Below are 114,353 nucleotides of genomic sequence, written 5' to 3' on the forward strand. Positions count from 1 at the left end.
GCCTGGCCATAAATGAAAACCAAAGATTGCCTGTACCTTGTAATGTTCCAACCACCCAGAACGGCACATCGCGGACCATGTGCGCTCGACGACGGGATGTGCGCTCGGCGGGATAGCGAAGCGGCCAGGGTGGGCAGGGCCAGGGCGGGCGGGGATGCGAAGGGCCCGCACTCGGGAGGAGTGCGGGCCCTTCGGGGTGCGGAGCGATCCGTGCGAGTCAGACCAGGTCGAAGCGGTCCAGCTCGGTGACCTTCGTCCATGCGGCGACGAAGTCGCGCACGAACTTCTCGGTGGCGTCGTCACTCGCGTAGACCTCGGCGAGCGCGCGCAGTTCCGAGTTGGACGCGAACACGAGGTCGTTGCGGGTTCCCGTCCACAGCGCCTCACCGCTGCCGTCCTTCGTGGCGACGAAGGCGTGCGAGCCCGGGTCGAGCGGCTTCCACGTGTTGCCGAGCTCCAGCAGGTTGACGAAGTAGTCGTTCGTCAGCACGCCGGGGCGTTCGGTCAGCACGCCGTAGGCGGAGCCGTCCCAGTTGGTGCCGAGCACCCGGAGGCCGCCGATGAGCACGGTCATCTCGGGGGCGCTGAGCGTCAGCAGGTTCGCCTTGTCGACGAGCAGGTACTCGGCGGGCAGCGGCTGGCGTCCCTTGACGTAGTTGCGGAAGCCGTCGGCGCCGGGCTCGAGGAACGCGAACGAGTGCGCCTCGGTCTGCTCGGCGCTCGCGTCGGTGCGGCCGGCGCGGAAGGGGACCTCCACCTCGACGCCGGCATCCGCCGCCGCCTTCTCGACACCGGCGTTGCCCGCCAGCACGATCAGGTCGGCGAGCGAGACCCTCTTGCCGTCCGTACGCCCGTCGTTGAACGCTGCCTGGACGCCCTCGAGGACCTCCAGCACACGAGCGAGCTGCGCGGGGTTGTTGACCTCCCAGTCCTTCTGCGGGGCGAGGCGGATGCGGGCGCCGTTGACGCCGCCGCGCTTGTCGCTGCCGCGGAAGGTGGATGCGGCCGCCCAGGTCGTGGAGACGAGCTCGCTGACGGTGAGCCCCGACGCCAGGATCGGCTGCTTCAGCGTCGCCGCGTCCGCGGCATCGATCAGCTCGTGGTCGACCGCGGGGACCGGGTCCTGCCAGATGAGCTCCTCGGCGGGGACCTCGGCGCCCAGGTAGCGGGGCTTGGGTCCCATATCGCGGTGCGTCAGCTTGAACCAGGCACGGGCGAACGCATCGGCGAAGGCCTGCGGGTCCTCGTTGAAGCGCTTGGAGATCTTGCCGTACTCCGGGTCGACGCGCAGCGCGATGTCGCTCGTGAGCATGCGGGGCTCCCGGCGTCCGTCCGAATGGGCGAGCGGCACCATGTCGCTGCCCGCGCCGTTCGTGGGCCGCCACTGCCATGCGCCGGCGGGGCTCTTGAACAGCTCCCAGTCGTACGCGTAGAGGATGTGGAAGAACTCGTTGTCCCAGCGGGTCGGGTGGTAGGTCCAGGTGACCTCGAGCCCGCTCGTGATGGTGTCGTCGCCGGTGCCGGTGCCGTGGGCGTTCTTCCAGCCCAGGCCCTGCTCCTCGAGGCCCGCGGCCTCGGGGTCGTCCGACACGTTGGAGTCGGGTGCGGCGCCGTGCGTCTTGCCGAACGTGTGACCGCCGGCGATGAGCGCCACGGTCTCCTCGTCGTTCATGGCCATCCGGCCGAACGTCTCGCGGATGTCGCGCGCCGAGCGCAGCGGATCCGGCTCCCCGTTCGGGCCCTCGGGGTTCACGTAGATGAGCCCCATCTGCACCGCGGCGAGCGGCTTCTCGAGCTCGCGGTCGCCGGAGTAGCGGTCGTCGCCCAGCCAGCTGGTCTCGGGGCCCCAGTACACGTCGTCGTCCGCTTCCCAGACGTCCTCACGACCGCCGGCGAAGCCGAAGGTCTGGAAGCCCATCGACTCGAGCGCGACGTTGCCGGTGAGGATCATGAGGTCGGCCCACGAGATGGACTGGCCGTACTTCTTCTTGACCGGCCACAGCAGACGCCGTGCCTTGTCGAGGTTCACGTTGTCGGGCCAGCTGTTGAGCGGTGCGAAGCGCTGCTGCCCCTGGCCACCTCCGCCACGGCCGTCGGTGACGCGGTAGGTGCCCGCGCTGTGCCAGGCCATGCGGATCATGAGCGGGCCGTAGTGACCGAAGTCCGCCGGCCACCAGTCCTGCGAGGTGGTGAGCACATCCGAGATGTCCTTCTTGACCTCGGCGAGATCGAGCGCCTCGAAGGCCGCCTTGTAGTCGAACTGCTCATCGAGCGGGTTGCCGACGACGGGGTTCTTCGCCAGCAGTCGCAGGTTCAGCTTCTTCGGCCACCACACGCGGTTCGCCGAGCCGGCGGTCGGGTGCGGGAGCACGCCATCGGGCTCGGCGTCGGGCTCGGAGGGGCCGATGGGCAGACGTGTCTCGTCGGCGCCGTCGTGAGGGATCGGGCATCCCGTCTGGATGTCGGACATGGCGTTCCTTTCGTGGGGAGCGTGGGGTCGGTCAGTTCGCGGACGCTGCCGTGCACGCGGGGCAGAGGCCCCAGAACGTGACCTCCGCGACCTCGACCGAGAATCCGGCCGTGTCGTCGGGATGCAGGCAGGGCGCGGATCCGGTGACGCACTCGACGTCCTCGACCCGGCCGCAGCTGCGGCAGACGATGTGGTGGTGGTTGTCGGCGACGCGCAGTTCGAACAGCCCGGCGTGGCCGGCCGGTTCGATCCGTCGCGCCAGCCCCGCGCCGACGAAGTCGCCGAGCGCGTTGTAGACGGACTGCATGCTGGCGCCGGGGAGGGCACGGCGCACGCGCTCGAACACCTCGTCGGCCCGCGCGTGCGGGGCCTCGTGCAGCGCGTCGTACACCCCGCGTCTGGTTCCCGTCACTCGCAGTCCCGCGCCGCGGATGGCGGCGTCGGTGGGAGGAGCGGATGCGGCGGGCACACCGTCATCCTACGGCTTCTTTTGATCTGATCAAAAGAACACGCGGATGAACGGCGGATGACGCGGATCAGCCCGCGACGACCTCGGGCGCACCGATGTCGTCCTCGGTCATGTCGCCGGACTCCCCGCGGCGCACCGCCCGGCCGCCCACGAGCAGCATGTACACGAGGAAGACGGCGAGTGCCGCGGCGCCGAGGGCGATCTTGACCGCCACCGGCCAGGGCTGCGGCGTGACGTACCCCTCGACGACCCCCGACAGCGCGAGCGCGAAGACGAGACCGATCGCGACGGTCGCGAGCGAACGCCCCGCCGAGGCGAGCGACTCGGCGCGGGAGCGACGCCCCGGCGCCACCCAGGCCCAGAAGATCTGGAGCCCTGCGGCCGCCGCCACGAAGATGCAGGTCAGCTCGAGCAGGCCGTGCGGCAGGATGAACGCGAAGAAGACGTCGAGCCGGTCGTAGCCCGCCATCACCGCGGCTGCGGTGCCGATGCCCACGGCGTTCTGGACGACGACGTACACCGGCCAGATCCCCGTGATGCCGAAGAGCACGCACTGCGCCGCGATCCACGCGTTGTTGGTCCACACGGTACCGGCGAAGACGGCGGCGGGATTCTCGGTGTAATAGCCCGTGAACTCGTCCCGCGCGTAGGCCGAGAGCTGCGCCTCGCTGCCGAGGGAGGCGAGGAGGGCGGGGTCGCTCGAGATCCAGGCGGCGACCAGCCCCGAGGCCAGGACGAACGCCCCCGCGACGACGAGCGTCATCCAGCGCACGCGGTAGAGGGCCGTCGGCAGTTGCCGCAGGAAGAACCGCGGGATGCGGCGCAGCACGTTCTCGCCGGCGCCCGTCAGCCGCAGACGCGCGCGGGAGAGCACGAGAGACAGATGGTCGGCCTGCACGCTGCGCCCGGCGGCCGTCTTCATCTCGGCGAGGTCGGCGGATGCCGCGCGGTACCGCGTAATGAGTTCGTCGACCTGCTCGCCGGCGGCGAGTCGTCGCGCGCGGGACAGCTCGTCGAGCCGCTCCCACTCGTGCCGGTGCGCGGCCGTCATGGCATCGAGGTCCATATGTTTGACTCTACCCATGGCCTCCCCCGTGACCATCGTCGAGATCGGACAGGACGAAGTCCTCACCGGAGAGGCGGTGGCGCTCGATGTGCAGCCGGTGGGGTTCTTCCTTCGGGCCCTCGGCGCGCTCATCGACTTCCTCGCCGCGGGCCTGGTGTTCGTCCTCTTCCTGTGGGCGGTCAGCTGGTGGGGCGGGATCGGGCTGGACGCGGCGGTGTTCCCCATCCTCGGGATCGCGATGTTCGCGCTCGTCGCGGTCTTCGTGCCGACGGCGGTCGAGACCGCCACCGCCGGGCGCAGTCTCGGCAAGCTCGCCGTGGGCGGACGGATCGTCCGCTCGGACGGCGGGGCCTCCGGCTTCCGCCAGGCGCTCATCCGCGCGCTCGTCGGGGTGCTGGAGATCTGGCTGACGCTCGGCACGGTCGCCGCCGTGACGGGGGCGTTCACGCCGCGGTCGCAACGTCTGGGCGACCTCATGGCCGGCACCTACAGCGAGCGCACACGGGCGCAGCGGCTGCCCACCATCGAGCCCACGGTTCCGCCCTCGCTCGCCGCGTGGGCCGCGGTGGCCGACGTCGCCCCCCTGCCCGCGGGTCTGGCGCGGCGCCTGGGCCGTTTCGTCCGACAGGCAGAGCAGCTCGATCCGCCGGTGCGGATGCGGCTGGCGTCCGAGCTGGCGCGCGAGGCGGCCGCGTCGGTGTCGCCGATCCCCGCGGCCGATCCGGAACTGTTCGTGCGCGCGGTCGTGGCGGTCCGGTTCACCCGGGAGCTCGCCGCGATCCGGCTCCGCGACGACCGCGCAGCGCAGCTCACGCCGCCGCGCTGAGGCGGGGCGCGACCCGCCTCAGTAGCGGTAGTGCTCGAGCTTGTACGGGCCGTCGACCGGCACGCCGAGGTAGGCGGACTGCTCGTCGGTCAGTTCGGTGAGCTCCACCCCGAGAGCGGCCAGGTGCAGGCGCGCCACCTTCTCGTCGAGGAGCTTCGGCAGCGTGTACACGCCGACCGGGTACTCCTCGGTACGCGTGAACAGCTCGATCTGGGCCAGCACCTGGTTGGTGAACGACGCGCTCATGACGAAGGACGGGTGCCCGGTGGCGTTGCCGAGGTTCAGCAGCCGGCCCTCGCTCAGTACGAGGATGCTGCGCCCGGTGGGCAGGCGGTACTCGTGCACCTGCGGCTTGATCTCGATCTTCTCGACGCCCGGGAGCGCCTCGAGGCCCGCCATGTCGATCTCGTCGTCGAAGTGCCCGACGTTGCCCACGATCGCGAGGTGCTTGAGGCCGAGGAGGTGCTCGACCGTCACCACGCGGGTGTTGCCCGTTCCCGTCACGACGATGTCGATCTGGTCGATGACGGACTCCAGACGCGCCACCTGGTAGCCGTCCATCGCGGCCTGCAGCGCGCAGATGGGGTCGACCTCGCCGACGATGACGCGGGCGCCCTGACCGCGCAGCGACTCCGCCGCGCCCTTGCCGACGTCGCCGTAGCCGACGATGAAGACGGTCTTGCCGCCGATCAGCACGTCGGTGGCGCGGTTGATGCCGTCGGGCAGCGAGTGGCGGATGCCGTACTTGTTGTCGAACTTCGACTTCGTCACCGAGTCGTTGACGTTGATGCCGGGGAAGAGGAGCTTCCCCTCGGCGGCGAGCTCGTAGAGGCGGTGCACACCGGTCGTCGTCTCCTCCGTGACGCCGAGCAGTCCCGCCGCCAGGCGGGTGAAACGCTGCGGGTCGCGCGCCAGCGACGCACGCAGGGTGTCGAGGACGACGCGGTACTCGGCGGATGCGGAGGCATCGGCATCCGGCACGGCGCCCGCCGCCTCGAACTCGACGCCCCGGTGCACGAGCAGGGTCGCGTCGCCTCCGTCGTCGAGGATGAGGTTGGGCCCGTCGAAGCCCTCGGCGCTCCAGTCGAAGATGCGGTCGGCGAGGGCCCAGTACTCCTCGAGCGTCTCGCCCTTCCAGGCGAACACCGGCACGCCGCGCGGCTCGTCCAGGGTCCCGTCGGGGCCGACGACGACCGCCGCGGCCGCCTCGTCCTGCGTCGAGAAGATGTTGCAGCTCGCCCAGCGCACCTGGGCGCCCAGCGCCACGAGTGTCTCGATCAGGACGGCCGTCTGCACCGTCATGTGCAGCGATCCGGCGATCCGTGCCCCGCGCAGCGGCTGCGAGGCGGCGAACTCCTCGCGCAGCGCCATGAGTCCGGGCATCTCGTTCTCGGCGAGGCGGAGCTGATGGCGTCCGGCCTCGGCCAGCGTCAGGTCGCGGACGGCGTGTTCGACGGTGTGCTGCGTGGCGGTGGGCATGATCCCATTCTCACCCACGCATCGCGCCGAGCGGGGCGTGTTACCGCGGCGTCACGCACGGAGCGTCTCGTGACGGATGACGAGCCACCCCTTGGGCAACGAGAGCCGCTCGGTGTGCACGGCGCAGAGGTCGTGCGCGTGGGGATCGCCCGCGCGCCCGAGGGGCCCGAGCGCCGCCATCTGGTCGCCGTAATCGTAGGTGAGCGTGGCGATCGCCTCGCGCGCGCACGCCACCTTCGAGCACTGTCTCTCCCGCATCACCTCGACCCTACCCAGCCGATCCGCCGCCGCCCGCATGCCGCGCCGCGTGCGAACCGTAGACTGGGGGGATGATCCGCCGGCGGTCCCGCGCAGCTCCCGCACGGGGGCGCCCCTCACGACACGGCCGTCACGGTCGCGAGGGCCGGAGTGCGGTGGTGCGTCCGCCGCTCCCGCCTCTCGAGACACGCGTCGACAGATTCGACCTGGCCGTCGGCTCGGTGGCCGAGTTCCTGCGGGGCGCGTGGTCGGAGCTGCGCGACGTGCGCTTCGAGATCGCCGACATGCCGGCCGCCGCGGATGCCGACGGTATCCCCCGGTGGACGGCACTGCCCGAGGAAGGACGCATCGTCCTCTACCGGCTGCCGATCGAGCGTCTGGCGCACCTCCACCGCAACGACGACGCGCACCGCAGGATGATGATCGAGAGCTGCGTCTTCCGCGCCGCGGCGGAGTACCTGGGGCGCGATCCGTGGGACCTCGGTCCCGACCGGTTCCGCTTCCTCTGACCGACCCCGGTCCCCCGGTTACGGGTGGACCGTGAGCGCGGCCGCCGCCGCATCCGCCGGCAGCACCGGGAACCCGCCGATGGCGCCGTCGCCGAGGAAGGCGACGCTCGCGCGCACGGGGCTCCCGCTGTCGAGACGGTAGACCGTCCCCGGGGTCAGCGCCACCGTGGCGACGCCTCCCGCATCCACCGTCACGCGCTGCTCGGCGCCGCCGCCGCTCACCGGCTCCAGCGTCACCTGCGCGGGACCGGCGGTCGCGGCGAGGACGAGCAGCGGTGAGGGGCCGTCGGGCACGGCGACGAGCGCCGGCTTGTCGAGGACGTCGGCGGGCGTGTTCCAGACGAAGTCCGCGTTCTCACCGAGGCCCGTGGCCTGCCAGACCGCGGCGACGACGGGCACCTCGGCGCGCACCGTCACCACGTAGGACCCCGCGGCGAGCCCCGCCAGGTCGACCTCGGCGGGACGATCGGCCTCGACCGGCACGTCGCGCCGCAGCACCTCGGCACCGGTCTGGTCCTGCACCGCGATGTCGACGGAGCCGGCGAGGCCGGGTGACAGCAGGCGCAGCAGCGTCGTCGCGCCGGCGTCCGCCGCGTCGACCGCGCTCTGCGCGACCTGGACGCCCGGGATGACATGCGTGTTCGCGGCGCCCGCGACCATACCGCTCTGGTCGACTCCGCCGGGCAGGAGCGTCCGGGTGATGCTCGACTGCAGCGCGGCGGCGACGGGCGCGCCGGCGGCGGTGACCCGCACCACGGGTGCTTCCTCGCCCACGCCGAGGGCGGCGAGCGGCACGATGCGCTGCGTACGCGCGGCGACCACGAGATCCGCGCCACCCGGCGGCAGGGTGAGGCCGGTGGCGCCGTACAGCGACAGGTCGACGGTCGCCACGACATCCGAGGGGTTGGAGAGCAGGATCAGGTCGCCCGATCCCGTGGTCGTCGATCCTCCGACGAGCCACGATTCGATGCGGGTGGGCTGGCAGGCCGAGGCGGCGAAGCCGCGGATGTCGTCGGCCGCGACCGAGGCGCTGCCGGAGGCCGCCGCATCCGAGCGGGATCCGTTCTCGGGGTTCGCGGTGACGACCGTCGCCCCCTCGCTGCCGGCGACGCCGGGGACCGAGGCGGAGGTGGAGATGTCGGCGTCGGCGCCGACCGATGCCGAGACGACGTCGCTGGTCGCGGCCGCCGTGAGCCCGCCCGCCTGTGTCGCGTCCCGCGCGAGCGCGATGAGAGGGCCGGCGCAGGAGAGCACGGTGTCGGCGGGCGTCGGCGTCACCTCGACGCTGAGCGGCGCGCGCTCGTGGGTCGGCCACGGGGCCGCCACGCCGATCCCGACGACGAGGACGATCCCGGCCGCTCCCGCGGCGCCGACGACCAGGCGCGTGCTGGTCGCTGCCCAGCTGATCCAGGTGCGTCGTTTCATCGCTGCTCCTCCCGGGCGCGCGGGCCGACGGCGCGGGGGGTGCGCCGCGCCTGGCGACGGGACGCCGCCGTGGGGAACGAGAGCAGCAACGCGACGGCGACCGTCACGAGCTGCACGGCGGCGATCCCGACCGTGAGGCGGTGATCGGATGCGGTCGGCACGGGACGCGCGGCGACGTCGCTCGTGACGCGCCACAGCTCGCCCTTGGGCGTCGTGCCGACGTCGTCGAGATCTCGGCGCTGGTCGAGGGCCGTGCCCGCCGAGAGCCGCACCGCGCGGGCGGCATCGGACTCTCCCTCGACGGCGGGCGCGATGACGACGAAACTGATGCCGTGGGCGGCGACCCGCGCGACGATGTCGTCGGAGGTCGAGGTCACGAGGTCCGCGGTGAGGGCGGCGACCTCGCGGTCGGCGTCGGTCGGCTCCAGGCGGGTCGAGGTGAGCGTGGACTGCCCCCCGAGCGAGTCGCTCCCTCCCCAGACGACGCGGGTCGCGATCGACCCGTCCCCCTGCGGTGAGAGCACGATCGTCCCCACCGACTGGTCGTCGCGCCCCTGGGCGGCGACGTAAGCGGGGAGAGTGGCGGCGGGGCCGTTCTGGAGGAGGCTCGCGTCGCGCAGCGTCGCCGTCACGGCGGGGAACGCGAGCACGACGAGGGTGCCGATCAGCACGACCGAGCCGCCGACCCGCAGCGCACGGCGCCGCACCGGGAGCCCGGCATCGAGCGCCACGATCGCAGCCCCGAGGGCGCCGAGCCAGGCCACGCTGAGCGCGGCACCCGGCCAGAGCGCCACCGGGACGGACCCGGCCGAGACGGCGACGGAGATCCCGACGGCCGCGAAGGCGGTCCCCAGTCCCAGCAGTGCGACGATGACGAGGATCGCCGACACCATCCAGCGCGGCGTGAGCAGAGAGAGCAGGGCCAGCGCGCCCAACGGCGCCACGAGCAGGAGGACGACCGCGGCGTACGGCGCGAGCGACGTGCCGGCGAAGAGCGACGCCCATCCGCCCAGATCGGCGGTCGGGAAGCCCGCGGCGAGCCCGAGCCGCCCGCTCGCATCCGCGGCCGCCTGAGGCCCCGCCCACACGACACCGGGGTCCGCGAGGAGGCCCCACGGGGTGCCGCTGCGCAGCTGACGCCAGGCGAGGGGCGCGAACAGGACGAGGGTGGGGACGATCGTCCAGACGATCTGGCCGACGCCGCGTCCGCCCCGCGCGACCACGGTCAGCATGACGGCGAGCGCCCAGACGGCCAGCAGGGCCGGGCCGAGCGAGGGCGCGCACGCCAGGAGTGCCGCGAGCAGGAGGGACGCGGCACCGGCCGCGGCCCACGAGCGATGGGCGACGGCGCCCGCGTACAGCAGCCACGGCAGGATCAGGTGCGCGATGACGGCCGCCGGGCGCCCCTCCACGAGTGCCGCCCAGAAGGTGGGGGCGAGCGCCCACACGATCGCGGCGGTGTTGCGCAGCAGCGAGTTACCCGTGAGACGCGTCGCCGCGAACCAGCCGCCGAGCGTCGCCAAGGGCAGCGCCGCGAGCCAGAGGAGCACGAGCGCGCGCGAGGGATCCCCCGGCCAGAGCGAACCGACGAGCGCGATGACGGCGGCGAAGGGATCGGCGGGGCCGATCGCATCGAGACCGACCGAACGCAGCCCGTAGGCGGCATCCGCCCACAGCTGCACGACGGTCGCGCGCAGCGGCTCCAGGGCGCCGCCTCCCAGCACGGGCCAGGCGAGCAGCGTCGGGAAGGCGAGGATCGACACCACGAGCGCGGCGAGGACGATCCAGGCCCCTCCGCCGGTGAAGAAGCGCAGGTCCTCGCGCACCGGGCGATCGATCGCGTCGGCATCCGCGTCGGCATCGAAGCGCTGGCGCAGATCCGCGCGCGTGATGCGCAGCGTCGAGAGCTGGCTCCACGAGACCGTGCGGGAGTGCCGGATGAGGGCGCGCGCGCGGGCGATGGCCCCCCAGCGGAAGAAGACGGCGATCGTCGCGCCCCATTCGGGCAGCACCCGGGCGGGCTGCTTGGCCAGCAGCAGCACCGCCGCACGCCACAGCGAGAGCGGGAGGAGCGAGAGCCAATGCAGCGGCACGACGCCGGCGGGCGCGTAGACGAGACGGCGGTGCAGCTGCGCGACGCGGATGGCGAGCCACCGACGACGGATGCGGCGGCGGGTGGTGGGCGAGGGAAGCCCGGCCGTGCCGTCGCCGGCCACCGCGACGCGCGCGGCGGGGACGAGGCTGACGCGGAAGCCGGCCAGACGGGCGCGCACGCCCAGATCCAGACCCTCGTCGGCACCGGCGAGCGCGGGGTCGACGCCCCGCAGCGTCCGCCAGAGGTCGGCGCGCACGAGCAGACCGCGGACGTCCGCCCCCAGGCTGTCCTCGGTGCCGTCGTGCTGGCCCTGGTCGAGTTCGTCGTCGGCGAGCCCGACGGTGCGTCCCGCCGGCGTCATCGTCATGCCGAGCGACACGATCCGGCCGTCGTCGTCCCAGTCCACGAGCTTGGGGGCGACCACGGCGACCGACGGCGCCTTCTCCAGGCCGCCGAGCAGGCGCGCGAGCGCATCGGGCGCGGGTGCGGTGTCCTGCGCGAGCAACCAGACCACGTCGCCCGTGATGCGCGACGACGCCATCCGCACGGCGTCGGCGAAGGTCGTCGATCCGCTCGCGGTGATCACGCCTTCGGCGCCGGAGGAGGCGGCGAGCTCCGTCAGGGTGCGGTCGGGACCGCAGAGCACGATCGTGACGGCGTCGACCGGGCGGGACTGCGCCGCGAGCGCGTCGAGGGTGCGGCGGAGGTGCGCTGCGACCGCTTTGCGGTCGTCGGGGCGCACGACGAGGAGGGCGTGAACACGGGCGGGCATGACTCGGTCAGCCTAAGCGGGAGGAATCGAGACGCCGCGCGCACGCGCCGGAAACATCGATCTGCCGCGTCCGCGTGTCAGACGGCGCGCTTCTTGAGCTTGCGTCGTTCGCGTTCGCTGAGTCCGCCCCAGATCCCGAAGCGCTCGTCGTTCTGCAGCGCGTACTCGAGGCACTCCCCGCGGACGTCGCACGTCGTGCAGATGCGCTTGGCATCCCGGGTGGAGCCGCCCTTCTCGGGGAAGAAGGCTTCAGGATCGGTCTGCGCGCACAGGGCGTCGGTCTGCCAGGAGAGCTGGTTCTCCTCGTCGACCGGCGCGTCGCGGCGGACCCCGGGAACCCCCAGGAAGACCGGATCGACGAACCAGTTGTCGGGAACGCCCGAACGGTACTGTGCGCCCGTCATGTGCTCTCCCCACATCATCACCCTCGCGCCCTGCGACGGATGACTAAATTACACAGGTGTGATTCGACGATTGCAAGTCGCAGATCGTAAACCCTCAACCCGTGCTTGAATCTTCGCGACGCGCCGACGGCGTGTCGGATGGGGCGGATTCGTTATCGACGGTCCGCCGACGGTCCGCCGGCGGCGACGCTGTCTCAGCCGGCTGCGGGGCGCCGCGGCACTCGGCCGGGCATCGCGAGGTACAGCTCCCCCGCACCGGTGATCTCGAGGGTCCGCTCGTCGGGCGAGGCGAAGGCCGCGCCGCCCGGGACGAGCTCGACCCGGCCGCCGGGCGCGGTGACGACGGGTGCGCCCGCCGTGGCGAGCGCGATCGCGGGGCCGCGCAGCCGGATGCGGCGCACCTCCCCCTCCGCGACGACGACCCGCAGCAGCTCGAAGTCCTCGATGCCCGGGGCGAACACGTCCACCCCCGGCTCCCCCGCCACCGCGGGCAGGAGCGGCGGCTCGCCGGGACGGGTGTCGACGATCGCGAGGAGCTCGTCCACGTCGATGTGCTTGGGCGTCAACCCGCCGCGCAGCACGTTGTCGCTGGCCGCCATCAATTCCACACCGAGACCCGAGAGGTAGGCGTGCAGGACGCCGGCGGGGACGTAGACGGCCTCGCCCCGTCGGAGCGTCACGTGGTTCATCAGCAGCGCCACCACGACGCCCGGGTCGCCCGGATAGGCGTCGGCGATGCGACCGATGGCCGCGATCTCGGTCGCGAACGTCTCCGACGTCGCCGCGCGCACGGCGGCGATGATCTCCGCCACGGCCGGGCCGGCGGTGCCCGAGAGCAGCCAGGCGAGCGCATCGCGCAGCGCTGCCGCGTCGTCGGTCGCGCCCAGCACCTCGCGCAGCCGCGCCACCCCGGGGGCATCGCCGAGTGCGTCGAGGAGCACGCGCGTGCGGGCGAGCGGGCGCAGCCCGGCCAGCGCCTCGAACGTGTCGCTGACGGCGACGATCACCTCGGGCTTGTGGTTGTCGTCGCGGTAGTTGCGGTGCGGGGCGTCGACGGCGATCCCGGCGGCATCCTCGCGGGCGGCGCCGGCGCGCGCCTGCTCCTGCGACGGATGCACCTGGATCGAGAGGGGCGACCCCGCGGCCAGCAGCTTCAGCAGGTAGGGCAGCCGCTCCGGCGAGTCGGTGGCCACGCCCTCGGCGGCGAACCACGCGTCGAGCGTGCGCGAGGAACCGTCCTGCAGGAGCGCCGGAGAGCCCGGATGGTCCCCGAACCACACCTCCGCCTCGGGACGACCGGAGGGGACACGCCCCTCCAGCTCGGCGATCAGGGTGGAGGATCCCCATGCGTAGTCGCGGGGCGTGTTCGTCAAGGGCGCCAGCACGCCCCCAGCCTACGAGGCGCGCGGGCTAATCTGGGGCATCATGGCCGTTCGAACCCAGCACCCCGCCGGGCCGGTGCCCGCAGCCCCCGTGCGCGAGCGCACCGGGCACCTGCTGCTGCGCGCGTGGTGCGTGTTCGTCCTCGTGCAGGCGCTGGCGGGAGTCGCGTGGGTCCTCGCCTTCGGCGCCGTCGTGGCGGCGGGTCTGGCGTATGCGGCGGCCGCCGTGTCGATCGTGCTCTGGGTCGCGCTGCGCCCGAGCGTCAATCCGCGACGACTGCCGTGGTTCGTCATCGTCTACGCCCTTTGGGCGGCGCTCTCGATCATCTGGTCGGCGTGGCCCGGGACCACGGCCCTCACCTGGTCGCTCCTGGCGGTCACGAGCTTCCAAGGGCTCTTCATCGCGGCCGTCCTGACCTGGCGCGAGACGGTCGCCGCCATCTCGGCGGCGCTGAAGTGGGTGCTCGGCGCATCGCTCCTGTTCGAACTCGGCGTCTCGATCTTCGTGCACGGGCCGATCCTCCCCGGATTCGTGCTGCCCACCGAGAAGCTGAACCCCATCGTCTACTGGTCGCGCGACAACCTCTTCGACGGGGGGCGCATCCAGGGCATCCAGGGCAACGCCAACCTGCTCGCCGTCGTCGCGCTTGTCGGACTGATCGTCTTCGCCATCCGCTTCGCCGCGCGCAGCGAGAATCGCGTGAGCGCCGGGATCTGGCTCGCGCTCACCCTGTTCCTCTTCGTGCGGGCCGGCTCCGCCACCGCCTACCTGTCGGCCGCGGCCGTCGTCGTCGTGCTCACGACGGTCCTGCTGATGCGCACGGTACGACGCCCCGGCGGTCGTACGCGCTACTACGTGGCATACGCGGGAGTCGCCGTCGTCGGGGCGGGCGCCCTCTGGTTCGGGCGTGACGCGATCTTCGGTCTGCTCGGGCGCTCGAGCGACCTCACCGGACGCGAGTCCATCTGGCAGGCGGTGCTCGCACGCGCCGTCGAGCATCCCGTGATCGGATGGGGCTTCGCCACGCCGTGGCTGCCATGGGACCCCGCGTTCGACCGCTGGATCGTGGACCACGGCCAGACCGTCATGCAGGCCCACAACATGTGGATCGACGTGTTCCTCCAGCTGGGCATCGTCGGCGTCCTGCTCGTGGCGGGCATCTTCGTCTCGTTCATCTGGCGCTCGTGGTTCTTCGCCATCGACCGGCCCCGGTGGGACCTGCGGGCCGACCGCCCCTACTCCCCCCTGACGCTGCTGCCGACGCTCATCGCCACGGTGCTGCTCGTGCAGGGCGTGGCGGAGTCCGGTCCCCTGCTGCTGTGGGGATGGATGTTCATCGTGATGCTGAGCGCCAAGGTCGCGCAGTCGCCGCTGGTGGGCGTCGGGCCCGCCGAGACCTCGCTCGCGATCGAGCGGGGCGACCCGGTGGCGAGCGACACGTGACCCGAGCGACCGGCCCGAGTGCGCTCGGCGAGCTGCTGCGTTCGGCCGGTCTCGCGCGCGCCTTCACGCTGACGGCGTTCGGTGCGGCATTCAGCGGCTTCGCGATCGAGCAGCTCATGGGCCGCGTCACCTTCATCACGATCATCGTCGGACTCTGCGTGATCGCCGCGGGGCTCCTCTTCGCCCGCCGCGACGTCCTCTCGCCCCTGCAGATCGCACCGACCACCGTGCTGCTGTTCGCGGGCTGGGCGCTCGTGAGCATCTTCTGGTCGAGCGACAAGCCCAAGTCGGTCAGCGGCTGGCTGGCCCTGGCGGCGTTCGCCCTCATCGCCATCGCCATCGCCCATGTGCGCGACACCCTGCAGACGGCGAGGGCCCTCGGCGACGTCATGCGCTGGCTGCTCGCGATCTCGCTCGGCGTCGAGATCTTCTTCGGCATCCTCATCGACATGCCGCTGCCGCTGCTGGGGGTGCAGGGGCTGATCGCGGAGCTCGGACCGGTGCAGGGGATCTTCGGCACCCGGAACGCGCTCGGCTTCGTCGCCGTCGTCGCGCTCATCACGTTCCTCGTCGAGTGGCGGACCTCCTCGATCCGACCGGGACTCGCGGTCTTCTCCGTCCTGCTGGCGGGAAGCCTGGCGGTCCTGTCGGACTCGCCGAGCATCATCATCATCGCGTTGATCGTGGGGCTCGCGACCCTCACCCTCATGGTCGTCCGGCACACCGCGGCGGCCTCGCGCCCCGTGCTCCAGGCGAGCATCGCGGGCATCGTCGTGGTGGGCCTCGGCCTGGCGTACGTCATCCGCGTACCGATCATCGCCTTCCTCGGCGCGGGATCCGACTTCTCGACGCGCGCGGATCTGTGGAACATGATCCTCGACTTCGTCGCCCGCTACCCGGTGCAGGGATGGGGCTGGTATGGCGCCTGGGCGCCCACGGAGTTCCCGTTCCTGTCGATCAACTTCCTGCTGGGCGAACGCCACGCCTCGGCCCTCAACGCCTACTTCGACGTGCTGCTGCAGGTGGGCTGGTTCGGCCTGCTGGCCTTCCTGCTCTTCTGCGGCACCGCGCTCGTGCGAGCGTGGCTGGAGGCGAGCGAGCGACGCTCGGTCGTCTACACCTGGACGCCGCTCGTGCTCATCGCCCTGCTCGTCTACTCGATGTTCGAGAGCTTCACCATCACCGGGTCGGGCTGGATGCTGCTCGTGCTGTGCGCGGCGCGCGCCGGGCAGTCGAGATCGTGGCGCGACCGGATGAGGGATCCCCTGCCCGTGGCCCCCGAGCTGCCCCGCGGCGCTCAGGGCGGACGCTGAGGCGGGCACGGTAGGATCGGCTTCCGGCTCGACCGCCGAACGAACCGGAGTTCCCTACGTGACGTACGTGCTGCAGAAAGTCGTGTTCCCCACCGAACGCGACCCCGATCTCCTCCCCCTGTACGCCGACCCCGAGACCTGGTCGGTCATCGACGAGGAACCCGTGCGGGTCTCCAGCCGGGCGCAGCTCGGGAACATCCTCGGCCGGACCCGCGCGCGCGTCGTCGCCGGTCGACGCGTGTCGTTCGGCACGTACTTCAACGGATTCCCCGCCTCGTACTGGCAGCACTGGACCGGCGTCCGGCAGGTGCGCCTCACCGTGCGGACGACGGGACCGGCGACCATCCTCGTCTACCGGTCGAACGGCAGCGGCACCAAGCAGCGTCTCGAGACGCGCGAGGTCGAGGGCTCCGCGACGTCGGACTTCGCCCTGACGCTCGATCAGTACAGCGACGGCGGCTGGATCTGGTTCGACATCGCCGCCGACGAGAAGGCCGCGATCTTCGAGGGGGCCGAGTGGACGACCGAGCAGGCGCCCGTCCGCACCGGCAAGGCGTCGATCGGGATCACGACCTACAACAAGCCCGACTACTGCATCGGCACGCTGTCGGCCCTCGCCGAGGCGGAGGACGTGCTCGAGTTGATCGACCGGGTGTTCGTCATCGACCAGGGCACAGAGCGCGTGGACGCGGAACCCGGGTACGACGCCGTGTCGACCGCGCTCGGCGACACGCTCCAGATCATCACGCAGGGAAACCTCGGCGGCTCCGGCGGCTTCGCCCGGGCCATGAGCGAGACCCTCGACCGCCCCGACAGCGACTTCGTTCAGCTGCTCGACGACGACGTGCGCATCGAGCCGGAATCGGTGCGTCGCTCGATCGTTTTCGGTCGGTACGCCTCCACGCCCACGATCGTCGGCGCGCACATGTTCGATCTGCTCGACCGCCCCAAGCTGCACGCCTGGGCCGAGGTCATCGACGAGCAGCCGTTCATGTGGCGTGCGCTCTACCAGGAGGAGCTGCCGCACGATTTCAGCGTCGCGAACCTCCGGCAGACCCCGATGATGCATCAGCGCCTCGACGCCGACTACAACGGCTGGTGGATGTGCCTCATCCCCGTCGACATCATCCGCGAGATCGGCCTGGCACTGCCGGCCTTCATCAAATGGGACGACGCGGAGTACTCGATCCGCGCGCGCGAAGCCGGCTACCCCACGGTCTCGATGCCGGGCGTCGCGCTCTGGCACGTCTCCTGGGTGGGCAAGGACGACTCGATCGACTGGCAGGCCTACTTCCACGCGCGCAACCGGATCGTGTCGGGGCTCCTGCACTCGCGCGCACCCGACGGCGGCACGCTGCTGCGCCACAGCCGTCGGGTCGACCTGAAGCACCTCATGATGATGCAGTACTACCCGGTGGCGCTGCGCCACCGGGCGCTCCGCGACATCCTCTCGGGCCCCGCGCACATGCGCCGCACGCTCGCCACGGCGATGCCGGAGGCGCGTGCGCTGGCGGCGAGCTTCCCCGAGACGGTGGTGCACAAGGACTCCGGCGTCCCGCTGCGTTCGCGCCGCGGACGCCAGGTCTTCGCGTTGCGACGCAACGTGCACGACCTCGACAACCCCACCGGCTGGCGCCTGCGCTGGTTCACCCTCTCGACCCTGGCATCGCACTGGCTCCGCGGCACCGACCCCGCCGGAATCACCGTCCCCGAGGTGGAGTTCGGCAAGGAGGACGCGCACTGGTGGCGCGTCCCGCGGGTCGACAGCGCGCTCGTGAGCGCGGCCAACGGCGCCGGCAAGAACATCTACGTACGCGACCGGGCGGCGTTCCGGCGCATGCTCATCGACAGCGTGCGACTCCACCGGCGACTCCGTCGCCAGTGGGATCGCTTGTCGCGCGACTACCGTGCCGCCGCACCGGAGCTGTCTGCTCGCGAGCAGTGGCGGACGACCTTCGAGGAGAACTCATGACGACCGGCGCGAACACGGATGCCGCGGCGTTCGATCCGGCGACCGCCACGATCGCGGTCGTGACGTACAACCGATCGGCCCTGCTCACGCGCCTGCTGACCAGCATCGGCGCGATGGACCCGAAGCCGGGGCACGTCGTGATCGTCGACAACGCCTCCACCGACGACACCACCGCCGTCGTGGAGTCCTGGCGCGAGAAGCTCGGCACCGAGCTGGTGTACCGCCGCCTCGAGACGAACACCGGAGGCTCCGGCGGGTTCAGCGAGGGTATGCGCGTGGCTTACGAGCTCGGTTCGACGTGGATGTGGCTCATGGACGACGACGTCGAGGTCCTCCCCGACGGGCTCGCACGCATGGGCGCGTGGGCGCCCCGCTTCAAGAGCATCCAGGGCCGCCGTTACGACTACGACGGCAGCGAGTTCTACTGGCAGTACCGCATCGCCGATCGGATGGGGATCCCCATCCCCTTCGCTCCGTCCGGCTTCGGGGCCTCGGGCTACAAGGAGATGAACTCCGGCTGCTTCGAGGGCATGTTCATCCATCGCGACATCGTGGCGAAGATCGGTCTCCCCGACCCGCGGTTCTTCATCTACTGGGACGACCAGCTGTACGGGTGGCTCGCCTCCCGCCTCACGACCTCCGTCATCGTCGACGAGTTCGTGCTGCGACGCACACGCGAGATCAAGCAGTGGGACATGGGCATCCGGCACATGAACGCCTCGAGCGATGCCTACCGCTACTACATCATGCGCAACCGCGCCCACATCAAGCGCTACTACCGGAGCCTCGGTGCGTACAACCCGGTCCTCTTCGGCGCCGGCACCGCTCTGACCTTCGTCAAGGAGCTCATCCGGCTCGTCGTGGTCGAGCGCAAGCTCAAGGGCGCGAGCAACCTGTTCCGCGGACTCCGCGACGGCCGTGTCATCGCGCGCGACCGCACGTGGCAGCCCATGCCCCCGCTGGTGGAGAGTCAGCCGGCGGTGTAGGCCCGACGCCACCTCACGCGCGGGAGGGCGAAGAACGCGTCGACGACGCGGTGGCGCCGCCAGCGTACGAGCAGCACGCCCAGAAGGAAGGGAATGATCACGCCGAGTCCGACGTGCAGCTGCCACTGACGCAGCGCCAGCACGGCGAGCATCTGGGCGATGAGGATCTGCACCGGGAAGTGGACGAGGTAGAACACGATCGAGTTCCGCCCCAGATACGACACGAGCCGGGTCGCGCCCGACGGCAGGCGCCGTGCGATGAGGATGAGCCCGCCGATTCCGATCACCGTGAGCGGCGCGTACATCAACTCTTCCCGACGCAGCGGCACGAGGAAGACCGCACCGTGCTGCTGGGCGATGTAGGCGGCCGAAAGCGCGATGGCTGCCACAGCACCCACGATCACCCACACCAGTCGGTCCAGGCGCAATGCCCATGAGCGGTACTGCCAGATCGCGCTCCCCGCGAAGAAGTACCCGGCGTAGAGGAACAGATCGGTGATCACCGGATCCGGCGCCACGTGCGAGACGGCCCAGGCGAGAATCGGCACAACCCACACGGGCACTCGCGTAAGAAGCGGCGCCACCAAGAAGTACAGGGTGAGGTAGCTCAAGTACCAGAGCCAACTCGTCGCGAACCACTCGTACCAGGCAGGCGCAACCGGGGGCCACGTCACGAGCCAGTAGATGCTCACCCACACGAGGTAGGGCCAGACGAGGTTGCGCAGCTTGCCCAGGTAGTAGACCGAACGCGACTTCCGCAACGAGCGCGACAACAACATGCCGGACAGGATGAAGAGCATCGGCATCCGGTAGGGAAGCAGCGCTGCGTTCACATCGTCCAGAAGCTGCGGTGTCTTGACGTCGGAGAGCATCGAGGCGAGGTTCACCGAATGCACCAGCAGCACGCCGAGAATCGCTACGCCGCGCAGCACGTCCATCCATCCATGCCGAGCGGTCGGCGTCAGCGAGGGTGAGGACATAGCGGCACGACCTTACCCGACGGCGCGATCGCGATCACAACCGAGCGTCCGCGCCTCAGCTGGCGGCGTAGTCCGAGTTGTACCGATCGAGCACCTCGGCGATGGGGGCATCGAGAGCGAGAGCGCCCTTGTCGAGGTAGAGGCCCCGGGTGCAGAAGCGGCGCAGGTCCTTCTCGTTGTGACTGACGAAGAACAGCGTGCGCCCCTCGGCGAGCAGCTCGTCGATGCGCCGGTAGCACTTCTCGCGGAACGCCTTGTCGCCGACGGCGAGCACCTCGTCGACCAGGAGGACGGGCTCCTCGAGCTGCGAGACCACGGCGAAGGCGAGGCGCACCTTCATCCCGTTCGACAGGTGCTTGTAGGGCGTGTCGACGAAGTCGTGCAGCTCGGCGAAGTCGATGATGCCGTCGAAACGACGGGTGACCTCGGCGCGGCTCATGCCGTGGAGCCCCGAGGTGAGGCGCACGTTCTCGCGCACCGTGAGATCCCCTACGAAGCCTCCGGTGATCTCGATGAGGGGCGCGACCCCGCCGTTCACCGTTACCCGGCCCTCATCCGGGAGCAGCACCCCGGCCACGAGCTTCAGCAGCGTGGACTTGCCCTGCCCGTTGCGCCCCACGACCCCGATCGACTCCCCGCGCTGCACCGAGAACGAGACGTCGCGCAACGCCCAGAACTCGTTCGGCCGCGAACGCCGGGAGGCGCCGCCGAAGAGATCCTTCAGGCTCCGGCGTCCGCGCCGGTTGCGGCGGAAGCGGACGCCGAGCTCGCGCACGACGATGGCCGGGCTCTCGGTCATCACAGCTCCTTCAGAACGGGACGCTCGAGGCGGCGGAAGACGACGAGCCCGAGAGCCAGGACGAGCAGGCTCACCACCGCGCCGACCACCACCGAGAGCGTGTCCCACTGGTCCGGGAAGAAGCCGGCCCGGTACAGCGTGAAGATGCCCGCCAGCGGGTTGAACGCCGCGATGTCACGGAACCCCCCGGGCAGGTCGGCGACGCCGTAGATGATGGGCGAGGCGTAGAAGAGCGCCCGGAGGATGAGGCGCGTGGTGCGCTCGAGATCGCCCCAGAGCACGCACAACGGAGCGACGATGAGGCCGAGGCCGACCAGCAGCGCCACCTGCAGGATGACGGCGACCGGGAAGAGCAGGAGGCCCCATCCGACGGTCGCCCCGGAGAAGACGGCGAACAACGCCAGGACGGGCAACGAGAACAGGAACTCGATGCCCTTGCTGAGGACGATGCGGTTCACCCAGATGGACCGCGGGATCGCCGTGGACCGCACGAGCCGGGCGTCCTTGTTGAACGCACGGGTGAAGTCGGTGACGGCGGAGTTGAACCACACCCAGGGCAGCAGCGCCGTGATGAGGAAGACGATGTACGGTTCCTCGCCGACGCCGCGCCCGAAGACCTGCGTGAAGACGAACCAGTAGATGCCGCTCATGACGAGCGGGTCGAGAACCGACCAGAGGTAGCCGAGAGCGCTCGTCGAGTAGCGCACGCGCAGATCCCGCGCGGACAGCAGCCACAGCGAGTGGAGATAGCGGCGGGGGGTCCCCGGCGCGCCGACGGCGGCTGTGGTCATCCTCGTAAGTCTAGGGGCGCCCAGTCAGGCGAGGTGGTTGTTCCACATCGAGAGCGCGGAGCCGATCGCCATGTGCATGTCGAGGTACTGGTACGTCCCGAGGCGCCCGCCGAAGTGCACGTCCTTCTCGCCGCGCTGCAGATCGCGGTAGGCGAGGACGCCGGCGCGGTCGTCGGGGGTGTTGACCGGGTAGTAGGGCTCGTCGTCCTTCGTCGCGAACCGGGAGAACTCCCGCACGATCACGGTCTTGTCTGTCGGGTAGCGGTCCGCGCGCTCCGGGTGGAAGTGCTTGAACTCGTGGATGCGGGTGTACGGGACATCCGCATCGGCGTAGTTCATGACGCTGGTGCCCTGGAAGTCGCCGATGTCGAGGACCTCCTGCTCGAAGTCGAGCGTGCGCCACGAGAGCTCCCCCGCGGCGAAATCGAAGTACCGGTCGACCGGACCGGTGTAGACGACCGGGACCTGCCCGACGGTGGCGGACTTGTTCAACGGCTGCGACGCATCGAAGTAGTCGACGTTCAGCTTCACGTCGATGTTCGGGTGATCGGCCATCCGCTCCAGCCACGCGGTGTACCCGTCGACGGGCAGGCCCTCCCAGGTGTCGTTGAAGTAGCGGTTGTCGTACGTGTAACGCACGGGCAGGCGCGAGATGATCTCGGCCGGGAGGTCGGTGGGATCGGTCTGCCACTGCTTCGCGGTGTAGTCCCGGATGAACGCCTCGTAGAGGGGACGCCCGATCAGTCCGACGCCGCGCTCCTCGAGGTTCTGCGCCTTCTTGGGATCGAACTCCCCCGCCAGCTCGTGGACCAGCGCCCGAGCCTCGTCGGGCGTGTACGCGGACTGGAAGAACTGATTGATGGTGCCGAGATTGATGGGCAGGGGGAACACGACGCCCTTGTGCGTCGTGTAGACGCGGTGCACGTAGTTCGTGAAGGCCGTGAACCGGTTGACGTACTCCCACACGGTCGCGTTCGAGGTGTGGAACAGGTGCGCGCCGTACTTGTGCACCTCGATTCCCGTGGCCGGGTCGTCCTCCGTGTAGGCGTTGCCGCCGATGTGGTGACGCCGGTCGATGACGGTCACCTTCCGCCCCGCGGCGGCGGCGCGTTCCGCGATGGTGAGGCCGAAGAAACCGGAGCCGACGATGAGGAGATCCATGGAGCTGACTTGCCTTCCCGGAGAGTGGAGGTTGTTATCGCACTCTTCGCACGCGTCATCACGTGGCGAGCGATGACTGTCGGGTTAGGATATCGCGTCATGTCTCATCGGCTCAGCCGTCCGGAAGGCGCGCTGCCTCGACCGGACATCCAGGTGTTGCGTGCCTTCGCCGTGCTCGGAGTACTGATCTACCATCTCTGGCCGACACGACTGCCCGGAGGCTTCGTCGGCGTCGATGTGTTCTTCGTCGTCTCGGGCTTCCTCATCACGTCGCACCTCCTGACGAGCGCCCAGAGGCCCACCGGTTTCCACATCGGGCGCTTCTGGGCCAAACGCGCGCGCCGCCTGCTCCCTCTCGCCGGCGTCGTGCTGCTCGCCACCGTCGTCGCCGCCTTCCTCTTCATGCCGGCGTCGTCGTGGACGTCGACACTGCGCAACGCGATAGCGTCCGCTCTCTACGGACAGAACTGGCTGCTCGCCGCCGACTCGGTCAACTACCTCACCCGCGATGACACGCCGCCCCCGACGCAGCATTTCTGGTCGCTCTCGGTCGAAGAGCAGTTCTACATCGTGTGGCCGCTCCTCCTGCTCGTCGCCATCGCCTTCGCACGCCGACCGGGGCGGGCGGCACCGAGCGATGCCGCCGTCGTCGCGACGCGGGTGCGGCGGTACGCCCTCGCCATCATCGCTGCCGTCTTCGTCGCGTCCCTCGCGTACTCGGTGCTGCTCACGCCGAAGGATCCCGGACTCGCCTACTTCGCGACGACCACGCGAGCGTGGGAGTTCGCCGCGGGCGGACTCGTCGCGTTCTTCGTGCCGTCCACGAGGGAGCCGTCACCGCGCAGCCGTCGCGGTGTGCTCGTCAGGGTCTCGGCCGCGTGGATCGGGTACGCAGGCATCGTCGCGACGATGGTTCTGCTGCCGACCGACGCCCCGTTCCCCGGCTGGATCGCCCTGATCCCCGTCCTCGCAACGGTCGCCTGCCTCGCGGCGGGCGATTCTGGACGCGTGTTCGCGCCCACGGCCCTTGCGCGCCTGCGACCGGTGACGTACCTGGGCGATATCTCCTATGGCGTGTACCTGTGGCACTGGCCGCTCATCGTGATCCTCACGACGGTGATCGGCCCCCTTTCGGCGGCGGTCAAGATCGCCGTCATCGCCGCCGCGATCGCCCTTGCGGCTCTGTCTAAGATCACGGTCGAGGATCCCTTCCGATTCGGCCGGATGTGGGCAACGCCGTGGTGGCGCGGCTTCATCCCGGCGGCCGTGTCCATCGTCGCCGTGGTCGCCGTTGCGGGAGCCGGCATGGTCGCCCTCCGTGCCCCCGCACCCCAGCCGGCGGCTGCGTCGGAGAACTGGTCGGCGGGAATGGCGGTCGATCCCGGCGCAGCTCTGGTGCCGAGCGTCGCGACGCGCCTGGAGGACAAGTCGGGGATGTACGACTGCTTCGACCTCACGCACACCGAGGGACACTCCTGTTCGTACGGTGATGCGGACGCACCGACGCGCGTCGCGGTCGCAGGCGACTCCCACGCGGCGATGTACCTCCCCGCTCTCCGCGGCATCGCGGAGGAACGCGGGTGGCGACTCGACACTTTCGTCGGCGTCTCCTGCGACGACGCGTTCCGCGAGGGCTGCGCAGACGGCGAGATGTTCGCGCAACGCTTGCTCGACGGCGAGTACGACCTCGTCCTCGTCTCGAGTTACCGCTCCTCGCAGACTCCGTCAGAGGACGTCCACGCGTACTGGCGCACGCTGGTCGAAGGCGGAGTGCCACTCGTCCCCATCGTCGATGTGCCGTCCGTCACCGAGACCGCATATCGCTGCATCGACGACAGCGGCGGCGATGCTGCGGCGGCGTCCCTCTGCACGGTGCCTCGCGAGGAGGCGCTGCAACTGCCGCCGGATCGTGTGGGCCCGATCGCGACCGAACTCGGCCTCGCTCCGATCGACCCGACCGCGGTCCTGTGCGGAGCAGACGACTGCCCCCAGGTGATCGGCAACACGATCGTCTATCAGGACCTCAACGCGCATCTGACGACGACTGCCGTCTTCGCCATTCGGCCGTGGCTGGAGAAGCAGCTCGACGACCGTCTCGCCGTCGCCGCTGCCCCCTAGAGACGATCGCTCAGCGCTCCTTGCGGAACAGCACCTCACGCGCGTTGGCGAACGCGCCCCGGCGCGTGTCCAGGTCCGCGAGTCGCCGATCCCGTTCGCGCACCTCGCCCCGCATCTGCTCGATGATGTCGGCGAGCTGTTCGCGGTCGGCGTCCCCCTCCTCGATCCGGGTCTCGAGCTGCGCGTGATGCGCGCGCATCTCCTCGATCGTCGCCGGATCGCGTTCCGCGAGCGTCGCCTCCAACTCCGCGATCCGTGCGTGCGCACGACGCAGCTCCGCGACCATCGGGCCGGTCGGCAACGCCGCCGCCTTACCCAGAGCGATCTTGCGCGAGACCAGGACGGGCCACTCGTGATGCGTCGACACGTAGTTGTCGAGTTCGATGCTGCGGTAGGTCGCTCCGCCGTGCAGGAGGGCGACCATGAGCGAGAGCTGGTCGCGCCGGGAGTACCGCAGCACATGATCGAACCAGAGGCGCATCGCACCCGCGACAGCGGGCGTTCGACGCCGTGCGATCATCCCGCCCCAGTGCGGACGCGCATCGAGGACCTCCGGATACGCGATCGAATAGTCGATGAGCTGCTCGTGGACACGCGCCCGATCGTCGTAGTTGAGCCGGACGACCTCGTCGAACTCATCCAGGACGGTCTCGCGGAAGCTGTGTTGCGCCAGCGCCATGTCGGTGCCGTCACCGAGCCACTCAGCGAGGATGTCCTCCGGCCGACTCTTCAGCCGCACCGTGGCGTCGATGCAGAGCGTCGCTTCGTACTGCTCCAGACGCGGATCACCGAGGATCTTGACGACCCGAGAGCTGCGGTGGATGTCCTGCGGGAATCGAGGATCGACGAGCTCGATGCGCCATGTGTCACTGGTCAGGTCGGGGTCGTCCGTGAAGCAGATGAAGTCCGCGTCGCTCTCAGCTCGCACCGGCTGCGCGAGCAGCGCATCGTATCCGCCCAATAGGACGGTGTATACGCACACGGACATGATGACCTTCTCCCTCGGCCCGGCGGCCGCGCGGACTCTCTAGCGTACCGACAGGACACGGCTCGACGACCACTGCGGCCGGGCCGGGCTCGTCGCCGTGCGTGCGCACCGCCGGTAGGCTGGTAGACCGAATCGAGGTCGTATGAGCATGCTAGTCACCGGCGCCGCCGGTTTCATCGGAAGCACTCTGGTGCGCCGCCTCCTGGCCGATGGGCAAGTCGTCATCGGCATCGACAGCCTGACGGACTACTACGATCCTTCCCTGAAGCGCTCGAATCTGGATGCCCTGTCGCACCCCGCTTTCACGTTCCTGCGGGCGGACATCAACTCATCGAATCTGCCCGAGCTACTCGATGGTGTCGACGTCGTCTTCCATCTCGCCGGGCAGCCCGGCGTGCGTCGATCGTGGGGCGAGGAGTTCCAGGAGTACATCGACGCGAACATCGCCGCGACGCAGAAGCTGCTCGAGGCCATGAGGAGCCTGCCGCGACCGCCTCGGCTCGTCTACGCGTCCTCCTCCTCGATCTACGGTGATGCCGAGTCCTACCCCACCGGGGAGACAGCCAGTCCCCGTCCGCGCAGCCCCTATGGGGTCACGAAGCTCGCCGCCGAGCACCTGTGCCGGTTGTACGCCGCCGACTTCGGTTTGCATACCGTGTCACTGCGCTTCTTCACGGTCTACGGGCCAGGACAACGTCCCGACATGGCGTTCACGAGGTTCCTGCGCGCCGCCGTCGAGGCGACGCCCATCACGCTCTATGGAACCGGTGAGCAGGTGCGGGACTTCACCTACGTGGACGACATCGTGGACGCGGTGGTGCGAGCGGGCACGCTCGAGGTCGCTGCGGGATCGGTCTACAACGTCTCCGGAGGAGGCAGTCACTCCGTGAACGAGGTGCTCGACGTCGTTCGCCGTCTCGTGGACCACGATCTCGTCATCGATCGGCAGGCCCGGGCCGCGGGAGACGTGCTGCGCACCGGCGCCGACATCTCCGCCATCACCCGTGACCTCGGCTGGCGTCCACGCTTCGATCTCGAGAGCGGCCTACGTGCACAGCTCGCCTGGGTGCGGGCCACGAGCGTCGCGGGGCCCGGCGTCTGACCGGCGAGGGCGACACACCGGGCTCACCGGTCAGTTGCTCTGGACACGCGGCTTCGCGTAGATGGTGCCGGTCTGACGGAACTCCAGCGGGACGAAGAAGGTGAGCGCCTGCCAGCGGATGTCGTACTCCCCCTCATCTTCGTCGGCGATCTTGACGTTGACGAAGTACTGCCCGCCTGCGATGTTCAAACTCGGGATGGTGTAGCGCACGGTGGCGGGCCCGGCCGCCGTAGGCCCGTGCGGCGCGTCCAGGCGGCGCGTCCCGGTGCCGAAGACCAGCTGACCGTGGGGCGTGTCGATGCTGATGCTCGACTGCCACCGCTCGACGGGGAACGGGAAATCGGCCGCGACTTCGATGACGAGGTCCTCACCGGGAATCACGTCGTCGGACGATCCCCGACCGACGATCCGGACATCGCTGATCGTGGGGCGTTGCGCCGGCGCTTCTTCCTCGTCCGCGGCCGCGGAGTCCAGGATCTCCTTCCGACGCCCCTCCAGGATCTCGCGGTGAACGCGCGTGGCATCCGCTGCGCTCCCGATGAAGGCGATCTCGCCATTGCCCAGGACGACACCCTGATCGCAGATCTCCATCACCTGGTCCGCGGAATGCGAGACCAGGATGATCGTCCGGCCTTCACGCTGGAACTGATGGATCTTGTCCATGCACTTTCGCTGGAATGCCTCATCCCCGACGGCGAGCACCTCGTCGACGAGCAGGAGGTCGGGGTCCGTGTGGACGGCGACGGCGAAGGCGAGTCGGACGTACATGCCGGACGAATAGAACTTCACCTGCGTGTCGATGAACTCCCCGATTTCGGAGAAGGCGACGATGCTGTCGAACTGCGCGTCGGTCTCGGTCTTGCTCAGACCGAGCAACGCGGCGTTGAGGTACACGTTGTCGCGCCCGGACAGATCGGGGTGGAAACCCGCGCCGAGCTCGAGCAGCGCAGCCATCCGCCCGCGCCGGAGGACACGCCCTTGGGACGGCTCGATGATGCCGCCGATGATCTTGAGCAGTGTGCTCTTGCCGGATCCGTTCGGACCCATCAGACCGATCGTGGTGCCTGCAGGAATGCGCAGCGAGACGTCGCGGAGACTGTCGAAGATCTCGCGGTGGGTCCGGCCCCGGCGCCCGAGTGTGACGACGCGCTCTTTGAGCGAGTTGTCCTTGCGGATCACGAAGTGTTTGGAGACGTTCTCCACCAGAACGACGTCAGGACCGACCGTCTCTTGGACGTTGCCGTTGTCATTGCTCGTCGTCACGTCACAGCTCCTGTGCGAAGTTGCCCTGCAGACGAGCGAAGACGCGCTGGCAGACCCAGACGAGCGCGGCGCCCACGAGCAGAGCGATGATCATCCGCAGCGACAGATCTGCGGGGTAGTCGGCCGGCGTTCCGTCGATCCAGAAAGCCCGGTGGAACCCGAGGACGGCCAATGTGAGCGGATTGTTCGTGTACACCTCGAGCAGCCAGGCGGGGAACCCGAAGCGGTCGAAGACGTCGTTCACCATCGTCCAGCCGTAGACGATGGGCGACGCCCACATCGCGAGCATCAAGAGCACCTGAGTCAGGTACTGGACGTCACGGAGGTAGACGTTGAGCGCGGAGAGCAGAAGGCCCAGGGCGAGCGCGTAGACCACGATCAAGAGCACCGACGGGATGAAGTAGAGCAGACCGGGGGTGAACGGAGCGGCCCCCAGGACGATGCATCCGACGAGAAGCACGCACAGCTGCACCGAGAAGGTGAAGAGGGACGATCCCAGCGCGGAGAGCGGGAAGACCTCCCGTGGCACGTAGACCTTCTTGACCAGACCCGCGTTCGTCACGACCGATGCGGTCGAACTGGACAACGTCTCGCTGAAGAGCCCGTAGATCGTCAAGCCGGAGAACACATAGATGGCGAAGTTCTCGATGCCCCGCGCGGCACCCAGGAACTGACCCATCACGACGTAGTAGACCGTCAGCTGCACGATGGGATTGATGAGGGTCCAGAGAAGGCCGAGGACGCTGTCCTTGTACCGCGCCTTGATATCGCGTCGGATGAGCCGTCCGAGGAGCTGCCGCTGGCTGGCGACCTCGCTGATCGAACGACCGAATCCACGAAACAGCGTCTGCGTCGAGGACACCTGCTTCAGCGGGAGCGCGGACAGCCGCTCGTAACGTCGGAGAGCACTGTCACTCATCGGATGCTCTCATTTCTACGTTCCTGACACACCAGCGCTCGATGATACAGGGGCGCACGTGGGAATCCACCCAGGGTCGGGCCGAACAAGAGGTCGGATCCTCCGTACGCTGGAGCCGATGACTACCCTCGAGATCTTCATCCCCTTCTGGGGACCGCCGGAGCTGTTCACTCAGACCGTGAACTCGGTCCTGGCACAATCGGACGGCGACTGGCGGCTGACCGTGCTCGATGACCATTACCCCGACGTCGCGCCCGGTCGCTGGGTGGAGTCGCTCGACGACCCGCGAATCTCCTACGTCCGCCACCCGGTCAACATCGGTATCACCGAGAACTACCGGGAGGCGGTGCGGAGATCCACCTCCGACCACCTCGTCCTGCTCGGATGCGATGATCTCCTGCACCCGAACTACGTGGAGGTCGTGAAGCGCGTCGCACGCGCCGTTCCGGATGCGGACGTGATCGCACCCGGAGTGACGGTCATCGATGAGCACGGCCACGAGATCCTCCCTTTGGCCGACCGCGTGAAGCAGAAGATCCTGACACCGCGCGGCGCCGGCATCGCCGTCCTGCGGGGAGAGCGCATGGCGACGAGCCTCATCCGGGGCGATTGGCTCTACTGGCCGGCACTCGCCTTCCGGACGCAGACGCTCCGCGCCACGCCGTTCCGCGACGGGCTGCCCATCATCCAGGACCTGGCTGTCCTCATGGACATCGCGTTCGCCGACGGCTCGCTCGCCTTCACCCCGACCACGGCGTTCTCCTATCGCCGGTACGGAGGGTCCGCCTCGCAGCGGACCTTGGTCGATGGCTCCCGGTTCCGTGATGAACGGCGCTTCTACCGGGATGCCGCCGAAGCGGCGGACAAGCGGGGCTGGCGCCGTACCGCCCGCACGGCGCGCCTGCGCATCCTTTCCCGCCTGCATGCGGCGACGGAGATCCCTGCGCTCCTCCGGCACCGTTCGCGCGCCGGGCTAGACTCAGCGCTGGCCCACGTTTTCGCACCGTGACCGTCCCCGTCCTTCGTGGTGCCATCCCGCTTTCAGCCACCTGGAGACCCGATGCCTGAACACGTCCTCATCACCGGCGGCGCCGGTTTCATCGGAACCCGACTCGCACGACGCTTCGCCGACGACGGTCACTCGGTGACGGTGCTGGACGCGCTGATTCCGCAGGTGCACGGTGACGACCCCGCAACCACGTCCCCGCTCCTCGCCTCGCTCGACGGCGTTGCGGAGGTGATCGAGGGCTCCGTGACGGAGAAGTCTCATCTGCGACAGGCACTGTCCGATGCGACCGTGGTCGTCCATCTCGCTGCGGAGACCGGCACGGGCCAATCGATGTACGAGATCGATCGCTACACGGAGACCAACGTCGGCGGCACCGCGAAGCTCCTCGACATCCTGGCGAACGAGGACAACTCCGTGCATCGGATCGTCGTGGCGTCCTCGCGTTCCATCTACGGAGAGGGCTCCTACCGCACCGAAGACGGCAGGATCGTTCATCCGCCGCACCGCGAGGACGCCGCCATGGCGGCCGGAGACTTCGACGTGCACATGCTGGGCGAAGGGCCTCTCGAGGTCGTCCCCACCGACGAGACGGCGAAACTGCACCCCTCCTCGGTGTACGGCATCACGAAGCAGATGCAGGAATCTCTCGTCCTGACCGTCGCGCCCACCCTCGGAATCGAGGCTGTCGCGCTTCGCTACCAGAACGTCTACGGCCCCGGCCAGTCGCTGAAGAACCCGTACACGGGCATCCTGTCGATCTTCTCCACCCTGATCCGCCAGGGCAAGGACATCAACATCTTCGAGGACGGACTCGAATCGCGGGACTTCGTCTTCATCGACGACGTCGTCGAGGCCACCTACCTCGCAGCGACGAGCGCCGCCGCCGCAGGCGGCATCTTCAATGTCGGTTCCGGCGTGCCCACCACGGTCCATCAGGTCGTCGAGGCTCTGTTCGCGGCGTTCGGAACCACCGTCCCTACTCGCGTCTCGGGTAACTATCGACTCGGAGACATCCGCCACAACGTCGCCGACACGACCCGGCTGAAGGAGCGGCTCGGGTTCACGCCGTCGGTGACCTTCGACCGTGGCGTCGCGCAGTTCGTCGAATGGGTTCGCACCGAGCCCGTGGAGGCAGGCGGATACGAGCGTTCGCTGGCGGAGATGTCGTCGCGAAATCTCCTGAAGTGACCTCTGCGCTCAGGGCACCGTTCCCGTACCGGCGCAACAGCCTGAATCTCTTCCGACTCGTGCTTGCGGCCCTTGTGCTGTACGCACACGCGTTCTACCTCGCGGGCATGGACGGCAACCCCAGCTTCAACGGCGAGCATCTCGGCGGATGGGCGGTGTCGGGCTTCTTCGTCATCAGCGGCTTCCTGATCACGCGCAGTCGATTCCGCACGTCCGCCGGGTCGTATCTCGTGCACCGGATCGCCCGTATCTTCCCCGCGTTCCTCGCCTGCCTGGTCGTCACGGCGTTCGTGTTCGCACCGGTCGCGCTCGTCATGAGCCAGGGCGATCTGGATGGATTCCTCAGCACCGCACCGACCCCGCTCCAGTACGTGTGGGGCAACATCGCGCTGTACGTGAAGCAGTACAGCATCGGGGCGACGCTGACGGGCATCCCCTATCCGGATGCGTGGAACGGCTCGCTCTGGACCCTCTACTTCGAGTTCTTCTGCTACTCGATCACCTGGGTCCTGGGCTTTCTCGCAATCTACCGCCGGTCTGTGGTCGCGGTCGGAATCGTCTGGGTCCTCGGCGTTCTGCTGCGGGTCATCACCGGGGCCGGGATCATGGGCGGGCTGGACGACGACTTCGCGCAGATGGCGCGTCTGTTCCCGTTCTTCGCCGGGGGCGCCCTCATCTACATGGTCGTCGACCGTTGGGGCCTGGACCGACGCGTGGGCATCGCCTGCATCCCCATCGCCGGCGCGCTCATGGTCTTCGTGCCCACCGTGGGGGGTCAGCTCGCCGCGCCCGCGCTTGCGTACGCCCTGCTGTTCCTGTCGACGGTGATTCCGCAGCCCGGCTGGATCGCCCGAAACGACGTGTCGTACGGCTTCTACATCTACGCGTGGCCGGTGCAGCAACTCACCGTCGTCGCGGGGGCGTTGAGCCTCGGGTTTCCCGCTTACCTTGCCATCACCGCCCTCATCACCTTCGGCTTGGCATGGCTGAGCTGGGTGCTGGTGGAGCGTCCGATCATGATGCGGGTCCGCAGCAGCGGGGAACGCCCCGGTGACATCCAGCCGGTGGCCGCGCCGAGCGCGCTCGCCTGAACGTCAGTGCGTCCGTCGCCGGGCGCGCACACGTCGGTTCGCGTCCATCCACAAGCGCGACATGAGCAGCCGTGATCTGACCGCCGCACGGACACCCCGCGGCGACGATGACGAGGCGTTCGCCCCGTGGATGCGCCGCCTCACCGTCACGTCTTCGAGATGGACGAGCGTACCCGCACGATTGGCGACCGTGGCGATCCAGAGATCGTGGGATTCGCGGAGACCCGAGGGGAAGGGCAGCGCGTATTCGAGCGCGCTCCGCCGCAGCGCCATCGCGCAACCGTAGTAGGGCGCGAGCCCGGCGAGAATACTCATCTCGGTGCGAACCCGTCGGCCATCGGAGCGTTCTCGCAGGCGCCACGGTCTCCCCCCGAGTGGGGAGCGCAGGGGGTCGCCGCTCCCCAGCAGCTCGAGGTTCGAGGCGACGACGTCTCCCCGTTCGAGGGCGGCGACCAGGACCGCGCGGCGCCCGGGCACCCACTCGTCGTCCTGATCCGACAGCATCATCACGTCGCCGCGCGCCTCGCGGAGGGCACGCTCGAAGGACGCCACGTAACCGGAGTTCACCTCCTGCACGATCACCCGCACCCGGGGGTCGTCGAGACCTCGAACGATGTCCACGGTCTGATCGCTGCTCGCGTCGTCGACGACGACGACCTCGTCATCAGGATGCAGTTCGTCCAGGATCGAGCGCAGCTGGTGCGCCACATACGCCGCCCCGTTGTAGGTCGCCATGCAAACGCTCACCGTGGTCATGCACCGACGCCCATCTTCCGACTCCATCCGCGAATAGACTGCTCACGATGCGGTCCTTCATTCTCCGCCTCGCGGGATTCGCGGGTGCGCCCATTCTCTCGGCGCTTGCACCGTTCATCATACTTCCGGTGATTTCGCGCCTCGTCGGCGACGACGGCTGGGCGAACGTCAACTCCGGCCAGGCGATAGGGCTGCTGGCCATGGTCGGCGTTCTTTTCGGGTGGAGCGTGATCGGCCCCGTCCGTGTGGCGCGCGCCGTCGACCCGCACGAGCGCGCGGTCATCCTCGCCGAGAGCCTGCGTTCGCGCGCCTGGACCGCTCTCCTCGCCGTTCCCGCCGCCGGTGTCGTGACGTTCTTCGTCTCGTCGTCGGACTACCGGGTCGAGTCCGTCATGCTCGCCGTGGCGATGGCCATCGGCGGGTTCACCCCGGCCTGGTTCTGCATCGGCGAGGGGAACCCCCGCGCGCTCATGCTGTTCGACGGGGTCCCGAAACTCGCGGCGTCCGCCCTCTCGCTTCCGGTGCTGCTCCTCACCGGACAGATCTTCTGGTATCCGATCATCCTGGTTCTGCTGACGGTGCCGGCCTTCGCGACGCACGCCGTGATGGTGCGACGGGGACACGACCCCGCGGGCGTTCCCGCGCGTCCGACGCGGCGCGTCCTCGCATCGCTCGTGCCGACCGCGGCCATCGACGCCGCCGGCAACGCCTACGGATCCACCGCCATCCCCATCGCCACCGTGGGGCTGCCCGCCACCGAGGCCAGCGCGTTCGCGTCGGCCGACCGCGTGTACCGCATCGGGCTGTTGGCCGTGATCGCGGTGGGGAACGCGTTCCAAGCGTGGGTGCTCGACCCCGCTGCGTCCGATCGCCGGCGTCGGCACGTGGTGGCCTTCGGGGCGCTGGGCGGACTCGGCGCCGTCGGAGGTGTCGCCATCGCCGCGCTGGGGCCCTGGGCGACCGCCGTGGTGTTCGGCCCTGCCGTCGCGGCCGAGCCCCTCCCCTGCCTCCTGTTCGGGCTGGCGTTCTTCTTCATCTCCTGCGGCACGCCCCTCATCCGCAATCTGCTGATCCCCGCCGGCCGGTTCCGGCTCGTCTTCACCGCCACCGTGATCTCGGCCGTCGTCGGCGTGACGACGATGCTCCTGGGCTCCATCGCGGGGTCCGGGACGGGGGTCGCGCTCGGGGTCGCGCTGGCCGAGGCGGTGTCCGTCAGCATCCTGCTGGTCCCGGCCTGGCGGCAGTTCCGCGCCGACACGGCGCAGCCCGCCGTGCTCTGACGCTCAGGCGTCGGGGGCGTCCCAGACGATCGTCGCGGCCACCTGCTGCAGGGCCGGCGGCATCGGCCCGCCACGCCGGCGGCCCGCATCGCGCCAGCCCGCGCGGTACAGCGCGAACAGCGCGCGCCGCGGGCGGGCGATCATGAGCGCGTTGGCGAAGTGGATCGCTTCGAGCGCGGTGTCGCGCAGCACCCAGCCGGGTGCACGGCGGAGGAACTCGCGGTTGATCACACGACGGTTGCGCACCCGGTAGTAGTAGCGGAACGGCGAGCTGAGCGTCACCACATCCGGGATGCCGGGGAGGCGGACGCGGCGGCCGAAGAGCTCGCGCGCGTACTGGCGGCCGAGCGCGTGACCGAGCGCGAGCCCGGGTGCCGCGACGCCGGCGAGCCCCGCGACGGTGCACCGGAGCTCGAACTCGGTGTCGACGAGGTCGATGAACAGATCCTCCCGCAGCAGCCCCACCCGATCGAAGGTCTCGCGGGGCACCAGCATCCCGGACTGGATCGAGTGCCGCACGCGCAGTACGCCGTCGGAGCGGTCGTGCACCTGACTGACGCCGGCGAAGAACTCCGGAACCGCGAAGGCGGCGGCGATGCCGGATGCAGCGGCGGAGTCGAGGGCGGCCTGGAGCGCGGCGACGAAACCCGGGGTCATCGTCGAGTCCTGATCGAAGGTCAGCACGGCCGTCGCGCCCGAGGCGAGGGCTGCTCGGATACCGCGGTTGAGCGCCGCCGCGATCCCCGTGTTGTCGGCGGAGCGCAGTACGCGTGCGCCGATCCGTTCGAGCTCGTCCCACATGCCCGCCCAGCCGTCGCCGCTGCCGTCGTCGACGACGATGACGCGCTCATCGACCTCGGCGACCGCGGCGCGCACCGCCTCTCCGAGGTCGGGGTCGGGCCGGAAGGCCGAGAAGACGATCCAGGTCTGCGTCATGACGGGATGCCGGTCGAGCCGGCGTCGGAGGGCCCGTGCCCCTCGAGCGCATCGAGACGCCGCGAGAGCGTCTCGAGCTCGGCCCGGCTGATGGCGGCCTCCTCGGCCAGGCGGCGGATCTCCTCCTCGGCCTGCGAAAGCTCCCACGAGAGGTGCAACGCCACGCCGAGCAGGAGGACGATCGCGACCGCGAAGAGGAGGTTCGCCGGGAGCTGCACCCCGAGCGCGGCCGTCAGCCAGAGCAGCAGCTGCGGGAAGATGCCGAGCACCAGGACGACGATGCCGATGACGAGCCACAGGACGGCGTACTTCTCGCGCAGACGACGCGTGAGCAGCAGCCACATCACCGCGACGATGATGATGAGCGCGAGCGCGATCGCTCCGAAGATGATCATGAGGGCGCCCCCTGGAGTTCGCTGGGGTGGATCGCGCGCGACCCTCGGAGGAGCGCCAGTCCGAGCGCGAACACGGACCGCAGGAGATACACGGTCGCCCCGATGGGGCCCTGGCTGGGGCGGCCGTGGGCGCGGGCGCGCATCGCGACGGGGATCTGCGTGACGGTGAGTCCGGCGTGCACCGCGGCGACGAGCGAGTCGAGGGTGTCGCCGAGGTACTCGGCGGGGTAGTACTTCACGTACTGGTCGATCGCGGCGCGATTGGCGGCACGGAAACCGCTCGTCACGTCGGTGAGCCGTGTACCGGCCGCTCGCGAGACCACGCGGGCGAGGAAGATCATGGCCCAGCGGCGGGGCCCGCGCACCTCGTAATCGCCGACCTCGGCGAAGCGCGCTCCGATCGCGATGTCGGCGTTCTGCAGTCCCGCCAGCACGCGCGCGATGTCGGCCGGGTTGTGCTGGCCGTCCGCATCCACCTGGATCGCCTGGTCGTACCCGTGCCGCTGCGCGTAGGTGAAGCCCGTCTTCATCGCGCCACCCACGCCGAGGTTGAACGGCAGGTGGAGGACCACGGCTCCGGCCGCGGTCGCCGCGGCGACCGTCCCGTCCGTCGACCCGTCGTCGATGACGACGACGTCGTACGACGGCTGCGCGTCGAGGATCTCGCGCACGGTCGTGCCGACGCTTCTCTCCTCGTTCCACGCCGGAACGATCACGAGAACGCGTGCAACCGAGGAACCCATCCGGACCATCCTAGCCGCCCCTCTCACTCCGGCAGGGAGCAGCCGGTCAGCGCGTAGAGCCGCGCGTCGCCCTCCGAATCGATGAGCGTGACCTGCGTCGATTCAGCGAGCCCCGGGTAGCCCTCGATGGGCCCGTGCACTCCCGCGGTGCCGAAATCGAGGACGTAGCGCACCTCCTCGTCCTCAGCCGCAGCGCACGCCTCGGCGTCGAGCCGGCCGGTGCGTAGCGCATCGACCAGACGGGCCCGTGCGTCGTCCATCTCGACCAGCGCGTGGGGAAGCAGGACGCGTCGGTCCGCCAGGGCGTACGCCATCGCCGCGCCGGCGAACGGGTCCCCGGCCACCACGGCGTCCGCGGGCACGTCGTCGTCGAGACGTCCGAGCAGCGCGTACTCGTCGGTCGATACGAGGGGGGCCGTGTCGGTGATGCGATAGAGCGGCGACGCCCACTCGACAGCGCGCGGCATCGCACCGACCTGCAGCACCGCGACGAGCGCGACGGCCCCGAGGACCCCGAGCGTGGCGCGCAGCGCAGGGCGCGCCACGCCGCCACTGCGACGCCGCACCAGCCCCGCGACCCAGGCGAAGGTGCGCGCGGCCCCGTACGCTCCGATCGGCACCATCGCGACGACGAAGATCGCCGCGAGCCGCGGGGCGTTGTTGTACCAGCTACCCGTGAACGCGTCGCGGAGGTTGCCGAAGGGCAGCGACACGACGACCACGTAAAGCCAGGCACCAATGACGTACATGCCGAGCAGGACCCACGCCGCACGCGAACGGTCGATGAGCGTCCAGACGATGCCGGCGACGATCAGCACCGCGGCACCGAACGCCGGCACCTGGTACCACATCGACCCGGTGAGCGCCGAGATCACGGCGTCCCCCATCGACTGGGTGATCGGCCACCCGCGCGCGTCGAGCGGCGGACGGAGCACCTTCACGAGCAGGACCCCGGCGCCGAGGTAGGCCAGGAAGCCGACGAGCACCCCGATCCGGCCGCCCACGCCGGATCGGCGGAAGACGGACACCCCGGCGACGCAGACGGCGGGGAACGAGAGCGCGAGGAGCGCCACGAAGGCTCCCGGGTGAGCCAGCGTCATCCCCACGACCGCTCCGGCGAGGATCAGGATCCACCATCCCCATCCGACCGGCGGCACGTCCCGCGCGATACCGAGGACGTGCACCGCGACGGCGAGCGCGAAGGGCAGCAGCGACACCCCGAACAGCAGCGGGTAGAGCACGCCGTAGTCGTAGAGGAGCACCGGGAAGGCGGGGATGGATGCCGACAACGCGCCCGCCGCGATCAGGAGCGCCGGGGACGAACCTCCGAGGGTGCGCGCGAGGAGGATGCTCCCCAGGGGCCAGAAGATCGCGGAGACGCCGAGGATCATGGCGTTCGTGGCGACGGGGATCGTCACCCCGCTCACCTGCACGATGAGCGCCACGACGCCGTGCCAGGCGGCCGGGTAGAAGGCGAGGCTCCCGCTCGGGCTCGTCATGTACCCGAGATGGAGGGACGACGCGTTCGCCTCGTCGAGGACGAACCGGACCCCGTTGAGATGGAAGATGTTGTCGAAAGTCTGCGAGAAGGCGTCGGGCGATCCCATGATCGTCACCGCCCGCCAGGTCAGGATCACGACGGGCAACGCGATCGCCAGGATCAACCAGGGCTGCCACCGCGAGCGTGCGCGCGGTGGGGCGGGGTGAGGGCGCCGAGGCAGGAGCCTGCGGGCGAGGATCGATCCGCCGGCGATGACGGCTCCCACGAGCACCACCGGAAGGATGGACCAGGGCAGTCCGACCCACGGCGCCACGACGGCGGCCCCCGCCGCGATGGTGGCGAAGAACGCAGGCGCGGCCGCGGCGAGCCACAGTCCCCGCAATCCCACGGCCCAGGCGACCCCCCCGCCGACGACGAAGGTGAGCGCGAGCAGGGCGCCGACAGCGCCCACGAGGTCGAGCCAGGTCACGGTTCCTCCACTCACGGCACAGCTGATCCGATCCAGGATATCGATCCGCCCTGTGCGTCCTGCGGGGCGGCTGAGGGAGCGCCCGGCGCCGCATGGCAGGATAGGGGTCGTGAAGGGCATCATCCTGGCCGGCGGTTCCGGCACGCGTCTGCACCCGATCACGCTCGGCGTGTCGAAGCAGCTCATTCCCGTGTACGACAAGCCGATGGTCTACTACCCGCTCTCGACGCTCATGCTCGCGGGGATCCGCGACATCCTGATCGTCACGACGCCGCACGACGCGCCGTTCTTCGAGCGCCTCCTCGGCGACGGGTCGCAGTTCGGGGTCTCGCTGACGTTCGCGCAGCAGCCCTCCCCCGACGGATTGGCGCAGGCGTTCACGATCGGCGCGGACTTCATCGGCGACGACAAGGTGGCCCTCGTCCTGGGCGACAACCTGCTCTACGGGCCGGGACTGGGCACGCAGCTCAAGCGGTACACCGACGTCGACGGCGGAGCGGTGTTCGCCTACTGGGTCGCAGAACCCCGCGCGTACGGCGTCGTCGAGTTCGACGCCGCCGGCAAAGCCGTGTCGCTCGAGGAGAAGCCCGCCGAGCCCAAGAGCAACTACGCCGTCCCGGGGCTCTACTTCTACGACAACGATGTGGTGGAGATCGCCCGTTCCCTCGCGCCGTCGCCGCGCGGCGAGTACGAGATCACCGATGTCAACCGGGAGTACCTCGAGCGCGGCAAGCTGCAGGTCGAGGTCCTCCCCCGCGGCACCGCGTGGCTCGACACCGGCACGTTCGACCAGATGACCGACGCCGCGGACTACGTCCGCACGATGGAGCGCCGCACCGGCCTGCGCATCGGCGTGCCCGAGGAGGTCGCGTGGCGTCAGGGGTTCCTGAGTGATGACGACCTCCGCGCCCGCGCCGAGAAGCTCGTGAAGTCCGGGTACGGCACGTATCTGCTCGAAACCCTGGAAAGGGGACGTTGATGTCCAAGCTCCTCGTGACCGGCGGTGCCGGCTTCATCGGGTCGAACTTCGTCCACCACGTCGTGACGCACACCGATCACCATGTGACGGTCCTCGATGCCCTCACGTACGCCGGTAACGAGGCGTCGCTGGCGGGTCTGCCGGAGGACCGTGTGCGGTTCGTGAAGGGCGACATCACCGACGCGGGTCTCGTCGACGGACTGTTCGCCGACGTGGATGCGGTCGTGCACTACGCGGCCGAGTCACACAACGACAACTCGCTGCACGACCCGCGTCCGTTCCTCGACACGAACATCATCGGCACGTACACGCTGCTGGAAGCCGCCCGTAAGCACGGGCGGCGGTTCCACCACATCTCGACCGACGAGGTCTACGGAGACCTCGAGCTCGACGACCCGGAACGGTTCACCGAGAACACCCCGTACAACCCCTCGTCGCCGTACTCGTCGACCAAGGCCGGCTCCGACCTCCTGGTGCGCGCGTGGGTGCGCTCGTTCGGCGTGCAGGCCACGATCTCGAACTGCTCCAACAACTACGGCCCGTACCAGCACGTCGAGAAGTTCATCCCCCGCCAGATCACGAACGTGATCCGCGGCATCCGCCCCAAGCTCTACGGGGCGGGCGAGAACGTCCGCGACTGGATCCACGCCGACGACCACTCCTCCGCGGTCCTCACCATCCTCGACAAGGGCGTGATCGGTGAGACGTACCTCATCGGCGCGGACGGCGAGAAGAACAACAAGGACGTCGTCGAACTGATCCTCACGACCATGGGTCAGCCCGCCGACGCCTACGACCACGTCACCGACCGCGCCGGCCACGACCTGCGCTACGCGATCGACTCCACCAAGCTCCGCACCGAACTCGGCTGGACCCCCTCCTACGGCGACTTCGAAGCGGGACTCGCCGCGACCATCGACTGGTACCGGCAGAACGAAGCCTGGTGGGCCGGCGCGAAGGACGGCGTCGAAGCGTTCTACGCCTCGAAGGGACAGTGATGGGCATCGAGTTCGGCAAGAGCCTCACCGTGACGGACACTCCGATCCCCGGCCTGACCGTCTGGGAACTGCCCGTGCACGGAGATTCGCGCGGCTGGTTCAAAGAGAACTGGCAACGCGAGAAGATGGTCGCCGCGGGTCTTCCCGATTTCGACCCCGTGCAGAACAACATCTCTTTCAACGACGAGATCGGCACGACCCGCGGTATCCACGCCGAGCCCTGGGACAAGTTCATCTCCTTGGCATCGGGGCGGATCTTCGGCGCATGGGTCGACCTCCGCGAAGGCCCGTCCTTCGGAGCGGTCTTCACGACGGAACTCGACCCGTCACGCGCGATCTTCGTCCCGCGCGGCGTCGGCAACAGCTACCAGACCCTCGAGCCGAACACGGCGTACACGTACCTCGTGAACGACCATTGGTCCCCCACCGCGAACTACACGTTCCTGAACCTCGCCGACGAGACCGCCGCCATCGAGTGGCCGATCTCCTTGTCGGACGCGGAAGTATCCGACAAGGACCGTCAGCACCCGCGCTTGGGCGATGTCACGCCCTTTCCCGCTCCCTGAGCGGACACACCGGACCTGACTCCGGCCCGGATGTGTCGCGGCCGGAGTCAGTTCTCGCGCGCGAGAACTCCGCGGACGATCTCCGCGTCGCCCCAGACGGCAGGCGAATCGTAAGGGCGGTCGGGGAAGGCCCCGTACTCGAGGGCGATCGGCAGATCGTTCTCGCGGATGAACCCCTCCACACGATCCGCCAACGACACCGGCTCCCCGCTGCTGCAGTTCACGATCCCTCGCACGCCGTCGGCTATCGCCACGGCTGAGATCTGGTGGGCGAGCTCGTCGACGTGGATGAAGTCGTACTTGTTCTTGCCGGTGGTGAAGGGCATCGTCTCGCGGCCGGCTTCGACCGCTTCGAGAAGCCGCGTGAAGATCGAGTTGTTCCGCCGGTCATCCCCGTAGATGTAGTAGCAACGCAGCCACGTGAGCTCGATGTCCTCCGGGATCGCGAGGAACAGGGAACGCCGGAGCGCGTCCTTCGCGACGCCGTACAGGGATCGGGGGTTCGTCGGTGTCTCCGCGGTGATCGCACCCTCGTGGTAGCCGATTTCGTGCATGGTCCCGAGAACGGCGATCCGCCGGACTCCCGCAGCGGCGACGCTCGTGATCAGGTCGAAATGAGCCGAGAGGTGACGCATGTGCGACGGCGCATTGTGCGTGAACCCGTCCTCCCATGCGAGGTGGATGAAGGCGTCGGTCGTCTCACCCACGATGGCGGCCGGATCGAATCCCGGCGCGAGGATGTCCGCTTCCACGATCCGCGCCCGCTCGTCGACGCCGTCGGCGCGGCCCGGTCGCACGACGGCTGTGACGTCGTGCCCCCTCTCGAGGAGGTCCGTCACGACGTGTCGCCCCACATAACCGCGGGCTCCGGTGACGACGATGGACAAGGGATTCGACTGGGTGCTCATCGCATCGAAGTCTACGGGAGTACGTGCCCTCACCGCGGCTGGAACGAGACGCCTGCGGTGGAACTCCAGCGCGCGACACCGTTCTGGAACTGCTGGGTGCATCCCGACGCGTCGCATACCTGGGCACCGGTAGGCCACCCGAGCCACGTTCGTTCACCGCCGTAGGCATACCAGGTCTCGAGGATCGGACCGTACGGCGTGAAGATGGGCGCGCCCGTCTGCGTCTGGGACATCACTCCGGAGCCGAAGTGCTGGATCCAACCCCCTCCGCTCGCCGTCGTGTATCGGATGCCGTTGACGGCCGCGCCGTACGAACTGATCCCGCCGCCCGCCGTCCACGCGGAGGCGATGCTGCCCCAGGTGGCCCAGGTACCCCAGGACGAATCACTCAAGATGGCGTTCTGGAACGCTTGGATGCATTGCGATCCTGTGCAGGTCTTCTCCGCGATCGGCCAGCCGAACGACCCGCGTTCGGCGCCGCTGCTGGACCACAGTTCCTGCATGCGACCGTAGGGAACGGTGAAGATGCCGCGGGAGCTCTGCGCGACGACACCCGCGCCGAAGTTCTGAATCCAGCCGCCACCGGAGGCGGAGGAGGTGCGGATGTCGTTGAGCGCGGCGCCCATGCCGGACAGACCGCCCCGCGCGTTCCAATACGACACGAAGGTGCCGTACGACGCGTGAACCCCCCACGCCGAGGAGGAGACGGTGCCGCCCTCGAACACTTGCACGCACTGACCCGACGCGCAGGCGTACGCAGACATCGGCCAGCCGAGCCAGCCTTCTCCACCGCCGCTGCCGTGCCAGTAGGACTGGATGCCGGACGCGGGCACCGTCTGTATCCCGTACGCGCCCTGCGTGACGACGGCCTTCTCGAAGTGCTGAACCCATGCCTGGGTCTTGCCCGCCGTCGCCAGGCGAACGTCGTTCAGCGCGGGGCCGAGCGCCGCCATCCCTCCCGCTGACTGCCAGTAGGCGTAGATACCGCCCCACATGATGTGGCCGCCCCACGCGGGAGTGCCGGATATGCCCGCGAGAGTGAAGGATTGCCAGCAACCGTTGGCGACGCAGATCTGGGCGGCATTGGGCCAGCCCACTCCGCTCGACGGGCCGCCCTCGCGATCGAAGGCGGAGAGGATCTCACCGTTGGGAATGACGACGGTGCCACCCCGGTAGCTTCCGTACAGCGTTCCCTTTTGGAAGCGCTGGTACCAGCCTTGACCATTCGCCTCGACATAGACCGGGTACGAGGCTGCTGCGCCGAGGCTTCCGGTCGCTCCGCCGGTGGAGTTCCAGTAGGAGACGAAGCCCGGGTGGATCTCGTACGACCGGGGGTTTCCGAACCAGTCGGTGAACAGCCGCCAGAAGTTCCGATTTCCGTAGCTCGAGCACCCGTCGCCCGTCCCATAGAGATTTGCGAGCGCCGCCGGGTTGGGGGTGTACGGCGTGTAGATGTAGAGGGCTGCCGTCGCCTGATTGTGGATGTAGACGCTGGAGGTTCCGCAGGCACGGTTCGGGTTGTACAGGATGTTGTTCCATCGCTGTTCGCGGTACCCGAACAGGGTGGGGTTCATCCGGTAGACCTCGAACTGCCGCGCCGCGTAGTAGACCTGGTAGAAGAAACCGGAGAACGCAGGGTCGCACGGCGCCGTGTCCGGGCACGATTGCCCCGTCGCTGCCTGGTAGGCCCATGCCGAGGGCGCCCGCGAGGTGATGAGGCCTTGCTCTTTCTGCAACAGGACGATGAGGACCTGCTGGCTGATGCCGCAGGACCGCGCGACGATGTCGATGATCTGCGCCGCCGAGTGCCACGCCGCACCCTGATATCCGTTGCAGTATCTGTCCGCCGCGATCGACGCCGTGGCCTGTCCGTAGTCCTTGACGCAGGTCGCTCCCGCGTTGCAGTTCGGGACCTGCGCGTTGAGGAAGGACTGGATCTCCGACGCCGTCATGGAGTTGGAGTTGTAGAAGATCTTGTCGTCGATGATGTAGCCGGGGTCCCAATCGGACGCGACCGCGGCTTCGGCGGGCTGCGCGGCGATCGGAGAGACGACCGGAACGAGAATTCCGGCCACGACCAGGAGCGCCAGGAGCAGGCCGAGCGCGCGACCACGCCTCGTGGAAGGGAGTTCCGTCATGACACGTCGACTTTCTGCGTACCCGAGGAACCGGCGCTTGATGAGGATTCGTAGGAGAGATCGATCTCCCACTCGCCGGGCCCGAGCTCGTCGACCCCGATAGTGAGTAGAGCGCAGTAGGTCGCCGCCGTGGTGGCGGTCGCCGTCGAGGTACGACGCACTTCATCGTCACCGCGTCGCGCGCTCAGGGTGCAGCGAGCATCGCTTTCCTGCACGCCGAAGGCTGCACCGGTCACCTCCAGAGTGCCCTGGTACACCTCGGCGGTGATGACCTGCACGTCGACGGACGCCAGTGAGCTCCCGGGCTGAGGGCTCGCAACCGGCGCGGGCTCCGAGGAAGACGGGACGGGCGATGACGATGACGACGACGACGACGATGCGGACGGCGCTGGCCGGGTCGGCGAGGGATTCGACTGTCCGCCCCCGGGCTCGGGGGCGCACGCGCTGACCCCGGCTCCGACCAGGACGGCGATGGCGATGAGCGAACTGAGGCGAAGGGGGCCGAACCGGCGCGAAGAGAGGCCCATGAACACGACCCTACTCGTAGCCCCGACCTGCGGGCGGGACATTGATGAGGTGTCGCTCGGCGAGCTCGAAGATGACGACGTCGGGCGAGAACGCACTCACGTAGTCCCGGAACGAAGGGAACTCGACGAGGTCGGCATCGGACGGGAGCTGCCAGGTCGGCGAGTATGCCTGTTGCCAGTACGGTGACAGATCGTTCCCCATCGAATCGCGCAGGATCACGGCCGACTTCCCGGTCCACGACGTCGGCACGCTGGTGGAGGCGGGAAGATCCGCGGCGTCCGTCGTCTCCTCGCCTGCGCGCACGCTGATCACGCCGGCCGCGTCCGTGCGGGTCACCGGCTGGAAGCTCTCGCCGAACTCGAGCGTGGACCAATCCGGACCGATGCTCTCCGCTCCCGCGTTGACCCATTCGTTGGCGACGGTGGGCGCTGAAACGCCCGCCACGATCGGCGTACGCAGACCCTGCTGCTCCGGGTACAGCTGAGGCGTGCATTCCGCGATCTGCTGCCAGCCGACGTATGCCCCGTAGGGAGTCCAGTGGCTGTTGCTCGCCGAGTAGATCGGGTGCTCAGCGCCCTTGGCATCTCGGAGCGGCGTGCGCATGTCCACGATGGGCAGGTCGGACGACGAGTCGAGCAACTGGTCCATGATCGTCGGCCCTCGCAGGTCCTGCATCCACTCGGGGAGCTCCTCCGGGTAGACGCTCGAGGTGGAGGGGGGAACGACGACGATGAATTCGATGCCATCCGCGGCAAGTCCGTCCCGGACGCTCGTCAGGTAGTCGATCCACCGCTGGATCTCCTGCGCGTCGAGGTGCGCGCGACCCACGGCCTGAGACGCGTAGCTCTCCATGAAGTCGCTCCAGAACAGCCACCCGTTGGGCCCGACGATGTACTCGTCGTCCGGGCCCGGCGCCTCGGCAGCCCAGGCTTGCTCCGCGGCCTGGTCTCCGTCGAGCCACAGCGATCGATCCGGTTGGTCGACGGCCGGTCGGCACACGCTGTCGGCGGTTGCCGGCGCCAAGACGGCGACAGGCTCGACGCGGTAACCGCCGGTGGTGAGTCTCAGAGCGGTCAGCGTCACGACGACGAGCGCCGCGACCCCGAGGACACGGATGACGAACCACACCCGAGAGGTTCCTCCTGCACCGTCGGGGCGCCGCCCCGTCAAAGAATCTCCATCTCGTCGACGCGCGGCTCCTGCGCGACCGGAACCGTCCGCACGCGACGCGCTCGATGGCGCAGCGAACGCAGCGACCGGTAAACACCGCGGACGGGCGAGTACACCCGATACAGCGAGGGGACGAGATTCGGACGATGCAGACGCAGGTAGGCCTTGACGAACCCGAGCAGTCCGCCCTCCAAGAACGAGCCCGTCCTATCGAAGAGCCCGGACTGCTCGTTGGCGTAGCCGGGCAGTGTCCTGGTCACGCGGTCCAGCTTGTACTCCAGCGCCGTGTGGCTGATCTCCGCGTACTCGAGGTTGGCGGTCGTTCGCGTGTGGTAGCCGTCTTCGGCTGCTGCGTAGGCGGGCAGGCGTTCGAGAACGTGGGAGAGATCGCCGTCCGCGTTCGACGAAGGAGCCGGGAAATCCTCATACGTCCAGTCGACCTGAGTGATGCGACGCAGAGCTTCCGGCCGGAAGGCGAACATGCCTCCGAAGGGAGCGAGGGGCGAGGGATCATCGAATGGCACACTGATCCCCAGCTTCTCGCACATCTCCGCAGCCGGCCCCCAGTTGGTGAACCAGGCGCGGCCGAGCGTGGGGAAGCCGGTATGGACCATCGGGGGGAAGACCACCCCGAGACCCGGCTCGCGTTGGAAGAGCGCGAGAAGATTGGCCGCGTAGCCCGGAGAGTTCAACAGGTTCGACATCTGCTGCCACCGGAAGAACTCCCCCACGGTGAACCCGTCCTGAACCGTCTTCTTCGAGTGCAACTTGAAGACGATGTCGTATCGGCCGGGGGTGAGGACGTCCCGACATCCGACGAAGAATGCACCCATGTCGCGTCCGCGGTTCGACGGCGTCACGCGGACCTCGACGGCTCCTCGCGCGGGGTCGTGCTGCTCGGCGACGTGCGCCCGGATCTCCGCCGCTTTCGTCTCGTCGGAGGTCGTGATGAACAGGTCGAAGGATCCCGGCAACCGGGCGGCATGCGCCAACAGCTCGGCGGTCAGGTCCGTGTAGAAGATGTGCATGGCGACGGCGACACGGAGCGGGTGCTCGGTGTCGTAACCGGTGTCGACATCGGGGAGCACGCGCATCATCGCCGCGTTGGTGCTGAGCACCTTCGGCTGGGAACTGCGCGTGAGATTCTGCCAGATCATCTCGACCGGGTAGCCCCGCTCGATCGCGGCGTCGAGATAGTGCCGCGGCACCACCGTGTTCCGGTCGAGGAAGAGCGGGTCGTGGAAGAAGGGCCGACGCTTGAGCATCGGGCACCCCGCATCCAACAGCGCACGCCCGTCGAACATCGACGCGTTCTCGGACGAGAAGTCGCTCGACGGATAGGCGACGAGGAAGGAGAAGCCATCGCGCGCGAAACGGTCGGTGAAGACCGACTCGTGCTGCAGGATCGAATCGGAGTACGAGGTGATCGCTGGCATCTCCCGCCAGTAACGGCGCCATTGCTCGCTCTGGAACATGCGTCGCCGGACCGCGATCCAATGCGACTGGATATGACGGGGAAGCACTCCCTCACCGGTGAAGGGATTGGGCTCCACGCGAGCATGGTCCGTCAGTCCCCAGAAGTCGACTTCTTCCGCATCCATCCGCTCGAAGAGCGGCTCGAAGGGATTGATCGGCCCGAACCACGTGTAGTTCATGAGGATCAACTCGTCGTACTCGGAGAGTCGATCCTCACCGAACTCGGCCAACCCCGCTCGATAGCCCTCGACGTCGAAGCCCCGGTTCTCGCGCTGCCAGACCGTGTCGGCGACCTCGGAGAGCCGAGAACGCCCTTCAGGCGTCAGCTTGCCGTTGACGACCACGAAGATGTGCTCCGCGAAACCGCGGAGCTTCTCCAGTTTGTGTACGACATAGTCGTCGACGATCCCGCGCGGGTCCCACAGCAGGTAGAAGATGATCCGTCGCCCCGCCTCGGGGAAAGCCGCCGGCGTGGAGGTTTCGCTCACAGTCACTCTCTCATCGTTCGGCTGCGCGGACCTGCCGATCCGCACCCACGTTGCCGTGGAATTCTAGCGTTCCTCACGAGGAGTTCCTTGCGCGGGCGGTCGCGGCCCGCTCATGCAGGACTCCCGCGCGTGCGTCGAAGGAATGGTCTCGGCGGATGACGGCGGCGATCTCGGCGAGCCGTTCCGGTCCCGGGAACAGCTCGGCGGGGTCGGTGCGCAGGAGCTCCACCAGGTGCGCGGCATCGCGGTAGGTGACCACCGCGCCGTCGAAGAGCTCCTCGATCCCGTGCACCTGCTCCGAGATCACCCGCCCGCCGACGGCGACCACGTCGAAGGGGCGCATCGCGATGAAGCCCTCGCGACGCATGGCGGGCCACTGGTCGTTGAGCACCACCGACGCCGTCTCGTACCGCGCGGGCAGCTCGTCGTTCGGGATCGACTCGGCGGTGATGGCGGACGCCGGGAGGAAGGGCCGCCAGTCCGGTCCGTACACCTTCACGTCGATACCGGCGGCGATGGGAGCGACCACGCTCGGTCGGGCGATGCCTCTGGCCGTGCCCACGAAGACGATGTCGTCGCCGCGCGGGAGCGACCGCGGGTGGAACTTGTCGACGTCCGCGCATTCGAGCAGCGGCTCGACGGGCATCCCCCAGCGGGCGCTCGCGGATGCGGACCACGGCTCGGAGGCAGCGAACACCCGGTCGAACCGGGAGATCTCCTCGCGGCCGATCTCATCGGGGTGGCTGATGATCCACTCGAGGTTGACGCCCGTGTCGGGCGGGTCGATGCGGTAGGGCCCGCGGATGACGACGTTGACGTCGTCGAGGTAGGCGGTCGGCCGCCGAGACGCACCGAAGGCGTCGATCACCACCTCGTGGCCGCGGCGACGCAGGGCCGCGGCGAGACCGTGCGCGAAGTGGGTGTCACCCCACACCTCGCCTCGACGGCCGGCGGGCGAGCAGATCTTGATGGCCCAACGCTGCGCGGTCGGGTGTGGACGCTCCCACCGCAGCACGGGTTCGGCCGAGCCGTCCCGGCCGGCCCCCCACCGCACCGTCGTGAAGCCTGCGCGGGAGTGCAGCTCCTCGGCGGCGGGACGGTCGTCGCGGCGCGACGGGCTCGCGGCATCCGCGGGCCTGCCGGACGAGAACGCCACCTCGGGTTCATCCAGCACCGGAGCGATGTCGATGAGCGCCTCGAACGGGATGAGGTCGCGGATGGCGGGCGAGAGCGCTTCCAGATCATCGCTGCGCCCCGTCGCCGCCAGCGCCGCGCGCAGCGCCTCGCCCGGCATCGCGACGGAGCGCCCCGTCAGCAGCGGGACCTCCACTCGGCCACCCAGCCGGGACGCGTCCTCGTAGGGATGATCCCCGAGGATGCGGGTCGGCCGACGCGCCCCGGGGGTTGCCGCCGCGCCGATGCCGACGAGAGTCCCGTTCTCGTGGCGGTGCACGGGAATGGCTGCACGGCCCTCCTCCGCCCGGGCGACGAGCAGGTCGACCTCGGTGTCGTTGACGTCGCCGCGCGGATCGAGCACAGCGATCGTTCCGCCGCCGATGCCCGCCGCCGCCCGCAGGACGTCGCTCCACCGGGCCCGCCGGCCGTGGCGTCGGAGCCGCAGCCCGGGGTGCAGAGAGACCAGCAGTGCGGCGGACACCCACTGCGACGCGTCCGGGTCGACCATCTCGATCGACGCCGCGGCGCCGCCGGACAGGGAGAATCGCGCCGCCTGCGCCGCCTTGCGCGCGTACCCGCGATCACGCCGCTGGATGACTCTCACGAGCGTCCGCTCCGCGGTGCCCGGCGCCGCGGCGCCCGACCTCCGGTGTCCGCGCCACCCGCGCGCGGCCATGAGCGCCTCAGCCCGGAGGGCGGCCACGGTGACCCGGCGCTCCTGCGCACCCGCAGCGAGGAGGATCGTCGTGTCGGGCCGGTCCCATACGGCCTCCAACGCTCCGCGCTCGGGCGAATCCGATGCGCGGGCGTGCGCCACGGCGTCCCACCAAGGGTGCACCTGCACCGTCGGCCGGTCGCTGACGAGATAGGCGTACATCGCCGGCACCCGGAACACCTCCGGCAGCCCGCCGCCCGCGTGGACCTCGTCGAACAGCGGATTGATGCTGCGGCCGCGTCGGAACCCCCATCCCACGTAGTGCAGGATGGCGAGATCCGCGGGCATGCGCCGCCACCCGAGCTGCGCGGCGTAGAAGCCCGCGTCGACGAGCCCCGATCGACGAATCGTCCGCCACCACCAGAGGCGATCGGACGCACGCACGACCGGCCCCACGACGGGTACCTCACGAAGCGCCCGCACCGCCCGGCGCACCGTGTTCCGATCCACCCGCTACTCCGCGTTCCGGCGCGGCCGCACCGCTCCGCGCAACGCCCGAAGACGCCGCCAGAGCGGATGGCGATCGTAGATCTCGGCGACGATGTCCTGCCGCTGGCGGTCGAGCTGCGATGCCAGTTCCTCACGGAACTCGGCACGCAGCTGCGACGCCAGGTGCGCCATGTACATCGGGAGCCCCGCACCGTTGCGCGCCACCCACGCGGTCAGGGCCGCATCCCGCACCGCGAGGTCGTCCCGCTCGTGCGCTCCCGACAGCTCGAACATGCTGTTGCCGGCGGCGCCCCGCGCCGAGGGCCGTTGGGTCCAGAAGGCGAGCGCTTCGCCGGGGAGGAAGCCGAGGGGATGACGCGCCGTGATGCGCAAGTAGAACTCCCAGTCCTCGACCGTGTCGAGGCCCTCGTCGTAGTACCCGACCTCGTCGTGCAGCGCACGCCGGTACAGGAATGAGATCGGAACGGCGCGGTTCACCTCGAGGAGCGACGTGAAGGTCACCGACGTCATGCCCTCCCAGAACGGCACGCGCGAGGTCTCGACCCACGCGTCCCCCTCACGGACCTGGTACACGATCTCCGTCGGCACCATGACGCCGGCGTCCTCGGGGTGCGCGTTCAGATGCGCGACCGTGCGCTCCAGGAACTCCGGATGCCAGAAGTCGTCGTCGTCGTGCAGCACCACCAGGTCGGCCGTCGTCTCGCGCATCCCGAGGTTCGCGGCAGCGCAGCGTCCTCCCTCGCCGGCCGTCTCGAGCACCCGGCTACGGTCCGCGACAGCGGATGCGGCGACGACCGCGCGTGCCACCTCGCCGTCGCCGCCGTCGTTGACGACGATCACCTCGGCATCGGCGTAGGTCTGCGCGGCCACATCCGCCAGCGCGCGGGCGAGGAAATCCGGACGATTCTTGGTCCGCACGACGACACCCACACGAGAAGTCACCGGCACAGCCTATCGACCGCTCACAGCTCGGCGTGCAGCGCCCAGACCCGCTCCGCGTGGTCACGCCACGAGAAGGCGCGCCCGCGGTCACCCGCGCGCACGGCGTACCGGTGCCGGCTCTCATCCGACGCGAGCACCTGCCCGAGCGAGGCGCCGAGCTGCTCCGCGGGGGCGACGAGTGCCCCGTCGAGCAATACCTCCTTGTGCACGGCCGAGTCGACCGCCACCACGGGGATGCCGAGGGCCAGCGCGTCGACGGCGCGCCACGGGAACGCGGTCAGCGCCGACGGAGCCACCAGAGCGACGGCGGAGTCGATGACGGCGGCCCGGTCGGGCGCGTCGAGGTGCCCGCGGATGTGCAGCCGGGAGGCCGGAAGCCCGGCTGCTTCGGCCAGATCGACCACGCGGGGCTCACCCCCCTCGCGGATGTCGAGCACCACGACCGACCGCTCGCCCTCGAGGGCGGCGACGGCCGACAGCCCGGCGGCGAGAGCGGCGTCGTCGCAGCGCGCACCCGCGATGACCACGGCGCCCTCGGGGATCTGCAGCTCGCGGCGGCGCCCCACCGCGTCCGACGGCGCGGCGAAGTCGACGGGGGCTGCACCGGGGATGACCCGCAGTCGCGACGACAGCTTGGGCGAGATCTCGGCGAGCCGCTCGGCCATGGCGTGCGAGGGCACGACCACCGCGTCGGCGTACCTCTCGACACGCTTCATGAGCGCGCGCTGACCGGCGACGACGGCGCGCGGAAGGTCGTCGGGGACCTCCCATGCGCAGAGCTCCCACACGGTCACGACCGTCTGATCGTTGTCGTTGGCGCGGTCATGGCGCACGAGCGGGGCGAGCAGGGAGGTGGCGTGAATGAGGCCGCCACCGATACCCGGGACGATGCCGAGCTGCCACGACGCGGCGAGGCGCGGACGCGCGAGCGGAGCCTTGGTCACGGCGGCGAGGCCGTCGATGGCGTGCGCCGCTTCTTCGGCTCCGGCGGGCACGATCGCCGCGACATCGCACCCGCGGGGGGCGACGGAGATGAGCGCACGGGCGATCTGCTGACTGGCCTCCGCCACATCCGCGTCGCTCGCGTCGACGAGCTGATCGAGGACGAGGCGGAGCGAGACAGTCACCGTCTGAGCCTAGCGACGCTCCCGCCGCGGCCCCTGAGAGACCGCCGCGCGCCGGGATATCCACCCCGCCCGCCGCCCGCCCGCCCACCGACCGCCCGCCCGCCGCCCGCCCGCCCCTGTCCTTCCGCGAGCGCACATCCTGTCAGCGAGCGCACATCCCGGACGATGTGCACTCGCGCACGGGATATGCGCTCGGCGGATGGGGCGCGCCGCGCGCCACGCGCATCCACTCCACACGCTCGTCCGCCCGAGACGCCGGCTCGCCCGCTCCACACGCTCGCCCGTCCGCTCGCGCTGCCAGCGCTGCGCTCTCCCTAAGCGAGCGCACATCCCGTCACCGAGCGCACATCCCGGACCATATGCGCTCGCGCACGGGATATGCGCTCGGCGAGTGGGGCGGGTGCGCCCGGGTCGGGCAAACGGCGAGTGGGGCGGGTGCGCCCGGGTCGCGCCGGGCGCGGGTGCGGTGCGCCCAGGGCACACCGCGGAGGCGGTGCGCACGGACGGCGGATGGGGCGGGGTCAGCCGGCGGGGGTCGGGGACGGGTCGGGCGGGTACAGCGCCTGCTGCACGAGCTGCTGCACGTAGGCGTAGTCGGGGTTGCGGTCGTCGATGCCACCCTCGGGCGTCAGCTCGATCGAGGTGATCGGCTGCTCCTTCGCCTTGATCCCGAGCTCCACGAAGTAGCCGAGCATGGACTGCGGAATGTCGGTGTCGACGAGATGGTCGCCCGCCGTCACGATCTCCTGGAAGCGGGTCAGGACGTTCGTCGGTGTGAACTGCGCGAGGATCGCCTCCTGCAGCTCCCGCTGGCGCTTCATCCGATCCCAGTCGTTGGTCGTGTACCGCGATCGGGCGTACCACTGTGCCGTGTCGCCGTCCATGACCTGCTCACCGGGTTCGATCCATCCGGTCGCCCACTCCTCGGCCGACTGACCGGTGTACGCGGGGCCGCCGCCCTCGGGCAGACGCTCGGTCACGGTGATGCGGACGCCGCCGAGCGCGTCGATCATGGCGGCGAAACCATCCATGTCGATGAACGCGTAGAACGGGATCGTGATGCCGAGGATGCCCTCGGCGGCATCCTTCGTCGCCTCGATGCCGGGCTCCGAACCGTTGGCCACCGCATCCGGGTAGAGCTCGTTGCCGTCCTGGCAGACCTCGACCTCGGTGCGCAGCTGGTTGATGCCGCTGCCCCATCCGCAGGTCGAGTCGGTGTGGCTCTCGTGACCGTCGGGGTACTTGTCCTGCATGGGGCCCGGGGCGAACGGGAAGTTGGGCATGTCGCGCGGGATGCCGAAGATCGTGACCGCGCCGGTGTCGGCGTTGATCGAGACGACCGAGACGCTGTCGAAGCGCATGGAGTCCCGGCCCTCGCCGCTGTCGGCGCCCAGGAGCAGGATGTTGTAGTACCCGTCGACCGGGTCGACGGCCGGGCCGGTCTGCGTGAACACCGCACCGAGGGTGTCGCGCGTGGCGCCCACCGCGGTCGATGCGTAGACCGCGCCACCGCTCACCAGCACCAGCGCACCGATCGCGACGACGGCGGTCGCCGGGCGCGCCCATGGCGTGAGCTTGACCAGACGCAGCAGCCGCATCGTGTCGATCGTGAGGATGATCCAGAGCACCGCGTACCCGAACAGCGCGGCCTGCGCGATCAGCAACGGCACCGCGCGGAGGGCGCCGAGCCAGCCCGGCAGCCAGGCGGCGGTCGCAAGATCGGTCAGCGTGCGCGGCGAGAGCACGGCGATCACGCCGAGCAGGATGACGGCCGCCCACAGCACGAGGGTCGCGCCCAGCCCGAACCGACCGAGCCGCTTGTTACCCGCGAGGACCTGCACGGATCCGGGCACGAAGAGGTTCAGCACCACGAGCCACCAGGCGCGGCGGGTCATGACCGACCGCGAACCGCTGTCGGGGTACCGCAACGGGTACGGGTTCACCATGGGTGCGCTCGTCCCGCCGCCGCGCGGCCGCGATGCCGTCATGCTCACAGCGAGTCCTTCAACCGCCGGTTCTTCTCGTCGACCATCGCCTCGAGCTCGCGGGCGTATGCCTCGATGCGGTCGGCGATCGCGGCGTCCGAGGCCCCGAGGATGCGCGCGGCCAGGATCCCGGCGTTCTTCGCGCCGCCGATCGATACGGTGGCGACGGGGATGCCGGCCGGCATCTGCACGATGCTGAGCAGGGAGTCCATGCCGTCGAGCGTGGCGAGCGGCACCGGCACGCCGATGACCGGCAGCGCCGTGACGGATGCGAGCATGCCCGGCAGGTGCGCGGCGCCGCCGGCACCCGCGATGATCACGCGGATTCCCCGCGCCCGCGCGTCACGCCCGTAGCGGTGCAGCTTGTCGGGTGTGCGGTGCGCGGACACCACCTCCACCTCGTGCGGGATCTGGAACTCGGTGAGCGCCTGCGATGCATCGCTCATCACCCGCCAGTCCGAGTCGGAACCCATGACGACGCCGACCAGGGGCGTGTCGGAAGAATGCAGGGGCCGGGTCACCCGACAAGGCTAGGCCCCGACGCTGGCAGATACCCGCAACGGCGCGCGCCGGTCTGCGCCGCTCAGTCGACGAAGTGGGATGCGGCCGCGCGCGCCTGGTAGACGACGTCGTCGAGGTCGTCGCCGATGACGTTGACGTGTCCGACCTTGCGACCCGGCCGCGGGGCCTTGCCGTAGGTGTGGATCTTGGCCGAGGGATGCCGCGTCATCGCGTCGGCGAAACGCTCCGCCAGCGACCCCTGCGCGGGCCCGCCCAGGATGTTGACCATCACAGCCCAGGGCTGCACCGGGGCGGTCTCCCCCAGCGGCAGGTCCAGCACGGCGCGCAGGTGCTGCTCGAACTGCCCGGTGACCGCGCCGTCCTGGCTCCAGTGCCCGCTGTTGTGCGGGCGCATGGCCAGCTCGTTGACGAGGAGGCGCTCATCGGTCGTCTCGAAGAGTTCGACGGCGAGCATCCCGGTCACGCCGAGGCCGTCGGCGATGGCGAGTCCGATCCGCTCCGCTTCGGCGGCCAGGCGTCCGTCGGCCCGGGGCGCCGGCGCGATGACCTCGGCGCACACTCCCCCGCGCTGCACCGTCTCGACGACGGGATACGCCACGATCTGTCCCGACGGGCGCCGCGCCACCTGCTGCGCGAGCTCGCGCGTGAAGTCGACGAGCTCCTCGACGAGCAGGGCGCCGCCGTTCGCGTCCTCGGCGAGCGCCGTGAACCAGTCCTGCGCCTCGGTCGCGGCACCGACGACACGCACGCCCTTGCCGTCGTATCCGCCGCGCGGCGTCTTGACGACGCCGCGACCGCCGTGGTCGTCGAGAAAGCTCTGCAACTCGTCGAGCGTGGTGACGCGCGCCCAGTCAGGCTGCGGCATGCCGAGCTCGGCGAGCCGGGCGCGCATGTCGAGCTTGTCCTGGGCGAAGCGCAGCGCATCGGGCCCCGGGTGCACCTGCACACCCTCGGCCTCGAGCGCGCGCAGCACGTCCTGGGGGACGTGCTCGTGGTCGAACGTGACCACATCCACATCCCGGGCGAAGGCGCGCACGGTGTCGAGGTCGCGATAGTCGCCGACCCGGGTGGCGGCGAGCGCGGCGCTCATGCCGTCCTGCTCTGCCAGCACGCGGATCTCGACGCCGAGTTCCACCGCCGGTGCGATCATCATGCGGGCCAGCTGCCCGCCTCCTACGACTCCCACACGCACGCCCATGGTCACCCTTTCGTCCCCGCCATTCTTCCGCACGCGTCGGCGGTGCGCCGCGTCATCCGGCGCGCACCGTGCGTTCTCACCGCGTCAGCGCCCGGGAAGAGGGGGTGGTCCGGGCGGCAGCGGCTGTGCGTCGCGGTGCGCCAGGATCTGATTGACCTCGACCTGGTCGACGAGCACTTCGTGCACCAGCTGCGCCTGCGGGATGTTGCGGATAGCGAGGGGGCGCCCCACCCCGTCGTCGAGCAGCAGCGTGCCCGTCCCCCACAGGCGCTGCAGGATGCCGCGGCGCAACGTGATCGCGTAGCCGCGCACGTGCGTCAGCTCTCGGGAGCGTCGCCCGAACAGCCCCGCCCTCTCGATCACCCGCCGCGTGGTGATCGTGTACGTGTGGCCCCACCAGACGAGGAACGGCACGACCACGAGCAGCAGCACGACGGCTCCGGCGGTGGCGAGCAGCATCCAGTCCTCGAACGGAGCGGGGAGGTTGCCGAGGAAGTACCCCGTCGCCCCGCCGGCCGCGATGAGCACGAGCGCCGACCAGAAGAGCCGGCGCGCGTGGGGACGCGTGCGCACGATCCGGCGCTCCGGCGTGGGGACGCCGGGCGCGGGCGTGAGCGGACGGGATATCCCGAGACCGGTCGGCTGCGTCATGCTCCCATTGTGCGTGCTGACGCCGACAAGCCCCGGTCAGCCACGCCCCGAAGCCGTCAGCGCACGTGCGTGACGTCGCCCGCCGCCACCGGTAGCTCGGCGCCGCCGCGCGAGACGACGAGCCGCCCGCCGGCGTCGATGCGCTCGGCCCGGCCCTCGAGGACTGTGTCGTCGGGCAGCGACACGGTGACATCGGCACCGATCGTCGCGCATGCCTTCTCGACGGCGGCGTGGACGCCCGAGGCCTCGGCGTCGCCGCGCGCACCCACGAGCGCGTCGAGATGATCACGGAGCGCGGTCAGGAAGTCCGCGAGCAGTCGGTCGTCGTCGCACTCGCGTCCGATCGCGCCGAACGAGATCGCCGTGGCGACGGGCAGATCGGTGCGCGCCATGCGGGTGTTGACCCCGGCGCCGACGACGACCGCATCCGGATGGTTCGGCACCGCCTCGGCGAGGATGCCGCAGATCTTCGCCCCGTCGACGAGAACGTCGTTGGGCCACTTGAGCCGCACCTCGTGCGCTTCGCCGAGCTGCGCCGCGACGGCCGAGGTCATCGCCGCGCCCGCGATGAGCGGGATCCAGCCGCGGGCCTCGATCGGCAGCCCCGGAACGCGCACGACCACCGAGACGGCCAGCGCCGTTCCGGCCGGAGCGATCCAGTGGCGGTCGAGGCGTCCGCGTCCGTGCCGCTGGTCGGTCGTGAGGAGGGCCGAGAGGTGGGGCCACTCGGCGTCGTCGGCGGCGACCGCGCTCACGACGTCGGCGTTCGTCGAGTCGGTCGTCTCGACGATCTGGAGGCGCGGGCTGACGGCGGCGGCCAGCGGGAATCCTTCGGCGGGGATCGGCATGCCGTCACCCTACGCGCGCTCCCCGCCCCCGTGCGCCCCGCTTGACACCGCACGCGTCCGTGCCGTCGCCACAGCGAAAGCGGCGCACAGCTGTCGAGACCCTCCAACGATGCAGCGGATCGCGCCGATAGGGTGGAACCCGTGACCGACAGCCCCGCTTTCTCGACCACCGCCGGCAAGATCGCCGACCTGCGCCAGCGCTACCAGGAAGCGGTCGTCGACGCAGAGAAGAACGCCCAGCTCAAACAGCACGCCAAGGACAAGCTCACCGCGCGCGAGCGCATCGAGCTGCTCGTGGACCACGGCAGCTTCGTCGAGATGGACGAGTACGTGCGGCACCGCACGACGGCGTTCGGGATGGACAAGGCCCGCCCCTACGGCGACTCGGTCGTCATCGGCACCGGCACCATCCACGGCCGCACGGTCGCGGTGTACGCACAGGACTTCTCGACGTTCGGCGGATCGCTCGGCGAGGTCGCCGGCGACAAGATCATCAAGATCATGGAGTTCGCGATGCGCGCCGGGTGCCCCTGCATCGGCATCCTCGACTCGGGCGGCGCCCGCATCCAGGAGGGCGTCGTGGCGCTCGGCAAGTACGGCGAGATCTTCCGCCTGAACACCGCCGCATCCGGGGTCATCCCGCAGATCTCGCTCATCATGGGCCCCGCGGCCGGCGGCGCCGTGTACTCGCCCGCCCTGACCGACTTCGTCGTCATGGTCGACAAGACCAGCCAGATGTTCGTCACCGGCCCCGACGTCATCAAGACCGTCACCGGAGAGGACGTCGGGATGGAGGAGCTCGGCGGTGCGCACACCCACAACACCCGCTCCGGCGTCGCGCACTACCTCGCCGACGACGAGGACGACGCGATCGACTACGTGCGCTCGCTGGTGGGATTCCTCCCCGACAACAACATGGCCGAGCTTCCCGTTTACGAGAACGCGTTCGACTTCGAGACGACGGATGCGGACCGTTCGCTCAATACGGTCATCCCCGACTCGCCCAACCAGCCCTACGACATCCACCAGGTGATCGAGCACGTCGTCGACGACGGCGACTTCCTCGAGGTGCAGCCGCTGTTCGCGCCGAACATCGTCATCGGCTTCGGCCGGGTCGAGGGGCGCACGGTCGGCATCATCGCCAACCAGCCGTCGCAGATGGCCGGCACGCTCAACATCGACGCCGGCGAGAAGGCGAGCCGCTTCGTCCGCTTCTGCGACGCGTTCTCGATCCCGATCGTCACGCTCGTGGATGTGCCGGGATACCTCCCCGGCACCGACCAGGAGTGGACGGGTGTCATCCGCCGCGGCGCCAAGCTGCTGTACGCCTACGCCGAGGCGACCGTGCCCCTGGTCACCGTGATCCTGCGGAAGGCCTACGGCGGCGCGTACATCGTCATGGGCTCGAAGCAGCTCGGAGCCGACGTCAACCTCGCGTGGCCGACCGCCGAGATCGCGGTCATGGGCGGTCAGGGAGCGGTCAACATCCTCTACCGCGGCGAGCTGAAGCGCGCCGCGGATGCGGGCGAGGACGTGGCGGCGGTGCGCACCCGGCTCGCGAACGAGTACACGTACAACGTGGCCTCCCCGTTCCTCGCCGCCGAGCGCGGCGAGCTCGACGGCATCATCGAGCCCGCGCAGACCCGCGTCGCGATCGCCAAGGCGCTGCGCTCGCTGCGCGGCAAGCGCGCGAGCATGCCGCCCAAGAAGCACGGGAACATCCCGCTGTGAGCCAGGACGACCGCGCCCCCTCGGCTCCCGACATCGACGTGCGCCGCGGCAACCCGACGGCGGAGGAACTCGCCGCCGCGGTCGCCGTGGTCTCGGCCGCCTACCAGCAGGAGGCCGAATCGGCGGTGGCGCCCGAGGCGCACCAGCGCTCCGGGTGGGAGCTCACGCAGCGCTCGCCGCGCACGCCGCTGCGCCGCGATCTGGGATGGGGCCGCTTCGGCGGTTGAGGCGCCGGGCGGCGGTGTCACCGTCGCCGCATCCCGTGTCCCCCAAAGTACCTACAGACACGATTTCGCCCATCGCGGAGACTGATGGAGCTGGAACGCAATCTGCGTTCGATCGAACCGTCTCCCATCAGGGTGGGATACCGGTTTCGGTCTCGCGAGTGGTTTTCGGGTAACTGCTCGCCGGAGGCGGAGGGTGTGCGATTCGCCACCCTCCGCCTCCCACTTCTTTCGGCTCGGCGTCGACGGCTCCCCCCGGGCCCCCGCCTCAGCGAACCGGGTGCTCGATCTCGCGCCAGAGGTCGACGCTGTCCTCGTCCGAGAGACCCAGCGTCGACGACGCGCGACCCACGACGGTCACCGCGACGCGGTCGTCCGGCGAGGTGCGGATGTAGAGCCGCTCCGACCGCGACTGCCGCAGGGCGTGCGCCAGCTCGGCGCGGATGGCGTGCAGGTGCTCCTCGGCGACGCCGTCGAGTCCGCCCTCGTCGAGGACGGTGACCAGCGCCCCGCGACGGCGGGCGGCATCCAGCGCCTCCCGCACGTCCTCGTCGAGCAGTCGCGGACCACGGAGCTCGTCGCGCAGGCGCCCCTCGGCGATCCGGGCGTCGGTGCGCTCCTCCGGCGAGAGCCGTCCGCCCGTGGCGATCGTGCGCGCGAGCACCGGCCCCGCCACGGCGAGCGCGCGCTGGATCTGGATGCGGCGCTCGCGCTGCTGGCCGCCCTGTGCGGCCTGGACGGCGGATGCGGTGCGCTGCAGCTCGCCGAGACGCTCGGTGTCGCGCGCCGCGCGGTCGAGCGCGTAGGTGAAGAACTGCGCTCCGGTCACCCAGACGACCGAGCCGACCAGGCCCAGCCCCAGCGCCCCCAGCGGGCCGAGCAGGAAGGCCGACCAGCCGGCGAGCACCGCCGTGCCGCTCCACGCCGCCCACGGGCGACGCCGGATGACGAGGATGGTCATGAGCGCACCGAGACCGCCGATGTACCAGGTGGAGTACTGCTCGGTGAGATCACCCGATCCGACGCCCGCGGCGATCATCGGCGGCAGCACCATGGCCACCAGGAGCGCCACGAGGCACAACCACATCGGCAGACGCTCACCGCCGCGCGCCACCGTCACGTTCACGCTGCGGGTGCGCAGCCCCGTGGGGGTGCCCCAGAAGATGCATGTCCACGCGGTCAGCAGGAAGACGACGATCGCGACCCAGAGCAGCGCGGGGCGGTCGACGGGCCCCGTGATCCACGACGCCCGGGCGACGAGGAAGCCCGTGAAGGCGACGCCGAGCAGCGTCGTGACGAACCGGATGCTGATCACGCGTCGGCCTCCTGCCAGACGAGCGTCACGCGGGTTCCCGTGGCGTCGGAGTCGACCGTGGCGCGCCCGCCGAAGGCGCTCACGCGGGCCAGGATCGAGGCCCGGATTCCGAGGCGGTCGGCCGGTACCTCGTCGATGACGAACCCCGGCCCCTCGTCGGCCACGCGGATCGTCACACCGCCCGGTGCGCTCCGCCCCTCGACGTCGACCGCGAGGCCCCGCCCGCCGGCGTGCTCCACCGCGTTGGAGACGGCCTGCGCTGCGGCCAGGACGAGCGCACGGGCCACGCGACCGGGCACGACGGGGGTGCGGTCGTCGATGCGGGCCACGACCGCGGCATCCGCGCCGACGTCGGCCAGCATGCGTTCGAGCTGCTCGACCAGGGCACGCGCCGAGATCGGCGCATCGCTGCCCTCTCCCGCATCCCGGTCGGTGTTCGCGAGCCGGGTGAGGGCTTCGCGGGCCATCGACACGGCGAGGTCGTTCTCACGGGGTGTCTCGGCACGCTCGGCCGCGATGAGCGCGGCGAGCACGCTGTCGTGCATGAGCGCGGCCACCGCGACGCGTTCGCGCTCGGTCGCCGTGACCGCGGCCGCCTGTGCGTAGGAGCTCACGGCGTGGACGCGACGCTCGTCGATCGTCGACGCGGCGGTGCGGAAGGTCCAGGCGAGCACCAGCAGGACGGACCCGAGGATGAGGGAGTAGGACGTGTCGAGCCCCACCGCGATCCAGGCGTCGCCGACGAAGCCGAGACCGATCATGCGCACGAGACCGTACAGCAGCGGGATGACGATCGTCAGGGTGATGTGCACCGACATCGGCATCACGATGACCGCGGACACCGTCGCGACCGTGACGAGGAGGTAGACCCACGGCTGGTAGGTGATGGCGGTCGCGGACCCCTGCGAGGCGATGGGCCAGAGCAGCAGCACGAGGACGTAGGCCGAGACGAACAGCGTGCCCGCGGTCTTCACGAGTCTGCCGGTGAAGAACGCCAGCTCCATGAACGCCAACGGCACGAACGCCAGCACCATGAGCGCGATCTCCCAGCCGGGTGCGACGTCGGCGGCCCCGAGCGCCGCGAAGAACGCCTGCGCCGCGAGGGGGAGGAACGCGATCGCGACCGAGACCGCCATGACCCGCTCCACGCGTTCGCGCGTGAAGGAGGCGATACCCGGGATCCCCGAGCTGTCGGTTCCTTCCGGCCACAGCACCGCGGCCGGGTTAAGAACCATGCGCGCCCACCGACTGCTCGGTGAGCAGTCCGTCCTCGAGGGCCCGCCGCAGCAGGTCGACCTTGGTGGGGGCGGGACGGCCCACATCCACGTACTTCACGCGGATGCGGGTGATGTTCTCCTTGGCGGTCGAGAAGGCGATGCCGAGGCGGTCGGCGACGATCTTCAGCGGGAGGCCCGCCGCGTAGAGCTTGAGCACCTCGCGCTCGCGGGTCGAGAGCTGCGCGTCGGCGAATGCGCGGTCACCGGCGATGGCCGACGCCCACTCGACCGTGTTCAGCACATCGCCGCGGGCGACGGTCGTGATGGCCCCCACGACGTCCGCGATCGGCGCGGCCTTGCTGATGACGCCGACGGCTCCCGCGTGGAGCGCCTCGCGGACGGCGGCGGGGCGGTCGGCCACGCTGTAGATCACCACGGACGATCCGTCGTCGGTCAGCCGCGTCACGTTCTCGCTGACGGTCGTGCCGTCTCCGAGGGTGAGATCCAGCACCACGACGTCGGCGCGTTCCTCGTTGCCGCAGCGCCAGGCGAAGTACGCCGTGACGGTCGCTCCCGAGAACACCACGTCGGTCGAACCGGTGCGCGCGCACGCGGCTTCGACCCCGAGCCGGACCGACTCGTGGTCGTCGATGAAAGCGACGCGCGTCATGGCCTCATGCTAGTCGCCGCGGGGCCGCGTCCCGGGGGGGCGCGGCGGCGCGATCTGCTACGCCGGGAACCCGGTCAGCGCGTGAGCGCGACCACGGCTTCGACGTGGTGCGAGTGCGGGAAGAGATCGACGGCACGCACGGATGCCGCCTCGTACCCCGCCTCGCGGAACACCGCCAGGTCGCGGGCGAGCGCGACCGGATCGCACGCGACGTAGATGATCGACGCGGGCTCGAGCGATGCGATCGTCCGGGCCGTCGCCTGCCCGGCTCCGGCGCGCGGCGGATCGAGCACGATGGTGCCGCGTCCGAGGCGTTCCCGCTCCCCCGCACCGGCGTTCGCGGCGAGCTGTGCCACCCACCGCTCTGCGCGCCCGGTCTCGGCCCGGGCCCCCACCCACTCCGCGAGATTCCGGCCGGCGTGCTCGGTGGCACGCGGATCGGACTCGACGCTGGTGATGCGGGCGCCCGCGCCCAGCACATCGCCCAGGGCCGCACCCAGCAGTCCCACGCCGCCGTAGAGGTCGAGGTGCCAGCCGTCGGCGTCCGCGCCGACGGCGCGGGCCGCGTCCTGCACCATCGAGGTCAAAGTCGCTGCCGCCAGCCGGTGGACCTGCCAGAACCCGCTCGCATCGACCCGGAACTCGCGTCCGGCGACGCGCTCCACGACGGTCTCGGGGGCCACGTCTCCCCGACGGGCGTCGTCGGGTCGGGCGATCACACGCACCCGCCCGTCGACGGGCTGCACGAGGTCGATGCGTCCGGGCCTGCCGCCGGTCAGCTCGTCGGCGGCGCGGGCCACGGCCTCGGTGGCCAGCGGAAGATCGGTCACGGTCACGACGCGGTGGCTCCGGGCGCCGAACGGGCCCACGCGGCCCGCGTCGTCGACGTGCAGGCTCACGCGGGTGCGCCACCGTGTGCCGTCGGCCCGCTCGGGCAGGCGCGTCCCGTCGTCGGCGAGGCCCGCGGCCTCCTCCATCGTGACCGGGAGCGACAGCCGCCCGATGCGGGCGAGGGCGTCCTCGACGACGCGCAGCTTGAGCCGCCGCTGCTCGGCGAGATCGATGTGCCCGAAGTCGGCGCCGCCGGGTCGGTCCTCGTCGAGGGCGGTCAGCTCGGCCTGGGGCCAGATGTGCGGGCGCCGATGGGGCGACGCCTCGAGCACCTCGACGACCTCGCCGCGCCAGAACGACGACTTCCGCGTGTCGGTGAGCCGCACGCGCACCCGCTCGCCGGGCATCGTGTCGGGCACGAACACGACGCGGCCCCGCTCCCCGGGCTCTCCGTGCCGCCCGACGAACACCCCGCCGTGCGCCACGTCGGTGATTTCGAGGTCGATCTGCTGGCCCGCATCCATTCCTCGAGCTTCGCACACGGGCTCTCCGGCGCGGGCGGATAGCGTGGGCGTATGCGCGTGCTCCTCGCCTCGACATCCCCCGCCCGCCTCATGCTGCTGCGCCAGGCGGGCATCGAACCGGCCACGAAGGCGCCCGACGTCGACGAGGAGGCCGTCGTCGCGGCGGTCGAGGCCGGTGAAGGCCGCGCGCTCGCCCCCGAGGAGCATGTGCTGCTGCTCGCGCGGCGCAAAGCGGCCGCCGTGGCCGCCGAGATCGAGGCGGACGACCCCGACTTCGACGGCATCGTCATCGGCGGCGACTCGATGTTCGCGATCGACGGCGAGGTCCTGGGCAAGCCCTACACGCCCGAGGTGGCGACCGCTCGGTGGCGGGCCATGCGGGGGCGCACCGGCGTGCTCCACTCGGGCCACAGCGTCGTCCGGATCGCTCCGGGCAGGGCCCCCGCCGAGGCGCATGCGGTCGCCGCGGCATCCGTCTCGTTCGCCGCCGACATGACGGACGCCGAGATCGATGCGTACGTCGCGACCGGCGAACCGCTGCTCGTCGCGGGCGCGTTCACCCTCGACAGCCTCGGCGGCCCGTTCATCACCCGGGTCGAGGGCGACCCGTCCACCGTGGTCGGCATGTCGCTGTCCACCCTCCGCCGGCTGTGCGGCGAGCTCGACGTCCCGTGGACCACTCTGTGGGCGGATGCGGGCGCCGCGGCCGCGTCCTCGTAGATTCCCACATACAAATTCGGCGGTTCTTGTGGGGTGCGGTCAAAAACACCCGGCAAGCTCTCGGTAGGCTGGCACTCATGCCTCGCATCGCTAAGGTCCTCGTCGCGAACCGCGGGGAGATCGCCGTGCGCATCATCCGCGCCGCTCGTGACTCCGGGAAGTCGTCCGTCGCCGTCTACGCCGACCAGGACCGGGACGCCCTCCATGTCCGCCTCGCCGACGAGGCCTACGCACTGGACGGTACGACCGGTGCCGACACGTATCTGTCGATCGAGAAGATCCTCTCGATCGCCCGCCGCGCCGGCGCCGACGCCGTGCACCCCGGGTACGGCTTCCTCGCCGAGAACGCGGACTTCGCCCGCGCCGTCATCGCCGCGGGTCTGACGTGGATCGGTCCCTCGCCGGAGGCCATCGAGGCGCTCGGCGACAAGGTGACCGCCCGTCACGTCGCCGAGACGGTCGGAGCGCCCCTCGCCCCCGGCACCCCGGGTCCGGTGTCCGGCGCCGCCGAGGTCATCGCCTTCGCCGAGGAGTTCGGGCTCCCCATCGCGATCAAGGCCGCGTACGGCGGCGGCGGGCGCGGCCTCAAGGTCGCCCGCGAACTCGACGAGGTCGAGGAGCTCTTCGCCTCCGCCACCCGCGAGGCCATCACCGCCTTCGGCCGCGGCGAATGCTTCGTCGAGAAGTACCTCGACAAGCCCCGCCACGTCGAGACCCAGTGCCTGGCGGATGCCGCCGGCAACGTCGTCGTCATCTCGACCCGCGACTGCTCGCTGCAGCGTCGTCACCAGAAGCTCGTGGAGGAGGCGCCCGCGCCCTTCCTCACCGACGAGCAGAACCGCATCCTGTACGAGTCGTCGAAGGCGATCCTGCGCCAGGTCGGCTACGTCGGAGCGGGAACCTGCGAGTTCCTCATCGGCGCCGACGGCACCATCTCGTTCCTCGAGGTCAACACGCGTCTGCAGGTCGAGCACCCGGTCTCCGAAGAGGTCACCGGCATCGACCTGGTGCGCGAGCAGTTCCGTATCGCCGAGGGCGAGGAGATCGGCTACGACGATCCCGCGCCGGTGGGGCACTCGATCGAGTTCCGCATCAACGGCGAGGACCCGGGGCGCAACTTCCTGCCGCAACCCGGCCCGATCAAGGTCTTCAAGACCTTCGGCGGCCCCGGCATCCGGCTCGACTCGGGCGTCACCGCCGGCGACGTCGTCTCGGGCTCCTTCGACTCGCTGCTCGCGAAGATCGTGGTCACGGGCCGCGACCGCGCCGAGGCGCTCGCCCGCGCCCGACGGGCGCTCGACGAGTTCGAGGTCGCCGGCCTTCCCACCGTCCTCCCCTTCCACCGCGCCGTCGTGCGCGAGCCCGCCTTCACCGCCGAGGACGGCACCTTCTCGGTGTTCACCCGGTGGATCGAGACCGAGTTCGTCAACGAGATCCCCGCGTGGGACGGCGAGCTGGGCGAGCCCGCCCCCGAAGAGGCCCGTCACACGGTCGTCGTCGAGGTGGGCGGCAAGCGCCTCGAGGTCAGCCTGCCCGACCGCATCGCCGCCGCGCCGGCCTCCGTCGGACGCCCCGCGGCCGTGCCGCCGTCGCGCCGCTCGCACCAGACGACGGCCACGGCCGGCGCCTCGGGCGACGCCGTCAAGGCGCCCATGCAGGCGACGATCGTCAAGGTGGCTGTGACCGAGGGGCAGCAGGTCGTCAAGGGCGATCTGGTCGTCGTGCTCGAGGCGATGAAGATGGAACAGCCCATCCAGGCGCACAAGGACGGCCTCGTCGGCGCGATCAACGCGGCCGCCGGCACCACGGTCTCCGCCGGGCACGCGCTCCTCACCATCAGCTGACGCCGGGCACCGCGCGCCCGCATCCGGGGAACGCCGGGGCGGTCGACGCCGTCGGCGCGCCCGGACGCGGCGGGTCAGTCCTCGTCGTCGGTGGGCTCGATGATGTGCATCGCGCGCATCGCGTCGGCGATGCTGCCCGACAGCGACGGGTACACGGTGAAGACCCGCGAGACCTGGTCGACCGTGAGCCGGCGCTCCACCGCGATCGACAGCGGGTAGATGAGCTCCGAGGCGCGGGGCCCGACGATCGTTCCGCCGATGACGGTTCCGCTGCCCTCGCGGGCGATGATCTTGACGAAGCCGTCCTTGATGCCCATCATCTTGGCGCGCGGGTTGGCGGCGAGCGGCGTCTTGCGCACGATGCCGTTGATGGCGCCCGAGAGCACGTCCTTCTCCTGCCAGCCGACGGTCGCGATCTCGGGGGCGGTGAAGATGTTCGCGGCGATCCGGCGCTGTTCGAGCGGGATGACGACGTCGCCGAGGGCGTGGAACACCGCCATCCGCCCCTGCATCGACGCGACGGACGCCAGCGGCACGAAGGTGGTGCAGTCGCCGGCGGCGTAGATGTTGGGCACCGAGGTGCGGGCGACCCGGTTGACGCGGATGTGGCCGGACTCGGTCGTCTCCACCCCGGCCTCCTCGAGTCCGATGCCCGCGGTGTTCGGGATCGATCCGACGGCCATCAGACAGTGGCTGCCCTCGATGGTGCGGCCGTCCGAGAGCGTGACGACGACGCCGGTGCCGGTGTTCTCCGCGCGCTCGGCGCGGGCCTTGGCGAGCAGGGTCATGCCGCCGCGCGCGAAGACCTTCTCGAGCACCGCGGCCGCATCCGCATCTTCGCCCGGAAGCACCTGGTCGCGGCTGGAGACGAGGGTGACCTTGGCGCCGAGGTTCATGTACGCCGACGCGAACTCGGCGCCCGTGACGCCCGAGCCGACCACGATCAGGTGCTCGGGGATCGACTGCATGTTGTAGAGCTGCGTCCAGGTGAGGATGCGCTCGCCGTCGGGCTTGGCGGCCGGCAGCTCGCGAGGCGCCGCGCCGACCGAGACGACGAGGGTGTCGGCTTCGATGCGGTCGAAGTCGGTGCCGCCGGGGCCCGTCGACACGATGATCGCGCCGGGACCGTCGAGCCGGCCTGAGCCGGAGATGATCCGGACGCCCGCCTCGCTCAGCGAGGCGCGCATGTCGTCGGACTGCTGGCGGGCCAGGGCCAGCAGACGCCGGTTGACGGCGCCGAGGTTGATGGCGACCTGCGGCTGCAGGGGCACGCCGTCGCCGTTCTTGGCGAACAGCTCCACGCCGAGCTCGCTCGCGCCGGCGATCGCGACGGCCGCATCCGCGGTGGCGATCAGCGTCTTCGACGGGACGACGTCGGTGATGACGGCGGAGCCGCCCACGCCCGCGCGTTCGACCAGCGTCACCTCCGCCCCGAGCTGGGCCGCCGCCAGCGCCGCTTCGTAGCCGCCGGGGCCACCACCGATGATCGCGACGCGCTGCGCGTTTTCGAAGCTCAGGGACATGCCCCCATTCTCGCCCTCCGAGGATGCGGGAACGAAACCGGCGCCCCGCAGCCCGTCGGAGTGGCTGCCGGCGTCGCTCGTTCATAGAGTGGGGGCATGTCAACCTCCGTCACCAACCCGCTCGACGACCCTTCGGCCGACCCGTTCGAGGTCGCCCGCCGCGCCGCCGACGACATCGCCCGCCTGACCGGCGTCGAGCAGCACGACATCGCCCTCACGCTCGGCAGCGGATGGGGCAAGGCCGCCGAGCTGATCGGCGAGACCGTCGCGACCGTCCCGGCGACCGAGGTCACCGGCTTCAGCAAGCCCGCGCTGGAGGGTCACGTGGGGACCCTCCGCAGCGTCCGCACGCCCGCCGGCCGGCACGTGCTGGTCATCGGCGCGCGCACGCACTACTACGAGGGCCACGGCACGCGCCGCGTCGTCCACAGTGTGCGCACGGCCGCCGCGACCGGGGCCAAGACGATGGTGCTCACCAACGGCGCCGGGGGCATCAAGGAGACCTGGGCGCCCGGCCAGCCGGTGCTCATCAGCGACCACATCAACCTCACGGCGGACTCACCGCTCGAGGGCGCCACCTTCATCGACCTGACCGACCTGTACTCGCAGCGTCTGCGCGAGGTGGCACGCACGATCGATCCCTCGCTGGACGAAGGCGTGTACTGCCAGTTCCGCGGACCCCACTACGAGACGCCGGCCGAGGTGCAGATGGCCAAGACCATCGGCGGCCACATCGTCGGCATGTCGACCGCGCTCGAGGCGATCGCGGCACGCCAGGCGGGGATGGAGATCCTCGGGTTCTCGCTCATCACGAACCTCGCCGCCGGCATCCAGAAGACCCCCCTCAGCCACGCCGAGGTGATCGAGGCCGGCCGCGACGCCGAGCCCGTCATCTCGTCGCTGCTGGCACGGGTCATCGAGGCGCTGTGAGCACCCTCGACGACGCCCGTGCGTGGCTCGCGCAGGATCCGGACGCCGAGACGCGCGCCGAGCTCGAGCAGCTGATCGAGCGGGCGTCCGCCGGTGATGCGCCGGCTCTCGCCGACCTCGACGACCGCTTCGGACGCCGTCTCGCCTTCGGCACCGCGGGCCTGCGCGGCGAGCTGGGCGCGGGCAGCAACCGGATGAACCGCGTGCTCGTCGCCCAGGCGGCCGCGGGCCTGGCCGGGTATCTGCACGAGAAGGCGGCCCCCGGCCGCACGCCGACGGTCGTCATCGGCTACGACGGTCGCCGCAACTCCGACGTCTTCGCGCGGGACTCCGCCGAGATCTTCGCGGGCGCCGGACTCGACGCCGTGATCCTGCCCCGCCTGCTGCCGACCCCCGTGCTGGCCTACGCCGTGCGCGCATTGGGCGCCGACGCCGGCGTCATGGTGACCGCCAGTCACAACCCGCCCAACGACAACGGCTACAAGGTGTACCTGGGCGGCGTCGACGACGGCACGCAGATCGTGCCGCCCGCGGACGGCGAGATCGCGGCGCACATCTCCCGCGTCGCCTCCGAGGAGTCCGTCAGCGCGCTGCCCCGCCTCCTGGGGTACCGCACCGCATCCGACGAGGTGGTCGACGACTACGTCGCCCGTACCGCGGATGTCGCACCCGCACCGCCCGGCGCGGCGGGACTGCGCTGGGTGTACACCGCGATGCACGGCGTCGGCGGAGAGACGCTCGGACGCGTCGTCGCGGCCGCCGGCTACCCGGAGCCCATCCAGGTCGCCGCTCAGGCCGAGCCCGACGGCACATTCCCGACCGTGGCGTTCCCGAATCCGGAAGAGCCCGGCGCCATGGATCTCGCGTTCCAGACGGCGCGCGACAGCGGCGCCGAGCTCATCATCGCCAACGACCCCGATGCCGACCGCCTCGCCGTGGCCGTGCCGGACGCCGCGGCCGACGGTGGATGGCGCCGGCTCAGCGGCAACCAGATCGGGCTGCTGCTCGGCTGGCGTGCCGCACGGGCGGTCGCCGCATCCGGCGCCGTCGGCGAGGAGCGGGGAACGCTCGCCTGCTCGCTCGTGTCCTCCCCAGGGCTGGAGGCGGTGGCCCGCCACTACGGACTCGACTTCACGGCGACGCTGACCGGCTTCAAGTGGATCGCACGCGCACCGCGCATCGTGTTCGGCTTCGAGGAGGCGCTCGGCTACCTCGTAAACCCCGAGACGGTGCGCGACAAGGACGGCATCTCCGCCGCCGTCGCGATGCTCGAGCTGGCAGCCACCGCCCGCGGCGAAGGACGCAGCATCAGCGATCTCCTCGCCGAGTTCGACGCCACGTTCGGTGCGTTCGCGAGCGGTCAGATCTCGGTGCGCGTCGACGACCTGTCGGTCATCGACCGCATCATGGCGGCGCTCCGCGCCGACCCGCCCGCCCGGATCGGCGACGTCAAGGTGAAGGGTGTCGACGACCTCCGCGAAGGTGTCGACGACCTGCCGCCCGGTGATGTGCTGCGGTACTGGCTGAAGGGCGGCGGGCGCCTGATCGTGCGCCCGTCCGGCACCGAGCCCAAGCTCAAGCTGTACCTGGATGTGCGCGGTGACACGGCGGATGACGCCGCCCAGCGCCTCGCAGCACTCGACACGGGCGCCCGCGAGCTGCTCGCGCGACTGTCGTGAGCGTTCCCTTCGCCCGCACGCCGGTGCTCGAGAACGTGCACGTGCGCCTCGAGCCGCTCGATCCGTCGCACGCGGCGGATCTCTCGGCCGCCGTCGCGGTGGGCGAGCTGTGGAAGACCTGGTACACCCGCATCCCCGCCCCGGACGCGATGGCGATCGAGATCGAGCGGCGGCTCGACGAGCACCGCGCCGGCCGGCTCGCCCCGTGGGCGATCGTCTCCCCCGCCACCGGAACCGCCGTCGGCATGACGACCTACCTGAATCTGGATGCGGCCAACCGCCGTCTCGAGATCGGTTCGACCTGGCTCGGACGCGACGCGCAGGGCACCGGTGTCAATCCGGCCGCCAAGCTCCTGCTGCTCGAGCGGGCGTTCGACGAGCTGGGGTGCCGCGCGGTGGAGTTCCGCACCCACTGGCACAATCACCAATCGCGGGCGGCGATCGCTCGCCTGGGCGCGAAGCAGGACGGGGTGCTGCGCAACCACGTCGTGTGGGCGGACGGCACCCTGCGCGACACCGTCGTGTTCTCGATCATCGACAGCGAGTGGCCGACGGTCCGCGCCGCGCTCACCGCCCGCCTCCGCACCCGCTGACCCCCGCCCTGGTCGGGCGCCGGCCCGGCCCGCGCCGGGGCCCGGGCGCTGGGTCCGGGGCCGGGGCGCTGGCCCCGCCGGCTCCTTCTTTCGCCGACGCTTCCCGGCCGAGCGCACATCGCGTCGTCGAACGCATATCGTCCGGGATGTGCGCTCGATCACCGGATATGCGCTCGGCCAGCTTTCTGACCGGCTCGTGACGCCCTGACTCCCCCCGGCCGCGCGCCGCGTGCACACGGTGGGACGGTGCCGCCCCGAGCCCGAGCCACCCCGTCCCCGGCCGAGCGCACATCCTGTCGTCGAACGCATATCGTCCGGGATGTGCGCTCGATCACCGGATGTGCGCTCGGCTCAGAGGGCGAAGCGCAGGGCGAGGGCGAAGCGCAGGGCGAGGGCGAAGCGCAGGGCGAGGGCGAAGCGCAGGGCGAGGGCGAAGCGCCGCGCGAAGCGGGCGGGTCAGCCGTCGATGACGGCGACGAGCTCGTCCAGGAACGAGGAGAAGTCGGTACCGCGGCGCACGATGCGCTGCACGCTGTCGCGCTCGCTGAACACCTCGACGAACTGCTCGAACACGGTCTGGAACGCCTCGCGGTCGCTCTCGGAGAACGCGGCGAGCGCCACCACCTGCACGCGCCCGTCGCCCCACGGCATCGGCGGGTCGGCGATGCCGATGGCGATGGCGGTGCGGATCGCGGTCATGCCGATGGCGTGCGGCACCGCGAGCGCATCGGTGAACGCCGTCGACGACAGCCGCTCCCGCTCGATCGTGCGCTCGAGGTAGTCCTGGTCGATGATGCCGCGGTCGACGAGCGTGCCGCCCAGCTGCCGGATCGCGGCCTCCTCGCCCGCCGCCGGGTCGAGCCCGCGGACGAACGATCCCGCATCCACGTAGCGCTCCAGCTCCGCGCGCAAGCGGGCCAGCCGACGCGCGCGGCGCACGCGCCCGGCGACCGCCTGCACGCGTTCCACGTCGGCGTGCGTGAGGAACGGCTGGATGCGGACGAACCGCTCCCCCGCGATGGGCGCATCGATCGTGGTGAGCACCAGGTCGGTGTCGATCGAGGCCCAGTCGGGGTCGACGCGCGTCTCGACGCCCACCACCTCGATGGCCTGCCCCAGCGAACGGTCGACGCTGGAGCGCAGCAGCTCGTGCAGCTCGTAGTAACCGGGGCACACGATCGTCGCGGTCAACAGGTGGTCCGCGCGGCGCCGGCGCTCGAGCTGCCCGCCGACGTGCATGGCGATGTACGCGATCTCGTCGTCGAGCAGCGGGATGCCGAGGCGTTCCTGCAGTCGGCTGGCGATGTAGACGGCCACATCGAAGATCATCGGATACGTCGACTTGAGCGATCGCGTCAGCGGGTTGCGCGACCACGCCTGCTCGCGGGCGCGCAGGCGCAGGTTCTGCACGTGCAGCGCGAGCCGCTGCACGAACTCCGGCGCCACGATGTCGACCAGGAACTCGGATGCCGCCTCGGCGACCACGTCGCCCACCACCTGCTCGACCTCGGGGTCGAGGGGCGCGCGCGTGGCGTCGACCGCGCCGGGCGCGACGATGCGGGTGAGCACGATCGTCGCCAGATGCTGGGTGTCGCCCGCTCCCAGCCGCACGTCGAGGTGCTGCTGGGCGAGCTGGTCGATGGCGGCGGCGATGGCGGACTGCGCGGCCGTGGGGGGCGTCGCGGTCTCGTCGAGCCCCCGCCCGGCGGAGACCCGATCGGCCGAGATCGCGATGTGCATGAGGACGTCCGAGATGCCGAACTCGTTGACGTAGTAGCCGAGGTCGGTCAGGCGGGCGACGAGCTCGGCTTTGAAGGCCCCGAAGGCCCGCGGCGCGACCGACTTCTCGCCGAGCGTGCGGCGCAGGGCCAACAGATCGAACGCGCCCTCATCCATCTCGTCGTGCACGAGACGGCTGAGCAGACGCCGCTGGGCCGTCTCGGTCCCCACGAGCCGCGCGCGGGATGCGGAGCGCTCCAGGGAGAGCTCGGTGCCGCCCAGGAGCCCGCGGACGCGGGCGAGGTCCGACTCCACCGTGGCGGCGCTGACGAACAGGGCGTCGGCGGTCTCGTACACGTCGATGCCGTCGCGCCCCGCCAGCAGCGCCCGCACGATCGTGTGCAGGCGGTCGCGCGGGGTGCCCGCATCCACCGCCGGTGTGCGCAGGGTCGCCGCGGCATCGCTGCCGGCGCGGTACCCGAGCGGGCCCGACTCGACCGCTCCCGAGGACCGTGCGTTGAGCGCGGTGACGTAGGAGCGGATGCTGCGCGGCGTCACCCCGACGACGTCGGCCAGGCTGCTGGCCGTCATCCAGTCCCGCTCGCGCACGAGCAGGGACAGGACGCGGTCCTGTCGTGCTCGTGTCACGGTCACCTCCGCCGCGTCGACCGGGTGCCGACACCCCATTCCATCACGCCCGCGCCGCCACGGCCGGGCCGGGCGCCTGCGATTTCCGCACGGGGCGGAAGAAGCTCTGGTTGACCTTCTCTCGGCTGCTTCCCAGGATGGAGAGGAAGGAGGCGGGTCGATGAGGATCCTGGTGGTGTGCGGCGCTGGCGCGTCCAGCACGTTCGTGGCGCAGCGATTGCGCCGCGCAGCTGAGGCCGCCGGGCTCGACCACGAGGCAGCCGCCGTCAGCCGTTCCGCGCTCGCCGCGCGGCTCGGAGAGGCGGAGCTCGTGCTGATCGGACCGCACCTGACCGACGAGGTCGACGACATCCGTGCGGATGCCGCCGGCCACGACATCCCCGTGATCGTCCTGCCCGAGGACGTGTTCACGGATCGAGACGGCCAGCGCACGCTGCGCCTGATCACGGACGCGGCCGCGTCCACCCGAGGCCGAGAAGCCTGAGCAGGAAAGGCACCCCCATGTCACTCGCATCACGTACCGTGCGGATCGGTTCGTCACACGGACTGCACGCGCGGCCCGCGAAGATGTTCGCGCAGGCAGCCAAGGAGGCCGGCGTGCCGGTCACCATCGCGAAGGATGCGGGAGCTCCCATCAACGCGGCGAGCATCCTGGGTGTCATCTCGCTCGGCATCGACCACGGCGACTACGTGACCCTGACGGTCGACGGCGGCGACGCCGAGGCCGTGCTGGACCGTCTCGCCGACCTGCTGGCCACCGATCACGACGCTGAGTGAGGACCACGACATGAGCACCATCCCCGGAGTCGGTATCGGACTCGGCGTCGCCCAGGGCCCCGTCGCCCGCATGGCCGAGCCCCTGCCCGCGCCCGCCGACGAGCCCTCGACCCTGACCGCCGCCGAAGAGACGGCGCGCGTACGCGAAGCCGTCCACGCGGTCGCCCGCGAGCTGGAGCAGCGCGGCGCCCAGGCCGGCGGCGCGGCTCAGGACGTCCTCGAAGCGCAGGCCATGATGGCCGAGGACCCCTCGCTGGAGTCCGAGGTCGACGCACGCGTGAACGCGGGCGCGACCGCCGAGCGGGCCGTCCACGACGCCTTCGCGAGCTTCCGCGACACCCTGGTCGCCGTCGGCGGCTATCTCGGCGAGCGCGCCGCGGACCTCGACGACGTCGCCCAGCGCGTCATCGCACGTCTGCGCGGCGTCGCCGCCCCCGGACTCCCCGAGCCCGGCCACCCCTATGTGCTCGTCGCCAAGGACCTCGCCCCCGCCGACACCGCCCTGCTCGACCTCGACCTCGTGCTGGCCCTCGTCACCAGCGACGGCGGCCCCACCTCGCACACCGCCATCCTGGCGCGCGAGAAGGGCATCGTCGCGATCGTCGGCGCCGCGGATGCCGCGGGTCTCGTCGACGGCCAGCCGGTCATCGTCGATGCCGCCGCCGGCGTCGTGACGACCGACCCGTCGGACGACGACCTGCGCCGCGCGCAGAACCGCGCCGACGCCCGCGCGTCGGCCGCATCCGCGCCGATCACTCCCGGCGCTCTCGCCGACGGCACCGCGATTCCGCTGCTCGCCAACCTCGGGAACCCCGAAGGCGCGGCCGAGGCCGTCGCCCTCGGCGCCGAGGGCGTGGGCCTGTTCCGCACCGAGTTCCTCTTCCTCAGCTCGTCGAACGCCCCGACCGTCGCCCAGCAGAAGGATTCCTACACGCGCCTGCTCTCGGCGTTCCGCGGCAAGAAGGTCGTGGTGCGGGCGCTCGACGCCGGCGCCGACAAGCCGCTCGCGTTCCTCAACGACGCGCACGAGGAGAACCCGGCCCTGGGCCTGCGGGGCCTTCGCGCCCTGCGTGCCAACGAGGACATCCTGCGCGAGCAGCTCACCGCGCTCGCCGAAGCGGATGCCGCCGTCCGCGCCGACGGCGAGGCCGCCGACCTGTGGGTCATGGCACCCATGGTCGCGACCGTCGAGGAGACCGAGTACTTCGTCGGCATCGCCCGCGAGTACGGCATCAAGACCGCCGGCGTCATGGTCGAGGTCCCCTCCTCCGCCCTCCTGGCGGACCGCATCCTGAAGGATGCCGACTTCGCCTCGATCGGCACGAACGATCTCACCCAGTACACGCTGGCCGCCGATCGCCTGCTCGGCTCGGTGTCGTCCTTCCAGGACCCGTGGCACCCCGCGGTGCTGAGCCTCATCCACTCGACCGGCCGTGCCGGACGCGAGCTCGGCAAGCCCGTCGGCATCTGCGGCGAGGCCGCGGCCGATCCGCTGCTGGCGGTCGTGCTCGTCGGGCTCGGGGCGACGAGCCTGTCGATGGCCCCCACGGCGCTGGCCGATGTCCGCGCCACCCTGTTGCAGTACAGCCTGGACGATGCGCGCCGCATCGCCGAGGCAGCCCTCGCCGCGAACGACGCGGCATCCGCACGCGAGGCCGCCCGCGCAGCCGTCGACACCACCGCGTGATCCCTCACCACACAGAAAGCGAATGCACATGACAACGGCGTCTGCCCCCGTCACGAAGTCCGGAGGAGCCCGAGTCGCGGTACAGCGATTCGGCACGTTCCTCTCGGGCATGATCATGCCCAACATCGCCGCGTTCATCGCGTGGGGATTCATCACGATGCTCTTCATCCCCGCCGGGTTCTTCGGCGTGGACAGCCCGTTCGGCTGGCACTGGTACCCGGTCTCCGAGATCATCGGCGGCGGCGGCGACTCGGCCGTCATCGGCTGGCAGGGCGCCATGACGGCCATCTCGGAGGGCGACGGCGGCAACATCCTCACCTACGTCGGCCTCGTCGGCCCGATGGTGACCTACCTGCTGCCGCTGCTGATCGCCAACACCGCGGGCCGCATGGTCTACGGCGAGCGCGGCGGCGTCGTCGCGACGATCGCGACCATGGGTGTCATCGTCGGCACCAACATCCCGATGTTCCTCGGCGCGATGATCATGGGACCGCTCGCGGCCGTGATCACCAAGTACATGGACAAGATCTGGGACGGCAAGATCAAGCCCGGCTTCGAGATGCTCGTCAACAACTTCTCCGCCGGCATCCTGGGCATGCTCCTGGCGGTCCTGGGCTTCTTCGCCTTCGGTCCGATCATGCTCGGCGTCAGCGCCGGTCTGGGCGCCGCGGTGGACTGGCTGGTCGACCTCAACCTGTTGCCGTTCGTCTCGGTCATCGTCGAGCCGGCCAAGGTGCTCTTCCTCAACAACGCCATCAACCACGGCGTGTTCACGCCGCTGGGCGTCGAGCAGGTCACCGAGGCGGGCAAGTCGATCCTGTTCCTCATCGAGGCGAACCCCGGCCCCGGTGTCGGTCTGCTCCTCGCGTTCTCGTTCTTCGGTGTCGGCGCCGCCAAGGCCTCGGCCCCCGGCGCTGCCGTCATCCAGTTCGTCGGCGGCATCCACGAGATCTACTTCCCGTACGCCCTCAGCAAGCCGGCCCTCATCCTCGCGCTCATCGCGGGTGGTGCGACCGGTGTGACGACCAACATGATCCTCGGCGGCGGTCTGGCCTTCCCGGCCGCTCCCGGCAGCATCATCGCCGTCGGCGCCGCCGCCCTGTCGGCGGGCATTCCGAACCTGCTCGTCGTGCTGCTGTCGGTCGTCCTGGCCGCCACCGTCACCTTCCTCATCTCGGCCGTCATCCTTCGGGCCTCGCGCAAGCGCGACCTCGAGGCCGAGGGCACCGCGTTCGAGGCTGCCATCGCGCAGACCGAGGCGAACAAGGGCAAGTCGTCGGTGGCGATGGACTCGCTCCGCGCGTCGAGCGGGAACGACCGCCGCGCCGAGGCCGACGCCAACGAGACGTTCGACAAGCTCGAGACCGAGCGCGAGACCGGCGGCCTGGCCGACGGCGGCGTGCTCACGACCCAGCGCGTGTCGACCATCGTGTTCGCGTGCGACGCGGGCATGGGCTCCTCGGCGATGGGGGCGAGCGTCCTGCGCAACAAGATCAAGAAGGCCGGCGTCGAGGGCATCACGGTCACCAACAAGGCGATCGCGAACCTCGACGGCTCGGAGGACCTGGTCATCACGCAGAACCAGCTCACCGACCGTGCCCGCAAGCAGACGCCCGGCGCCGTCCACGTCTCGGTCGACAACTTCATGAACTCTCCGAAGTACGAAGAGGTCGTGGACTTGGTCGTCGACCAGCAGAAGGATGGTCAGCAGGGCTGACCCCACGGATGCGGGTCGCCCCGCCCTGCGCGGGCGACCCGCATCCCCCTCCCCGGGGATGCCCCGGCGAAAGGAAGCATCATGGCAGTTCTCAGCATCGGACAGGTCCGCATCCACTCGGGCGGCGCGAGCCGCGACGACGCGATGCGTGAAGCCGCCGACATCCTCGAATCCGTCGGCGCTGTCACGGGCGCCTACTTCGACGCGATGCAGCAGCGCGAGCAGACGGTCTCGACCTACATGGGCAACGAGCTGGCCATCCCCCACGGCACGAACGAGACCAAGGACGAGATCCTCGACTCCGGACTCTCGGTCGTGCGCTACGACGGGGGCGTCGACTGGGACGGCAACCCGGTGAGCTTCGTCATCGGCATCGCCGGCAAGGGCGACGAGCACCTCGACATCCTGTCGCAGATCGCCATCCTCTTCTCGGATGAGGATGACGTCGCACGCCTGAAGGCCGCCGGCACCCCCGAGGAGCTCTTCGAGCTGCTCTCGTCGGTGAACGCATGAAAGCCGTCCACTTCGGCGCCGGCAACATCGGCCGCGGTTTCGTCGGCCTGCTGCTGAGCGAGGGCGGCTACGAGGTCGTCTTCTCCGATGTCTCCGCCGGTCTCGTCGACGCGATCAACGCGGTCGACCAGTACACGGTGCACGAGGTCGGCGACGGTGGCGTCGATGTGACCGTCAGGGGTTTCCGTGCCCTCAACAGCGCGGTCGACCCGCAGGCGGTCGTGGATGAGATCGCCACCGCCGACATCGTCACCACGGCCGTGGGCCCCACCATCCTGAAGTTCGTCGCACCGCTGGTGCAGGCGGGGCTCGCCCAGCGCGACGCCTCCCTCGCGCCGCTGCAGGTCATGGCGTGCGAGAACGCGATCCGCGCGACCGACCAGCTCGAGGGCCACATCCGCGACCTCGCCGGCGACGCGTGGGAGGCCCTCGCGGCGAAGGCCGTGTTCGCCAACACCGCCGTCGACCGCATCGTCCCGGGCCAGCCGGCCGATGCCGGCGTCGATGTCGTCGTGGAGCCCTTCTACGAGTGGGCGATCGAGCGTGGACCCTTCGGCGACGACCTGCCGAACGTTCCCGGCGCGCACTTCGTCGACGACCTCGGCCCGTACATCGAGCGCAAGCTCTTCACCGTCAACACCGGCCACGCCGCGACCGCGTACTACGGCGCGCGCGCGGGCATCGAGCGGATCTCCGACGCCCTGGCGGTTCCCGAGATCGCCGCGGCGGTCTCGGCGACGCTGGCGGAGACCTCCGCCGTGCTGATCGCCCGCCACGAGTTCGCCCCGGACGAGCTGGCCCGCTACCGCGAGACCATCCTCGGGCGCTTCCGCAACCCGGGTCTGCCCGACACCGTGTGGCGCGTCGGACGCCAGCCGCTGCGCAAGCTGTCGCGCAACGAGCGTTTCATCTCGCCCGCCGCGGACGCCGCCGAGCGCGGTCTCGCGACCGAGGCGATCGTGTCGACGATCGGCGCGGCCCTGTCGTTCTCGTCGCCCGACGACCCCGAGTCCGTCGAGCTCCAGCGCTTGCTGAGCGAGAAGGATGCCGCCGCGTTCACGGCGGAGGTCACCGGCCTCGAGCCGACGCATCCGCTGTTCGCGGCCATCCGCGACGAGGTCGCCGCCCACCAGCGCGGCTGACGCTCTGCTTCCGAGTGCGCAGGCGCTCCGTCCGCCGGGACCCGATCCGGCACGGGGACGGGACGCCTGCGCATTCGGCGTTTTCCGGGCGAGGGACTTCTAGGCTTGTGCCGTGAAGAGCCACCCCACCCCCGTCCCGGACACCGACGACTCCGGAAAGCGGGGGCGGCGGCCGAGCCGCATCCGCCGGGTGATCACATGGGTGCTCGGAACGCTCGGTGTGATCGTGGTCGCCGCCGTCGCGGGGATCCTCATCTGGAGTCAGGTCGGCGTGATGGACGCGGAGCCGGGACCCCTCGCCGACGTGCGGGCCGACTCGTCGATCGCCGTGTCGGACGAATCGGGCGCCATCGTCCTCTCCCCCGCCGCGGGGGGTTCCACCGAGGGGCTCGTCTTCATCCCCGGCGCGAAGGTCGATCCCTGGGCGTACGCGTCGACGCTGAGCGGCGTCGTGCACGACGGCGTCACGGTCGTGATCACGAGGCCGTGGCTGAACCTCGCCTTCTTCGACCTGCGCGGACTCGATTCCTTCACCTCGCTCGCGCCGGGGATCGACACCTGGGCCGTCGGCGGGCATTCGCTCGGCGGCGTGCGTGCGTGCCAGCTCGCGAGCGACGCCGATGCCCTCATCCTGTTCGCGTCGTTCTGCTCGACCGACGTGTCGGCGACCGATCTGCCGGTGCTGAGCATCTCGGGCAGCGCCGACGAGCTCTCCACACCCGCGAAGATCGCGGATGCCCGCCCCCTCCTCCCCGCCGATGCGGAGCTCGTCGAGATCGCCGGCGCCTCGCACGCGTCGTTCGGTGCCTACGGGCCGCAGGCGGGCGACGGCGAGGCCACGATCAGTGACGACGACATGACCGCGAAGCTCACCGAGCTCATCAGCACCTTCACCGCCACCCTCCCCCGCTGACCCCCGCGCGGGCGCGCTGCGTGCGGCGTGCGTGCTGCGTGCAGGCTGGGTGCTGGGTGCTGCGTGCCCCATCCGCCGAGCGCACATCCCGTCGTCGAGCGCATACCGCGGACCATGTGCGCTCGGTGACCGGATGTGCGCTCGGCGGGCGGGGTGCACCCCTGGACGATGTGCGCGCCGACGGAGCGACCTGTCCTCCCCAGCCTCTCTGCGCGGCACGAACAGACACCTCGCCCGTTCGGCGGCACGCGGGTCGGCGAGGCTGGGCGGATGCTGCCGCCACAACGTCCCGCACTGCCCGCCGTGACGACCTCACTCGACCTGCACCGCACCGGGCGTCGCTCGATGCCCGACGGGGTGCTGCTCACGCGCGTCGCCGCCCACGCCCAGGGGCTGAGCCCGGTGCGACGGGGCGTCTTCGTGGCGGACGACGATTGGATGTCCGCGTTCCCTGAAGAGAGGACGCGCGCGGCGGCCGCCGCGTACCAGATCGCCGCGCGCGGGGCTCCGGTTGTCTACTCGCACGAGTCGGCCGCCGCGCTCTGGGGGCTTCCGCTGTTCCGACACCGCACCGACCGCGTGCACGTCACGCTGACGCAGCACGGTGCGGCATCCACTCCCGGCGTCTTCCGGCATCGAGACCGGCTCCGCGACGACGAGATCGTCTGGATCGATGGGCGGTCGGTCGGCGTCACCTCGCTCGCGCGGACCGTGTTCGACCTCGCGCGGATGCGCAGTCCCGAGACGGCCACGGCTGCCGCGGATGCGGCGCTGCGCCGCGTGGGCTCGATACCGGGCACACGGCTGATCGACGACGAACCGGTGCACCGACTCCGCGATGAGCTCCTCGGCCTGGCCGGACGGTCGCCGGGCGCCCGCGGGATCGTCCAGGCGCGCGAGGTGGCCGCCTTCGCCGACCCTCGCGCCGAGTACCCGGGCGAGAGCGTCAGCCGGCTCTACCTGTCATGGCTGGGCTTCGCCTCGCCCGATCTGCAGTTCCCCGTGCCCTCGCCGCACGGCGGGTCGTACGAGGTCGACTTCGCATTCCCGGGCTGGCTCGGCGAGTTCGACGGCGACGGCAAGTACCTCGACGCGGGGATGCGGGCGGGCCGCACCCTCGAGCAGGTTCTTCTCGATGAGAAACGACGCGAGGACTGGATCCGCGGCGTCACCGGGCTCCCGATCATCCGCTGGCAGATGCGCCACCTCGTCTCGGTCGACGCCTTCCGCCGGCACCTCGCCGCCTTCGGCATCACTCCGTCGCGCACCCGCTGACGCGCCCCATCCACGCCCCACACGGCCGCGACCACGAGGGTCTCTGCGCCGCCGCGCGCGGCGCGCGCCCGCGAGCGCACATCCCGTGACCGAGCGCACATGCGGGACGATATGCGCTCGACGACGGGATGTGCGCTCGGCAGCCAGGCACGCGACACGATGTGCGCTCGCCCTGCACCGGTGCACCGTGCGGGGAAGCCCGACAACCGCTCAACACGCGACGCACGACTCGGCAGGCAGGTCCCGGCCAGGCAGACGGATGCGTCCCCGCCGACGGGATACCGCCCAGCAGCCACAGCGCGGCGGGAAGGCGAGGCGCGGTCAGGAGCGCGCTGCGAGGCCGAGCGCACATCCGGTGACCGAGCGCACATGCGGGACGATGTGCGCTCGACGACGGGATGTGCGCTCGGCAGCTAGGCGCGGGCGAGCCCGACGGCGGCGCGCGCACCCCGCGCAACCCGCACCCCGCGCACCCCGCGCAACGCGCACCCCGCGCAACCCGCACCGCGCGCAACACACATGCGTTGCGCGCGGGCGGGGGTCAGCGGTCGAAGCCGTCGGCGATCAGGTCGATGAGCTCTTCGCGCTCCTCCACGGGGAGGAAGGCGCCGGCGGCGGCGTTCAGCTGGAAGGTCTCGAGGTCGTCGAGGCCGTAGTCGAAGGTCTCGGCCAGGAGCGCGAGCTCACGGGTCAGCGACGTGCGGCTCATGGTGCGGTTGTCGACGTTCACCGTGACGGCGAAGCCGAGCTGGTAGAGCAGGTCGAACGGGTGATCGGCGAGCTCCTTGCCCCACGCCTCGATGGCGCCGGTCTGCAGGTTCGACGAGGGCGACAGCTCGAGCGGGATCTCGCGGTCGCGCACCCAGCGGGCCAGGTCACCGAAGACGACCTCGACGACGTCGCCCTCGCGAGAGACGACCTCGAGGTCCTCGGCGATGCGTACGCCGTGCCCGAGACGCAGCGCGCGCCCGTCGATCAGGGCCGAGCGGATGGAGTCGAGCCCGGCCGCCTCGCCCGCGTGCACCGTGACGGGGAAGAAGGCCCCCGCGAGGTGGTCGAACGCGGCGCGGTGACGCGCGGGCAGGAAGCCGTCCTCGGGACCGGCGATGTCGAATCCGACGGCGCCGCGCTCGCGGAACGCGACCGCCAGCTTCGCGATCTCGAGCGAGCGGTCGGTGTGGCGCATCGCGGTGATCAGCTGTCCGACGCGGATGTCGTGACCCGCGTCCGCGGCGGCGTCCTCACCCTCTTCGATGCCGTCCTGCACCGCCTCGACGACCTCTTCGAGCGAGAGACCGCGTGCCAGGTGCTGTTCGGGCGCCCAGCGCACCTCGCCGTAGATCACGCCGTCCTCGGCGAGGTCCTGGACGAACTCGCGCGCGACGCGGGTCAGGCCCTCACGGGTCTGCATGACCGCGGTGGTCAGGTCGAAGGTCTTCAGGTACTCGACGAGCGAACCGGAGTCGCTGCGGTCGGCGAACCAGTCCGACAGGTCTTCGGCGTCGGTCTCGGGAACGTCGACGCCGGCGTCACCGGCGAGCTCGATGATCGTGGCGGGGCGTACTGCGCCGTCGAGGTGGTCGTGCAGCGAGACCTTCGGGAGGCCGCGCAGCGACACGCCTTCGAGGAGGGCGTCTCCGTGCTGTTCGATGGGCATGGGGGGTGCTCCTTGCGTGTCAGGTCGTGATGCGTTCGAGGACGCGGGTGGATGCGGCCGGTGCCGCGTCGCCGATCTCCCAGGCTCCCTCGAGGGCGTCGAGCGCTCGCGGGAACCGCGCAGCATCCTCCGCCGACAAGGTGAACAACGGGTGGCCCTCGGTCACGGATTCGCCCAGCGTGGCGTGCAGGTCGATGCCCGCCGCGTGGATGACGGGGTCCTGCGGCCGCGCACGGCCGGCACCGAGCCGCCAGGCCGCGACGCCGAACGGCAGCGCCTCCAGCCGCGTCACGACACCCGAACGGGGTGCGGTCACGGTGTACGTCTCGCGAGCCGTCGGAAGCGCGGCATCCGGGTCGCCGCCCTGCGCGATGATCATGCGACGCCACGCGTCCATGGCGCGGCCGTCGCGGAGCGCCCCCTCGACGTCGGCGTCGGGCTGCCCCGCCAGCGCCAGCATCTCGCGGGCGAGGGCGAGCGTCAGCTCGACGACGTCGGCGGGTCCGCCGCCGGCGAGCACCTCCACCGACTCGCGCACTTCGTTGGCGTTGCCGATGGCGCGTCCGAGCGGCGAGTTCATGTCGGTCAGCAGCGCCGTGGTCGCAACTCCCGAGTCGGCGCCGAGAGCCACCATCGTGCGGGCGAGCTCACGGGCGCGATCGACGTCCTGCATGAACGCGCCGGAGCCGAACTTGACGTCGAGGACGAGCGCGGCGGTGCCCTCGGCGATCTTCTTCGACATGATGCTCGAGGCGATCAGCGGGATGGCCTCGACCGTGCCGGTCACATCGCGCAGCGCGTACAGCCGCTTGTCGGCGGGAGCCAGGCCGGAGCCGGCGGCGCAGATCACGGCGCCCACATCCGCCAGCTGCGCGAACATCTCGTCGTTCGAGAGCGCGGCGCGCCAGCCCGGGATCGACTCGAGCTTGTCGAGCGTTCCGCCGGTGTGCCCGAGGCCGCGGCCCGACAGCTGCGGCACGGCGACACCGAAGGCGGCAACGAGGGGCGCGAGGGGCAGGGTGATCTTGTCGCCCACCCCGCCGGTGGAGTGCTTGTCGACGGTGGTCTTGCCGAGACCGGCGAAGCTCATCCGCTCGCCGGACGCGATCATGGCGTCGGTCATCACGCGGATCTCGTCGCGGTCCATGCCGTTGAGCAGCACGGCCATCGCGAACGAGGCCATCTGCGCGTCGGTGACGTACTCACGGGTGTACGCGTCGATCATCCACCGCAGCGCGTCGTCGGCGACCACGCCGCCATCGCGCTTGGCGCGGATGACATCGACGGCGTCGAAGGGCTCGACCGCGCTCATCGGCGGTACTCCTCGAGGTCGCGGGGCCCGAACGCGTCGGGGAGCACCTCGTCCATCGTGCGGATGCCCGACACGGTCTCGAGCAGCATGCCCGGGAGCGCGAACTCGTTCAGCAGCTGACGGCACCGGCCGCACGGCATGATCGTCTCACCATCGCCGTTGACGCACACGAAGGCGACGAGCTGGCCGCCGCCCGACATGTTGAGCTCGGAGACGAGCCCGCACTCGGCGCACAGACCCACGCCGTACGACGCGTTCTCGACGTTGCAGCCCGTGACGATCCGCCCGTCGGTGACGAGGGCGGCCGCGCCGACCTTGTAGCGCGAGTAGGGCGCGTAGGCGCGCTGCATGGCGTCGGTGGCGGCGCTGCGCAGCTCGTCCCAGTCGATGTCTGTCACTGTGGCCTTTCGATGGAGATGGAGAACATTCCGAGCGGGGAATGCGGTGGGCGTCAGCCCTTGATGTACGGCTTGCCGGATGCCGCGGGCCCGCGGACCTTGCCGACCAGACCCGCGACCGCGAAGATCGTGACGACGTACGGCAGCATGAGCATGAACTCGCTCGGCACCGGCGAGCCGATGACGCCGAGCGTGTTCTGCAGGTTCGACGCGAAGCCGAACAGGAGCGCGGCGAGAGTGGCCTTGAGCGGGTGCCACTGGCCGAAGATGACGGCGGCCAGCGCGATGAAGCCGGCGCCCGCGGTCATCTCCTTGTTGAACGCCCCCACCGAGCCGAGGGTGAAGAACGCTCCACCCATACCGGCGATCGCGCCGCCCAGCGAGACGTTCCAGAACCGTGTGCGGGCGATGTTGATGCCCACCGTGTCGGCCGCCTGCGGGTGCTCGCCCACGGCGCGCAGACGTAGACCCCACTTGGTGTGGAAAAGGGCGACGTAGACGCCGATGACGAGGATGTACATCAGGTAGACGATGATCGTCTGCCGGAACAGCATCGGCCCGATGAGCGGGATGTCGCTGAGGAACGGGATCGCGATCCGCTCGAAGCGCGGCGGGGTGTTGAGCGCCGCCGCGTTGGGCGCGAGCAGCTGCGAGAAGAGGAAGCTGGTCAGGCCCGTGACGAGCACGTTCAGCACGACACCGACGATCACCTGATCGACGAAGTACTTGATCGCGAATGCGGCGAGGACGAACGACACCAGCACACCCGCGACGGCGGCGGCCGCGAGTCCGAGGAGGGGCTGGCCGGTGGCGGTCGCGACCACGGCCGACGTGAACGCGCCGGCGAGCAGCTGGCCCTCGATCGCGATGTTCACCACGCCCACGCGCTCGCTGATGACACCCGCGAGCGCACCGTAGATGAGCGGGACGGACAGGCTGATCCCGCCGGCGAGCAGACCCGCCAGCGGGATGACGTTGGTGCGCGCACCGGAGCCCGCCCACGTCAGGAACCCGACGAGGAAGATGACCGCGAACAGCACCATGAGCCAGAGCGGCACACGGCGCCGGCCCCGCACGAGGACGGCCGCGGCGATCGTGATGAGAGCGAGGCCGATCGTGCAGAGGATGCCGGTGAGGGTCGCGTTGAGCGTGAACTCGGGGAGCTGGATCGCATCGCCGTCGGACGTGATGCGGAAGACGGTCTCCTCACCGTGCCCGACCAGCAGGAAGAGGATGGCGCCGAAGACGGTCAGCACGCCGAAGGCGATGGGAGCCTTCCAGCTGACGACGACGGTGCGCGCCAGAGGCGCGTCGGGGATGACGTGCTCGGGGACGACGGTGGTGCTCACTTGGCCGTCACCTCCTCACCGGTGCGGAGTTCCTTCGTGACGATGGGACGCGGGCGACGGGGCCCGCTCCCCGGGGACGGCAGACGGAAGATCGCCCGCACGAGCGGCGGTGCCGCGATGAACAGCACGATGAGCGACTGGACGACGAGCACGATGTCGATCGGCACGCCCTCGGCCGCCTGCATCGCGAAGCCGCCGGCCTTGAACGCGCCGAACAGGATACCGGCCACGAGCACGCCGATCGGCGTCGACCGGCCCAGCAGCGCCACGGTGATCGCGTCGAAGCCGATGCCCGCGTCGATGCCGCTGGAGAAGCCGGTCGTCACGGTGCCGAGCACCTGGCTGACACCGGCCAGACCGATCAGCGCGCCCGAGATCAGCATCGCGTAGACGTACATGCGCGGCACCTTGATGCCCGCCACGCGCGCGGCGTTGGGGTTCTCGCCGACGGCACGGAACTGGAAGCCGAGCGCCGAGCGGTTGAGGATCCACCACACGACGGCCACGGCGACGAGGGTGAGGATGAAGCCGAAGTGCAGGTTGTAGCCCGGGCCCAGCAGGTCGGGGAACACCGCCGTCTCGTTGATCGCGGGCGTCTTGGGGTTGTTCGAGCCGGGCGCCTGCAGCAGGCCCGGGGTGCGCAGCATCCACGTCACGAGGTAGAGCGCGACGAAGTTGAGCATGATCGTCACGATCACCTCGTGCGCGCCGGTGCGCGCCTTGAGGACGCCGGCGATACCGGCCCACGCGGCGCCGGCCACGAGGCCCGCCAGCAGCGCGACGATCATGTGGATGCCCCACGGCAGCTCGAAGCCGAAGCCGACCCAGCCGGCCGCGGCCGACGCGACGAGCATCTGCCCGCGGCCACCGATGTTGAACATGCCGACCCGGAAGGCCAGCGCCACACCGAGACCGGCCGCGATCAGCGGCGTCGCGAACGTCAGCGTCTCGGTGAGGGGACGGATGCCGGTGAGGAAGTCGGGACGGTTGAAGTTGTAGATCGAGCCCTGGAAGAGCGCGATGTAGGCGCCCGAGACCGAATCCCAGATGGCACCGAACGTGTCGCCGGGACGGGAGAAGAAGTACCCCGCCGACTCCTGCACACGCGCGTCGGTCGCGGCGATCATGATCGCGCCGACGACGAGGGCGATGACCACCGCGAGCACCGAGATGATGGCGTTGCCCGTGGCGATCTGATGCAGCGCGCGCTGCCAGCGACCGGGCTCCCCCGGCTCCGCCGTCGGGGCGGCGGGCGCCGACCCGCTCGACGGCGAGCCGAGCTCGACGGCGACGTCGGGGTCGGTGATGTTCGAGCGGTCGCTCATGCGGCGGCGCCTTCCGTGCTCGGGACCTCGCCGGCCATCATGAGGCCGAGGACGTCGCGCGGGGTGTCGCCGGGGACGATCCCGACCACCCGTCCGCGGTACATGACCATGATGCGATCCGCCAGGGCGGTGACCTCATCGAGCTCCGTCGAGACGACGACGACGGGCACGCCCGCATCCCGCGTCTCGACGATGCGCTTGTGGATGAACTCGATCGATCCGACGTCGACGCCGCGGGTGGGCTGGGCGGCGACGAGCAGGCGCAGGTCGCGGCTCAGTTCTCGCGCGAGCACGACCTTCTGCTGGTTTCCGCCGGAGAGCCGGCCGACCTTCGTCTCGATCGAGGGCGTGCGTACGTCGAACTCGGCGACCTTCTCTTTGGCGAACGTCGTCAGGGCGTTCCGCTGCACCGCACCGGCGCGCACGAACGGCGCACCGTCGGCCCGGTCGAGCATGAGGTTCTCGGCGATGGAGAACTCGCCGACGAGGCCGTCCTCCTTGCGGTCCTCGGGGACGAAGCCGACGCCCGCGTCGAGGATCGCGCGGACGCTGCGTCCGTGCAGTTCCACGCCGTCGAGCCGGACGGATCCCTCGACCCGCGGCTGGAGGCCGAGCAACGCCTCGGTGAGCTCGGTCTGCCCGTTTCCCTGCACGCCCGCGATGGCGAGGATCTCGCCCCGGCGCACCGCGAAGCTCACGTCGTTGACGACGAGCTGGCCGATGGGGTCGATGACGGTGAGGTTGTCGACGATGAGGGATTCCTCCCCCAGCGTCGGTGCGTCCTTCTGCACGGTCAGCTCGACGGCGCGGCCGACCATGAGGGAGGCGAGCTCGGCGTTGGATGCGGTGGGCGCCGCCTCGCCGACGACCTTGCCGAGACGGATGACCGTGATGCGGTCGGCGACCTCGCGCACCTCGCGGAGCTTGTGGGTGATGAAGACGATCGAGGTGCCCGACGCCTTCAACTGCTGCATGATCGCCATGAGCTCGTCGGTCTCCTGCGGCGTGAGCACCGCGGTGGGCTCGTCGAAGACGAGGACCTTGGCGTCGCGCGAGAGCGCCTTGATGATCTCGACACGCTGCTGCACGCCGACGGGCAGGTCCTCGACGAGGGCATCGGGATCGACGTCGAACCCGAAGCGGGAGGAGATCTCGCGCACCTTGGCGCGCGCGGCCTGCAGATTGAGACGGCCGCCGAACGTGGTGGGCTCGTGCCCCAGCATCACGTTCTCCGCCACCGTGAAGACGGGGATGAGCATGAAGTGCTGGTGGACCATGCCGATGCCGGCGCGCATGGCGTCACCGGGGCCGGCGAAGTGCTGCACGGCGTCGTCGAGGAGGATCTCGCCGCCGTCGGCCTGGTACAGGCCGTAGAGCACATTCATCAGGGTGGATTTACCGGCGCCGTTCTCACCGAGCAGACAGTGGATCTCGCCGGCCTCGACAGTGAGGTCGATGTGGTCGTTCGCCACGAGAGACCCGAACGTCTTCGTGATGCCGCGAAGTTCGAGCTTCATGTTCTCGATCCTAAGTGTCGCGTAGGCCGGGACGGAGTGCCCGGGCGGAGGAAAACCTCGAGGGGAGGCCGGCGTGTGCCGACCTCCCCCCGACGGTGTGCGGAATTACTCGGCGAGGTAGGACTCGACGGTGAGCTCACCGGCGATGATCGCTGCCTTCAGCTCGTCGACCTCGGTCACCAGCTCGGCCGGAACCTTGGACTCCCAGTCGTGGAACGCGGCGAGGCCGACGCCCTCGTTCTCGAGCGTGCCGACGAACGGCGTCACGTCGAAGTCGCCGCCACCGGCAGCCATGATCGCGTCGTAGACACCCACGTCGATGCCCTTGAGGATCGAGGTGAGCAGCAGCGAGCCGACGCTCGGGTCGGTCTCGAACACGTCGGCGTCGACGCCGATGAGGGCGATCTCCTTGCCGGAGTCCTCGATCGCGGCCGCGGCCGACTGGTAGATCGGGCCACCGACGGGGAGGATGATGTCGGCGTTCTGGTCGATCAGGCCCTGGGCGATCTGACGCGCACCGTCGTTGGCCTCGAAGCCACCGGTGAAGGAGCCGTCCTCCGCCGCGCGGTCCCAGCCGACGACCTTGACGTCGGCGCCCTTGGTCTCGTTGTAGTAGTCGACGCCCTGGGCGAAGCCGTCCATGAAGATCGTGACGGTCGGGATGTTCATGCCACCGAAGGTGCCGAGAACGCCGGTCTGGGTGACGCCGGCCGACAGGTAGCCCGCGAGGAACGCGGCCTGGGCGGTGTCGAAGATGATCGGCTTGATGTTCTCGGCATCGGTGGTGCCGTCGAAGTCGAGGTCGACCGTGTCGTCGATCGAGACGAACTCGATGTCGGGGTTGGCCGTGGCGGCCTCTGCGGCGGCGGGCGCGAGCAGGAAGCCGACGGTCACGATCGTGTTGCAGCCCTGGTCGACCAGGCTCTGCAGGTTGGCGGCGTAGTCGGTCTCGGCGGCCGACTCGACAGCCTTGTACTCGACACCGAGCTCGTCCGCGGCCTGGGTCATGCCCTCGAAGCCGAGCTGGTTGAACGACTTGTCGTCGAACCCGCCGGCGTCGGAGACCATGCAGGGCAGGTAGTCGGATGCCGCCTGGCCGCCGCTCGTGCTCGAGCTCTCCGGCGCAGCGCCACAGCCGGCCAGAAGCGCGGCGGTGCCTGCGATGGCCAGGCCGCTGAACAGCGCCTTGGTCGTCGTCTTCTTCACGAGTCCTCCATCAAGGGACGTGGGTGTGCCCCGGTCGGATCCGGGGGTGGATGCAGTCACGTTACCCAATGTGACGTCCGCCGAACGGGTCGACGGCAAGGACGCAACGCAATGGTTACAAACGACCCCGACGCGGGTGGCGCGGTGCCCTCAGAGGACGTCGCCGCGTCCGGTGAACTTGAGCGCGTCGACGACCTGCTTCACCCGCTGGGCGTGCTCGGTCGTCGTCACGAGCAGGGCGTCGGGGGTGTCGACCACGACGATGTCCTGCACCCCGATGAGGCTGATGACGCGCTGGGTCTGGGTGACGACGATGCCGCTGGAGGCGTCGGAGAGGATGCGCGCGTTCTCTCCCAGCACGGCGAGGTCGTTCTTGCGCCCGTTCGAGATGAGCTTCGTCAGGCTCGCGAAGTCGCCCACGTCGTCCCAGTCGAAGTGCCCCGGGACCATCGCGAGGCGGCCGCGCGCGGCGGCGGGCTCGGCGACCGTGTAGTCGATGGCGATCTTCTTCAGCTGCGGCCAGATGCGGTCGACGGCGGGGCCGCGGCGGTCGCGGTCGTCCCAGGCCTCGGCGAGTTCGAGCAGGCCCGCGTGCAGTTCGGGCTCGTTCGCCTCGATCTCGGCCAGCAGCACGTCGGCGCGGGAGATGAACATCCCCGCGTTCCACGAGTAGGAGCGGTCGGCGAAGTACTCGCGGGCCGTCTCGAGGTCGGGCTTCTCGACGAACCGCTCGACGAGCGCCGCCTCGGGCGCGCCCTCGATGATCAGCTCGTCGGCGCGCTTGATGTACCCGAACCCGGTCGAGGGCTCGGAGGGCTGGATGCCGATCGTGCAGATGTAGCCCGCGCGGGCCACCTCCACCGCCTGGCGCACCGCGAAGTCGAAGATGCGCGCGCCGCGGATCACGTGGTCGGCGGCGAACGAGCCGATGACCACATCCGGCTCGCGGCGCACGAGGATGGCCGCGGCCAGGCCGATCGCCGCAGTCGAGTCGCGCGGCTCCGACTCGAGGAACACGTTCTTGTCGGGGATGCCGGGCAGCTGCCCCTCGACCGCCGCTCGGTGGGCGCGTCCCGTGACGACGGCGATCCGGTCGCTGCCGGCGAGGGGCTCCAGGCGATCCCACGTGTCGCGCAGCAGCGTCTGCCCCGAGCCGGTGAGATCGTGCAGGAACTTCGGGGCGTCGGCCCGCGACAGCGGCCACAGGCGGCTGCCGATACCGCCGGCCGGGATGACAGCGTAGAACCCGTCGATCTCATTCGTCATGCGGCCAGCGTATCGACCCGTGCCGCCGCATCCCGTCGGCCTCGCGCCGCATCCGCCCCGCACCGCCGCCGAGCGCATATTCCCGGCCCGAGCGCATACCCCGGACGATGTGCTTTCGCAGACTGGATGTGCGCTCGGCGGGGTGGTCCTCCCGGCCGAGGTATCTCGACGTCGAGATAGTTAGGTTCGCCTAAAGGGCATTCGGCGTGCCCGGGCGAATAGAATCGACGGCAGCGCCCGCGTGACGCGAGGGGAGCACCAGCATCCCCGAGGGGCATCGACCGCCCCGCCATGTTCGATCAGGGAGGACGACCGTGTCTGCACCAGCACGCGTCACAGCACCGCTCTCACAGACGACGTCCAAGACACCGCGGGGAACGCTCTACCGCGGCAACGAGGGGATGTGGTCCTGGGTCCTGCACCGGATCACCGGCGTCGCGATCTTCTTCTTCCTCCTCGTGCACATCCTCGACACGGCGCTCATCCGCGTCTCGCCCGAGGCGTACGACGCGGTCATCGGCACCTACAAGAACCCGATCATGGGCATCGGCGAGGTCTTCCTGGTCGCCGCGATCGCCTACCACGCGTACAACGGCCTGCGCATCATCGCCGTCGACTTCTGGTCGAAGGGCGCCCGTTACCAGCGTCAGCTCTGGTGGATCGTCCTGGGCGTGTGGCTCGTGACGATGCTCGGATTCGCCCCGCGCCACCTCATGAACGTCTTCGCCACCACGGGAGGGGGTCACTGATGAGCACCACCATCGCCGCCCCCCGGAGCCCCCGCACCCCGGTCAGCCGCAAGGGCGTGAACCTGGAGAAGTGGGGCTGGGTCTACATGCGCGTCTCGGGCATGATCCTGATCGTGCTCATCTTCGGGCACCTGTTCGTCAACCTGCTCACCGGCGACGGCATCCACCAGATCGACTTCGCCTTCGTCGCCGGGAAGCTCTCCTCGCCGTTCTGGCAGTGGTGGGATGTCGCGATGCTCTGGCTCGCGATGATCCACGGCGGCAACGGCATGCGCACGATCGTCAACGACTACGTCACCGGGCAGACCACCCGCCGCGTGCTGGTGTGGGCGATCTGGCTGACCTCCGGCTTCCTCATCGTGCTCGGCACGCTGGTCGTCTTCACCTTCGACCCCTGCCTGGGTGTGACCGCCGACAGCGTGCTCTGGGACGTGTGCCAGTAGGCACCGCCCTCCCCCGCTCAGCGAACGACAAGACAAGAGGCATCTCTCCGTGAGCACTCACTCCACCGCGGACACCGTCGTCAAGGACGGCGTCTACTACCACCAGTTCGACGTCGTGATCGTCGGTGCCGGCGGTGCCGGCATGCGCGCGGCCATCGAGGCCGGCCCCGGCGCGAAGACCGCCGTGATCTCGAAGCTCTACCCCACCCGCTCGCACACCGGTGCGGCGCAGGGCGGGATGGCGGCCGCGCTCGCCAACGTCGAAGAGGACTCGTGGGAGTGGCACACCTTCGACACCGTCAAGGGCGGCGACTACCTCGTCGACCAGGATGCGGCCGAGATCCTCGCGAAGGAGGCCATCGACGCCGTCATCGACCTCGAGAACATGGGCCTGCCCTTCAACCGCACCCCCGAGGGAAAGATCGACCAGCGCCGCTTCGGCGGGCACACCGCCGATCACGGCAAGAGCCCGGTGCGTCGCGCCTGCTACGCCGCCGACCGCACCGGCCACATGATCCTGCAGACGCTGTTCCAGAACTGCGTGAAGCTCGGCATCAACTTCTTCAACGAGTTCTACGTGCTCGACCTCATCACCGTCGAGGACGAGGGGACGACGAAGATCGCCGGCGTGGTGGCCTACGAGCTCGCCACCGGCGACCTGCACGTCTTCCAGTCGAAGGCCGTGATCTTCGCGACCGGCGGCTTCGGCAAGATCTTCAAGACCACCTCCAACGCCCACACCCTCACCGGCGACGGCGTCGGCATCGTGTGGCGCAAGCGCCTCCCGCTCGAGGACATGGAGTTCTTCCAGTTCCACCCGACCGGGCTCGCCGGCCTCGGGATCCTGCTCACCGAGGGCGCCCGCGGTGAGGGTGCGATCCTCCGCAACGCCTCGGGCGAGCGCTTCATGGAGCGCTACGCCCCGACCATCAAGGACCTCGCGCCGCGCGACATCGTGAGCCGCTGCATGGTGCAGGAGGTCGCCGAGGGCCGCGGCGCCGGCCCCCACAAGGACTACGTGCTGCTGGACTGCACGCACCTGGGCGCCGAGGTCCTCGAGACCAAGCTGCCCGACATCACCGAGTTCGCGCGCACCTACCTCGGCGTCGACCCGGTGGTGGAGCCGGTCCCGGTCATGCCGACCGCGCACTACGCGATGGGCGGCATCCCCACCAACGTCGAGGCCGAGGTGCTCAGCGACAACACGACGGTCGTTCCCGGCCTCTATGCCGCCGGCGAGTGCGCATGCGTCTCGGTGCACGGCTCGAACCGCCTGGGCACCAACTCGCTGCTCGACATCAACGTGTTCGGCAAGCGCGCCGGGCGGAACGCCGTGAAGTACGTCCAGGGCGGCGCGGAGTTCGTGCCCCTGCCCGAGGACCCCGCGAAGGAGGTCCGCGAGATGATCGAGGGCCTGCGCAACAACGCGGGCGGCGAGCGCATCGCGGTCCTCCGCAAGACGCTGCAGGACGAGATGGACCGCAAGGCCCAGGTGTTCCGCACCGACGAGTCGCTCGGCGACGTGATGCTCGTCATCGCCGAGCTGCGCGAGCGCTACAAGAACGTCCACGTCGACGACAAGGGAAAGCGGTACAACACCGACCTGCTCGAGGCCGTCGAGCTCGGCTTCCTCCTCGACATCGCCGAGGTCGTCGTCGTCGCCGCGCGCAACCGCAAGGAGAGCCGCGGCGGTCACATGCGCGACGACTACCCGACGCGCGACGACGAGAACTACATGAAGCACACCATGTCCTACCTCTCGGGCGATGCGCACTCCTCCCACCCGGAGGACCACATCCGCCTCGATTGGAAGCCCGTCGTCTTCACCAAGAACGAGGCCGGCGAGTTGCGCTACCCGCCGCTGGAGAGGAAGTACTGAGCATGGCCGCCACCGCCATCGTCGAGGCCCCCGCCTCAACCCCCGACGTGCAGGAGACCAACGACTCCGGCGTCCAGGCGTTCCTCGTCACGTTCATCGTGCGCCGTTTCAATCCGGAGACGGACGAGGAGCCGCGCTGGGTCGACTACGACGTCGAGGTGTACTCCACCGACCGTGTGCTCGACGCACTCCACAAGATCAAGTGGGAGGTCGACGGCTCCCTCGCGTTCCGCCGGTCCTGCGCACACGGCATCTGCGGCTCCGACGCGATGCGCATCAACGGGCGCAACCGTCTCGCCTGCAAGACGCTGATCAAGGACCTCGACATCTCGAAGCCGATCTACGTCGAGGCGATCAAGGGCCTGCCGCTCGAGAAGGACCTCATCGTCGACATGGAGCCGTTCTTCGCGTCGTACCGCGAGGTGCAGCCCTTCCTCATCGCCAACTCCCCCGTGGAGAAGGGCAAGGAGCGCGTGCAGTCGATCGTCGACCGCGAGCGCTTCGACGACACCACCAAGTGCATCCTGTGCGCCGCGTGCACGTCGTCCTGCCCCGTCTTCTGGACGGACGGCCAGTACTTCGGCCCCGCCGCGATCGTCAACGCGCACCGCTTCATCTTCGACTCGCGCGACGACGCGGGCGACGTGCGCCTGGACATCCTGAACGACAAGGAAGGCGTGTGGCGCTGCCGCACGACCTTCAACTGCACCGAGGCATGCCCGCGCGGCATCGAGGTGACCAAGGCGATCGCCGAGGTCAAGCAGGCGGTCCTGCGCGGCTGAGCCCGCGAGACGAACGATCCAGGAGGGGATGCGGCACGCGCCGCATCCCCTCCTCGCTAGGGTGGCAGCGTGAGTGACAAGAGGGATGGGGCGGGTCGCAACGCACCCCCTCCCCCGATCCTCGAGCCGGACGCTTCGCTGCGCGCACGGTGGGAGGCGGGTCAGGCGAGCCTGCGCGAGCGGTTCGACGACCCGATCGAGCGCGCGACGCGTCTGACGCAGAAGACGCTGGCGTGGTTCCCGATCCGCGTCTGGCGTCACTTCCTGCAGCACAACGGCTTCCTCCTGGCCGCCGGCATCAGCTACCAGTCGCTGTTCACGATCTTCGCGGCGATCTATCTGGGGTTCGCGATCATCGGAACGTGGCTCGGCGGCGCCCCCGACGCCGTCGACCGCCTCATCGACATCATCAACAGCTACATCCCGCAGCTCATCAGCGAGCACGGCCTCATCCGCCCGGAGCAGGTGCAGGACATCGCGAACAGCTCCGGCGGGCTCCTCACGGTCACGGGCATCGTGGCGCTCGTGGTGATCGTCTGGACGGCCATCGGCTTCGTCACCTACGCACGCCGCGCCGTCCGCGACACCTTCGGTCTGCCGTACGACAGCCGCAGCTACCTGCTGCTGAAGGCGCGCGATCTGTTCGCCGCGCTCATCTTCGGGCTCGCGCTGCTCGTGGGCTCGCTGCTCGTGCAGATCACGACCTGGGCGCTCGACCTCGTGCTCTCACCCCTCAACCTCACCCTCGATTCGACACTGTCGAGCGTCCTGGTGCGGGCGTTGACGCTGATCGTGGCGTTCGGCATCAACGCCGTCGCGCTCGCCCTCCTCTTCCGCTTCCTCACCGGCACGTCCCTGAAGTGGCGGCGTATCTGGCCGGGCTCGCTGCTCGGCGGGGCGTCGCTCGCCGTCCTGCAGGTCGGTGCCGGTGTGCTGCTGCTCTACACGCCCTCCAACCCGCTGCTGGCGACGTTCGCCATCTTCATCGGGTTCCTCCTGTGGTTCCGTATCAACGGCATCGTCCTCCTGGTCGCCGCGGCCTGGATCGCCGTGGCCACGAGCGATCGCGACCTGCCGCTCGTGGAACTCTCGCCGCAGGAGCGGGAGCGCCTCGAGCGCCGGGCGATGCGGATCGCCGCGAACGTCCGCGTGCGCGAGGCGCAGGATGCGCTCGCGCACGCCCCGTGGTGGCGCAAGCCGCGAGCCGCGCGGGCTGAGAAGCGCGCCCGGCACGATCTGTCCGCGCTCGGCCCCGACGAGGACGACGTCCCCGTGCGTCTTCGGGACCTGCTCGACTGATCGGGATGTGGACAACCCCCGGGGTGTGATCGGCCGTCGCATTAGGGTGGATGGACTGCCGCCCGCCCCCTCGGAGTCGTTCCGGGTGACGAAAGTGACGGATCCCATGATCGATGTCCACGCGCGTCTCGACGCGCTGATCGAGTCCGGCCGAGAGACCGAGGCCGCCCTCGTCTCCACCCGCCTGCACCCCCAGCGACTCGTCGAGGGAGCGGATCCCTCCGGCCTCGTGCGCGTGCGATGGGAGGGCGAGGAGGTCACCCTCGAGGTCTCGGACGGGTGGGAACGGACCCTCCCCGCCGAGGAGCTCAACGGCGCGGTCATCGCCGCCATGACCGACGCGCTGAGCCGGCGATACGACGAGACGACGCTGCGCACCGGGGACGAGATCATCGAGTCGCCGGCGGTCATCCCGCCGCAGCTCGATCTGAAGCCGTTCACCACCGACCCGGCCTTCGCCGCCGCCATCCGGCGTCCCGACTTCCCCGAGCGGCTGCACGCGCTCATCGCCGAGACGGAGCGGCGCACGGCGCTGCGTCAGAGCGGACGGGGACCCGCAGGCATCGTCACGGCCCGGCTCGGGCACGACGGCGCCGTCACGGCGCTGCTCGTCGACGCCGGGCAGGCCGAAGGTCGCCGCGGCGCCGATATCTCACGGGATGGGGCGGCGGCCATCGCCGACGCGCGTCGCCATGCGGCCGGGACCGACGACACGACACGGCCGCTCTCGGCCACCGAGGCCATCGAGGTGCTGAACGCATGAGCGACGAACTGATCACCGTCGACGTCGCCGACCTGCGCGGCGACGCGAAGCTGTGGAACACCGCGGCCGGCGACCTGCAGAAGGCCATCGCGTGCGGCCAGGCGCAGGACCTGCCCAACGAGGCGTTCATGATGGCCGGCATCAGCGTGGCGGCCGGATACCGCGCGCTGGCGTCGCAGTTGCTCGACCGGATGACCGCCGGCCACGCGCAGCTGTCCGGCCTGTCGGCCGCGCTGGTCGAGATCGCCGAGGAATTCGAGCAGTACGAACTGGACACGATGGCGGCCGTCGAAGGACTCGGCGACCAGCTCGGAGAGGACTTCGACGTATGAGCAGCGGAGCCGCCGCGGTCGACGCGGCATTGAAAGAGATCATCGAGAAGATCCAGAGCTTCACCAGCGCCGTCGACGCGGCGCTCCGCTTGGTTCCCGACTTCCTGCTCAACCTTCTCGGCGATGCCCTGGAGAAATGGGACGAGTTCTGCCGCAAGGTCGATGCCTTCTTCGCGATCGTCGAGGAGATCTTCTCGTACGGATGGGGCGATGCCGATGCCCTCCGCCAGGCGGCGGAGCGGTGGCAGACCTGCGCGGCCGACCTCCTTCAGAGCGCGTACGACCTGCTCTCGAACGACGCCATCAAGGCGGACACCTCGTGGTCCGGCGGAGCGGGCGACCTGTACGCGGCGCGGTTCCAGAACCAGATCGACGAGCTGCGCAACTCGCAGGACGCCACCGAGCGTCTCTCGGCGGTCCTCGAGGATCACGCCGAGGCGCTCGACACGTTCTACAGCAACCTGACGGCCGGGCTCATCGGCGCGGGCGCGAGCCTGGCGGGTCTGGTCGTCAGCGCCATCGCGCTCGTGCCCCCGGTGACCCCGATCGGCGTCGTGGGGCTCATCGTCTCGGCCATCGGACTCATCGTCAGCCTGTACTACCTCTTCAAGAACGAGGTGGCCGACCTCGAGCGCATGGGCGACATCGGCGCGGAGGCACTCGAGCAGGCGCGCTCGGAGGCGTCGCTGGCCTGGCCGAAGATCGTCACGGCCTGAGGGCCGAACCACCGCCGGGCCGCGTGGTGCCTCACCCGCGAGGCGGAAGCCCCCGCATCGCGCGGGCGGCGAAGGCCACGTAGACGCCCGGCAGGACGATGCAGAGGACGATCGCGGCGGGAACGGCGATCGCCAGCACCCCCGCCGCCAGCACGGCGTCGAGGACGAGCGTCAGCACCAGCGCCCCGCCGCCGAACCCGATCATGAGTCCGACCACCGTTCCGAAGGCGGATCCCGCCGCGGGGTAGCGGCGGGTCAGCGCGTTCGCGACCGCCAGGATCCCCCAGGAGCCGACGACGACGAGGGCCAGGCCCACGCCGTCCCGGACGGCGACGGCGCGGTCGATCGGGAGAACCAGTTCGACCGCGAGCACGACGATGAGGAAGCCGATCGACGCCCACGCCCCGACGATCGCGATCCGGCGGGCCGCGGCGAGCGTGGCACGGAGGTTCTCGGGACGGTAGGGATCGGGCCTCTGCGCGGACATTCCCCCAGGCTACCCAGCCCCCTCCCGTGTCGGTGGGGCGGGTTACGCTGGCAGGCGTGTCTCGCAGCATCCGCATCGCCTCTGTCAACGTCAACGGCATCCGCGCCGCCGTCCGCAACGGCATGGCGGGATGGCTCGACACCGCCGATGTCGACATCCTGACCCTGCAGGAGGTCCGCGCCGAGCTGTCGCACCTCGAGCAGGCGCTGCCGGGCTGGCAGATCGTGCACGACGAGTCGCTCAGCAAGGGCCGCTCGGGAGTGGCCGTGGCCAGCCGCATCCCGATCACGGCATCGCGCATCGCACTCGGCGACGACGACGTCGATTCCCGCGGACGCTGGATCGAGGCGGACGTCACCGTCGACGGCGAAGCGATCACCGTCGTGAGCGCGTACGTGCATTCCGGCGAGGTGGGGACCCCGCGCCAGGAGGCGAAGTACGGGTTCCTCGACGCGATGAGCACGCGCCTCGCCGAGCTCGCGCGGGAGGACGCGCTCGCACTGGTCACGGGGGATCTCAACGTGGGCCATCGCGAGCTCGACATCAAGAACTGGAAGGGCAACGTGAAGAAGGCGGGCTTCCTGCCCGCCGAGCGCGCCTACTTCGACCGCTTCCTCGGCGACGAGGGCGCCGAGGTCACGAGCGTCGACGGCGCGACGGGCACAGGCCTCGGGTGGATCGACATCGGACGCCGCTTCGCCGGCGAGGTCGAGGGGCCGTACACGTGGTGGTCGAACCGCGGCCAGGCCTTCGACAACGACACCGGCTGGCGCATCGACTACCACCTGGCGACCCCGGCCCTGGCGGCGCGCGTGAGCGACTACCGGGTGGCGCGCGCGGCGACGTACGCCGAGCGATGGAGCGACCACGCCCCCGTCATCGCCGACTACCGGGTCGGCGTCTGAGGGATCGGCGAAGCGGCGGGCATCCGGGTCCGTAGAATCGTCGGGTGAGCAAAGCGCGCCTGTACTCCGGAATGCAGCCCTCGGCCGATTCCCTCCAGATCGGCAACTACATCGGGGCGCTGCTGCAGTGGCGCGACCTGCAGGAGTCGTATGACGCGTTCTTCTCGGTCGTCGACCTGCACGCGCTGACCCAGCCCAACGACCCGGCGGAGCTGCGGGCGAAGACCCGCCGCACGGCGGCGCAGTACATCGCCGCCGGCATCGAGCCCTCCAAGTCCACGCTGTACGTGCAGTCGCACGTCTCGGCGCACGCGGAGCTCGCCTGGATCCTCTCGACCCTCACCGGCTTCGGCGAGGCCGGGCGCATGACGCAGTTCAAGGACAAGTCGCAGCGCTACGGCGCCGACGCCACGAACGTGGGCCTGTTCACCTACCCGGTGCTCATGGCCGCCGACATCCTGCTCTACCAGACCGACATCGTGCCCGTCGGCGACGACCAGAAGCAGCACGTCGAGCTGACCCGCACGCTCGCCGAGCGGTTCAACTCGCGCTACGGCCAGACCTTCCGCGTGCCGATGCCCGTCATCCAGCAGGAGACGGCGCGCATCTACGACTTGCAGAACCCGACCGCGAAGATGTCGAAGTCGGCGGAATCGGATGCGGGTGTGCTGTGGCTGCTCGACGACCCCGCAGTGAGCGCGAAGAAGATCATGCGGGCGGTCACCGACTCCGAGGGCGTCGTGCGCTACGACCGCGAGACTAAGCCCGGCGTCTCGAACCTGCTGGTCATCTTCGCCGCCCTGACCGGGCGCCAGATCCCGGCGATCGAGGACGAGTTCGCCGGCCGCGGGTACGGCGACTTCAAGAAGGCTCTCGCCGAGGTGATCGTCTCGGAGTTCGGCCCGGTGCGCGAGCGCGCGCTGGCGCTCCTGGACGATCCCGCCGAGCTCGACCGCGTGCTGGCGACGAACGCCGCGAAGGCCTCGGCCGTTGCCGACGCCACGCTCCAGAACGTCTACGACCGCATCGGTCTGCTGCGCCGCAGCTGACCTCTGCTCCTCTCAGGCGCTGGTGAGGGCGGTCTCCGCGAAGCGGATGTGCCGCTCCGCCAGCTCCTCGGCGGCATCCGCGTCGTGGCGCTCGATCGCGTCGAGAAGCTCCAGGTGCTGCTGGTGCAGGGTGGCGACGAGTTCCTCCCAGCCCTCGTAGTCCTGCAGGGCGACGAGAATGCGGGCGCTCAGCGACTCGCGGATCGCGACCGTCATCGAGGCCACGAGCCTGTTTCCGCTGGCTTCGGCGATCGCGACGTGGAACGCCGTGTCGGCATCGTTGTAGGCGGCATGACCGAGGCTCGCATCGGCGCCGGTCTCGAGCGTGGCGCGGATGGCGGCGATGCCCGCCTCATCCGCGTGCAGCGCAGCCAGGCGCGCACTCGAGCGCTCGAGGATCACGCGCGCATCGATGACGTCGGCGTACGGGAAGTTGGCGAGCGCGACGTGCAGCCGGAGGAAGCGGGTGAGCGCCCCGTCGGGAAGAGCCGCGACGAAGGTGCCGGCGTCGGCACCGGCGCCGACGCGCGCCCGGAGGACCCCCTGGCCCTCGAGCACGCGCACGGCCTCGCGGACTCCCGCGCGACTGACCTCGAGCCGGGAGGCGAGCTCTCGCTCGGGCGGCAGCGGATCGCCGACGCGCAGCGCTCCCGACATGATCTGGTCCTCGATCGCCTGGACCACGAGTTCGTGCGCGCGGGTGCGCGGGACGGGCCCCCACGCGGGGCTGCGATCATCGGTCATCGGAACATCCTCTCGCCTTCGAGCACGATGCGCCGCCGGATTGACTCGGCCGGGACGCGCGCCTATCCTAGCGCAGAGGTCAGACCATATCCCGCGATCGAGGCAGATCGCGCCCACCGCCGAAGGATGCCGATGAGCACCGTCCGCAGACAACTCCCCAACCCCGTCGAGCTGCTCGAACTCATGCAGTTCAAGAAGATCGATCTGAATCTCAAGCGCCGCCGCTTGGCGGGCGCCCTCACGATCGCCGATCTGCAGCGCATCGCGCGCCGTCGCACTCCCAAGGCCGCGTTCGATTACACCGACGGCGCCGCCGACGGTGAGATCTCGCTCAGCCGCGCGCGGCAGGCCTTCCAGGACATCGAGTTCCACCCGTCGATCCTGCGCGACGTGTCGACCGTCGACACGTCGACCACGATCTTCGGCGGCCCCTCGGCGCTCCCATTCGGCATCGCGCCCACCGGTTTCACCCGGCTGATGCAGACGGAGGGCGAGACGGCAGGCGCGGGCGCAGCCGGAGCGGCCGGCATCCCGTTCACCCTCTCGACCCTCGGCACCACCTCGATCGAGGACGTGAAGGCCGCGAACCCGACGGGTCGCAACTGGTTCCAGCTGTACGTGATGCGTCAGCGCGAGATCTCGTACGCGCTCGTGGAGCGCGCCGCGGCCTCGGACTTCGACACGCTCTTCTTCACGGTGGACACGCCGGTCGCGGGCGCCCGGCTGCGCGACAAGCGCAACGGCTTCTCGATCCCCCCGCAGCTGAGCATCGGCACGATCGTCAACGCGATCCCCCGCCCGTGGTGGTGGATCGACTTCCTGACGACCCCCAAGCTCGAGTTCGCCTCGCTCTCGGCCACCGGCGGCACGGTCGGCGAACTGCTGAACTCGGCGATGGACCCGTCGATCTCGTTCGACGACCTCGACATCATCCGCTCGCTCTGGCCCGGGAAGATCGTGATCAAGGGCGTGCAGAACGTCGAGGACTCCCGGCGCCTCGTCGACCTCGGCGTCGACGGCATCGTGCTCTCGAATCACGGCGGGCGTCAGCTCGACCGCGCGCCGGTTCCCTTCCATCTGCTGCCGGACGTCGTGCGCGAGGTGGGCTCGGACGTCGACATCGCGATCGACACCGGCATCATGGATGGCGCCGACATCGTGGCCTCGATCGCGATGGGGGCGAAGTTCACCCTCATCGGCCGCGCCTACCTGTACGGGCTGATGGCAGGCGGACGCGAGGGCGTCGACCGCACGATCGAGATCCTGCGCGAGCAGGTCGTGCGCACCATGCAGCTGCTGCAGGTATCCGAGCTGGCGGAGCTCACCCCGGCACACGTGACACAGCTGCAGCGGCTGATCCCGCGCACCGGCGCATCCGCCTTCACCGAAGCCTGAGGGGCCGCGGAGCGTTGCGGCGCGACACCGCAACGCTCCGCCACCCCTCGCCTCGCCCCGCGACCTGGCTCACGGGGACCGAGTCCGACACGGATGCGCTTGCGGCCACGTACGCGTCGCGTGAGGCCGCCGATGCCCTCGCCGCCATGTCCTCCGACGACCCCACAACGGAAGCAGAGTTTCGCGAGTCGTTCCTTCGACAGGCTCCCGCCGGCTACGCACGGTGGACTTCCGCGGAGCAGGCTCACGCCGCCGTCGGAGCGGTCAGCCTGGCGGCAGCCTTGGCCTGGTTCACGGACATTCCCGACGATGCCGTTGCGCAGATTCGAGCCATGGTTCCTCCACGTACCGTGGTGATCGGCGGCGATCGTGACCTGCTCACCGGAGCACAGCCCGTGAGGGACTACGCGGCGACACTGCATGCCGACGTCGAGGTGATCGCCGACTGCGGACACTACCCGTGGATCGAGCAATCGGTGCGCTTCCGGGAACACCTCCTCCCCTGGCTCACCCCGGCCCAGAGCTGACGAGTCCGAAGCCCGTGCGTCACGCGGCGACGCCGACGCGCGATACGGTCGAGGACCGAGCCGACGGATGGGGAGTTCATGCACGAGAAAGCCGATACCTCGGATACCGCAGCCCCGCGGACAACGATCGGCGACCTCTTCGAACGCGAGCCGCCTCGGTGGGGCGTGCGTGGCGACGTTCACCTGTGGCGCGAGCTGCAATCCGCGCTGGAGGCGATCGAACTCCCCGCGAGCCGTTGGGCGTTCCAACGTGTCGTCGAGGATGCGTGGCGGGATGCCACCGGAGTCGCGCTGAACGAGTCGGCCACGCCGTTGTACGTCGAACGCCTCGATCCGGGACACGGGATGTCGGCGGGACAGGTCTCCCCGGCGTGGTGGCACGCAACCGGAATGATGATTCTTCTCGACCGTTACTTCGCCGCGACCGGCAACTCACCGTAGGGGCCCGTGCCCGACATCACCGTGACCCGGCCACCGTGCGTGAGCTGATCGCGGCCGTCACCGCGGATGAGCGGCAGGGCCCTCGGATCGCTCATGAAGAGCTCCCCTCGAACTCGACGAACAGCTCGCGCACAGCGACGCCACCGCGCTCCTCTGCTACCGCGGCCAGACGGGCATCGTCCTCCGAAGCCGCGGTCGTGTACGGCGCTGGACCGCCGGGATTCTGCGCCACCCACGGGTAGGTCTCTTCTCCGAAAGATCCTGGCGTTCGAATCACCACCGGACGTCCAGGAGCGGATCCGAGCGACCCCACCCAGGCGTCCCCCCAGCGCTGCCTCCCGAGAGCGGCCAGCGTGACCGCCGTCGGATCGCAATTCATCCCCGTCGTCCAGCGAGGCGAATCCGCGACAGAGATGATGCAGCCGTGGATCGTCAATTGCACCGAGACCCCATCCGGCAGTGCCAAGCGAGCAGGACCCACCATGGATGCCGGGACGACCGCCGCGAGCGCCTCGATCATCGGACGCACCCGAGATAGCCAGTGCGGTCCGGCCTCGTCCTCGGACCGCAGCCCGAGCATCTTGAAGATGCCGACGTAGCCCATCGTCTGCCGCACGTACTCCTGCAGCCCATTCCACAGCCGCTCATCAGCAACGACCCGGCTCATCGCAGTATCCCTCTCCCGTTCGCGGCCAGGACCGACCGCGTGCCCTGGATCCCAGGGCTCCCGGTGCGCCGTGACCTCCAGCCGGGGGTCGTCGAGCGTGGCGTCGATCACGACGGTACGCGGTCGGCGGACACCATTCTCCACGGCCGACAGCGTCGAGCCGTCGGCAGATCGACGACCGGGGTGCGGGTGCGGCAGGTGTCCGAGCCGGCGGCGCTCACCCCGGCACACGTCACACAGCTGCACCTGCTGATGCCGCGCATCGGAGCATCCGCCTTCTTCGGGGCCTGAGGGGCCGCGGTAGCGTTGCGGCGTGGCACCCGCAACGCTCCGCTCCCCTCGCCTCGTGCTCTCGGTCCCCGACTCGGCCGATGTGGATGCGATCCACCGTGCGCTGCAGGATCCCGAGATCGCTCGCTTCACCACGATCCCGTTCCCCTACTCGCACAGCGACGCCGAGGAGTTCGTCGCCCGGTGCACCCGCCAGTGGGAGGACGGCAGCAACCCGCGGTGGGCGCTGCGCCACCAGGGCACACTGACCGGCATCGTCGGCCTCCACGGCCTGGACGGCTCGGGCACCGGCGAGATCGGCTACTGGTCGACGGCCGCGGGACGGGGGCACGGCTTCATGACCGAGGCCGTCACCGCCGTCCTCGACTGGGGATTCGCGCCGGAGGGCGCCGAGCTGCACCGCGTCGAATGGCGCGCCGCCGTCGGCAACGCGGCGAGCGCCCGCGTCGCGCGCGCGACGGGGTTCCGCTACGAGGGGACGCTCCGCGGCGCGCTGCGCAACGGCTACGGAGAACGCAGCGACGGATGGATCGCGGGCCTGCTGGCCGCGGACCCGCGGACGCCGTCGTCCTGGCCGATCCCGATCTGAGCGGATGTCGCGGGCCGGTGACAGGATGACACCATGCCCGAGATGCCCGAGGTGCAGGGCCTGGTGTCGTTCCTCGACGATCGACTGACCGGGCGGAGTTTCGCCCGCGTCCGCGCGGTGGCGATCTCGGCGCTGAAGACCTACGACCCGCCGCTCGACGTCCTCGAGGGCGCGAGCGTGACGGCGGTGGGACGCCACGGCAAGTTCGTCGAGATCGCCACGGCGGCGGGCGTCTCGCTGATCTTCCACCTCGCCAAAGCGGGGTGGTTGCGGTGGTACGACACCGCACCGACGACGCCCGTGAAGCCGGGACGGTCGCCCATCGCGCTGCGGGTCTCTTTCGACGACGACTCGGGGTTCGACCTGACCGAGGCGGGCACCAAGAAGTCGCTGGCCGTCTACACCGTGCGCGATCCCGGCGATGTCCCCGGCATCGCCCGCCTCGGCCCCGACCCGCTCGGCCCGGACTTCACCCGCGACGTGCTCGCGGCGCTGCTGGCCGATCGCCGCACGCAGATCAAGGGCGTGCTGCGCGATCAGTCGATCATCGCCGGCATCGGCAACGCCTACTCCGACGAGATCCTGCACGTCGCGCGCCTGTCGCCCTATGCCCTGGCGAGCACGCTCGACGAGACCGAGATCGACACGCTGTACGCCGCGATCGGCGACACGGTGCGCGAGGCGGTGGCGACCGCATCCGGCAAGCCGCCCGCCGAGCTGAAGGACGCCAAACGACGCGGGATGCGGGTGCACGGCCGGCGCGGTGAGGCGTGCCCGGTCTGCGGCGACGAGGTGCGATCGGTGTTCTTCGCCGACAACTCGCTCGAGTACTGCGCCACGTGTCAGACCGCCGGCAAGATCCTTGCCGACCGCCGCCTGTCGCGTCTGCTCAAGTAGCGCGTCAGTCGGCGGTGCCCATGAGGATGCGGGCGTCGGTGTCGACCCAGTCGAACGAACGGCGCACCGCCTTCTGCCACATCCGCACGCGCCGGTCGCGTTCTTCGGCATCCATCTGCGGCTCCCAGCGCTCCCCCTCGCGCCAGTGGCCGCGCAACTCCTCGAACGAGGTCCACACCCCGGTCGCGAGCCCCGCCGCGTACGCGGCTCCGAGCGCCGTGGTCTCGACGATCTCGGGGCGGACGACCGGGATCTGCAGGACGTCGGCCTGGAACTGCATGAGCAGTCCGTTGCGCGTCATGCCGCCGTCGACGCGGAGCTCCTCGAGCGGCTTCCCCGTGTCGGCCTCGACCGCTGTGATGACATCGAGCGTCTGGAAGGCGGTCGCCTCGAGCGCCGCGCGCGCGATGTGCGCACGGGTGACGTAGCGGGTGAGCCCCACGAGCGCCCCGCGCGCATCCGGCCGCCAGTACGGCGCGAACAGTCCCGAGAACGCGGGCACGAAGTACGCGCCGCCGTTGTCGGGCACGGTCTCGGCGAGGGTCTGCACCTCGGACGCCTCGGAGATCAGCCCCAGGTTGTCGCGCAGCCACTGCACCAGCGAGCCGGTGACCGCGATCGACCCCTCGACCGCGTAGTGGGCGGGCTCGTCGCCGATGCGGTAGGCGACCGTGGTGAGCAGACCGTGCTGGGAGCGCACGATGCGCTCGCCCGTGCCGACGAGCAGGAAGTTGCCGGTGCCGTAGGTGTTCTTGGACTCACCCGCGTCGAAGGCCGCCTGCCCGAACGTGGCCGCCTGCTGATCGCCGAGGATGCCCGCGATCGCGACGCCGCGGAGGGCATCCACCTCGGTGATCTCGCCCAGCACGGCCGACGACGACACGATCTCCGGCAGCATCGCGGCGGGGATGCGGAACGTCTCGGTCATCCGCTCCGACCAGGCCAGGGAGGCCAGGTCCATGAGCAGCGTCCGGCTCGCGTTGGTCACGTCGGTGATGTGCCGCGCGCCGCCGGTCAGCTTCCAGACCAGCCAGCTGTCGATCGTGCCGAACAGCAGGTCGCCCGCCTCGGCCGCGTCGCGCGCGCCCTCGACGTGGTCGAGGATCCAGGTCACCTTGGATGCCGAGAAGTACGTCGCGAGCGGCAGTCCCGTCTCGTCGGCGAACCGGTCGCGGTCGCCCCCCTCGCCCCCGAGGCGATCCAGCAGCACCTGCGTGCGCGTGTCCTGCCACACGATCGCGTTGTGCACCGGCCGCCCCGTGCGGCGGTCCCACACGACGGCCGTCTCGCGCTGGTTGGTGATGCCCAGCGCCGCGATGTCGGCGGCGACCAGACCCGCCTCGGCGAGCGCCGCCTCGAGCACCCCGGCGGCGTTCTGCCAGATCTCGTCGGCATCGTGCTCGACCCATCCGGCGCGCGGGAAGATCTGCGCGTGCTCGCGTGCGGCCGACGCGACGATGCGTCCCTCCGCATCGAACACGATCGCGCGTGTGGATGTCGTGCCCTGGTCGAGGGCGATCACATGGTCGGCCACGTCGCCGTTTCCTCTCCGTCCCGGCGGGCGCCGGTCCGTGCTCGATTATGTCGTGGTCGTCAGGACGCCGCGGTCGCGGCGGCATCCCGACGCGCGTCCGCGCCGTCCGACGGCTCGGCGGCGCGCACCGCGGCGATGCCGGCGGCTACCTCGTCCGTCGTCCGCTCGTCGTCCCATCCCAGCACCGGAGCGACGACGCCGGCGATCTCCTCGGCGGCCGCGATCGCCCCGCCCGTGAAGGCGAGGCTGGTGCGGCGCAGCAGCAGGTCGGCGAGGTGGCGCACGTCCTCGGCGGCGGCGAGGTGGCGCAGCTCTGCGCTCGAGTACGCCGGCGCCGACGCCAGCGGTGCGTCGGTCGTGTCGGCCGCGATCGCGTCGATCACCTCGGTCGCCCGGGTGCCGTAGCGCGCCAGGAGTTCCTGCACCCGCACCGCGGGAACCGCGCCCGCGTGGCGCTCGACCCATTCCGCGCGCCGGCGCGGCGAGGTCGGGAAGTCGGTTCCGCCGCCGATCGGAACGCCGGCCGTGGAGCGTCGACGCGATGCCCCGAGCTCCCCCAGCACGCGATCCGACAGATGCTCGGCGAGCGCGCGGAACGTGGTCCACTTGCCGCCGACGAGGCTGAGCGTGCGCGTGCGCCCCGCGGATCCCGGCAGGTCGGCGCGCTCGATGCGGTAGTCGCGGGAGACGAAGCCGGGGGCGATGTCGCCGTGTCCCGGCAGCGGGCGCACACCCGAGAACCGGTACACGATCTGCTCGCGCTCGACGGGCACGTCGGGGAACACGTGGCGCACGAGCTCGATGAAGTAGTCGACCTCGGCGTCGGTGCACACGATCGGATCGTGCATGTCGTGCTCGAGGTCGGTCGTGCCGATGAGCACCCGGTCCTTGAGCGGGTAGACGAGGACGATGCGCCCGTCGCTGTGCTCGAAGAAGATCTCGCGGCCGGCGGTCGCGGCCAGGAGCCGCGGGTTGTCGACGACGATGTGCGACCCCTTCGTGCCGCCCATGAACTGCGTGGGCGCGCCGAACAGCTCGTTCGTGAGATCCGTCCAGGGCCCCGTCGCGTTGACGACGACGCGGGCCGAGACGACGACCTCCTCACCGGACTCCTCGTCCCGGATCAGGACCCCGCCGTCCCGCGCCGCCACGACGCCGGCGTAGTTGACCGCGCGGGCCTTCTCGCCGCCCGCGGCGCGGGCGTCGTGCAGCACGTCGAGCGCGAGGCGCTCGGGGTCGTGGATCGAGGCGTCCCAGTAGCTGGCGGTGTAGCGCACGTCGGGGTTCAGCTCGGGCAGGATCTCGCGCGAGCGACGGCGACCGTGGAAGGTGTGCCGCGGCACGCGTCCGCCGCCGCGGGAGAAGGAGTCGTAGATGACCAGGCCGACCTTGATCAGCACCGCGCCGCGTTCCTTGGGCGCGCCGCCGCCGTGGCGCAGGAACCGCAACGGCGCCGAGAGGATGCCGGAGAACGTGGAGAAGATCGGGATGGTGGTGCGCAGCGGACGCACGTAGTGCGGGGCGATGCGCAGCAGGCTGTTGCGCTCGACCACCGCTTCGTGGACGAGACGGAACTCGCCGTTCTCGAGGTACCGGACGCCGCCGTGGATCATGTGGGACGACGCCGCCGACGCACCGCTGACGAAGTCGCCGCGCTCGACGAGCACGACGTCCACGCCCTGCATCGCGAGGTCGCGGAAGGTGGCCAGACCGTTGATGCCGCCGCCGACGATCACCACGTCGGCCTCGGGGCGTTCGGTCAGTCGGCGCCAGGTGGGGCGCACCGCATCCATCGACATCTCATCCTTCTCACCGCGGCGTCGGGTGCGCCGCCCTCCCATGCTCGATCATCTGCACCATCGTTGCAATCCGCGTGCACGAACGTGCACACTGGGCGGATGCCCGCCCCCACCAGCCAGCAGGACGAAGCCGCCCTGGCCGCCGCGACCGCGCATTACCTGCACGGCGAGACGATGGAATCCATCGCGCACCGCCTGCGCGTCTCGCGCTCCACCGTGTCGCGCCTGCTGCGCTATGCCCGCGACCGCGGGCTGGTGGAGATCCGCATCCGCTCGCCCCGCGACGCCCCGCAGGCCGCGGCGCGGGCGCTGCGGGCGCGGTACGGGATCGCGGTGCACACGGCGGCCGTGCGCCAGGAGGCGAGCGACGTCGAGCAGCTCGACCTCGTGGCCGCGACCGGGGCGGATGTGCTCGCCGCCCATATCGGGTCGCACCAGACGGTGGGGGTGGCCTGGGGATCGACGATCGCCGCCGTCAGCCGTCAGCTGGTGTCGACGCCCACGACCGGCACCCGGTTCGTGCAGCTCAACGGCTCGGGCAACACCCGCACGACCGGTCTCGGCTACGCGAGCGAGATCCTGCGCCGCTTCGGTCGCGCCTTCACCGCCCAGGTGCAGCAGTTCCCCGTCCCCGCCTTCTTCGACGACCCGGCCACCAAGACGGCGCTCTGGCGCGAGCGCAGCATGCGCCGCATCCTCGATGCGCAGACGGAGATGGATGCCGTCGTGTTCAGCGTGGGGGCGTCGGGGTCTCCGGTGCCCAGCCACGTGTACGCCGGCGGCTATCTCGAGCCCGACGACCTGGCGGAGCTCGAACGGGAGCAGGTGGTGGGGGACGTCGCCACCGTCTTCTACCGGGCCGACGGCTCGAGCGCCGACATCGCACTGAACGCCCGCGCCACCGGCCCCGACCTGGCGCTGCTTGCCCGAGTGCCGCGACGCATCTGCATCGTGGCGGGCGCCTCGAAACTCGCGAGCGTGCGCGGGGCGCTGGCCGCTGGTCTCGTGACCGACCTCGTCATCGACGCGCCGTCGGCGCACGCGCTCGCCGAGGCGGCCTCCTGAGCCGCATGTCGGCACGTGTCCCGGGAATGAAATCGCCGCTGCGCTGTTGGCTACACTCAGTGCAGAACGTGCTCCGGGGTCGGTGAGAATCCGAACCGGCGGTGATAGTCCGCGAGCGTGAGGCCCCCGACAGGGTGCCGATCGCCGATCCGGTGGAACTCCGGGACCGACGGTGATGCGATCCGAGAGGATCGCGAGTCCGGATGAGAGGCAGCACGAACGCGTCGCGGTATCCGCGACGCGTCGAGCGTCCCCGGAGCCCGCCGATGAGGAGGGTCGAATGCCGGGTAGCGACGTCGAACGCAGCGCCATGGCGCGTGCGTTGGAGTTGGCCCGTCGCGGCCCGCTCGGAGTCAATCCGCAGGTCGGGGCGGTGCTGCTCTCGCCCGACGGCGAGGTGATCGCCGAAGGATGGCACCACGGGGCCGGCACCGCGCACGCCGAGGTGGACGCGCTCGCGCACGCCGATCCGGATGCCGTCCGCGGCGCAACGGCGATCGTCACCCTGGAGCCGTGCAACCACACCGGACGCACCGGGCCCTGCGCGGTGGCGCTGATCGAGGCCGGGGTGGCGCGCGTCGTCTACGCCATGGCCGATCCGACGCCCGAGGCCGGAGGCGGCGCCGAGCGGCTCCGCGCCGCCGGGGTCGAGGTCGAGTCCGGCCTTCTCGCCGACGACGCCCACGCCCTGCTCTCGTCATGGACCGGCCTGCAGCGGCGCGGCCGCCCGCACGTCACCCTCAAGTGGGCGCAGAGCCTCGACGGCCGCGCGGCCGCCGCCGACGGATCGAGCCAGTGGATCACCGGACCCACGGCTCGCGAGGACGTGCACCGGCGCCGCGGCGCCGCCGACGCCATCGTCGCCGGAACAGGCACCGTCCTCGCCGACGACCCCTCGCTGACCGCCCGGAACCCGGACGGGACGAGCCGCGACGCGCAGCCGCAGCCCGTCGTGATCGGCACGCGCGATCTCCCCGCGTCCCTCCGCATCCACGCGCATCCCCGCGAGCTGTGGCACTACCGCACGCACGACCTCCACGACGTGCTGCGCTCGCTCGGCGAGCGCGGCGTGCACCGGGTGTTCGTGGAGGGCGGGCCGTCGCTGCAGAGCGCTCTGCTGCGCGAGGGACTGGCCGACGAGATCCTCGCCTATGTGGCGCCGGTCCTCCTCGGCGGCCCCCGGGTGGCGATCCAGGACATCGGCGTGCCCGACATCTCGGCCGCCCACCGCCTCCGCCTCGATGAGGTGCGTCGCCTCGGCGACGACCTGCTCATCGTGCTGCGTCCCGACACCTCCGCGGACGAGGCCGCCGCGGCGAACGACCCGTCAGAAGGAGTGAGCTGATGTTCACCGGAATCATCGAAGAGATCGGCGCCGTCACCGCGGTGTCGCCCGCCGGAGACGGCGTGCGCCTCACCGTGCGCGCCCCGCTCGCGGTGTCGGATGCCGGACACGGCGACTCGATCGCGGTCTCGGGCGTCTGCCTCACCGTGATCGACCGCGGCGACGACTGGTTCACGGCCGACGTCATGCGCCAGACGCTGGATGTGACGACCATCGGCGGCGTCGCCCCCGGCACCGCCGTGAACATCGAGCGCGCCACGGCAGCGCACGGGCGCCTCGGCGGCCACATCGTGCAGGGTCACGTGGACGGTGCGGGCCGCATCCTCGAGGTCCGTCCCGGCGCCCAGTGGAGCGTCGTGCGCATCTCTCTGCCCGCCGACCTCGCCCCTCTCGTGGTCGACAAGGGCTCCATCGCCCTCGACGGCGTCTCGCTCACCGTCAGCGCCGTCAGCGCGGCGGATGCGGCCGAACCCTGGTTCGAGGTCTCGCTCATCCCCGAGACGCTCGCGGCCACGACGCTCGGCGCACGCGCACCGGGAGACCCGGTGAACCTCGAGACCGACATCCTGGCGCGGCACGTGCAGCGCCTGCTCGCATTCACGCCGGCGCCCGCCGGCACGATCGAAGGGGGCTCCCGATGAGTCTCAGTACCATCCCCGAAGCCCTCGCGGCACTGCGCGAGGGGCGCCCGATCATCGTCGCCGACGACGAGAACCGCGAGAACGAGGGCGACGTCATCCTGTCGGCCCAGCTCGCCACCCCCGAGGCGATCGCCTGGACCGTGCGCTGGTCGAGCGGCTTCATCTGCGCACCCATGCCCGCCGACTGGGCGGACCGGCTCGACCTGCCGCCCATGGTGGAGGTCAACCAGGACGCCCGCGGAACGGCCTACACCGTCAGCGTCGACGCCGCCGAGGGCGTCACGACCGGCATCAGCGCCGCCGATCGGGCGCACACCCTGAACGTGCTGGCCGATCCGACGTCGCTGCCCACCAGCGTCAACCGTCCCGGCCACATCCTGCCGCTTCGCGCCGTCGACGGCGGCGTGCGCGAGCGCGGCGGGCACACCGAGGCCGCGGTGGAGTTCATGCAGCTCGCGGGGCTCCAGCCCGTCGGCGCGATCGCCGAGATCGTCGCCGAGGACGGCAGCATGATGCGCCTGCCCGGTCTTCTCGCCCTCGGCGAGCGCGACGGCATCCCGGTCGTCACCATCGAGCAGCTCGTGGCCCACCTCCGCGAGGTCGATCCCCGCGAGGACGCACCCGCCGAGCCCGCGCACCGGCGCCGGGTGAGCCTGCGCGCCGAGGCCACCGTGCCGACCTCGCACGGCGAGTTCCGCTTCCTCGCGTACAAGGATCGCGTCACCGGCACCGACCACGTGGCGGTCGTGAAGGGCGAGCTGTCCGACGCCCCGCTCGTGCGCGTGCACTCCGAGTGCCTGACCGGCGAGGCGTTCGGCTCGCTCAAGTGCGAGTGCGGACCGCAGCTGGATGCGGCGCTGGACGCGATCGAGCGCGAGGGCGGCGTGGTCGTCTACATGCGCGGCCACGAGGGGCGCGGCATCGGCCTCATCAACAAGCTGCGCGCCTACAGCCTGCAGGAGCGCGGCTTCGACACGGTCGACGCGAACCTGGCGCTGGGCCTGCCCGCTGACGCGCGGGACTACGCCGCGGCCGCCGGGATCCTGGCCGATCTCGGCGTCGAGCGCGTGCGCCTGCTCACCAACAACACCGACAAGGTCGACCAGCTGCGCGCGCTCGGCCTCGACGTGATCGAGCAGGTGCCGCTGCTCGTCGGCGTCGGCCCCAACAACCACCAGTACCTCGCCACCAAGCGCGACCGGATGGGTCACGTCATCCCCGATGCCGACCTCGCCGACGCGCTCGCCCAGATGAAGGAGAACACCAGCCGATGAGCGGACACGGAGCACCCGAGACCACCCCGATCGACGCCGCGGGCCTGCGGGTCGTCGTCGTCGCGGGCACCTGGCACACCGTCATCAGCGACGGTCTGATCGCGGGCGCCGAGCGCGTGCTCGCCGCCTCCGGCGCCGAGTTCTCGGTCGTCCGCGTCCCCGGATCGTTCGAGCTCCCGGTCGCGGCGAAGGCCGCGCTGGAGGCCGGCGCCGACGCGGCGGTCGCCCTGGGCGTCATCATCCGCGGCGGCACCCCGCACTTCGAGTTCGTCTCGTCGGCGGCCACCGACGGCC

The 114,353-nt window shown here is 70.3% G+C and carries 103 protein-coding genes and 1 pseudogene (1 of these 104 running past the window's edge); 50 read left to right on the top strand and 54 right to left on the bottom strand.

Translation table 11 applies throughout. The features are described 5' to 3' along the window. Window positions 1-217 precede the first annotated feature (217 nt). The 3 genes from katG to AB0N73_RS07345 all read right to left on the bottom strand — a co-directional run bounded on the left by katG (window position 218) and on the right by AB0N73_RS07345 (window position 4,005). On the bottom strand, window positions 218-2,470 hold the full coding sequence (katG, locus tag AB0N73_RS07335; protein WP_363561910.1) for a catalase/peroxidase HPI: 2,253 nt from the start codon (window positions 2,468-2,470) through the stop codon (window positions 218-220). A gap of 31 nt (window positions 2,471-2,501) precedes the next feature. After that, a complete protein-coding gene (locus tag AB0N73_RS07340; protein WP_363561912.1) occupies window positions 2,502-2,939 on the bottom strand; it encodes a Fur family transcriptional regulator in 438 nt (145 codons plus the stop codon). A 67-nt stretch (window positions 2,940-3,006) separates the two neighbouring features. Then, window positions 3,007-4,005, bottom strand: a complete 999-nt coding sequence (locus AB0N73_RS07345; RefSeq protein WP_363561914.1) for a stage II sporulation protein M — start codon at window positions 4,003-4,005, stop codon at window positions 3,007-3,009. Between the two features lie 16 nt (window positions 4,006-4,021). Here AB0N73_RS07345 and AB0N73_RS07350 point away from each other — a divergent pair, with 16 nt between their 5' ends. Next, complete coding sequence (locus AB0N73_RS07350; protein WP_363561916.1) at window positions 4,022-4,831, top strand: RDD family protein; 810 nt, start codon at window positions 4,022-4,024, stop codon at window positions 4,829-4,831. 18 nt (window positions 4,832-4,849) lie between these two features. Here the strand turns inward: AB0N73_RS07350 and ahcY are convergent, their stop codons facing one another. Then, complete coding sequence (gene ahcY, locus AB0N73_RS07355) at window positions 4,850-6,310, bottom strand: adenosylhomocysteinase (RefSeq protein WP_363561918.1); 1,461 nt, start codon at window positions 6,308-6,310, stop codon at window positions 4,850-4,852. 51 nt (window positions 6,311-6,361) lie between these two features. Beyond that, window positions 6,362-6,568 (bottom strand): DUF3499 family protein, encoded by a 207-nt coding sequence (locus AB0N73_RS07360; protein WP_363561920.1) that lies wholly within the window; start codon window positions 6,566-6,568, stop codon window positions 6,362-6,364. Window positions 6,569-6,639: 71 nt separating this feature from the next. On the opposite strand from AB0N73_RS07360, the gene AB0N73_RS07365 reads away from it, so the two are divergent. Continuing rightward, window positions 6,640-7,077: a metallopeptidase family protein gene (locus AB0N73_RS07365; protein WP_363561922.1), complete on the top strand. Its 438-nt coding sequence runs from the start codon at window positions 6,640-6,642 to the stop codon at window positions 7,075-7,077. 18 nt (window positions 7,078-7,095) lie between these two features. Here AB0N73_RS07365 and AB0N73_RS07370 read toward each other — a convergent pair whose 3' ends face one another. The 4 genes from AB0N73_RS07370 to manA all read right to left on the bottom strand — a co-directional run bounded on the left by AB0N73_RS07370 (window position 7,096) and on the right by manA (window position 13,158). Continuing rightward, a complete protein-coding gene (locus AB0N73_RS07370) occupies window positions 7,096-8,502 on the bottom strand; it encodes a DUF5719 family protein (protein ID WP_363561924.1) in 1,407 nt (468 codons plus the stop codon). Beyond that, window positions 8,499-11,369 carry a glycosyltransferase gene (locus AB0N73_RS07375; protein ID WP_363561926.1) on the bottom strand — a complete coding sequence of 957 codons (2,871 nt, stop codon included), beginning with the start codon at window positions 11,367-11,369 and terminating at the stop codon, window positions 8,499-8,501. Before AB0N73_RS07375 ends, AB0N73_RS07370 begins: the two co-directional genes overlap by 4 nt. Window positions 11,370-11,446: 77 nt before the next feature. Next, the gene (locus AB0N73_RS07380) at window positions 11,447-11,773 is read right to left on the bottom strand and encodes a WhiB family transcriptional regulator (RefSeq protein WP_363561928.1); all 327 of its coding nucleotides are present in this window, start codon (window positions 11,771-11,773) and stop codon (window positions 11,447-11,449) included. Window positions 11,774-11,967: 194 nt separating this feature from the next. Next, window positions 11,968-13,158 (bottom strand): mannose-6-phosphate isomerase, class I, encoded by a 1,191-nt coding sequence (gene manA / locus AB0N73_RS07385; RefSeq protein ID WP_363561930.1) that lies wholly within the window; start codon window positions 13,156-13,158, stop codon window positions 11,968-11,970. 40 nt (window positions 13,159-13,198) lie between these two features. On the opposite strand from manA, the gene AB0N73_RS07390 reads away from it, so the two are divergent. From AB0N73_RS07390 to AB0N73_RS07405, 4 genes are all read left to right on the top strand, one after another. Continuing rightward, window positions 13,199-14,599: an O-antigen ligase family protein gene (locus AB0N73_RS07390; RefSeq protein ID WP_363561932.1), complete on the top strand. Its 1,401-nt coding sequence runs from the start codon at window positions 13,199-13,201 to the stop codon at window positions 14,597-14,599. Then, complete coding sequence (locus tag AB0N73_RS07395; RefSeq protein WP_363561934.1) at window positions 14,596-15,912, top strand: O-antigen ligase family protein; 1,317 nt, start codon at window positions 14,596-14,598, stop codon at window positions 15,910-15,912. Before AB0N73_RS07390 ends, AB0N73_RS07395 begins: the two co-directional genes overlap by 4 nt. Before the next feature lie 67 nt (window positions 15,913-15,979). Continuing rightward, entirely contained in the window at window positions 15,980-17,884 is a 1,905-nt protein-coding gene (locus AB0N73_RS07400; protein WP_363561936.1) for a glycosyltransferase, read from the top strand. Next, window positions 17,881-18,870, top strand: a complete 990-nt coding sequence (locus AB0N73_RS07405; RefSeq protein ID WP_363561938.1) for a glycosyltransferase — start codon at window positions 17,881-17,883, stop codon at window positions 18,868-18,870. Before AB0N73_RS07400 ends, AB0N73_RS07405 begins: the two co-directional genes overlap by 4 nt. On the opposite strand, the gene AB0N73_RS07410 is transcribed toward AB0N73_RS07405, so the two are convergent. From AB0N73_RS07410 to glf, 4 genes are read right to left on the bottom strand one after another with little or no spacing between them, the layout of a single operon-like run. Beyond that, window positions 18,855-19,850, bottom strand: a complete 996-nt coding sequence (locus AB0N73_RS07410) for an acyltransferase (protein ID WP_363561940.1) — start codon at window positions 19,848-19,850, stop codon at window positions 18,855-18,857. The genes AB0N73_RS07405 and AB0N73_RS07410 overlap by 16 nt on opposite strands. A gap of 55 nt (window positions 19,851-19,905) precedes the next feature. Then, complete coding sequence (locus tag AB0N73_RS07415; RefSeq protein WP_363561942.1) at window positions 19,906-20,649, bottom strand: ABC transporter ATP-binding protein; 744 nt, start codon at window positions 20,647-20,649, stop codon at window positions 19,906-19,908. Next, window positions 20,649-21,440: an ABC transporter permease gene (locus AB0N73_RS07420; RefSeq protein ID WP_363561944.1), complete on the bottom strand. Its 792-nt coding sequence runs from the start codon at window positions 21,438-21,440 to the stop codon at window positions 20,649-20,651. Before AB0N73_RS07420 ends, AB0N73_RS07415 begins: the two co-directional genes overlap by 1 nt. 24 nt (window positions 21,441-21,464) lie before the next feature. Further along, a complete protein-coding gene (glf, locus tag AB0N73_RS07425) occupies window positions 21,465-22,601 on the bottom strand; it encodes a UDP-galactopyranose mutase (protein WP_363561946.1) in 1,137 nt (378 codons plus the stop codon). 99 nt (window positions 22,602-22,700) lie between these two features. Here glf and AB0N73_RS07430 point away from each other — a divergent pair, with 99 nt between their 5' ends. Continuing rightward, window positions 22,701-24,719 (top strand): acyltransferase family protein, encoded by a 2,019-nt coding sequence (locus tag AB0N73_RS07430; protein WP_363561948.1) that lies wholly within the window; start codon window positions 22,701-22,703, stop codon window positions 24,717-24,719. 10 nt (window positions 24,720-24,729) lie between these two features. Here AB0N73_RS07430 and AB0N73_RS07435 read toward each other — a convergent pair whose 3' ends face one another. Continuing rightward, on the bottom strand, window positions 24,730-25,707 hold the full coding sequence (locus AB0N73_RS07435; RefSeq protein WP_363561950.1) for a glycosyltransferase domain-containing protein: 978 nt from the start codon (window positions 25,705-25,707) through the stop codon (window positions 24,730-24,732). Window positions 25,708-25,849: 142 nt separating this feature from the next. Here AB0N73_RS07435 and AB0N73_RS07440 point away from each other — a divergent pair, with 142 nt between their 5' ends. Continuing rightward, window positions 25,850-26,809, top strand: a complete 960-nt coding sequence (locus AB0N73_RS07440; RefSeq protein WP_363561952.1) for an NAD-dependent epimerase/dehydratase family protein — start codon at window positions 25,850-25,852, stop codon at window positions 26,807-26,809. Between the two features lie 30 nt (window positions 26,810-26,839). Here AB0N73_RS07440 and AB0N73_RS07445 read toward each other — a convergent pair whose 3' ends face one another. Further along, on the bottom strand, window positions 26,840-28,072 hold the full coding sequence (locus AB0N73_RS07445) for an ABC transporter ATP-binding protein (protein WP_363561954.1): 1,233 nt from the start codon (window positions 28,070-28,072) through the stop codon (window positions 26,840-26,842). A 1-nt stretch (window position 28,073) separates the two neighbouring features. Next, complete coding sequence (locus AB0N73_RS07450; protein WP_363561956.1) at window positions 28,074-28,991, bottom strand: ABC transporter permease; 918 nt, start codon at window positions 28,989-28,991, stop codon at window positions 28,074-28,076. Between the two features lie 118 nt (window positions 28,992-29,109). Here AB0N73_RS07450 and AB0N73_RS07455 point away from each other — a divergent pair, with 118 nt between their 5' ends. The 3 genes from AB0N73_RS07455 to AB0N73_RS07465 are packed head-to-tail and all read left to right on the top strand — an operon-like array spanning window position 29,110 to window position 32,279. Next, window positions 29,110-30,000: a glycosyltransferase gene (locus AB0N73_RS07455; RefSeq protein ID WP_363561958.1), complete on the top strand. Its 891-nt coding sequence runs from the start codon at window positions 29,110-29,112 to the stop codon at window positions 29,998-30,000. 51 nt (window positions 30,001-30,051) lie between these two features. Continuing rightward, window positions 30,052-31,188 carry an NAD-dependent epimerase/dehydratase family protein gene (locus AB0N73_RS07460; protein ID WP_363561960.1) on the top strand — a complete coding sequence of 379 codons (1,137 nt, stop codon included), beginning with the start codon at window positions 30,052-30,054 and terminating at the stop codon, window positions 31,186-31,188. Continuing rightward, window positions 31,185-32,279, top strand: a complete 1,095-nt coding sequence (locus AB0N73_RS07465) for an acyltransferase (RefSeq protein ID WP_363561962.1) — start codon at window positions 31,185-31,187, stop codon at window positions 32,277-32,279. The genes AB0N73_RS07460 and AB0N73_RS07465 overlap by 4 nt, the downstream gene beginning before the upstream one ends. Window positions 32,280-32,282: 3 nt before the next feature. Here the strand turns inward: AB0N73_RS07465 and AB0N73_RS07470 are convergent, their stop codons facing one another. Next, window positions 32,283-33,035, bottom strand: coding sequence for a glycosyltransferase (locus AB0N73_RS07470; RefSeq protein WP_363561964.1), 753 nt, complete (start codon window positions 33,033-33,035; stop codon window positions 32,283-32,285). A gap of 128 nt (window positions 33,036-33,163) precedes the next feature. Here AB0N73_RS07470 and AB0N73_RS07475 point away from each other — a divergent pair, with 128 nt between their 5' ends. Further along, on the top strand, window positions 33,164-34,315 hold the full coding sequence (locus tag AB0N73_RS07475; RefSeq protein WP_363561966.1) for a polysaccharide biosynthesis protein: 1,152 nt from the start codon (window positions 33,164-33,166) through the stop codon (window positions 34,313-34,315). A gap of 3 nt (window positions 34,316-34,318) precedes the next feature. On the opposite strand, the gene AB0N73_RS07480 is transcribed toward AB0N73_RS07475, so the two are convergent. Genes AB0N73_RS07480 through AB0N73_RS07495 form a run of 4 tightly spaced genes read right to left on the bottom strand, consistent with a single transcriptional unit; the run spans window position 34,319 to window position 38,359 of the window. Continuing rightward, window positions 34,319-35,251: a glycosyltransferase gene (locus tag AB0N73_RS07480; RefSeq protein ID WP_363561968.1), complete on the bottom strand. Its 933-nt coding sequence runs from the start codon at window positions 35,249-35,251 to the stop codon at window positions 34,319-34,321. Then, window positions 35,248-35,646: a DUF2304 domain-containing protein gene (locus AB0N73_RS07485; protein WP_363561970.1), complete on the bottom strand. Its 399-nt coding sequence runs from the start codon at window positions 35,644-35,646 to the stop codon at window positions 35,248-35,250. Before AB0N73_RS07485 ends, AB0N73_RS07480 begins: the two co-directional genes overlap by 4 nt. After that, window positions 35,643-36,389 (bottom strand): glycosyltransferase family 2 protein, encoded by a 747-nt coding sequence (locus tag AB0N73_RS07490; protein ID WP_363561972.1) that lies wholly within the window; start codon window positions 36,387-36,389, stop codon window positions 35,643-35,645. Before AB0N73_RS07490 ends, AB0N73_RS07485 begins: the two co-directional genes overlap by 4 nt. A 23-nt stretch (window positions 36,390-36,412) precedes the next feature. After that, window positions 36,413-38,359: a DUF6541 family protein gene (locus AB0N73_RS07495; RefSeq protein WP_363561974.1), complete on the bottom strand. Its 1,947-nt coding sequence runs from the start codon at window positions 38,357-38,359 to the stop codon at window positions 36,413-36,415. Between the two features lie 109 nt (window positions 38,360-38,468). Here AB0N73_RS07495 and rfbA point away from each other — a divergent pair, with 109 nt between their 5' ends. The 3 genes and pseudogenes from rfbA to rfbC all read left to right on the top strand — a co-directional run. Next, window positions 38,469-39,338 (top strand): glucose-1-phosphate thymidylyltransferase RfbA, encoded by an 870-nt coding sequence (rfbA, locus tag AB0N73_RS07500; RefSeq protein ID WP_363561976.1) that lies wholly within the window; start codon window positions 38,469-38,471, stop codon window positions 39,336-39,338. Beyond that, a complete protein-coding gene (rfbB, locus tag AB0N73_RS07505; RefSeq protein ID WP_363561978.1) occupies window positions 39,338-40,336 on the top strand; it encodes a dTDP-glucose 4,6-dehydratase in 999 nt (332 codons plus the stop codon). The genes rfbA and rfbB overlap by 1 nt, the downstream gene beginning before the upstream one ends. Next, window positions 40,336-40,896: pseudogene (rfbC, locus tag AB0N73_RS07510) on the top strand (dTDP-4-dehydrorhamnose 3,5-epimerase); the annotation flags it as partial. The gene rfbB and the pseudogene rfbC, both read left to right, overlap by 1 nt. Window positions 40,897-40,949: 53 nt before the next feature. Here the strand turns inward: rfbC and AB0N73_RS07515 are convergent. The 13 genes from AB0N73_RS07515 to AB0N73_RS07575 form a co-directional block, all read right to left on the bottom strand. Continuing rightward, complete coding sequence (locus tag AB0N73_RS07515; protein ID WP_363561980.1) at window positions 40,950-41,810, bottom strand: NAD-dependent epimerase/dehydratase family protein; 861 nt, start codon at window positions 41,808-41,810, stop codon at window positions 40,950-40,952. 29 nt (window positions 41,811-41,839) lie between these two features. Beyond that, a complete protein-coding gene (locus AB0N73_RS07520) occupies window positions 41,840-43,885 on the bottom strand; it encodes a hypothetical protein (protein WP_363561982.1) in 2,046 nt (681 codons plus the stop codon). Window positions 43,886-43,944: 59 nt separating this feature from the next. Continuing rightward, window positions 43,945-44,226, bottom strand: coding sequence for a hypothetical protein (locus AB0N73_RS07525; protein WP_363561984.1), 282 nt, complete (start codon window positions 44,224-44,226; stop codon window positions 43,945-43,947). A gap of 259 nt (window positions 44,227-44,485) precedes the next feature. Then, the gene (locus AB0N73_RS07530) at window positions 44,486-45,604 is read right to left on the bottom strand and encodes a hypothetical protein (protein WP_363561986.1); all 1,119 of its coding nucleotides are present in this window, start codon (window positions 45,602-45,604) and stop codon (window positions 44,486-44,488) included. 38 nt (window positions 45,605-45,642) lie between these two features. Further along, complete coding sequence (locus AB0N73_RS07535; RefSeq protein WP_363561988.1) at window positions 45,643-47,616, bottom strand: rhamnan synthesis F family protein; 1,974 nt, start codon at window positions 47,614-47,616, stop codon at window positions 45,643-45,645. A 67-nt stretch (window positions 47,617-47,683) separates the two neighbouring features. Then, a complete protein-coding gene (locus AB0N73_RS07540) occupies window positions 47,684-49,951 on the bottom strand; it encodes a glycosyltransferase (RefSeq protein WP_363561990.1) in 2,268 nt (755 codons plus the stop codon). A 3-nt stretch (window positions 49,952-49,954) separates the two neighbouring features. Next, the gene (locus tag AB0N73_RS07545; protein WP_363561992.1) at window positions 49,955-50,893 is read right to left on the bottom strand and encodes a glycosyltransferase family A protein; all 939 of its coding nucleotides are present in this window, start codon (window positions 50,891-50,893) and stop codon (window positions 49,955-49,957) included. A gap of 20 nt (window positions 50,894-50,913) precedes the next feature. After that, window positions 50,914-52,020, bottom strand: a complete 1,107-nt coding sequence (locus AB0N73_RS07550; RefSeq protein WP_363561994.1) for a glycosyltransferase — start codon at window positions 52,018-52,020, stop codon at window positions 50,914-50,916. Window positions 52,021-52,541: 521 nt separating this feature from the next. Next, the gene (locus AB0N73_RS07555) at window positions 52,542-54,008 is read right to left on the bottom strand and encodes an LCP family protein (RefSeq protein WP_363561996.1); all 1,467 of its coding nucleotides are present in this window, start codon (window positions 54,006-54,008) and stop codon (window positions 52,542-52,544) included. Window positions 54,009-54,010: 2 nt separating this feature from the next. Then, window positions 54,011-54,478, bottom strand: coding sequence for a 5-(carboxyamino)imidazole ribonucleotide mutase (gene purE, locus AB0N73_RS07560; protein ID WP_363562112.1), 468 nt, complete (start codon window positions 54,476-54,478; stop codon window positions 54,011-54,013). Window positions 54,479-54,588: 110 nt separating this feature from the next. After that, window positions 54,589-55,725 (bottom strand): 5-(carboxyamino)imidazole ribonucleotide synthase, encoded by a 1,137-nt coding sequence (locus AB0N73_RS07565; RefSeq protein ID WP_363561998.1) that lies wholly within the window; start codon window positions 55,723-55,725, stop codon window positions 54,589-54,591. Between the two features lie 84 nt (window positions 55,726-55,809). Further along, on the bottom strand, window positions 55,810-56,376 hold the full coding sequence (locus tag AB0N73_RS07570) for a PH domain-containing protein (RefSeq protein ID WP_363562000.1): 567 nt from the start codon (window positions 56,374-56,376) through the stop codon (window positions 55,810-55,812). A gap of 56 nt (window positions 56,377-56,432) precedes the next feature. Then, window positions 56,433-57,224 (bottom strand): biotin--[acetyl-CoA-carboxylase] ligase, encoded by a 792-nt coding sequence (locus tag AB0N73_RS07575; protein ID WP_363562002.1) that lies wholly within the window; start codon window positions 57,222-57,224, stop codon window positions 56,433-56,435. 132 nt (window positions 57,225-57,356) lie between these two features. Between AB0N73_RS07575 and AB0N73_RS07580 the strand changes: the two genes are divergently transcribed. Then, window positions 57,357-58,955 carry an acyl-CoA carboxylase subunit beta gene (locus tag AB0N73_RS07580; protein WP_363562004.1) on the top strand — a complete coding sequence of 533 codons (1,599 nt, stop codon included), beginning with the start codon at window positions 57,357-57,359 and terminating at the stop codon, window positions 58,953-58,955. Then, window positions 58,952-59,182: an acyl-CoA carboxylase epsilon subunit gene (locus AB0N73_RS07585; RefSeq protein WP_363562006.1), complete on the top strand. Its 231-nt coding sequence runs from the start codon at window positions 58,952-58,954 to the stop codon at window positions 59,180-59,182. The genes AB0N73_RS07580 and AB0N73_RS07585 overlap by 4 nt, the downstream gene beginning before the upstream one ends. A gap of 265 nt (window positions 59,183-59,447) precedes the next feature. Here AB0N73_RS07585 and AB0N73_RS07590 read toward each other — a convergent pair whose 3' ends face one another. From AB0N73_RS07590 to AB0N73_RS07605, 4 genes are all read right to left on the bottom strand, one after another. Continuing rightward, window positions 59,448-60,494: a hypothetical protein gene (locus AB0N73_RS07590; protein WP_363562008.1), complete on the bottom strand. Its 1,047-nt coding sequence runs from the start codon at window positions 60,492-60,494 to the stop codon at window positions 59,448-59,450. Then, complete coding sequence (locus tag AB0N73_RS07595) at window positions 60,491-61,729, bottom strand: ATP-binding protein (RefSeq protein ID WP_363562010.1); 1,239 nt, start codon at window positions 61,727-61,729, stop codon at window positions 60,491-60,493. The genes AB0N73_RS07590 and AB0N73_RS07595 overlap by 4 nt, the downstream gene beginning before the upstream one ends. Next, window positions 61,719-62,381 (bottom strand): response regulator transcription factor, encoded by a 663-nt coding sequence (locus AB0N73_RS07600; RefSeq protein ID WP_363562012.1) that lies wholly within the window; start codon window positions 62,379-62,381, stop codon window positions 61,719-61,721. The genes AB0N73_RS07595 and AB0N73_RS07600 overlap by 11 nt, the downstream gene beginning before the upstream one ends. Before the next feature lie 74 nt (window positions 62,382-62,455). Then, the gene (locus AB0N73_RS07605) at window positions 62,456-63,736 is read right to left on the bottom strand and encodes a TRAM domain-containing protein (RefSeq protein ID WP_363562014.1); all 1,281 of its coding nucleotides are present in this window, start codon (window positions 63,734-63,736) and stop codon (window positions 62,456-62,458) included. Window positions 63,737-63,787: 51 nt separating this feature from the next. On the opposite strand from AB0N73_RS07605, the gene AB0N73_RS07610 reads away from it, so the two are divergent. Then, entirely contained in the window at window positions 63,788-64,456 is a 669-nt protein-coding gene (locus AB0N73_RS07610; RefSeq protein ID WP_363562016.1) for a Maf family protein, read from the top strand. Window positions 64,457-64,533: 77 nt separating this feature from the next. Continuing rightward, window positions 64,534-66,300: a biotin carboxylase N-terminal domain-containing protein gene (locus AB0N73_RS07615; protein ID WP_363562018.1), complete on the top strand. Its 1,767-nt coding sequence runs from the start codon at window positions 64,534-64,536 to the stop codon at window positions 66,298-66,300. A 74-nt stretch (window positions 66,301-66,374) separates the two neighbouring features. Here AB0N73_RS07615 and AB0N73_RS07620 read toward each other — a convergent pair whose 3' ends face one another. After that, a complete protein-coding gene (locus AB0N73_RS07620) occupies window positions 66,375-67,823 on the bottom strand; it encodes an NAD(P)H-quinone dehydrogenase (protein ID WP_363562020.1) in 1,449 nt (482 codons plus the stop codon). Between the two features lie 96 nt (window positions 67,824-67,919). Between AB0N73_RS07620 and AB0N73_RS07625 the strand changes: the two genes are divergently transcribed. From AB0N73_RS07625 to AB0N73_RS07635, 3 genes are read left to right on the top strand one after another with little or no spacing between them, the layout of a single operon-like run. Beyond that, entirely contained in the window at window positions 67,920-68,753 is an 834-nt protein-coding gene (locus tag AB0N73_RS07625; RefSeq protein WP_363562022.1) for a purine-nucleoside phosphorylase, read from the top strand. Then, entirely contained in the window at window positions 68,750-70,432 is a 1,683-nt protein-coding gene (locus tag AB0N73_RS07630; RefSeq protein WP_363562024.1) for a phospho-sugar mutase, read from the top strand. Before AB0N73_RS07625 ends, AB0N73_RS07630 begins: the two co-directional genes overlap by 4 nt. Beyond that, window positions 70,429-71,025 (top strand): GNAT family protein, encoded by a 597-nt coding sequence (locus AB0N73_RS07635; RefSeq protein ID WP_363562026.1) that lies wholly within the window; start codon window positions 70,429-70,431, stop codon window positions 71,023-71,025. Before AB0N73_RS07630 ends, AB0N73_RS07635 begins: the two co-directional genes overlap by 4 nt. A 456-nt stretch (window positions 71,026-71,481) precedes the next feature. Here the strand turns inward: AB0N73_RS07635 and AB0N73_RS07640 are convergent, their stop codons facing one another. After that, window positions 71,482-73,392 (bottom strand): PTS sugar transporter subunit IIA, encoded by a 1,911-nt coding sequence (locus AB0N73_RS07640; protein ID WP_363562028.1) that lies wholly within the window; start codon window positions 73,390-73,392, stop codon window positions 71,482-71,484. Between the two features lie 160 nt (window positions 73,393-73,552). On the opposite strand from AB0N73_RS07640, the gene AB0N73_RS07645 reads away from it, so the two are divergent. From AB0N73_RS07645 to AB0N73_RS07680, 8 genes are all read left to right on the top strand, one after another. Next, window positions 73,553-73,876 (top strand): hypothetical protein, encoded by a 324-nt coding sequence (locus AB0N73_RS07645; protein ID WP_363562030.1) that lies wholly within the window; start codon window positions 73,553-73,555, stop codon window positions 73,874-73,876. A gap of 17 nt (window positions 73,877-73,893) precedes the next feature. Further along, window positions 73,894-74,169 (top strand): HPr family phosphocarrier protein, encoded by a 276-nt coding sequence (locus AB0N73_RS07650; protein ID WP_363562032.1) that lies wholly within the window; start codon window positions 73,894-73,896, stop codon window positions 74,167-74,169. 10 nt (window positions 74,170-74,179) lie between these two features. Continuing rightward, window positions 74,180-75,856 (top strand): phosphoenolpyruvate--protein phosphotransferase, encoded by a 1,677-nt coding sequence (gene ptsP, locus AB0N73_RS07655; protein WP_363562034.1) that lies wholly within the window; start codon window positions 74,180-74,182, stop codon window positions 75,854-75,856. A 28-nt stretch (window positions 75,857-75,884) separates the two neighbouring features. Next, window positions 75,885-77,573, top strand: coding sequence for a PTS mannitol transporter subunit IICB (locus tag AB0N73_RS07660; RefSeq protein WP_363562036.1), 1,689 nt, complete (start codon window positions 75,885-75,887; stop codon window positions 77,571-77,573). An 81-nt stretch (window positions 77,574-77,654) separates the two neighbouring features. Beyond that, window positions 77,655-78,086, top strand: coding sequence for a PTS sugar transporter subunit IIA (locus tag AB0N73_RS07665; RefSeq protein WP_363562038.1), 432 nt, complete (start codon window positions 77,655-77,657; stop codon window positions 78,084-78,086). Beyond that, a complete protein-coding gene (locus AB0N73_RS07670) occupies window positions 78,083-79,228 on the top strand; it encodes a mannitol-1-phosphate 5-dehydrogenase (RefSeq protein WP_363562040.1) in 1,146 nt (381 codons plus the stop codon). The genes AB0N73_RS07665 and AB0N73_RS07670 overlap by 4 nt, the downstream gene beginning before the upstream one ends. Window positions 79,229-79,340: 112 nt before the next feature. After that, window positions 79,341-80,141 (top strand): alpha/beta hydrolase, encoded by an 801-nt coding sequence (locus AB0N73_RS07675; protein WP_363562042.1) that lies wholly within the window; start codon window positions 79,341-79,343, stop codon window positions 80,139-80,141. Between the two features lie 270 nt (window positions 80,142-80,411). Then, window positions 80,412-81,416: a hypothetical protein gene (locus AB0N73_RS07680; RefSeq protein WP_363562044.1), complete on the top strand. Its 1,005-nt coding sequence runs from the start codon at window positions 80,412-80,414 to the stop codon at window positions 81,414-81,416. Window positions 81,417-81,957: 541 nt separating this feature from the next. Here AB0N73_RS07680 and AB0N73_RS07685 read toward each other — a convergent pair. The 8 genes from AB0N73_RS07685 to AB0N73_RS07720 all read right to left on the bottom strand — a co-directional run bounded on the left by AB0N73_RS07685 (window position 81,958) and on the right by AB0N73_RS07720 (window position 91,446). Then, the gene (locus AB0N73_RS07685) at window positions 81,958-83,073 is read right to left on the bottom strand and encodes an adenosine deaminase (RefSeq protein ID WP_363562046.1); all 1,116 of its coding nucleotides are present in this window, start codon (window positions 83,071-83,073) and stop codon (window positions 81,958-81,960) included. A gap of 19 nt (window positions 83,074-83,092) precedes the next feature. Further along, the gene (locus AB0N73_RS07690; RefSeq protein WP_363562048.1) at window positions 83,093-84,385 is read right to left on the bottom strand and encodes a thymidine phosphorylase; all 1,293 of its coding nucleotides are present in this window, start codon (window positions 84,383-84,385) and stop codon (window positions 83,093-83,095) included. After that, entirely contained in the window at window positions 84,382-84,840 is a 459-nt protein-coding gene (locus tag AB0N73_RS07695; RefSeq protein WP_363562114.1) for a cytidine deaminase, read from the bottom strand. Before AB0N73_RS07695 ends, AB0N73_RS07690 begins: the two co-directional genes overlap by 4 nt. Beyond that, a complete protein-coding gene (locus tag AB0N73_RS07700; RefSeq protein WP_363562116.1) occupies window positions 84,837-86,102 on the bottom strand; it encodes an ABC transporter permease in 1,266 nt (421 codons plus the stop codon). The genes AB0N73_RS07695 and AB0N73_RS07700 overlap by 4 nt, the downstream gene beginning before the upstream one ends. Window positions 86,103-86,128: 26 nt before the next feature. Next, window positions 86,129-87,457, bottom strand: a complete 1,329-nt coding sequence (locus AB0N73_RS07705) for an ABC transporter permease (protein ID WP_363562050.1) — start codon at window positions 87,455-87,457, stop codon at window positions 86,129-86,131. After that, window positions 87,454-88,974, bottom strand: coding sequence for an ABC transporter ATP-binding protein (locus AB0N73_RS07710; RefSeq protein WP_363562052.1), 1,521 nt, complete (start codon window positions 88,972-88,974; stop codon window positions 87,454-87,456). The genes AB0N73_RS07705 and AB0N73_RS07710 overlap by 4 nt, the downstream gene beginning before the upstream one ends. A 105-nt stretch (window positions 88,975-89,079) precedes the next feature. Then, on the bottom strand, window positions 89,080-90,180 hold the full coding sequence (locus AB0N73_RS07715) for a BMP family ABC transporter substrate-binding protein (RefSeq protein WP_363562054.1): 1,101 nt from the start codon (window positions 90,178-90,180) through the stop codon (window positions 89,080-89,082). 150 nt (window positions 90,181-90,330) lie between these two features. Continuing rightward, on the bottom strand, window positions 90,331-91,446 hold the full coding sequence (locus AB0N73_RS07720; protein WP_363562056.1) for a mannose-1-phosphate guanylyltransferase: 1,116 nt from the start codon (window positions 91,444-91,446) through the stop codon (window positions 90,331-90,333). Window positions 91,447-91,760: 314 nt separating this feature from the next. Here AB0N73_RS07720 and sdhC point away from each other — a divergent pair, with 314 nt between their 5' ends. The 8 genes from sdhC (at window position 91,761) to AB0N73_RS07760 (ending at window position 98,409) form a co-directional block, all read left to right on the top strand. Continuing rightward, complete coding sequence (gene sdhC, locus AB0N73_RS07725) at window positions 91,761-92,195, top strand: succinate dehydrogenase, cytochrome b556 subunit (RefSeq protein WP_363562058.1); 435 nt, start codon at window positions 91,761-91,763, stop codon at window positions 92,193-92,195. Next, window positions 92,195-92,638, top strand: coding sequence for a succinate dehydrogenase hydrophobic membrane anchor subunit (locus AB0N73_RS07730; protein WP_363562060.1), 444 nt, complete (start codon window positions 92,195-92,197; stop codon window positions 92,636-92,638). The genes sdhC and AB0N73_RS07730 overlap by 1 nt, the downstream gene beginning before the upstream one ends. A 49-nt stretch (window positions 92,639-92,687) precedes the next feature. Next, window positions 92,688-94,517 carry a succinate dehydrogenase flavoprotein subunit gene (sdhA, locus tag AB0N73_RS07735; RefSeq protein ID WP_363562062.1) on the top strand — a complete coding sequence of 610 codons (1,830 nt, stop codon included), beginning with the start codon at window positions 92,688-92,690 and terminating at the stop codon, window positions 94,515-94,517. A gap of 2 nt (window positions 94,518-94,519) precedes the next feature. Further along, entirely contained in the window at window positions 94,520-95,299 is a 780-nt protein-coding gene (locus AB0N73_RS07740) for a succinate dehydrogenase iron-sulfur subunit (protein ID WP_363562064.1), read from the top strand. 69 nt (window positions 95,300-95,368) lie between these two features. Beyond that, complete coding sequence (locus AB0N73_RS07745) at window positions 95,369-96,598, top strand: YihY/virulence factor BrkB family protein (RefSeq protein ID WP_363562066.1); 1,230 nt, start codon at window positions 95,369-95,371, stop codon at window positions 96,596-96,598. Window positions 96,599-96,704: 106 nt separating this feature from the next. Then, complete coding sequence (locus AB0N73_RS07750; RefSeq protein WP_363562068.1) at window positions 96,705-97,361, top strand: hypothetical protein; 657 nt, start codon at window positions 96,705-96,707, stop codon at window positions 97,359-97,361. Next, entirely contained in the window at window positions 97,358-97,693 is a 336-nt protein-coding gene (locus AB0N73_RS07755) for a hypothetical protein (protein ID WP_363562070.1), read from the top strand. The genes AB0N73_RS07750 and AB0N73_RS07755 overlap by 4 nt, the downstream gene beginning before the upstream one ends. After that, window positions 97,690-98,409, top strand: coding sequence for a hypothetical protein (locus AB0N73_RS07760; protein WP_363562072.1), 720 nt, complete (start codon window positions 97,690-97,692; stop codon window positions 98,407-98,409). Before AB0N73_RS07755 ends, AB0N73_RS07760 begins: the two co-directional genes overlap by 4 nt. A 31-nt stretch (window positions 98,410-98,440) precedes the next feature. Here the strand turns inward: AB0N73_RS07760 and AB0N73_RS07765 are convergent, their stop codons facing one another. Further along, the gene (locus AB0N73_RS07765) at window positions 98,441-98,896 is read right to left on the bottom strand and encodes a hypothetical protein (RefSeq protein ID WP_363562074.1); all 456 of its coding nucleotides are present in this window, start codon (window positions 98,894-98,896) and stop codon (window positions 98,441-98,443) included. A gap of 56 nt (window positions 98,897-98,952) precedes the next feature. Between AB0N73_RS07765 and AB0N73_RS07770 the strand changes: the two genes are divergently transcribed. Together AB0N73_RS07770 and trpS are read left to right on the top strand one after the other, a co-directional pair. Beyond that, on the top strand, window positions 98,953-99,801 hold the full coding sequence (locus tag AB0N73_RS07770) for an exodeoxyribonuclease III (protein ID WP_363562076.1): 849 nt from the start codon (window positions 98,953-98,955) through the stop codon (window positions 99,799-99,801). Window positions 99,802-99,845: 44 nt separating this feature from the next. Next, window positions 99,846-100,850, top strand: a complete 1,005-nt coding sequence (gene trpS, locus AB0N73_RS07775) for a tryptophan--tRNA ligase (protein ID WP_363562078.1) — start codon at window positions 99,846-99,848, stop codon at window positions 100,848-100,850. A gap of 12 nt (window positions 100,851-100,862) precedes the next feature. Here the strand turns inward: trpS and AB0N73_RS07780 are convergent, their stop codons facing one another. Then, window positions 100,863-101,594, bottom strand: a complete 732-nt coding sequence (locus AB0N73_RS07780; protein ID WP_363562080.1) for a FadR/GntR family transcriptional regulator — start codon at window positions 101,592-101,594, stop codon at window positions 100,863-100,865. A 132-nt stretch (window positions 101,595-101,726) separates the two neighbouring features. Between AB0N73_RS07780 and AB0N73_RS07785 the strand changes: the two genes are divergently transcribed. From AB0N73_RS07785 to AB0N73_RS07795, 3 genes are all read left to right on the top strand, one after another. Then, window positions 101,727-102,989, top strand: a complete 1,263-nt coding sequence (locus AB0N73_RS07785; protein ID WP_363562082.1) for an alpha-hydroxy acid oxidase — start codon at window positions 101,727-101,729, stop codon at window positions 102,987-102,989. A 146-nt stretch (window positions 102,990-103,135) separates the two neighbouring features. Beyond that, on the top strand, window positions 103,136-103,516 hold the full coding sequence (locus AB0N73_RS07790) for an alpha/beta hydrolase (RefSeq protein ID WP_363562084.1): 381 nt from the start codon (window positions 103,136-103,138) through the stop codon (window positions 103,514-103,516). Between the two features lie 78 nt (window positions 103,517-103,594). Further along, window positions 103,595-103,957 carry a hypothetical protein gene (locus AB0N73_RS07795; protein ID WP_363562086.1) on the top strand — a complete coding sequence of 121 codons (363 nt, stop codon included), beginning with the start codon at window positions 103,595-103,597 and terminating at the stop codon, window positions 103,955-103,957. Here the strand turns inward: AB0N73_RS07795 and AB0N73_RS07800 are convergent. Both AB0N73_RS07800 and AB0N73_RS07805 read right to left on the bottom strand, forming a co-directional pair. Then, window positions 103,927-104,052: a hypothetical protein gene (locus AB0N73_RS07800; protein ID WP_363562088.1), complete on the bottom strand. Its 126-nt coding sequence runs from the start codon at window positions 104,050-104,052 to the stop codon at window positions 103,927-103,929. The two genes, AB0N73_RS07795 and AB0N73_RS07800, sit on opposite strands and share 31 nt — an antisense overlap. Continuing rightward, window positions 104,049-104,735 (bottom strand): hypothetical protein, encoded by a 687-nt coding sequence (locus AB0N73_RS07805; RefSeq protein ID WP_363562090.1) that lies wholly within the window; start codon window positions 104,733-104,735, stop codon window positions 104,049-104,051. The genes AB0N73_RS07800 and AB0N73_RS07805 overlap by 4 nt, the downstream gene beginning before the upstream one ends. Before the next feature lie 202 nt (window positions 104,736-104,937). Between AB0N73_RS07805 and AB0N73_RS07810 the strand changes: the two genes are divergently transcribed. Beyond that, window positions 104,938-105,504 (top strand): GNAT family N-acetyltransferase, encoded by a 567-nt coding sequence (locus AB0N73_RS07810; RefSeq protein WP_363562092.1) that lies wholly within the window; start codon window positions 104,938-104,940, stop codon window positions 105,502-105,504. Between the two features lie 33 nt (window positions 105,505-105,537). Beyond that, window positions 105,538-106,401: a DNA-formamidopyrimidine glycosylase family protein gene (locus AB0N73_RS07815; RefSeq protein ID WP_363562094.1), complete on the top strand. Its 864-nt coding sequence runs from the start codon at window positions 105,538-105,540 to the stop codon at window positions 106,399-106,401. A 4-nt stretch (window positions 106,402-106,405) separates the two neighbouring features. Here the strand turns inward: AB0N73_RS07815 and glpK are convergent, their stop codons facing one another. Next, a complete protein-coding gene (gene glpK / locus AB0N73_RS07820; protein ID WP_363562096.1) occupies window positions 106,406-107,935 on the bottom strand; it encodes a glycerol kinase GlpK in 1,530 nt (509 codons plus the stop codon). A gap of 59 nt (window positions 107,936-107,994) precedes the next feature. Further along, window positions 107,995-109,728: a glycerol-3-phosphate dehydrogenase/oxidase gene (locus AB0N73_RS07825; RefSeq protein WP_363562118.1), complete on the bottom strand. Its 1,734-nt coding sequence runs from the start codon at window positions 109,726-109,728 to the stop codon at window positions 107,995-107,997. Between the two features lie 105 nt (window positions 109,729-109,833). Between AB0N73_RS07825 and AB0N73_RS07830 the strand changes: the two genes are divergently transcribed. From AB0N73_RS07830 to ribH, 5 genes are all read left to right on the top strand, one after another. Beyond that, on the top strand, window positions 109,834-110,799 hold the full coding sequence (locus AB0N73_RS07830; protein WP_363562098.1) for a sugar-binding domain-containing protein: 966 nt from the start codon (window positions 109,834-109,836) through the stop codon (window positions 110,797-110,799). Between the two features lie 280 nt (window positions 110,800-111,079). Beyond that, window positions 111,080-112,144: a bifunctional diaminohydroxyphosphoribosylaminopyrimidine deaminase/5-amino-6-(5-phosphoribosylamino)uracil reductase RibD gene (gene ribD / locus AB0N73_RS07835; protein ID WP_363562100.1), complete on the top strand. Its 1,065-nt coding sequence runs from the start codon at window positions 111,080-111,082 to the stop codon at window positions 112,142-112,144. After that, window positions 112,144-112,785, top strand: coding sequence for a riboflavin synthase (locus tag AB0N73_RS07840; RefSeq protein ID WP_363562102.1), 642 nt, complete (start codon window positions 112,144-112,146; stop codon window positions 112,783-112,785). The genes ribD and AB0N73_RS07840 overlap by 1 nt, the downstream gene beginning before the upstream one ends. Beyond that, window positions 112,782-114,059 (top strand): GTP cyclohydrolase II, encoded by a 1,278-nt coding sequence (gene ribA, locus AB0N73_RS07845; protein ID WP_363562104.1) that lies wholly within the window; start codon window positions 112,782-112,784, stop codon window positions 114,057-114,059. Before AB0N73_RS07840 ends, ribA begins: the two co-directional genes overlap by 4 nt. Beyond that, a protein-coding gene (gene ribH, locus AB0N73_RS07850) for a 6,7-dimethyl-8-ribityllumazine synthase (protein WP_363562106.1) crosses the window boundary here: on the top strand, window positions 114,056-114,353 show its 5' portion. 176 nt of this gene lie beyond the right edge of the window; 298 of the gene's 474 nt are visible here — the first part of the coding sequence; its start codon is at window positions 114,056-114,058; its stop codon lies off the right edge, out of view. Before ribA ends, ribH begins: the two co-directional genes overlap by 4 nt.

It is taken from the genome of Microbacterium sp. NPDC089189 (genome assembly GCF_040685095.1).
Lineage (GTDB): Bacteria > Actinomycetota > Actinomycetes > Actinomycetales > Microbacteriaceae > Microbacterium.

What these genes read in the sequence shown, in the direction of transcription:
- AB0N73_RS07765 (WP_363562074.1), bottom strand. Translation starts at nt 98,896, where the DNA reads ATGTCCGCGCAGAGGCCCGATCCCTACCGTCCCGAGAACCTCCGTGCC.
- AB0N73_RS07730 (WP_363562060.1), top strand. Translation starts at nt 92,195, where the DNA reads ATGAGCACCACCATCGCCGCCCCCCGGAGCCCCCGCACCCCGGTCAGC.
- AB0N73_RS07670 (WP_363562040.1), top strand. Translation starts at nt 78,083, where the DNA reads ATGAAAGCCGTCCACTTCGGCGCCGGCAACATCGGCCGCGGTTTCGTC.
- AB0N73_RS07405 (WP_363561938.1), top strand. Translation starts at nt 17,881, where the DNA reads ATGACGACCGGCGCGAACACGGATGCCGCGGCGTTCGATCCGGCGACC.
- AB0N73_RS07460 (WP_363561960.1), top strand. Translation starts at nt 30,052, where the DNA reads ATGCCTGAACACGTCCTCATCACCGGCGGCGCCGGTTTCATCGGAACC.
- AB0N73_RS07610 (WP_363562016.1), top strand. Translation starts at nt 63,788, where the DNA reads ATGCGCGTGCTCCTCGCCTCGACATCCCCCGCCCGCCTCATGCTGCTG.
- AB0N73_RS07470 (WP_363561964.1), bottom strand. Translation starts at nt 33,035, where the DNA reads ATGACCACGGTGAGCGTTTGCATGGCGACCTACAACGGGGCGGCGTAT.
- AB0N73_RS07685 (WP_363562046.1), bottom strand. Translation starts at nt 83,073, where the DNA reads ATGCCCATCGAACAGCACGGAGACGCCCTCCTCGAAGGCGTGTCGCTG.
- AB0N73_RS07790 (WP_363562084.1), top strand. Translation starts at nt 103,136, where the DNA reads ATGTCCTCCGACGACCCCACAACGGAAGCAGAGTTTCGCGAGTCGTTC.
- ahcY (WP_363561918.1), bottom strand. Translation starts at nt 6,310, where the DNA reads ATGCCCACCGCCACGCAGCACACCGTCGAACACGCCGTCCGCGACCTG.
- AB0N73_RS07415 (WP_363561942.1), bottom strand. Translation starts at nt 20,649, where the DNA reads ATGACCGAGAGCCCGGCCATCGTCGTGCGCGAGCTCGGCGTCCGCTTC.
- AB0N73_RS07800 (WP_363562088.1), bottom strand. Translation starts at nt 104,052, where the DNA reads ATGAGCGATCCGAGGGCCCTGCCGCTCATCCGCGGTGACGGCCGCGAT.
- AB0N73_RS07795 (WP_363562086.1), top strand. Translation starts at nt 103,595, where the DNA reads ATGCACGAGAAAGCCGATACCTCGGATACCGCAGCCCCGCGGACAACG.
- katG (WP_363561910.1), bottom strand. Translation starts at nt 2,470, where the DNA reads ATGTCCGACATCCAGACGGGATGCCCGATCCCTCACGACGGCGCCGAC.
- AB0N73_RS07705 (WP_363562050.1), bottom strand. Translation starts at nt 87,457, where the DNA reads ATGAGCGACCGCTCGAACATCACCGACCCCGACGTCGCCGTCGAGCTC.
- AB0N73_RS07350 (WP_363561916.1), top strand. Translation starts at nt 4,022, where the DNA reads ATGGCCTCCCCCGTGACCATCGTCGAGATCGGACAGGACGAAGTCCTC.
- AB0N73_RS07830 (WP_363562098.1), top strand. Translation starts at nt 109,834, where the DNA reads ATGCCCGCCCCCACCAGCCAGCAGGACGAAGCCGCCCTGGCCGCCGCG.
- AB0N73_RS07390 (WP_363561932.1), top strand. Translation starts at nt 13,199, where the DNA reads ATGGCCGTTCGAACCCAGCACCCCGCCGGGCCGGTGCCCGCAGCCCCC.
- AB0N73_RS07600 (WP_363562012.1), bottom strand. Translation starts at nt 62,381, where the DNA reads ATGACGCGCGTCGCTTTCATCGACGACCACGAGTCGGTCCGGCTCGGG.
- AB0N73_RS07375 (WP_363561926.1), bottom strand. Translation starts at nt 11,369, where the DNA reads ATGCCCGCCCGTGTTCACGCCCTCCTCGTCGTGCGCCCCGACGACCGC.
- AB0N73_RS07785 (WP_363562082.1), top strand. Translation starts at nt 101,727, where the DNA reads ATGAGCACCGTCCGCAGACAACTCCCCAACCCCGTCGAGCTGCTCGAA.
- AB0N73_RS07620 (WP_363562020.1), bottom strand. Translation starts at nt 67,823, where the DNA reads ATGTCCCTGAGCTTCGAAAACGCGCAGCGCGTCGCGATCATCGGTGGT.
- ptsP (WP_363562034.1), top strand. Translation starts at nt 74,180, where the DNA reads ATGAGCACCATCCCCGGAGTCGGTATCGGACTCGGCGTCGCCCAGGGC.
- AB0N73_RS07605 (WP_363562014.1), bottom strand. Translation starts at nt 63,736, where the DNA reads ATGGATGCGGGCCAGCAGATCGACCTCGAAATCACCGACGTGGCGCAC.
- AB0N73_RS07345 (WP_363561914.1), bottom strand. Translation starts at nt 4,005, where the DNA reads ATGGACCTCGATGCCATGACGGCCGCGCACCGGCACGAGTGGGAGCGG.
- AB0N73_RS07665 (WP_363562038.1), top strand. Translation starts at nt 77,655, where the DNA reads ATGGCAGTTCTCAGCATCGGACAGGTCCGCATCCACTCGGGCGGCGCG.
- AB0N73_RS07490 (WP_363561972.1), bottom strand. Translation starts at nt 36,389, where the DNA reads ATGGGTTCCTCGGTTGCACGCGTTCTCGTGATCGTTCCGGCGTGGAAC.
- AB0N73_RS07625 (WP_363562022.1), top strand. Translation starts at nt 67,920, where the DNA reads ATGTCAACCTCCGTCACCAACCCGCTCGACGACCCTTCGGCCGACCCG.
- AB0N73_RS07450 (WP_363561956.1), bottom strand. Translation starts at nt 28,991, where the DNA reads ATGAGTGACAGTGCTCTCCGACGTTACGAGCGGCTGTCCGCGCTCCCG.
- AB0N73_RS07440 (WP_363561952.1), top strand. Translation starts at nt 25,850, where the DNA reads ATGAGCATGCTAGTCACCGGCGCCGCCGGTTTCATCGGAAGCACTCTG.
- AB0N73_RS07750 (WP_363562068.1), top strand. Translation starts at nt 96,705, where the DNA reads ATGATCGATGTCCACGCGCGTCTCGACGCGCTGATCGAGTCCGGCCGA.
- AB0N73_RS07615 (WP_363562018.1), top strand. Translation starts at nt 64,534, where the DNA reads ATGCCTCGCATCGCTAAGGTCCTCGTCGCGAACCGCGGGGAGATCGCC.
- AB0N73_RS07650 (WP_363562032.1), top strand. Translation starts at nt 73,894, where the DNA reads ATGTCACTCGCATCACGTACCGTGCGGATCGGTTCGTCACACGGACTG.
- AB0N73_RS07645 (WP_363562030.1), top strand. Translation starts at nt 73,553, where the DNA reads ATGAGGATCCTGGTGGTGTGCGGCGCTGGCGCGTCCAGCACGTTCGTG.
- AB0N73_RS07680 (WP_363562044.1), top strand. Translation starts at nt 80,412, where the DNA reads ATGCTGCCGCCACAACGTCCCGCACTGCCCGCCGTGACGACCTCACTC.
- AB0N73_RS07365 (WP_363561922.1), top strand. Translation starts at nt 6,640, where the DNA reads ATGATCCGCCGGCGGTCCCGCGCAGCTCCCGCACGGGGGCGCCCCTCA.
- AB0N73_RS07720 (WP_363562056.1), bottom strand. Translation starts at nt 91,446, where the DNA reads ATGACGAATGAGATCGACGGGTTCTACGCTGTCATCCCGGCCGGCGGT.
- AB0N73_RS07430 (WP_363561948.1), top strand. Translation starts at nt 22,701, where the DNA reads ATGTCTCATCGGCTCAGCCGTCCGGAAGGCGCGCTGCCTCGACCGGAC.
- AB0N73_RS07515 (WP_363561980.1), bottom strand. Translation starts at nt 41,810, where the DNA reads ATGAGCACCCAGTCGAATCCCTTGTCCATCGTCGTCACCGGAGCCCGC.
- AB0N73_RS07435 (WP_363561950.1), bottom strand. Translation starts at nt 25,707, where the DNA reads ATGTCCGTGTGCGTATACACCGTCCTATTGGGCGGATACGATGCGCTG.
- AB0N73_RS07760 (WP_363562072.1), top strand. Translation starts at nt 97,690, where the DNA reads ATGAGCAGCGGAGCCGCCGCGGTCGACGCGGCATTGAAAGAGATCATC.
- AB0N73_RS07570 (WP_363562000.1), bottom strand. Translation starts at nt 56,376, where the DNA reads ATGACGCAGCCGACCGGTCTCGGGATATCCCGTCCGCTCACGCCCGCG.
- AB0N73_RS07780 (WP_363562080.1), bottom strand. Translation starts at nt 101,594, where the DNA reads ATGACCGATGATCGCAGCCCCGCGTGGGGGCCCGTCCCGCGCACCCGC.
- AB0N73_RS07555 (WP_363561996.1), bottom strand. Translation starts at nt 54,008, where the DNA reads ATGACGGCATCGCGGCCGCGCGGCGGCGGGACGAGCGCACCCATGGTG.
- AB0N73_RS07410 (WP_363561940.1), bottom strand. Translation starts at nt 19,850, where the DNA reads ATGTCCTCACCCTCGCTGACGCCGACCGCTCGGCATGGATGGATGGAC.
- ribD (WP_363562100.1), top strand. Translation starts at nt 111,080, where the DNA reads ATGCCGGGTAGCGACGTCGAACGCAGCGCCATGGCGCGTGCGTTGGAG.
- AB0N73_RS07575 (WP_363562002.1), bottom strand. Translation starts at nt 57,224, where the DNA reads ATGCCGATCCCCGCCGAAGGATTCCCGCTGGCCGCCGCCGTCAGCCCG.
- rfbB (WP_363561978.1), top strand. Translation starts at nt 39,338, where the DNA reads ATGTCCAAGCTCCTCGTGACCGGCGGTGCCGGCTTCATCGGGTCGAAC.
- AB0N73_RS07595 (WP_363562010.1), bottom strand. Translation starts at nt 61,729, where the DNA reads ATGGTTCTTAACCCGGCCGCGGTGCTGTGGCCGGAAGGAACCGACAGC.
- AB0N73_RS07455 (WP_363561958.1), top strand. Translation starts at nt 29,110, where the DNA reads ATGACTACCCTCGAGATCTTCATCCCCTTCTGGGGACCGCCGGAGCTG.
- AB0N73_RS07360 (WP_363561920.1), bottom strand. Translation starts at nt 6,568, where the DNA reads ATGCGGGAGAGACAGTGCTCGAAGGTGGCGTGCGCGCGCGAGGCGATC.
- purE (WP_363562112.1), bottom strand. Translation starts at nt 54,478, where the DNA reads ATGGGTTCCGACTCGGACTGGCGGGTGATGAGCGATGCATCGCAGGCG.
- AB0N73_RS07690 (WP_363562048.1), bottom strand. Translation starts at nt 84,385, where the DNA reads ATGAGCGCGGTCGAGCCCTTCGACGCCGTCGATGTCATCCGCGCCAAG.
- AB0N73_RS07840 (WP_363562102.1), top strand. Translation starts at nt 112,144, where the DNA reads ATGTTCACCGGAATCATCGAAGAGATCGGCGCCGTCACCGCGGTGTCG.
- AB0N73_RS07370 (WP_363561924.1), bottom strand. Translation starts at nt 8,502, where the DNA reads ATGAAACGACGCACCTGGATCAGCTGGGCAGCGACCAGCACGCGCCTG.
- AB0N73_RS07710 (WP_363562052.1), bottom strand. Translation starts at nt 88,974, where the DNA reads ATGAAGCTCGAACTTCGCGGCATCACGAAGACGTTCGGGTCTCTCGTG.
- AB0N73_RS07565 (WP_363561998.1), bottom strand. Translation starts at nt 55,725, where the DNA reads ATGGGCGTGCGTGTGGGAGTCGTAGGAGGCGGGCAGCTGGCCCGCATG.
- AB0N73_RS07740 (WP_363562064.1), top strand. Translation starts at nt 94,520, where the DNA reads ATGGCCGCCACCGCCATCGTCGAGGCCCCCGCCTCAACCCCCGACGTG.
- AB0N73_RS07420 (WP_363561944.1), bottom strand. Translation starts at nt 21,440, where the DNA reads ATGACCACAGCCGCCGTCGGCGCGCCGGGGACCCCCCGCCGCTATCTC.
- AB0N73_RS07755 (WP_363562070.1), top strand. Translation starts at nt 97,358, where the DNA reads ATGAGCGACGAACTGATCACCGTCGACGTCGCCGACCTGCGCGGCGAC.
- AB0N73_RS07380 (WP_363561928.1), bottom strand. Translation starts at nt 11,773, where the DNA reads ATGACGGGCGCACAGTACCGTTCGGGCGTTCCCGACAACTGGTTCGTC.
- ribA (WP_363562104.1), top strand. Translation starts at nt 112,782, where the DNA reads ATGAGTCTCAGTACCATCCCCGAAGCCCTCGCGGCACTGCGCGAGGGG.
- glf (WP_363561946.1), bottom strand. Translation starts at nt 22,601, where the DNA reads ATGGATCTCCTCATCGTCGGCTCCGGTTTCTTCGGCCTCACCATCGCG.
- AB0N73_RS07825 (WP_363562118.1), bottom strand. Translation starts at nt 109,728, where the DNA reads ATGGATGCGGTGCGCCCCACCTGGCGCCGACTGACCGAACGCCCCGAG.
- AB0N73_RS07660 (WP_363562036.1), top strand. Translation starts at nt 75,885, where the DNA reads ATGACAACGGCGTCTGCCCCCGTCACGAAGTCCGGAGGAGCCCGAGTC.
- AB0N73_RS07815 (WP_363562094.1), top strand. Translation starts at nt 105,538, where the DNA reads ATGCCCGAGATGCCCGAGGTGCAGGGCCTGGTGTCGTTCCTCGACGAT.
- AB0N73_RS07480 (WP_363561968.1), bottom strand. Translation starts at nt 35,251, where the DNA reads ATGACGCAGACCTGGATCGTCTTCTCGGCCTTCCGGCCCGACCCCGAC.
- AB0N73_RS07485 (WP_363561970.1), bottom strand. Translation starts at nt 35,646, where the DNA reads ATGATCATCTTCGGAGCGATCGCGCTCGCGCTCATCATCATCGTCGCG.